The sequence below is a fragment of the Streptomyces sp. NPDC048182 genome (genome assembly GCF_043202555.1).
GTDB lineage: Bacteria > Actinomycetota > Actinomycetes > Streptomycetales > Streptomycetaceae > Streptomyces.
The window spans coordinates 1-110,891 of the sequence record NZ_JBIDAQ010000005.1; the positions used below are offsets into that span (position 1 = coordinate 1).

At 72.9% G+C, this 110,891-nt stretch carries 105 protein-coding genes, 5 pseudogenes and 1 riboswitch (1 of these 111 running past the window's edge); of the genes and pseudogenes, 58 read left to right on the top strand and 52 right to left on the bottom strand.

Going from position 1 to position 110,891, the window contains the following annotated elements; all coding sequences use genetic code 11:
- Window positions 1-393: 393 nt before the first annotated feature.
- The 4 genes and pseudogenes from ACGFZL_RS11340 to ACGFZL_RS11355 all read left to right on the top strand — a co-directional run bounded on the left by ACGFZL_RS11340 (window position 394) and on the right by ACGFZL_RS11355 (window position 3,319).
- Window positions 394-519 carry a hypothetical protein gene (locus tag ACGFZL_RS11340; protein WP_393690614.1) on the top strand — a complete coding sequence of 42 codons (126 nt, stop codon included), beginning with the start codon at window positions 394-396 and terminating at the stop codon, window positions 517-519.
- 527 nt (window positions 520-1,046) lie between these two features.
- Entirely contained in the window at window positions 1,047-2,156 is a 1,110-nt protein-coding gene (locus ACGFZL_RS11345; protein WP_393691211.1) for an ISAs1 family transposase, read from the top strand.
- 10 nt (window positions 2,157-2,166) lie between these two features.
- A pseudogene (locus ACGFZL_RS11350) lies at window positions 2,167-2,725 on the top strand (DDE-type integrase/transposase/recombinase); the annotation flags it as partial.
- A gap of 177 nt (window positions 2,726-2,902) precedes the next feature.
- Window positions 2,903-3,319: a hypothetical protein gene (locus ACGFZL_RS11355; RefSeq protein ID WP_393690615.1), complete on the top strand. Its 417-nt coding sequence runs from the start codon at window positions 2,903-2,905 to the stop codon at window positions 3,317-3,319.
- A 123-nt stretch (window positions 3,320-3,442) separates the two neighbouring features.
- Here ACGFZL_RS11355 and ACGFZL_RS11360 read toward each other — a convergent pair whose 3' ends face one another.
- Window positions 3,443-3,997, bottom strand: a complete 555-nt coding sequence (locus tag ACGFZL_RS11360) for a hypothetical protein (protein ID WP_393690616.1) — start codon at window positions 3,995-3,997, stop codon at window positions 3,443-3,445.
- A 280-nt stretch (window positions 3,998-4,277) separates the two neighbouring features.
- On the opposite strand from ACGFZL_RS11360, the gene ACGFZL_RS11365 reads away from it, so the two are divergent.
- A complete protein-coding gene (locus ACGFZL_RS11365; RefSeq protein WP_393690617.1) occupies window positions 4,278-4,658 on the top strand; it encodes a hypothetical protein in 381 nt (126 codons plus the stop codon).
- 213 nt (window positions 4,659-4,871) lie between these two features.
- Here ACGFZL_RS11365 and ACGFZL_RS11370 read toward each other — a convergent pair whose 3' ends face one another.
- The 4 genes and pseudogenes from ACGFZL_RS11370 to ACGFZL_RS11385 form a co-directional block, all read right to left on the bottom strand.
- Window positions 4,872-6,167, bottom strand: coding sequence for an SLC13 family permease (locus ACGFZL_RS11370; RefSeq protein ID WP_393690618.1), 1,296 nt, complete (start codon window positions 6,165-6,167; stop codon window positions 4,872-4,874).
- On the bottom strand, window positions 6,164-7,444 hold the full coding sequence (locus tag ACGFZL_RS11375) for a cation:proton antiporter (RefSeq protein WP_393690619.1): 1,281 nt from the start codon (window positions 7,442-7,444) through the stop codon (window positions 6,164-6,166). Before ACGFZL_RS11375 ends, ACGFZL_RS11370 begins: the two co-directional genes overlap by 4 nt.
- Window positions 7,445-7,606: 162 nt before the next feature.
- Entirely contained in the window at window positions 7,607-8,071 is a 465-nt protein-coding gene (locus ACGFZL_RS11380) for a CBS domain-containing protein (RefSeq protein ID WP_393691213.1), read from the bottom strand.
- 83 nt (window positions 8,072-8,154) lie between these two features.
- Window positions 8,155-9,186 (bottom strand): annotated as a pseudogene (locus ACGFZL_RS11385) (hypothetical protein); the annotation flags it as partial.
- Between ACGFZL_RS11385 and ACGFZL_RS11390 the strand changes: the two are divergent.
- Window positions 9,186-9,548 (top strand): annotated as a pseudogene (locus ACGFZL_RS11390) (PucR family transcriptional regulator); the annotation flags it as partial. The pseudogenes ACGFZL_RS11385 and ACGFZL_RS11390 sit on opposite strands and share 1 nt — an antisense overlap.
- Before the next feature lie 34 nt (window positions 9,549-9,582).
- Here the strand turns inward: ACGFZL_RS11390 and ACGFZL_RS11395 are convergent.
- On the bottom strand, window positions 9,583-9,903 hold the full coding sequence (locus ACGFZL_RS11395) for an ArsR/SmtB family transcription factor (protein ID WP_393690620.1): 321 nt from the start codon (window positions 9,901-9,903) through the stop codon (window positions 9,583-9,585).
- A 278-nt stretch (window positions 9,904-10,181) separates the two neighbouring features.
- Here ACGFZL_RS11395 and ACGFZL_RS11400 point away from each other — a divergent pair, with 278 nt between their 5' ends.
- The gene (locus ACGFZL_RS11400; RefSeq protein WP_393690621.1) at window positions 10,182-11,342 is read left to right on the top strand and encodes a permease; all 1,161 of its coding nucleotides are present in this window, start codon (window positions 10,182-10,184) and stop codon (window positions 11,340-11,342) included.
- Here the strand turns inward: ACGFZL_RS11400 and ACGFZL_RS11405 are convergent.
- Both ACGFZL_RS11405 and ACGFZL_RS11410 read right to left on the bottom strand, forming a co-directional pair.
- Window positions 11,331-12,413: a PP2C family protein-serine/threonine phosphatase gene (locus tag ACGFZL_RS11405; RefSeq protein WP_393690622.1), complete on the bottom strand. Its 1,083-nt coding sequence runs from the start codon at window positions 12,411-12,413 to the stop codon at window positions 11,331-11,333. The two genes, ACGFZL_RS11400 and ACGFZL_RS11405, sit on opposite strands and share 12 nt — an antisense overlap.
- Before the next feature lie 517 nt (window positions 12,414-12,930).
- Window positions 12,931-13,302 carry a lipid asymmetry maintenance protein MlaB gene (locus ACGFZL_RS11410; RefSeq protein WP_393690623.1) on the bottom strand — a complete coding sequence of 124 codons (372 nt, stop codon included), beginning with the start codon at window positions 13,300-13,302 and terminating at the stop codon, window positions 12,931-12,933.
- 288 nt (window positions 13,303-13,590) lie between these two features.
- On the opposite strand from ACGFZL_RS11410, the gene ACGFZL_RS11415 reads away from it, so the two are divergent.
- Entirely contained in the window at window positions 13,591-15,378 is a 1,788-nt protein-coding gene (locus tag ACGFZL_RS11415; protein ID WP_393691215.1) for a chloride channel protein, read from the top strand.
- Here the strand turns inward: ACGFZL_RS11415 and ACGFZL_RS11420 are convergent.
- A complete protein-coding gene (locus tag ACGFZL_RS11420; RefSeq protein WP_393690624.1) occupies window positions 15,284-15,814 on the bottom strand; it encodes a MarR family winged helix-turn-helix transcriptional regulator in 531 nt (176 codons plus the stop codon). The two genes, ACGFZL_RS11415 and ACGFZL_RS11420, sit on opposite strands and share 95 nt — an antisense overlap.
- A gap of 161 nt (window positions 15,815-15,975) precedes the next feature.
- Between ACGFZL_RS11420 and ACGFZL_RS11425 the strand changes: the two genes are divergently transcribed.
- Window positions 15,976-16,176, top strand: coding sequence for a hypothetical protein (locus ACGFZL_RS11425; RefSeq protein ID WP_393690625.1), 201 nt, complete (start codon window positions 15,976-15,978; stop codon window positions 16,174-16,176).
- 30 nt (window positions 16,177-16,206) lie between these two features.
- On the opposite strand, the gene ACGFZL_RS11430 is transcribed toward ACGFZL_RS11425, so the two are convergent.
- Window positions 16,207-17,697, bottom strand: a complete 1,491-nt coding sequence (locus ACGFZL_RS11430; protein ID WP_393691217.1) for a SulP family inorganic anion transporter — start codon at window positions 17,695-17,697, stop codon at window positions 16,207-16,209.
- Between the two features lie 195 nt (window positions 17,698-17,892).
- Between ACGFZL_RS11430 and ACGFZL_RS11435 the strand changes: the two genes are divergently transcribed.
- From ACGFZL_RS11435 to ACGFZL_RS11445, 3 genes and pseudogenes are all read left to right on the top strand, one after another.
- Window positions 17,893-18,306: a MerR family transcriptional regulator gene (locus ACGFZL_RS11435; RefSeq protein WP_393690626.1), complete on the top strand. Its 414-nt coding sequence runs from the start codon at window positions 17,893-17,895 to the stop codon at window positions 18,304-18,306.
- Window positions 18,307-18,430: 124 nt separating this feature from the next.
- A pseudogene (locus ACGFZL_RS11440) lies at window positions 18,431-18,699 on the top strand (IS5/IS1182 family transposase); the annotation flags it as partial.
- A gap of 34 nt (window positions 18,700-18,733) precedes the next feature.
- The gene (locus ACGFZL_RS11445; RefSeq protein WP_393690627.1) at window positions 18,734-19,045 is read left to right on the top strand and encodes a putative quinol monooxygenase; all 312 of its coding nucleotides are present in this window, start codon (window positions 18,734-18,736) and stop codon (window positions 19,043-19,045) included.
- Here ACGFZL_RS11445 and ACGFZL_RS11450 read toward each other — a convergent pair.
- The 3 genes from ACGFZL_RS11450 to ACGFZL_RS11460 are packed head-to-tail and all read right to left on the bottom strand — an operon-like array spanning window position 19,020 to window position 20,730.
- The gene (locus tag ACGFZL_RS11450; protein WP_393690628.1) at window positions 19,020-19,583 is read right to left on the bottom strand and encodes a 4-phosphopantetheinyl transferase; all 564 of its coding nucleotides are present in this window, start codon (window positions 19,581-19,583) and stop codon (window positions 19,020-19,022) included. The two genes, ACGFZL_RS11445 and ACGFZL_RS11450, sit on opposite strands and share 26 nt — an antisense overlap.
- 14 nt (window positions 19,584-19,597) lie before the next feature.
- Window positions 19,598-19,834: an acyl carrier protein gene (locus ACGFZL_RS11455; protein WP_355171079.1), complete on the bottom strand. Its 237-nt coding sequence runs from the start codon at window positions 19,832-19,834 to the stop codon at window positions 19,598-19,600.
- A 14-nt stretch (window positions 19,835-19,848) separates the two neighbouring features.
- Window positions 19,849-20,730 carry a hypothetical protein gene (locus ACGFZL_RS11460; protein ID WP_355171077.1) on the bottom strand — a complete coding sequence of 294 codons (882 nt, stop codon included), beginning with the start codon at window positions 20,728-20,730 and terminating at the stop codon, window positions 19,849-19,851.
- Between the two features lie 313 nt (window positions 20,731-21,043).
- Here ACGFZL_RS11460 and ACGFZL_RS11465 point away from each other — a divergent pair, with 313 nt between their 5' ends.
- From ACGFZL_RS11465 to ACGFZL_RS11485, 5 genes are all read left to right on the top strand, one after another.
- The gene (locus ACGFZL_RS11465; RefSeq protein WP_393690629.1) at window positions 21,044-22,120 is read left to right on the top strand and encodes a phytanoyl-CoA dioxygenase family protein; all 1,077 of its coding nucleotides are present in this window, start codon (window positions 21,044-21,046) and stop codon (window positions 22,118-22,120) included.
- Window positions 22,102-23,463 (top strand): DUF6271 family protein, encoded by a 1,362-nt coding sequence (locus ACGFZL_RS11470; RefSeq protein WP_393690630.1) that lies wholly within the window; start codon window positions 22,102-22,104, stop codon window positions 23,461-23,463. The genes ACGFZL_RS11465 and ACGFZL_RS11470 overlap by 19 nt, the downstream gene beginning before the upstream one ends.
- A complete protein-coding gene (locus ACGFZL_RS11475) occupies window positions 23,460-25,208 on the top strand; it encodes a condensation domain-containing protein (RefSeq protein WP_393690631.1) in 1,749 nt (582 codons plus the stop codon). The genes ACGFZL_RS11470 and ACGFZL_RS11475 overlap by 4 nt, the downstream gene beginning before the upstream one ends.
- A complete protein-coding gene (locus ACGFZL_RS11480) occupies window positions 25,205-26,506 on the top strand; it encodes an MFS transporter (RefSeq protein WP_393690632.1) in 1,302 nt (433 codons plus the stop codon). The genes ACGFZL_RS11475 and ACGFZL_RS11480 overlap by 4 nt, the downstream gene beginning before the upstream one ends.
- Window positions 26,507-26,606: 100 nt before the next feature.
- Complete coding sequence (locus tag ACGFZL_RS11485; protein ID WP_393690633.1) at window positions 26,607-27,545, top strand: DUF389 domain-containing protein; 939 nt, start codon at window positions 26,607-26,609, stop codon at window positions 27,543-27,545.
- A gap of 11 nt (window positions 27,546-27,556) precedes the next feature.
- Here ACGFZL_RS11485 and ACGFZL_RS11490 read toward each other — a convergent pair whose 3' ends face one another.
- From ACGFZL_RS11490 to aspT (ACGFZL_RS11500), 3 genes are read right to left on the bottom strand one after another with little or no spacing between them, the layout of a single operon-like run.
- Window positions 27,557-29,212, bottom strand: coding sequence for a bifunctional aspartate transaminase/aspartate 4-decarboxylase (locus ACGFZL_RS11490; protein ID WP_393690634.1), 1,656 nt, complete (start codon window positions 29,210-29,212; stop codon window positions 27,557-27,559).
- A 16-nt stretch (window positions 29,213-29,228) separates the two neighbouring features.
- Window positions 29,229-30,932: an aspartate-alanine antiporter gene (gene aspT / locus ACGFZL_RS11495; protein WP_393690635.1), complete on the bottom strand. Its 1,704-nt coding sequence runs from the start codon at window positions 30,930-30,932 to the stop codon at window positions 29,229-29,231.
- A gap of 33 nt (window positions 30,933-30,965) precedes the next feature.
- Window positions 30,966-32,642 (bottom strand): aspartate-alanine antiporter, encoded by a 1,677-nt coding sequence (gene aspT / locus ACGFZL_RS11500; RefSeq protein WP_393690636.1) that lies wholly within the window; start codon window positions 32,640-32,642, stop codon window positions 30,966-30,968.
- Between the two features lie 282 nt (window positions 32,643-32,924).
- Here aspT (ACGFZL_RS11500) and ACGFZL_RS11505 point away from each other — a divergent pair, with 282 nt between their 5' ends.
- From ACGFZL_RS11505 to ACGFZL_RS11525, 5 genes are all read left to right on the top strand, one after another.
- A complete protein-coding gene (locus ACGFZL_RS11505; protein WP_393690637.1) occupies window positions 32,925-33,191 on the top strand; it encodes a chaplin in 267 nt (88 codons plus the stop codon).
- Between the two features lie 243 nt (window positions 33,192-33,434).
- On the top strand, window positions 33,435-34,262 hold the full coding sequence (locus ACGFZL_RS11510; protein WP_393690638.1) for a hypothetical protein: 828 nt from the start codon (window positions 33,435-33,437) through the stop codon (window positions 34,260-34,262).
- Between the two features lie 12 nt (window positions 34,263-34,274).
- A complete protein-coding gene (locus ACGFZL_RS11515) occupies window positions 34,275-34,976 on the top strand; it encodes a class F sortase (protein ID WP_393690639.1) in 702 nt (233 codons plus the stop codon).
- A gap of 105 nt (window positions 34,977-35,081) precedes the next feature.
- Complete coding sequence (locus tag ACGFZL_RS11520; RefSeq protein WP_393690640.1) at window positions 35,082-35,678, top strand: class I SAM-dependent methyltransferase; 597 nt, start codon at window positions 35,082-35,084, stop codon at window positions 35,676-35,678.
- Between the two features lie 9 nt (window positions 35,679-35,687).
- Window positions 35,688-36,512: an alpha/beta fold hydrolase gene (locus tag ACGFZL_RS11525; protein ID WP_393690641.1), complete on the top strand. Its 825-nt coding sequence runs from the start codon at window positions 35,688-35,690 to the stop codon at window positions 36,510-36,512.
- A gap of 7 nt (window positions 36,513-36,519) precedes the next feature.
- Here ACGFZL_RS11525 and ACGFZL_RS11530 read toward each other — a convergent pair whose 3' ends face one another.
- The 3 genes from ACGFZL_RS11530 to ACGFZL_RS11540 all read right to left on the bottom strand — a co-directional run bounded on the left by ACGFZL_RS11530 (window position 36,520) and on the right by ACGFZL_RS11540 (window position 40,205).
- Complete coding sequence (locus ACGFZL_RS11530) at window positions 36,520-39,321, bottom strand: TIM-barrel domain-containing protein (RefSeq protein ID WP_393690642.1); 2,802 nt, start codon at window positions 39,319-39,321, stop codon at window positions 36,520-36,522.
- Between the two features lie 233 nt (window positions 39,322-39,554).
- A complete protein-coding gene (locus ACGFZL_RS11535; protein WP_355171051.1) occupies window positions 39,555-39,710 on the bottom strand; it encodes a hypothetical protein in 156 nt (51 codons plus the stop codon).
- Between the two features lie 141 nt (window positions 39,711-39,851).
- Window positions 39,852-40,205, bottom strand: a complete 354-nt coding sequence (locus tag ACGFZL_RS11540; RefSeq protein WP_355171049.1) for a hypothetical protein — start codon at window positions 40,203-40,205, stop codon at window positions 39,852-39,854.
- Between the two features lie 277 nt (window positions 40,206-40,482).
- Between ACGFZL_RS11540 and ACGFZL_RS11545 the strand changes: the two genes are divergently transcribed.
- Window positions 40,483-40,632, top strand: coding sequence for a hypothetical protein (locus ACGFZL_RS11545; RefSeq protein ID WP_393690643.1), 150 nt, complete (start codon window positions 40,483-40,485; stop codon window positions 40,630-40,632).
- Between the two features lie 206 nt (window positions 40,633-40,838).
- Here ACGFZL_RS11545 and ACGFZL_RS11550 read toward each other — a convergent pair whose 3' ends face one another.
- Both ACGFZL_RS11550 and ACGFZL_RS11555 read right to left on the bottom strand, forming a co-directional pair.
- Complete coding sequence (locus ACGFZL_RS11550) at window positions 40,839-41,351, bottom strand: hypothetical protein (protein ID WP_393690644.1); 513 nt, start codon at window positions 41,349-41,351, stop codon at window positions 40,839-40,841.
- 92 nt (window positions 41,352-41,443) lie between these two features.
- Window positions 41,444-43,402 carry an APC family permease gene (locus ACGFZL_RS11555; RefSeq protein ID WP_393690645.1) on the bottom strand — a complete coding sequence of 653 codons (1,959 nt, stop codon included), beginning with the start codon at window positions 43,400-43,402 and terminating at the stop codon, window positions 41,444-41,446.
- Between the two features lie 392 nt (window positions 43,403-43,794).
- Between ACGFZL_RS11555 and kdpF the strand changes: the two genes are divergently transcribed.
- The 7 genes from kdpF (at window position 43,795) to metE (ending at window position 52,950) form a co-directional block, all read left to right on the top strand.
- Window positions 43,795-43,884 (top strand): K(+)-transporting ATPase subunit F, encoded by a 90-nt coding sequence (kdpF, locus tag ACGFZL_RS11560; RefSeq protein WP_009326374.1) that lies wholly within the window; start codon window positions 43,795-43,797, stop codon window positions 43,882-43,884.
- 8 nt (window positions 43,885-43,892) lie between these two features.
- On the top strand, window positions 43,893-45,554 hold the full coding sequence (kdpA, locus tag ACGFZL_RS11565) for a potassium-transporting ATPase subunit KdpA (RefSeq protein ID WP_393690646.1): 1,662 nt from the start codon (window positions 43,893-43,895) through the stop codon (window positions 45,552-45,554).
- Window positions 45,554-47,665, top strand: a complete 2,112-nt coding sequence (gene kdpB / locus ACGFZL_RS11570) for a potassium-transporting ATPase subunit KdpB (RefSeq protein WP_393690647.1) — start codon at window positions 45,554-45,556, stop codon at window positions 47,663-47,665. The genes kdpA and kdpB overlap by 1 nt, the downstream gene beginning before the upstream one ends.
- A gap of 5 nt (window positions 47,666-47,670) precedes the next feature.
- Complete coding sequence (locus ACGFZL_RS11575) at window positions 47,671-48,300, top strand: potassium-transporting ATPase subunit C (protein WP_393690648.1); 630 nt, start codon at window positions 47,671-47,673, stop codon at window positions 48,298-48,300.
- 214 nt (window positions 48,301-48,514) lie between these two features.
- Window positions 48,515-48,844, top strand: a complete 330-nt coding sequence (locus tag ACGFZL_RS11580) for an SAV_915 family protein (RefSeq protein ID WP_393690649.1) — start codon at window positions 48,515-48,517, stop codon at window positions 48,842-48,844.
- 13 nt (window positions 48,845-48,857) lie between these two features.
- On the top strand, window positions 48,858-50,186 hold the full coding sequence (lysA, locus tag ACGFZL_RS11585; RefSeq protein ID WP_393690650.1) for a diaminopimelate decarboxylase: 1,329 nt from the start codon (window positions 48,858-48,860) through the stop codon (window positions 50,184-50,186).
- Window positions 50,187-50,282: 96 nt separating this feature from the next.
- A riboswitch (cobalamin riboswitch) is annotated at window positions 50,283-50,475 on the top strand.
- A gap of 165 nt (window positions 50,476-50,640) precedes the next feature.
- Window positions 50,641-52,950, top strand: coding sequence for a 5-methyltetrahydropteroyltriglutamate--homocysteine S-methyltransferase (metE, locus tag ACGFZL_RS11590; protein ID WP_393690651.1), 2,310 nt, complete (start codon window positions 50,641-50,643; stop codon window positions 52,948-52,950).
- Window positions 52,951-52,993: 43 nt separating this feature from the next.
- Here the strand turns inward: metE and ACGFZL_RS11595 are convergent, their stop codons facing one another.
- Window positions 52,994-54,139 (bottom strand): RNA polymerase sigma factor, encoded by a 1,146-nt coding sequence (locus ACGFZL_RS11595; RefSeq protein ID WP_393690652.1) that lies wholly within the window; start codon window positions 54,137-54,139, stop codon window positions 52,994-52,996.
- An 8-nt stretch (window positions 54,140-54,147) separates the two neighbouring features.
- Window positions 54,148-54,555: a YciI family protein gene (locus ACGFZL_RS11600; RefSeq protein WP_393690653.1), complete on the bottom strand. Its 408-nt coding sequence runs from the start codon at window positions 54,553-54,555 to the stop codon at window positions 54,148-54,150.
- Between the two features lie 156 nt (window positions 54,556-54,711).
- Between ACGFZL_RS11600 and ACGFZL_RS11605 the strand changes: the two genes are divergently transcribed.
- On the top strand, window positions 54,712-55,050 hold the full coding sequence (locus ACGFZL_RS11605) for a hypothetical protein (RefSeq protein ID WP_393690654.1): 339 nt from the start codon (window positions 54,712-54,714) through the stop codon (window positions 55,048-55,050).
- Between the two features lie 5 nt (window positions 55,051-55,055).
- On the opposite strand, the gene ACGFZL_RS11610 is transcribed toward ACGFZL_RS11605, so the two are convergent.
- Window positions 55,056-56,375, bottom strand: a complete 1,320-nt coding sequence (locus tag ACGFZL_RS11610) for a radical SAM protein (protein ID WP_393690655.1) — start codon at window positions 56,373-56,375, stop codon at window positions 55,056-55,058.
- Window positions 56,376-56,520: 145 nt separating this feature from the next.
- On the opposite strand from ACGFZL_RS11610, the gene ACGFZL_RS11615 reads away from it, so the two are divergent.
- Entirely contained in the window at window positions 56,521-57,801 is a 1,281-nt protein-coding gene (locus tag ACGFZL_RS11615; protein ID WP_393690656.1) for an FAD-binding protein, read from the top strand.
- Here the strand turns inward: ACGFZL_RS11615 and ACGFZL_RS11620 are convergent.
- Window positions 57,791-59,059, bottom strand: coding sequence for an MFS transporter (locus tag ACGFZL_RS11620; protein WP_393690657.1), 1,269 nt, complete (start codon window positions 59,057-59,059; stop codon window positions 57,791-57,793). The genes ACGFZL_RS11615 and ACGFZL_RS11620 overlap by 11 nt on opposite strands.
- 71 nt (window positions 59,060-59,130) lie before the next feature.
- Between ACGFZL_RS11620 and ACGFZL_RS11625 the strand changes: the two genes are divergently transcribed.
- Together ACGFZL_RS11625 and ACGFZL_RS11630 are read left to right on the top strand one after the other, a co-directional pair.
- Entirely contained in the window at window positions 59,131-59,733 is a 603-nt protein-coding gene (locus tag ACGFZL_RS11625) for a TetR/AcrR family transcriptional regulator (RefSeq protein WP_393690658.1), read from the top strand.
- A 34-nt stretch (window positions 59,734-59,767) separates the two neighbouring features.
- Window positions 59,768-60,052, top strand: coding sequence for a hypothetical protein (locus tag ACGFZL_RS11630; RefSeq protein WP_393690659.1), 285 nt, complete (start codon window positions 59,768-59,770; stop codon window positions 60,050-60,052).
- Window positions 60,053-60,108: 56 nt separating this feature from the next.
- Here the strand turns inward: ACGFZL_RS11630 and ACGFZL_RS11635 are convergent, their stop codons facing one another.
- From ACGFZL_RS11635 to ACGFZL_RS11655, 4 genes and pseudogenes are all read right to left on the bottom strand, one after another.
- Complete coding sequence (locus tag ACGFZL_RS11635) at window positions 60,109-60,255, bottom strand: hypothetical protein (protein ID WP_393690660.1); 147 nt, start codon at window positions 60,253-60,255, stop codon at window positions 60,109-60,111.
- A 1,132-nt stretch (window positions 60,256-61,387) separates the two neighbouring features.
- Window positions 61,388-62,016, bottom strand: a pseudogene (xerC, locus tag ACGFZL_RS11645) (tyrosine recombinase XerC); the annotation flags it as partial.
- A 359-nt stretch (window positions 62,017-62,375) separates the two neighbouring features.
- On the bottom strand, window positions 62,376-63,209 hold the full coding sequence (locus ACGFZL_RS11650; RefSeq protein ID WP_393690661.1) for a hypothetical protein: 834 nt from the start codon (window positions 63,207-63,209) through the stop codon (window positions 62,376-62,378).
- A gap of 81 nt (window positions 63,210-63,290) precedes the next feature.
- Window positions 63,291-67,727 (bottom strand): hypothetical protein, encoded by a 4,437-nt coding sequence (locus tag ACGFZL_RS11655; protein WP_393690662.1) that lies wholly within the window; start codon window positions 67,725-67,727, stop codon window positions 63,291-63,293.
- Between the two features lie 480 nt (window positions 67,728-68,207).
- On the opposite strand from ACGFZL_RS11655, the gene ACGFZL_RS11660 reads away from it, so the two are divergent.
- From ACGFZL_RS11660 to mmuM, 4 genes are all read left to right on the top strand, one after another.
- Complete coding sequence (locus ACGFZL_RS11660; protein ID WP_393690663.1) at window positions 68,208-68,630, top strand: hypothetical protein; 423 nt, start codon at window positions 68,208-68,210, stop codon at window positions 68,628-68,630.
- 76 nt (window positions 68,631-68,706) lie between these two features.
- The gene (locus ACGFZL_RS11665) at window positions 68,707-69,291 is read left to right on the top strand and encodes a hypothetical protein (RefSeq protein ID WP_393690664.1); all 585 of its coding nucleotides are present in this window, start codon (window positions 68,707-68,709) and stop codon (window positions 69,289-69,291) included.
- A gap of 59 nt (window positions 69,292-69,350) precedes the next feature.
- Window positions 69,351-69,896, top strand: a complete 546-nt coding sequence (locus ACGFZL_RS11670) for a hypothetical protein (RefSeq protein ID WP_393690665.1) — start codon at window positions 69,351-69,353, stop codon at window positions 69,894-69,896.
- Between the two features lie 45 nt (window positions 69,897-69,941).
- A complete protein-coding gene (gene mmuM, locus ACGFZL_RS11675) occupies window positions 69,942-70,859 on the top strand; it encodes a homocysteine S-methyltransferase (protein ID WP_393690666.1) in 918 nt (305 codons plus the stop codon).
- On the opposite strand, the gene ACGFZL_RS11680 is transcribed toward mmuM, so the two are convergent.
- Complete coding sequence (locus tag ACGFZL_RS11680; RefSeq protein WP_393691221.1) at window positions 70,819-71,259, bottom strand: ATP-binding protein; 441 nt, start codon at window positions 71,257-71,259, stop codon at window positions 70,819-70,821. The genes mmuM and ACGFZL_RS11680 overlap by 41 nt on opposite strands.
- Before the next feature lie 112 nt (window positions 71,260-71,371).
- Between ACGFZL_RS11680 and ACGFZL_RS11685 the strand changes: the two genes are divergently transcribed.
- A complete protein-coding gene (locus ACGFZL_RS11685) occupies window positions 71,372-72,190 on the top strand; it encodes a helix-turn-helix domain-containing protein (protein ID WP_393690667.1) in 819 nt (272 codons plus the stop codon).
- Window positions 72,187-72,426, top strand: a complete 240-nt coding sequence (locus tag ACGFZL_RS11690; protein WP_393690668.1) for a DUF397 domain-containing protein — start codon at window positions 72,187-72,189, stop codon at window positions 72,424-72,426. The genes ACGFZL_RS11685 and ACGFZL_RS11690 overlap by 4 nt, the downstream gene beginning before the upstream one ends.
- On the opposite strand, the gene ACGFZL_RS11695 is transcribed toward ACGFZL_RS11690, so the two are convergent.
- Window positions 72,423-73,265, bottom strand: coding sequence for an SDR family oxidoreductase (locus tag ACGFZL_RS11695; RefSeq protein ID WP_393690669.1), 843 nt, complete (start codon window positions 73,263-73,265; stop codon window positions 72,423-72,425). The two genes, ACGFZL_RS11690 and ACGFZL_RS11695, sit on opposite strands and share 4 nt — an antisense overlap.
- A gap of 97 nt (window positions 73,266-73,362) precedes the next feature.
- Between ACGFZL_RS11695 and ACGFZL_RS11700 the strand changes: the two genes are divergently transcribed.
- Window positions 73,363-73,920 (top strand): MarR family winged helix-turn-helix transcriptional regulator, encoded by a 558-nt coding sequence (locus tag ACGFZL_RS11700; protein WP_393690670.1) that lies wholly within the window; start codon window positions 73,363-73,365, stop codon window positions 73,918-73,920.
- On the opposite strand, the gene ACGFZL_RS11705 is transcribed toward ACGFZL_RS11700, so the two are convergent.
- Window positions 73,824-75,356, bottom strand: a complete 1,533-nt coding sequence (locus ACGFZL_RS11705) for a carboxylesterase/lipase family protein (RefSeq protein WP_393690671.1) — start codon at window positions 75,354-75,356, stop codon at window positions 73,824-73,826. The genes ACGFZL_RS11700 and ACGFZL_RS11705 overlap by 97 nt on opposite strands.
- A 140-nt stretch (window positions 75,357-75,496) precedes the next feature.
- On the opposite strand from ACGFZL_RS11705, the gene ACGFZL_RS11710 reads away from it, so the two are divergent.
- Window positions 75,497-75,814, top strand: a complete 318-nt coding sequence (locus ACGFZL_RS11710) for an STAS domain-containing protein (protein WP_355170976.1) — start codon at window positions 75,497-75,499, stop codon at window positions 75,812-75,814.
- Window positions 75,815-75,874: 60 nt separating this feature from the next.
- Here the strand turns inward: ACGFZL_RS11710 and ACGFZL_RS11715 are convergent, their stop codons facing one another.
- On the bottom strand, window positions 75,875-76,753 hold the full coding sequence (locus tag ACGFZL_RS11715) for a LysR substrate-binding domain-containing protein (RefSeq protein ID WP_393690672.1): 879 nt from the start codon (window positions 76,751-76,753) through the stop codon (window positions 75,875-75,877).
- 141 nt (window positions 76,754-76,894) lie between these two features.
- Between ACGFZL_RS11715 and ACGFZL_RS11720 the strand changes: the two genes are divergently transcribed.
- Window positions 76,895-77,890 (top strand): amidohydrolase family protein, encoded by a 996-nt coding sequence (locus tag ACGFZL_RS11720; RefSeq protein WP_393690673.1) that lies wholly within the window; start codon window positions 76,895-76,897, stop codon window positions 77,888-77,890.
- Between the two features lie 10 nt (window positions 77,891-77,900).
- Here the strand turns inward: ACGFZL_RS11720 and ACGFZL_RS11725 are convergent, their stop codons facing one another.
- Window positions 77,901-78,335 carry a VOC family protein gene (locus tag ACGFZL_RS11725; protein ID WP_393690674.1) on the bottom strand — a complete coding sequence of 145 codons (435 nt, stop codon included), beginning with the start codon at window positions 78,333-78,335 and terminating at the stop codon, window positions 77,901-77,903.
- Window positions 78,336-78,546: 211 nt separating this feature from the next.
- On the opposite strand from ACGFZL_RS11725, the gene ACGFZL_RS11730 reads away from it, so the two are divergent.
- Window positions 78,547-81,417 carry a lectin gene (locus ACGFZL_RS11730; RefSeq protein ID WP_393690675.1) on the top strand — a complete coding sequence of 957 codons (2,871 nt, stop codon included), beginning with the start codon at window positions 78,547-78,549 and terminating at the stop codon, window positions 81,415-81,417.
- 97 nt (window positions 81,418-81,514) lie between these two features.
- Here ACGFZL_RS11730 and ACGFZL_RS11735 read toward each other — a convergent pair whose 3' ends face one another.
- Window positions 81,515-81,991, bottom strand: a complete 477-nt coding sequence (locus ACGFZL_RS11735) for a sigma-70 family RNA polymerase sigma factor (protein WP_355170966.1) — start codon at window positions 81,989-81,991, stop codon at window positions 81,515-81,517.
- A gap of 427 nt (window positions 81,992-82,418) precedes the next feature.
- Between ACGFZL_RS11735 and ACGFZL_RS11740 the strand changes: the two genes are divergently transcribed.
- The 4 genes from ACGFZL_RS11740 to ACGFZL_RS11755 all read left to right on the top strand — a co-directional run bounded on the left by ACGFZL_RS11740 (window position 82,419) and on the right by ACGFZL_RS11755 (window position 85,895).
- Entirely contained in the window at window positions 82,419-83,216 is a 798-nt protein-coding gene (locus ACGFZL_RS11740; RefSeq protein WP_355171122.1) for an AfsR/SARP family transcriptional regulator, read from the top strand.
- A 122-nt stretch (window positions 83,217-83,338) separates the two neighbouring features.
- A complete protein-coding gene (locus ACGFZL_RS11745; RefSeq protein WP_393690676.1) occupies window positions 83,339-83,797 on the top strand; it encodes a nuclear transport factor 2 family protein in 459 nt (152 codons plus the stop codon).
- Window positions 83,798-83,920: 123 nt separating this feature from the next.
- On the top strand, window positions 83,921-85,204 hold the full coding sequence (locus ACGFZL_RS11750) for an acyl-CoA dehydrogenase family protein (protein WP_393690677.1): 1,284 nt from the start codon (window positions 83,921-83,923) through the stop codon (window positions 85,202-85,204).
- Window positions 85,205-85,283: 79 nt separating this feature from the next.
- Window positions 85,284-85,895, top strand: a complete 612-nt coding sequence (locus ACGFZL_RS11755) for a TetR/AcrR family transcriptional regulator (protein WP_355170960.1) — start codon at window positions 85,284-85,286, stop codon at window positions 85,893-85,895.
- A gap of 34 nt (window positions 85,896-85,929) precedes the next feature.
- Here the strand turns inward: ACGFZL_RS11755 and ACGFZL_RS11760 are convergent, their stop codons facing one another.
- Together ACGFZL_RS11760 and ACGFZL_RS11765 are read right to left on the bottom strand one after the other, a co-directional pair.
- A complete protein-coding gene (locus ACGFZL_RS11760; protein ID WP_393690678.1) occupies window positions 85,930-86,505 on the bottom strand; it encodes a hypothetical protein in 576 nt (191 codons plus the stop codon).
- Between the two features lie 34 nt (window positions 86,506-86,539).
- Window positions 86,540-87,154, bottom strand: coding sequence for a TetR family transcriptional regulator (locus tag ACGFZL_RS11765; protein WP_393690679.1), 615 nt, complete (start codon window positions 87,152-87,154; stop codon window positions 86,540-86,542).
- 184 nt (window positions 87,155-87,338) lie between these two features.
- Between ACGFZL_RS11765 and ACGFZL_RS11770 the strand changes: the two genes are divergently transcribed.
- Entirely contained in the window at window positions 87,339-89,393 is a 2,055-nt protein-coding gene (locus ACGFZL_RS11770; protein WP_393690681.1) for an FAD-dependent monooxygenase, read from the top strand.
- Window positions 89,394-89,509: 116 nt separating this feature from the next.
- Complete coding sequence (locus ACGFZL_RS11775) at window positions 89,510-90,022, top strand: flavin reductase family protein (RefSeq protein WP_355170952.1); 513 nt, start codon at window positions 89,510-89,512, stop codon at window positions 90,020-90,022.
- Between the two features lie 76 nt (window positions 90,023-90,098).
- Here the strand turns inward: ACGFZL_RS11775 and ACGFZL_RS11780 are convergent, their stop codons facing one another.
- Together ACGFZL_RS11780 and ACGFZL_RS11785 are read right to left on the bottom strand one after the other, a co-directional pair.
- Entirely contained in the window at window positions 90,099-90,548 is a 450-nt protein-coding gene (locus tag ACGFZL_RS11780) for a nuclear transport factor 2 family protein (RefSeq protein ID WP_393690684.1), read from the bottom strand.
- A 200-nt stretch (window positions 90,549-90,748) separates the two neighbouring features.
- On the bottom strand, window positions 90,749-91,822 hold the full coding sequence (locus ACGFZL_RS11785) for an ABC transporter permease (protein ID WP_355170948.1): 1,074 nt from the start codon (window positions 91,820-91,822) through the stop codon (window positions 90,749-90,751).
- Between the two features lie 152 nt (window positions 91,823-91,974).
- Here ACGFZL_RS11785 and ACGFZL_RS11790 point away from each other — a divergent pair, with 152 nt between their 5' ends.
- The 4 genes from ACGFZL_RS11790 (at window position 91,975) to ACGFZL_RS11805 (ending at window position 95,918) form a co-directional block, all read left to right on the top strand.
- Window positions 91,975-93,174: an acyltransferase domain-containing protein gene (locus tag ACGFZL_RS11790; protein WP_393690687.1), complete on the top strand. Its 1,200-nt coding sequence runs from the start codon at window positions 91,975-91,977 to the stop codon at window positions 93,172-93,174.
- A complete protein-coding gene (locus ACGFZL_RS11795; protein ID WP_393690689.1) occupies window positions 93,162-93,980 on the top strand; it encodes a nucleotidyltransferase domain-containing protein in 819 nt (272 codons plus the stop codon). The genes ACGFZL_RS11790 and ACGFZL_RS11795 overlap by 13 nt, the downstream gene beginning before the upstream one ends.
- 77 nt (window positions 93,981-94,057) lie before the next feature.
- Window positions 94,058-94,825, top strand: a complete 768-nt coding sequence (locus tag ACGFZL_RS11800; protein ID WP_393690691.1) for a phytanoyl-CoA dioxygenase family protein — start codon at window positions 94,058-94,060, stop codon at window positions 94,823-94,825.
- A gap of 85 nt (window positions 94,826-94,910) precedes the next feature.
- The gene (locus ACGFZL_RS11805; protein WP_393690693.1) at window positions 94,911-95,918 is read left to right on the top strand and encodes a beta-ketoacyl-ACP synthase 3; all 1,008 of its coding nucleotides are present in this window, start codon (window positions 94,911-94,913) and stop codon (window positions 95,916-95,918) included.
- Window positions 95,919-95,989: 71 nt separating this feature from the next.
- Here the strand turns inward: ACGFZL_RS11805 and ACGFZL_RS11810 are convergent, their stop codons facing one another.
- Genes ACGFZL_RS11810 through ACGFZL_RS11845 form a run of 8 tightly spaced genes read right to left on the bottom strand, consistent with a single transcriptional unit; the run spans window position 95,990 to window position 103,203 of the window.
- Window positions 95,990-97,228 carry an FAD-dependent oxidoreductase gene (locus ACGFZL_RS11810; protein WP_393691223.1) on the bottom strand — a complete coding sequence of 413 codons (1,239 nt, stop codon included), beginning with the start codon at window positions 97,226-97,228 and terminating at the stop codon, window positions 95,990-95,992.
- A 28-nt stretch (window positions 97,229-97,256) separates the two neighbouring features.
- Window positions 97,257-98,198, bottom strand: coding sequence for an MBL fold metallo-hydrolase (locus ACGFZL_RS11815; protein WP_393690695.1), 942 nt, complete (start codon window positions 98,196-98,198; stop codon window positions 97,257-97,259).
- Complete coding sequence (locus tag ACGFZL_RS11820; protein ID WP_393690697.1) at window positions 98,195-99,202, bottom strand: aromatase/cyclase; 1,008 nt, start codon at window positions 99,200-99,202, stop codon at window positions 98,195-98,197. Before ACGFZL_RS11820 ends, ACGFZL_RS11815 begins: the two co-directional genes overlap by 4 nt.
- Before the next feature lie 35 nt (window positions 99,203-99,237).
- Window positions 99,238-100,029 carry an SDR family NAD(P)-dependent oxidoreductase gene (locus ACGFZL_RS11825; RefSeq protein ID WP_393690699.1) on the bottom strand — a complete coding sequence of 264 codons (792 nt, stop codon included), beginning with the start codon at window positions 100,027-100,029 and terminating at the stop codon, window positions 99,238-99,240.
- Window positions 100,030-100,069: 40 nt separating this feature from the next.
- Window positions 100,070-100,327: an acyl carrier protein gene (locus ACGFZL_RS11830; RefSeq protein WP_393690701.1), complete on the bottom strand. Its 258-nt coding sequence runs from the start codon at window positions 100,325-100,327 to the stop codon at window positions 100,070-100,072.
- Window positions 100,324-101,631 (bottom strand): ketosynthase chain-length factor, encoded by a 1,308-nt coding sequence (locus ACGFZL_RS11835; protein WP_393690703.1) that lies wholly within the window; start codon window positions 101,629-101,631, stop codon window positions 100,324-100,326. The genes ACGFZL_RS11830 and ACGFZL_RS11835 overlap by 4 nt, the downstream gene beginning before the upstream one ends.
- Window positions 101,628-102,893: a beta-ketoacyl-[acyl-carrier-protein] synthase family protein gene (locus tag ACGFZL_RS11840; protein WP_393690705.1), complete on the bottom strand. Its 1,266-nt coding sequence runs from the start codon at window positions 102,891-102,893 to the stop codon at window positions 101,628-101,630. The genes ACGFZL_RS11835 and ACGFZL_RS11840 overlap by 4 nt, the downstream gene beginning before the upstream one ends.
- Window positions 102,894-102,948: 55 nt before the next feature.
- Window positions 102,949-103,203 carry an acyl carrier protein gene (locus ACGFZL_RS11845; protein ID WP_355170912.1) on the bottom strand — a complete coding sequence of 85 codons (255 nt, stop codon included), beginning with the start codon at window positions 103,201-103,203 and terminating at the stop codon, window positions 102,949-102,951.
- A 198-nt stretch (window positions 103,204-103,401) separates the two neighbouring features.
- Between ACGFZL_RS11845 and ACGFZL_RS11850 the strand changes: the two genes are divergently transcribed.
- Window positions 103,402-104,007, top strand: coding sequence for a hypothetical protein (locus ACGFZL_RS11850; protein WP_393690707.1), 606 nt, complete (start codon window positions 103,402-103,404; stop codon window positions 104,005-104,007).
- A gap of 63 nt (window positions 104,008-104,070) precedes the next feature.
- Here the strand turns inward: ACGFZL_RS11850 and ACGFZL_RS11855 are convergent, their stop codons facing one another.
- The gene (locus tag ACGFZL_RS11855) at window positions 104,071-104,820 is read right to left on the bottom strand and encodes a hypothetical protein (RefSeq protein WP_393690709.1); all 750 of its coding nucleotides are present in this window, start codon (window positions 104,818-104,820) and stop codon (window positions 104,071-104,073) included.
- Between the two features lie 46 nt (window positions 104,821-104,866).
- Window positions 104,867-105,196, bottom strand: a complete 330-nt coding sequence (locus ACGFZL_RS11860; RefSeq protein WP_393690711.1) for a hypothetical protein — start codon at window positions 105,194-105,196, stop codon at window positions 104,867-104,869.
- A gap of 113 nt (window positions 105,197-105,309) precedes the next feature.
- Here ACGFZL_RS11860 and ACGFZL_RS11865 point away from each other — a divergent pair, with 113 nt between their 5' ends.
- Window positions 105,310-105,708, top strand: a complete 399-nt coding sequence (locus ACGFZL_RS11865; RefSeq protein WP_393690713.1) for a VOC family protein — start codon at window positions 105,310-105,312, stop codon at window positions 105,706-105,708.
- Here the strand turns inward: ACGFZL_RS11865 and ACGFZL_RS11870 are convergent.
- Both ACGFZL_RS11870 and ACGFZL_RS11875 read right to left on the bottom strand, forming a co-directional pair.
- Entirely contained in the window at window positions 105,694-106,380 is a 687-nt protein-coding gene (locus tag ACGFZL_RS11870) for a helix-turn-helix domain-containing protein (RefSeq protein WP_393690715.1), read from the bottom strand. The two genes, ACGFZL_RS11865 and ACGFZL_RS11870, sit on opposite strands and share 15 nt — an antisense overlap.
- A gap of 9 nt (window positions 106,381-106,389) precedes the next feature.
- A complete protein-coding gene (locus ACGFZL_RS11875) occupies window positions 106,390-107,325 on the bottom strand; it encodes an AraC family transcriptional regulator (RefSeq protein WP_355170901.1) in 936 nt (311 codons plus the stop codon).
- A gap of 80 nt (window positions 107,326-107,405) precedes the next feature.
- Here ACGFZL_RS11875 and ACGFZL_RS11880 point away from each other — a divergent pair, with 80 nt between their 5' ends.
- The gene (locus ACGFZL_RS11880; protein WP_393690718.1) at window positions 107,406-108,266 is read left to right on the top strand and encodes an NAD(P)H-binding protein; all 861 of its coding nucleotides are present in this window, start codon (window positions 107,406-107,408) and stop codon (window positions 108,264-108,266) included.
- Window positions 108,267-108,301: 35 nt separating this feature from the next.
- Here the strand turns inward: ACGFZL_RS11880 and ACGFZL_RS11885 are convergent, their stop codons facing one another.
- Entirely contained in the window at window positions 108,302-109,435 is a 1,134-nt protein-coding gene (locus tag ACGFZL_RS11885) for a YihY/virulence factor BrkB family protein (protein ID WP_393690720.1), read from the bottom strand.
- A gap of 99 nt (window positions 109,436-109,534) precedes the next feature.
- Here ACGFZL_RS11885 and ACGFZL_RS11890 point away from each other — a divergent pair, with 99 nt between their 5' ends.
- Window positions 109,535-110,891, top strand: partial view of an acyl-CoA dehydrogenase family protein gene (locus ACGFZL_RS11890; protein WP_393690722.1) — the 5' portion only. 239 nt of this gene lie beyond the right edge of the window; 1,357 of the gene's 1,596 nt are visible here — the first part of the coding sequence; its start codon is at window positions 109,535-109,537; the stop codon falls past the right edge of the window.

Consider the following 110,891-nt stretch of genomic DNA (forward strand, 5'->3'; position numbering starts at 1 on the left):
CCGCGGGGCGGGGGCCCCGCCCGCCCCCGCCCCCCCCCCCCGCGGGGGGCCCCCCCCCCCGCCCGGGGGGGGCGGGGGGGCCCCCCCCCGCCGCCCCCCCCCCCCCCCCCCCCCCCCCCCGCCCCTGACGGTCGCAGACACGACCTACGGCAGACTTCGCCGCCCGCCTTCGGCAGTGAGGTCATGCACCACAGCGCCCCAAGGAGGCCAACCAGCCCCACCGCCAGCCAAGACCCGTGTCTGGCCAACATCAACCGCCTCTCGGTTGGCGTCCGCCGACCGAGGCACCGGCAAGACGACAAAGTGAGGTGGACCGACGTGACACTCACGCACAAGAGGTCATTACTTCGGCACATCGTCGCAGGGCTTGTAGCGGCGACTGCTCGCGCAACCATGCTGATGGGAGGCGTGGTCAACGCGGACCGGGCCGACGCGTTCGTGTGGTCCAGCTGCAAGGACGCGGCCAGGAAACTCCGCGACAAGTTCTTCTGGGCCGAGACGGTCACCGGCCGTCCCTGACATTGCCGGCCCGGACTGGAACCCCAACACCCAGCAGCCGGACGGCCGGGCATCCTGGCTCGACCTGCGGCTGACCGCCCGCACCGGCGCCAACGCTCCCCAGGCCGACCGCGAGGAGCCGGCACAGGCAGCCCGCATGCTGCTGGCCAAGACCGGCAATGGGACCTCGGCGGCGGGCTCCAGTACCCTCCGGTTCGTGCCGTCGACGGGGACGACGGCATCTTCACCTGGGCCGCACTCTATGCCGCGGCCCCCCAGGACTGCCCACAACACTGACCCAGGCCAGCGGCTCAGCCTCTACCCAGGGCTTGAGCGAGTTCCGGAGTTGCGTGGTTGGTCCGGTACATGACCGGTTGGGGTGCGTAGCAGAGCAGGCACCGGCTTCGTGATCATTGGGGTGTCGAAGCTCAACGATCATGAGGTGGCCCGTGCCTGCCGCTGTATCTTCCCCCATCCCGCCGGTGCTGGTGAAGCTGGGTCCGCTCGACATCGCCGGCGTTGCCGACCTGCGGCCTTTCCTGGAGTCGGTGCCCGACCCGCGGTCGAGGCATGGCCGCTGGTACCCGCTGGCCGCGATCCTCCTCGTCTGTGCCTGCGCGGCCGTGTCCGGAGCGAGGAGTGTCGACGATATCGCCGAGTGGGCGGATCGGGCCTCGGAGGCCGTGCTGACAGCCGTCGGTGTCTGCCGGCATCCGCTGAGGTGGCGCCGGGCTCCCTCGCGGACCACGATCGGCCGTGTGCTCGCGGCCGTCGACGGTGACGCCCTGGACCGGGCGGTCGGCGCCTACCTCGCCGCCCGGAAGACCGGGGACACCGGCCCGGGCCCTGACCGGCGGCAGGTGATCGCCGTTGACGGCAAGTCGGTGAAGGGATCAGCACGCCTGACCGCATCCCGCAGGCACCTGCTCTGTGCGGTCACCCACCACCGGGCGGTCACTCTCGCCCAGGCGGAGGTCGGAGCCAAGACGAACGAGACCGCGCACTTCCAGCCCCTGCTCGAGCCCGTCGACCTGACCGGATCCGTCGTCACCTTCGACGCCCTTCACTCGGTCCAGGCGAACGTCACCTGGCTGGTCGAGACCAAGAACGCCCACTACGTCGCCATGATCAAGGCCAATCAGCCGACCGCACACCGGCAGCTTGCCGCCCTGCCCTGGCGGGACATCGCCGTCCAGCACACCGCCACCGTCACCGGCCACGGCCGCCGCGAGTCCCGTTCGATCAAGACCTGCGGCATCGCCGACCACCTCGGCGGAATCGCCTTCCCCCACGCTCGCCTGGCCATCCGCGTCCACCGCCGCCGCAGGCAGACCGGCCGACGCGAGACCGTCTACGCCGTCACCAGCCTCGACGCCCACCAGACCACCCCGGCCGAACTCGCCACCGCCATCCGCGGCCACTGGACGATCGAAGCCCTGCACCACGTGCGGGACGTGACCTTCGCCGAGGACGCCTCCACCGTCCACACCGGCACCGCACCCCGCGCCATGGCCACCTTCCGCAACCTCGCGATCGGCCTCCTCAAAACCCTCGGAGCCGCCAACATCGCCAAAACCACCCGCGCAATCCGCGACCCGCCCGAACGAGCCCTCCCACTCCTGGGCATCACCAACAACCCCGACCCTCAGCGAACTTGATCAGGCCCTGGAGGGCGAGCCGGGCCTGGCCGACCGCTCCAGCAGGCCGTTGACGACACCGCACTCCGGCCGCGATGGAGGCCCGCGTCTGTGACCTGCGCAGGTCCCGCAAGCTGGGACCCGCACGGATCGGCCCGGTCCTCGGTCTGCCCGCCTCGACCGTCCACCGGATACTGACCCGCCACCGGCTGAACCGTCTGGCCTGGATGGACCGGCCCACCGGCACGGTGATCCGCCGCTACGAACGCGAACGTCCCGGCGAGCTCATCCACGTCGACGTCAAGAAACTGGGCCGGATCCCCGACGGCGGAGGCCACAAAGTGCACGGCCGCGCAGCCGGCCGGCCGATCCGCGGCATGGGCTTCGACTACCTTCACTCCGCGGTCGACGATCACTCCCGACTCGCCTACACCGAAGTCCATGGTGACGAGAAGGCCGCGACCTGCGCGGCTTTCCTGACCCGGGCCGCCGCATTCTTCGCCGGCCTGGGCATCACCCGCATCGAACGCGTCCTGAGCGACAACGCCTGGGCCTACCGAGAAGAACTACAACGCCAGCGGATTCCAGCTCGGTGACTACGCGGAGCTGGAAGAGATCCCTCGGCTCATCCTCTATGCCGGAACGGTCGAGAGGATCAAGGAAGAACAACGTAAACGCGAGATCCAGTTGGAGCAGAGCACGTCACGCGACGAGCGCTCAGCGCAATGAGCGGCAACGGCGAGCGCGCCGAACGATCCCGGGCTGGGGTGCGACAGCTGTCGCTGACGACGTTCCGCTGGCTGTTGGCACCGCGCTGGCAGTGGCGCACCAGGCGGCTGCGGGCCACGCACGGGCTCCCCCTGCCCTACGAAGTCGCTTGGTGCCTGGTCGCGCTCGCCGACGACGTGGACAACCTGCCCTATGTACGGCAGCGCACCCGCTCCCTGCCCAGCGAGCCGCCAGGCGTGGTGATCGACGTGTGGGCACAGCTCGATCCGACGGAACAGCAGCGGCGCCGGGCGTGGCTGACCCGCCACAGGCGGACCCCCCTGCACTTGCTGGGCGTCCCGGAAGAGCTGATCGAGCTGGCGGGTCTGCACATCACCGAGTGGGCGCTCCCGCCGGATGTGCCGTCGATCTCGCTGGTCGTACAGCGACGCACCTCGCCAGGGGAGACCGACTGAGCGGGCGATGAGATGAGGCCGCCGGTCCAGTCTGCGGACCGGCGACCTTTCTACGTCAGCTGCCGAACCGCATCAGTCGGCTCCTTGTGAATGCGAGATCGGAATGCACCCGGGGTTGCGTGATCAGGCCACCCATTCAATGCTGATGCGATCCATGATCGGAGTCGAGTCACCTTGAAAGCGTGCCGGCGCGACGGTCATGGACTTCATTACGCAGCCCAGCAGCATGCGACGGTCCTGCATGGTCGACTCGTTCCACGCGTCTGCCAGCGCGTCGCCGTCGGCGAAGAAGATCGTCAGGTCGGCTTGCCGCGACAGCTCCGTCGCCTCGTGTTCCAAGGCGTCGATCACGGAGGTCTGCTCCGCTGTCGTTGCGGGGCCCGTCAACCAGCGGACCATGCATTCGAGTTGACGGCGATTCCCCCAGCAGGCAGCAGCTATGACCTGCTCACTGCCGATCTCCACGACCGGCCGCCTGTAGCTCACGGCGATCCCAGAGCGCGTGGTGAAGTGCACCGGTTCACATCGGAGCACCCCCGACCTTGGCGCTGCCGCCCGACCCAGGGCATCAATCAACGCAGGCACCTCGCCTGCGAGTTCCCATGAGTTCGACACCAGGAAGAACACGCCCACTTCGGGAAGGTCCGCTAGCCGGAACTCGATTCGCACCTCCGGCATCGGTCCGCGACCTCTCGTCGCCCGTGAACGCCGGCTGCGGCACACCTCCGTATACCTCGCTCAGGGCCTCAGCGTTCGCATGATCCTCCAGTGTGATCCGCCACGCCGAACCGCGATGGGCTTTCCAAGGTTACGCGCGCTGGATCCGTCGCATCCTTGTGGTGGTTCCCAACACTGCTAGGACTGCGGTGGGGGCGGTGAGACATGGTCGTCCTCTGGTGGCGATGTTTGGGGCTCCGAGGATCGGACACACTCGCCGCTTGACCTGACCGCACAGGGCGTGTCCGATGGCTTTTTGCCTGAACAGACCATGTGCGCCGATTTCGCTGTTCTTCCTGGTGCTGGCTCGCCCAAAGGCGCCTGTCCACCACAGCACGCCCCCAGGCAGCTTGCAGTGATCGCCTGCCTGCACAGCGAGCTGCACCAGATGGCGATCTGCGGCATTGACGGAGGCGCTTGTGGATATTCGGCAACCCTGTTGCACCCTAGAACCGTCCAGCACGTGGCTGGCGTACATGTCGACGAGCTACGCCACGTCAATGCCCGGTTCGCTCTCGGGCCGAAACCGCAGGCATGGTTCGAACGCCGGATCGGCAAGATCGGCTCACGCCTCGTCGGCCCTGATCCCTGGGGCGGAAATCATCACCGACCGCTTCGATGATGATGGCGGCTTAGAACTTCCCCGGATACCGCACGGCCAGAATGAGGTATCCGACGAGGCACGCCGCGACAACCAATCCCACCACGTGCGGAATACTCACGACACTCAGCTCCTAGATCTTCTCGGCCGCCGTCTGAGGTGCCGGCGCACGGCTCTATCAGCAAAGCGCTTGGGCGAGCGACCCGCAACCTCTTGGCACCAGTATCACCCCGCTCAGAGGGCGAAGTACCTGAGCCACACGTAGGCGAGGGCGATGGACACCGTCGCGGCTGTGACGACGAGGCCGTACTTGGTGAACTGCCAGAAGGAGATGGGCTGCCGGTTGCGCTCGGCGATCCCGAGGACGACGACGTTGGCGCTGGCGCCGATGGCGGTGGCGTTGCCGCCGAGGTCCGCGCCCAGGGCGAGGGCCCACCACAGGACGTGGTCCCCGGAGCCGCCCATGTCGTGGACCAGGTCGCTGGTGATGGGGGCCATGGTGGCCACGTAGGGGATGTTGTCGACGATCCCGGACAGCACCGCCGAGCCACCGAGCAGCGTCATCGAGCCACCGAGTTCGTTGTCTCCGATGGCCTTCGCGAGCTGCTTCGAGATCTCCCCGACGACTCCGGTGTCGATGAGGCCGCCGATCATCACGAACAGGCCGGCGAAGAAGGCCAGGGTGGGCCACTCCACCTCGGTGAGCACCTCGGAGGTCTCCACCTCCGACACCGCGACGAGCAGCCCCGCACCGAGGAGGGCGACGATGCTGGGCTCGTAGTGCAGCACGGGGTGCAGGACGAAGCCGGCCACCACCACGGCCAGCACGACCAGGCCCTGCACCAGCAGGCGCGGGTCCTTGATGGCCTCCCGCTCTTCCAGCTCCATGATGTCGGCCGCGCGGCTCTCGTCGTAGACGAAGGACTTGCGGAACATCACCCGGCAGAGGAGCAGGAGGACAGCCACCAGGACGACCGCCAGGGGCGCGAGGTGTACGAGGAAGTCGTTGAAGGTCAGGCCGGCCCGGCTGGCGATGATGATGTTCGGCGGGTCGCCGACCAGCGTGGCCGTGCCGCCGATGTTGGAGGCGAACACCTCGGCGATGAGGAACGGCGCGGCCGGCAGGGCCAGGCGCTCGCACACCAGGAGGGTCACCGGGGCGATCAGCAGGACCGTGGTCACGTTGTCGAGCAGGGCGGAGGCGAGCGCGGTGATGACGACCAGCATGGCCATCACCCGGAAGGGTTTGGCGCGGGCGCGCTTGACCGCCCAGATGGCCAAGTACTCGAACAGCCCGGTCTTCTTGAGCACGCCGACGATCATCATCATGCCCATGAGCAGGAAGATGACGTTCCAGTCGATGCCGGAGTCCTCGGAGTAGAAGGCCGAGACGTCGTCGGTCGCGCCGATCGCCAGCATCAGGCCCGCGCCGCCGAGGGCGACGGCGACGCGGTGGATCTTCTCGCTGATGATCAGGGCGTACGCCCCGACGAAGACGACGACCGCCGCCCAGCTGTGCCAGTCGTTCACGATCCTCCAGTGTGTCGGTCCCCGCGGGGCCGGGCCGCCGGCGTCGCCGCGGTCTCGCGGTCGCCGGGGCGGGGGTGGTCCTGGTCGTCGTCGGGAATGCCGACGAGGTCCTCCACGTCGAACATGCGCGCGATCGGCACGTCGGTGGAGCTGTGGGCGACGATCGAGAAGGCGATGCACACCGCGATCAGGGTGTACGCCTCGCGTGCCTGCGGGATGCCGGACTGGAGCACCAGCAGCCCGTAGACCACCGACGCGAAGCCCTTGGGTCCGAACCACGCCGCGGTGAGCTTCTCCCGGCGGGTGAAGCGGGTTCCGACCAGGGAGATGAGCAGCGACGCGGGGCGGATCAGCACGATGGCCAGCACGACCGCCACGTACCCGCCGAGTGACAGGTCGCCGAAGAGGTGGGGGGTGAGCAGCGCGCCGAACACCAGCAGTGCCGCGAACTTCGCCAGTTCCGCCAGCGCCTCGCCGAGCGGTTCGAACGCCTTCCTCGCCTCCGGGGACACGGCGGCCAGCACCGCTCCGGCGGAGAACGCCGCGAGGTAGGGGTTGGCGTGGGTGAGGTGGCAGGCGGCGTAGAGGATGATGCCGGTGGCCAGGGGCAGCAGGGGCTGGAGTTTGGGCTCGGCGCCCAACAGCGGGACCCGCACCAGCCAGTTGACCAGCAGCGGGAGCACCACGCCGAAGGCGAGGCCGAGCGCCAGTTCCAGGGCGATCTTCCCGAGCGACGCCTCGTCGGCGTGTCCGGCCGTGGGCCCGGCCGCCGCGATCAGCAGCAGCACCACCGGGAGGGCGAGCCCGTCGTTGATGCCGCTCTCCACGTTGAGCAGCTGGCGGAGCTTGGCCGGCACTTCCTTGCGGCCCACGATCGCCGAGGCGAACACCGGGTCCGTCGGCGCCAGCACCGCGCCGACCAGGAACGACGTCGTCCAGTCGAGGCCCACCAGGACGTGGGTCAGCAGAGCCATGAACACGAACGCCAGCGGCATGCCGAGGCCCAACGCCCGCGCGGGGTTGCGCCAGTTCGCCCGCAGTTTCGCGAGGGACACGTGCATGCCGTCGGTGAACAGCACGGCGAACAGGGCAAGGTCGGCCGTGACCGAGACGATCTCGCTGTCGGGCGTGATGTGGATCAGTCCGAGGAAGCCGTCGCTGACCAGGGCACCACCGGTCAGGAAGAGAAGTGACGTGGAGAGCACGGTCCGAGCCGCCAGGCCCGACAGCACCACCGCCACGAGCAGCGCGACGCCGAACACCACCACCAGCACCATGACGGGTCCCCGATCGGAAAGAGAGTTCTCCTCGAATCGCCGACCAGGCTTCCCGGCACACCGCTGGGAACCCTACCTGTCCTTGACGCGTCTTTAACACCTGGCCCACGGGCACGCCGGAACGCCTCTGGTTGCCGACGCCCGGCAACGACCCGGTGCTTCTCAGCCGGCGCCCACGGCGAGCAGGCGCTCCAACAGGTGGGAGGCGGTGATCACACCGAGGAGACGGGTGCCGGAGGCGTCCCGGTCCACCACGGCCACCAGCGGGCTGCGCTGCTGTGCCATCTGCGCGGCGATCTCCAGAGCGGTGTCGTCGGGCGCGGCCACCACGGGTGCCGGGATCGTCTTCGACAGGCAGTCGCGCACCTTGCGCCCGGCCAGTGCGGCGCAGAGCCGGTCGGCATGGCGCTCGTCGACGACGGCGGCCAGCGCCGGGTCGTCGACGACGTACTGCGGGACGAGGATCTTGACCATCTGGGAGGCGGGCAGGATCGCCTTCGGCGCGCCGTCGTCGTCCACGACGAGCAGCGCGGGCAGCCGGTGCCCGGCCATCAGCCGTGCGGCATCGAGGGCGTCGTCGTCGAGGCCGACCGTCTCGTACTCCTCCACCAGATCACGCGCTCGCACCATCGGCTCCTGTTCCCGTCGGTCCCCGTATCGGCACGATACAAGGGGGCGGGACGCGGGGCGCCGTGGCATCGCGAGCGGCGTCACGGCCGGTCCGTGTGTCCAGCGGCGTGCCGTCCTCGCCCTTCGACGGGCGACGTGCAGGGGCCGGTGGCCCTGGTGACGGCCACGCGGTCGGCGACGAGGCCGAGGGCGGCCACTGCCCGCACCAGCGGATCCTTCTGGTCGCCGCCGAGGGCCCGAGCGCGCTCGTACGCCGCCTTGAGCTCGCTCCAGCGCGCTTCGTCGGCGAGGGTGAGCGTGCCGCGCAGCTCGGCCAGTTTGAGCAGGTTGGCCTCGGCGGCGACGCCCAGTGTCCGGGCCTCGGCGGTGAAGTGGTCGCCGACGACGGCCGCGACTTCGGTGTCGTTCATGACCGGCCGAACGCGCGAGGCAATCTTGTTCATGGTGCGGTACGAACCCTGGAGCCGGAAGGGCGGTTCGGTGCGCGTGGCGTCGGACTGCGCGGCCGAGGCGATGTAGGCGGCGTTCACCGCGAGGACCGTCCCGCGCACGCGCAGCAGGTGCCGTACGACCGTCACGATCTGCTGCGCCTCGGCAGGCTGGTAGGGATGGGCCAGCCGGTCCGCGCGGGCCGTGGGGTCGCCCTCGGCGAGGCGGGCGAACAGCTCGATGTCGGACGGGTCGCGCCCGGCCAGTGGGGCGAGGACCGGGTTCGAGGTGAGGGCGTTCTCCAGGAAGCTGTGGGCGAAGGCGTCCTCCTTGCCGGTGAGGACGTCACCGAGGTTCCACACGTCGGCCCGGTTGGCGAGCATGTCGGGTACCTGGAAGCGAGCCCCGGACTCGGTGTAGGGGTTGCCGGCCATGCAGACGGCGAAGCGCTTGCCGCGCAGGTCGTAAGTGCGCGGCTCGCCGTCCCACACGCCGTCGACGCGGCGGGTGGCGTCGCACAGCGGGATGAACTTCTGGAGCAGCTCGGCGGAGGTGTGCTGGATGTCGTCCAGGTACAGGAGGGTGTTGTTGCCGGCCGCCAGGGCGAAGTTGATCTTCTCGACCTCTCGTCGGGCGGTCGCGTCAGCCGGGTCCAGCAAGGTGACGCTGTGGCCGAGGGCCGGCCGAGCGCCTCGGCCTCGACGATCCGGTCCTGCGCACGGCGGATCTGCTCGTCTACCCCGTGCCCGTGCTGACCAGGGACCGGCAGGCCATGGCCGACCTGGTGCTCAACACCCTCGGCCCGCTGACCTCGGCCCGCGGGGGCGCCCAGCCCCTGCTGGACACACTCATTGCCTACTTCGACTGCGGCTGCGGCTGCGTCGCCACCGAGGCGGCCCGACGGCTGTCACTCAGCGTCCGGGCCCTGACGTACCGACTGGGACGCATCCACCAGCTCACCGGCGCCGACCCGGGCCACCGCCACACGCTCCAGACAGCGGTCATCGGCGCCCGCCTCCTGGACTGGCCGGCCAAGGACGTGTGAGCGACGGCTTCGGCCGGCGTCTGGGAAGCGGGGTTCACCGCGCTCGGCCCGCGGCGACCACCGCCTGGATCAGACCCGGGAAACGGCGGTCCAGGTCCTCCTTGCGAAGGCGCATGTACAGGCCGTTCCCGGCGTCGCGCTGGTAGACCAGACCTGCCTCGCGCAGGACCCTCCAGTGGCGGGTGCGGCTGGACTTGCCGACGGGCAGGTCGAAGGAGGCGCACAGCCGTTCCTCGTCGGGCCGCTCGGCCAGTTCGGCCACCACCCGGCGCCGGTTCGCGTCGGCCAGCGCCGAGAGGACGGACCCCACCTCAAGCTCTTCCGCGGCAGGGTGCGCCAGCTCTTCCGCCGTCATCACTTCACCCCTCGACAAGGTACGCACCAAAGCGTACCTTCACTTGAGGTACGCACTTCCGCGTACCTTACCTTCCGGGGGAAGCCATGTCTGCATCCACGTCCCGACGTCGCTGGGCGCTGTCACGTGTCCGCGCATCCCTGCGCAAGCTCCTGCTCCTCGAACATCGCCCCTTCCTGACCCTGTGAGGCGTGCCGCGTACGCGGCGCCGGTGGGGTACTCCTGGTGGCACACGATCCGGGCGGTGTGTCGAGAACGTCCGGCGCAGGAGGACGCACATGCACGCGATCTGGCACGCCCTGTCGATCACCGGCTCCATGGCCTGGGAGATCGCCTGGGCCTTGATTCTGGGCTTCGCCCTGTCCGCCGTGGTCCAAGCCGTGGTCCGCAAGTCCACCGTCGTCTCCCTGCTGGGCGACGACCGCCCCCGCACCCTGGCCACCGCGACCGGACTGGGCATCGCCTCCTCCTCGTGCTCCTACGCCGCGGTCGCGCTGGCCCGATCCCTGTTCCGCAAGGGCGCCGACTTCACCGCGGCGATGGCCTTCCAGATCGCCTCGACCAACCTCGTCGTCGAACTCGGCGTGATCCTCGCGCTGCTCATGGGCTGGCAGTTCACGGCCGCCGAGTTCACCGGCGGCGCCCTCATGATCGTCACCCTGGCGGTGCTGTTCCGTCTCCTGCTGCGCGAACGCTTGCTGCGGGGGGCCCGGGAGCAGGCCGAACGCGGGCTGACCGGCTCCATGGAGGGTCATGCGGCGATGGACATGTCCGTCCAGAGTGAAGGCTCCTTCGCCCGCAGGCTCTTCTCCCGCGACGGCTTCACCTCGGTCTCGCACGTCTTCGTCATGGAGTGGGCGGCGATCCTGCGCGACCTCGTCGTCGGCCTGGTGGTCGCCGGCGCGATCGCCGCCTGGGTGCCGGACTCCTTCTGGCGGGCCTTCTTCTTCGACGGCCATCCGCTCGCGTCCAAGCTGTGGGGGCCGCTGATCGGTCCGCTGGTCGCCATCGCCTCGTTCGTGTGCTCGGTGGGCAACGTGCCGCTCGCCGTGGTGCTGTGGCAGGGCGGCATCAGCTTCGGCGGAGTCGTCGCGTTCCTCTTCGCCGACCTGCTGATCCTGCCGATCCTGAACATCTACCGGAAGTACTACGGCACGCGTATGGCGCTCTTCGTGCTCGGCACCTTCTACACCGCCATGGTGCTCGCCGGATACGTCGTCGAGTTCGTATTCGGCGGACTCGGCCTCGTTCCCGACCGCGACCGTGCCACCGTCCCGGACAGCGGGGTGAGCTGGAACTACACCACGTGGCTCAACATCGTCTTCTTCCTGCTGGCAGCCGCCCTCGTCGTCCGGTTCCTTCGCACCGGTGGCCGGGGCATGCTGAGCATGATGGGCGGATCCGGCGAACCCGGCGAACCCGAGCGTTCACACGGCTGACTCGGCGTCCACCGCATCGCCGTACCGGATCAGGAGCATGGCCGCGTCGTCGTGCGGCGCACCGACCGCATAGGCCGCCAGGTCCTTCCGCACGGCGGCCAAGGCGCTCTGCGGATCTGCCCCCCTCAGCAGCCGCGCGCGATCGGCCAGGGGATAGAAGGCGCCGTCCTGGCCACGGGCCTCCGTGACGCCGTCGGTGTAGAGCAGCAACTGGTCACCCGGCGCGAGGTCCACGCGGTACGGTCGCGGCCCATCGGTGCCGGGTATCCCCAGGCCCAGCGGAGGCGCGTGGGAAGACGGCTCCGGAAAGCTGACGTCGCCGTCGGCGCGCAGCAGCATCGGGGCGGGGTGCCCGAAGCTGAGAAAAACCACCGAGCCGCCCGGCCGCATCTCGGCCAGGATCGCCGTGACGAACTTCTCGCCGTCCAACTCCCGCGAGACGCTGCGCTCCAAGCGCTCCCCCAGCCCCACCAGATCCGGTTCGTCGTACCCGGCTTCACGGAAGGCACCCAGGACGACCGCCGCGGTCTCCACCGCGGCGAGCCCCTTTCCCTGGACGTCCCCCACGACGACGCGGACGCCGTAGGGCGAGGCGACCACCTCGTACAGGTCGCCGCCCACGCGCGCCTCCGCGAGTGCGGAGGTGTAGGAGACGGCCAGCTGGAGCGGGCCGACGGCCGGCGGCACCGGGCGCAACAGCACGCGCTGCGCGGCCTCGGCGACCGAGCGCACGCTCTCCAGCTCGGCCTCCCGGCGCGAGCGCATCACGGAGGCGGCCACGCCGACGCCGGTGACTCCCGCCACCGAGGCGGACGCGGTGAGCCCCCGTCGTCCCGCGAACAGGTCGTCGTACAGACCGAGCCCCACGCAGAGCACCAGGGCCACCACACCGATGACGGCGGTTCGGCGCCAGCCGCCGACCAGGCTGGCGAAGGCCGGCCCGAGAGCGACGAGAGGCAGGAAGCCGACGCTCGGCCCCGCGATGACGTCCGCGACCGCCACCACGGCCATCGCCGCGAACGGCATCCAAGAAAGCACCGTCGCTCCGGACGTCGGTCTCTGCGCGGTCACGTCTCGTCCTCCCAGACTCCCAGGGTCCGCAAGGGGCAGACACTCGTCCTGCCCGCCTAGAGGACATCCCGAAGCTTTAGACTATGCAAGGGTCCTGTCGGGCTGCGCAGCGCATCCGGGTGCGTTACTCGATCGAGGCCCGCCGCGACACCGGACCTGCCACCAACGACCACCCATACAGGCGACCTTGCCACACGCACCGGAGGGGACATGCGAGAACCCGTGCCCGAGTCGGTCTGGCAGCGGTTCCTCACAGACACGGAAGACGCCATACGGGAGTCCGCCCCGAAGGAGCCCTCCGCACGGGAACGTGCCGACGGACTCGCACATCTCGACACCGTCAGGAGACGGCGCAGCCCAGGACGTCTCGTCGGCGGCCTTCTCGCCCTCGCCCTCCTGCTGGCCCTCTTCTCCTGGCTGCCGGACCCACCGCCGAGCGCCGAAGGCAAGGGGGACCGCACCTCGCACCGGCCACCGCACAGCACTGCGGAGCCACGGTCACCGTGAGCCGCCCCTCTTAGAAGTCACCATCACACAGCGCCAGCTGATCGGTGACGTCCGCTCGTTCCGCCGCGGCTCGGACCGCGGAGCTGGGCTCTACGAGCATCACCTCCGTGCCGGTCACGGGCAGGGCCTGACGGATCGCCAGCAAGGTGTACAGACTCGCCGTGTCACAGAAGGTGACGCCCGAGAGGTTCAGCTTCAGCCGGCCACCGGGGGCACGGCTCACCAGCACGGCGACTTCCTCGCGCAGCCCCGCAGCGGTGTCGACGTCGAGTTCGCCCGCCAGACACCACTCAAGTTCCGGTGACCGTGGACACCCGCCACTCTCGCGCCGGATCGAAAGTCTCGCCGGGCCGCTTTCGGCGGCGAAGGGCGGTGGGGGCATGGGTGCTCTCTGGGACGACGTGGCCGGGTAACGCCGACCAGACTTCCCGGCACGCCAGGCGAAGCCAGGGCTTCACCACGCGGGCATTCTTGCACAAGGCAAAGAAGGACGGCAAGACCACCCGACCATCCCCTCCTGCACGGTGACGCATATTGCATACTGCAACGGTAAGGAAGGGGAAGCATGAGCAAGGTTCACCTCGACCCGGGCACCCTGCACCACGGGTCGGCAGCACGCCTCTCAACGCCCATCGGGGCGGGAGGCCTGCGCTCCGCGCCCTGGGTGCCGCTGGCGCTGGCCGTGCTGGTCGGTGCCGGGGCGGGTGCGGGGTCGATCGTCTTCCGGTGGTGCATCACCGCCTTCACCCGCTTCTTCTCCGGCCACGCCGACTACGCCGCCGCGCCGGGCTCCGGCCACCCTCAGCTGCCGTGGCTCGGCCCCTGCTTCGTGCTGGTGGCACCGGTGCTCGGCGGACTGCTGTACGGGCCTCTGGTGCAGAGGTTCGCGAAGGAGGCGCGAGGGCACGGCGTGCCCGAGGTGATGCTGGCGGTCGCGCAGCGCGGCGGCCGGATCAGCCCCAAGGTCGCGGTGGTCAAGACGCTCGCCTCCGCCCTGACCATCGGGTCCGGCGGATCGGTCGGCCGGGAGGGCCCGATCGTCCAGATCGGCGCGGCGCTGGGCTCCACGCTCGGCCGCGTGACCCGGGCGGGCGAGGGCCGCATGAAGCTGCTCGTCGCGTGCGGCGCGGCGGCGGGCATCTCCGCGACCTTCAACGCCCCGCTGGCCGGGGTCTTCTTCGCCATGGAGTTGATCCTCGGCACGTTCAGCGCCGAGGCGTTCGGCGCCGCCGTGCTGGCGAGCGTCACCGCCAGCGTCATCGGGCGCGCCGCCTTCGGTGACGTGGCCTTCCTCGACCTGCCCGACTTCCACGTCGAACACCTCGCCCAGTACGGCCTGTTCGCCCTGCTGGGTGTCGTGGCCGCGGTGGTCGGGGTGGGCTTCGCCCGATTCCTCTACCTGGTGGAGGACGCCTGCGGCTGGCTGTGGCGGGGCCCGGAATGGCTGCGCCCGGCAGCCGGCGGACTGGTGCTCGGCGTGCTGCTCCTCGCCCTGCCGGAGATGTACGGCGTGGGCTACCCGGTGCTGGAGAAGGCCACCGAGGGGCAGTACGCCGCCGGCTTCCTCCTGCTGCTCCTGGCCGGCAAGATGCTGGCGACCAGCCTGACCATCGGCATCGGCGGCTCGGGCGGAGTCTTCGCGCCCAGCCTGTTCATCGGGGCGATGCTCGGCACGGCGTACGGCACCGGGGTCCACACCCTGCTGCCCACCACGGCCGGCGCGGCGGGCGCCTACGCCCTGGTGGGGATGGGTGCCGTCTTCGCCGGTGCCGCCCGCGCCCCCATCACGGCGGTGGTCATGCTCTTCGAGCTGACCGGCGAGTACTCGATCATCCTTCCCATGATGCTCGCCATCGTCCTGTCCACCGCGGTCAGCCACTTGCTCTCGGCGGACACCGTCTACACCCTGAAGCTGCGCCGCCGCGGCATCGATCTCAAGGGGCCGGCGCACGGCGCGCTGATCGGCGGCCAGCGCGTCGCCGACGTCATGGAGCACCTGCCCTCGCCGCTGCCCGCCGCGACCGACCTCACCGCCGCGGCGAACCTGCTCTCCCTGTCCGGCCACGGCGGGCTCCCCGTGGTCGACGAGGGCGGCGCCTACCTGGGCGTCGTGACGGCCCAGGCGGTCGCCGAGGCACTCGCCGAGGAGCCCGGCGCGGTCCCCGGCCGGGTCGGCTCACTCGCCGAGCCGCCGCCGTCGGTCACCACGGACCAGGCGTTGTCGCAGGCGGTGCACTCACTCGTCTCGGCGCCGAGCGCCGGTCTCCCCGTCCTCGACCCGGCGAACGGGGAACCGGTCGGCTGGCTCAGCCCGCGCGGCGCCCTGCGCGTCGTCCACCCCTCTCCCGCCCCACACGGCGGGGTCAGGAGGACCGGGGCAGATCGGTCGTCCAGCCCAGCGGATGCGGTTCCATGTCGTCCACCGGCGGCGCCAACGGCTCCGCGCCCGCCCGGTTGAAAGCGGTGAGGGCCTCCACCAGAGCCAGCCGCTGCACCGGGGAGAGCCTCTCCACCACCCCGGCGATCTCGGTACGCCGCCGGGCCGTCACGTCCTCGACCGCCCGGCGCCCCGCCTCGGTGAGCTGCAGCAGAGTCTCACGACGGTTGTCCGGATTGACGTGCCGATCCGCCAGACCGGCCGCGATCAGACGGTCGACCATGCGCATGGCCGTGGACGGCGCCACCTGGAGCTGCTCGGCCAGCGTGACCAGCTTGGTGGCCCCCCGGGTCGCGAGCACCACCAGCATCCGGAACTGCGGCAGCGTCACCCCTTCCTCCACCGCGGCGAGCGAACGCGCGGACATCGCGACCAGCAGACGCGACGCGGTCAGCACCGCCCGGGTGACCGCGTCCACATCATCCGTCGCCCCTTCGGCGCCCTCACTCTCACGCATGCCTCCTTTCTACCGCGCCGCACACACCGCCGGCGCAGGAGGGGACCGGACGCCCGGGACCCGTGGCGAGGGTGCCGGCGGGGGCCTTTCGTCTGGCGTCACTTGCCGCTGTAGACGGGAAGACGCTGTGCTCGCCGTAGTCCACGTCGCGCAGGACGTCCATGTCGGCGCCGGAGATCTCGGCCGTCGGCGAGTTCAGCCTCGACTTCGACGCGATGGAACTCCCCGCCCACCCCGGACTGACCCTGACCGCCTACAGCGCCGAAGCCGGCACACCCGACCACGACGCCCTGCGGCTGCTCGTCGCGTGGGCCGCCACCGAACGGGAGCAGACCCGGGACGCCGGCCCCGCCCGCCCCTGACCCGGCACAGGGCCTGCGCGGCATCGCGGGTCAGTGACCGCCGGTGAGCCCGCCGCTGAGCTTGCTGTGGAGGTCGGCGCTCGGGTCGTTGAGGCCGGTGATCTCGACGGTCTTGCCGCGGTCCCGGTACTTGGTCTCGATCGCGTCGAGAGCGGCCACGGACGAGGCGTCCCAGATGTGGGCCTCGGACAGGTCGATGACGACGCGTTCGGGGTCGCCGGCGTAGTCGAACTGGCCGACGAGGTCGTTGGAGGAGGCGAAGAACAGCTCGCCCGTGACCCGGTGGACGACCGTCGTGCCGTCGGGGTCCAAAACGCTGTGAACGCGGGCGAGGTGGGCGACCCGTTTGGCGAAGATGACCATGGCGGTCACGGAGCCGACCACGACGCCGATGGCGAGGTTGCCGGTGGCGACGACCACGATCACGGTGATGACCATGACGACGATCTCCCCGGCGGGCATCCTCTTGAGGGTCCTGGGGGCGATGGAGTGCCAGTCGAAGGTCGCGAAGGACACCATGACCATGACGGCGACCAGGGCGGCCATGGGAATGTCGGAGACGACCGGTCCGAAGGCGATGCACAGCACCATCAGGAACACGCCCGCCAGAAACGTGGAGACGCGGGTGCGGGCGCCGGAGACCTTCACGTTGATCATGGTCTGGCCGATCATGGCGCAGCCGCCCATGCCGCCGAAGAAGCCGGTGACGATGTTGGCGATGCCCTGGCCGATCGACTCCCGGGTCTTGGAGGAGTGGGTGTCGGTGATGTCGTCGACCAGCTTGGCGGTCATCAGCGACTCCATCAGGCCGACCAGCGCCATGGCGAACGCGTACGGGGCGACGGTCGTCAGCGTGTCCAGCGTGAACGGCACGTCGGGCAGTCCGGGCACGGGAAGGGAGGAGGGCAGGGCACCCTTGTCGCCGACGGTGGGCACCGCGACGCCGGCCGCGACGGTGACGACGGTGAGGATGACGATGCTGACCAGCGGCGCCGGGATCACCTTGGTGACCTTGGGGAAGGTCACCATCAGCGCCAGGCCGCCGACGATGAGCGGGTACACCGGCCAGGGCACGTCGTGCATCTCGGGGACTTGCGCCATGAAGATCATGATGGCCAGGGCGTTGACGAACCCCGTCATCACCGAGCGGGGCACGAACCGCATGAGCCTGGCCACGCCGACCGCACCGAGGACGACCTGGAAGACACCGGCCAGGATGACGGTGGCGACCAGGTATCCCAGGCCGTGCTCGCGGTTCACGGGCGCGGTGACGAGGGCGACGGCCCCGGTCGCGGCGGAGATCATCGCGCGACGGCCGCCGACGACGGAGATGGTGACGGCCATGGTGAACGAGGCGAACAGGCCGATCGCCGGATCGACGCCGGCGATGATGGAGAACGAGATCGCCTCGGGGATCAGCGCCAGGGCGACGACAAGACCCGCGAGGACCTCGGTACGCCACACCTGGGCGTTGTTGATCCAGTCGGGCTTGAGATCGCGCAGCCGCGCGGCGGGGGACACAGCGGAGGACAAGAAGATCGGTACCTGTCGTGCTCGGATCGGCGCCGGGACATCCTCGGCCACGGAAAGGTCGGCGGTGAGCGCGCCTCGCGACCTCCGCCGTCGGCAACTCTACCCTGACGTTAGAGTAGAGATCGGCTGGAAGCACGTACCGCGGTCCAGTCACGACGAGGGCGAAGGGCCAGGGTCACCGGCGTGGACGGCAAGCACATGCAGATCGGCGAGGTCGCTGCGCGCACGGAGCTGTCCCTGCGCACCATCCGGCACTACGAGGACGCGGGCCTGGTCATTCCCTCGGAACGATCCCAGGGTGGATTCCGCCTGTACAACGAGACCGACGTCGCCCGGCTCATGGTCATCCGCCGGATGAAACCGCTCGGGTTCACACTGGACCAGATGCGCGACCTCCTGGCCGCCACCGACCGCCTGGACGGTGAAGACCCCCTGACCGCCGGCGAACGTGAAGCGCTGCTGGAGCGGGTGCGGACCTACCAGCAGGCCGCCGTCGAGCAGGTGGAGAAGCTACGGGTCCAGCTGGGCCGCGCCGAGGACTTCGCCGCGACCCTGGACGCCCGCCTGGCGGGCGATGCACCGAACGCGGTGGGTTGAAGCACGCGGACTGACCGGCTCGTACGCGCCGCCGACTCTCGTCCTGTCCGCTCTCCTCACCTAGGAGTCGTCCAGCCGATCATGTGATTGCTTCGCCGGTGTGTCGTTGATGTGGGCAGGGGCTTTCGGCCCGTGGAAGACCGTCTACGAACGCCACCGGCTGTGGTCCGCAGACGGAACATGGGAACGCCTGCTCCAGCAGGTCCAGGCCGAGACCGACGCGGCCAGGGAGATCGACTGGGACGTCTCGGTCGACTCGACCGTCGTCCGCTTCCACCAGCACGCGGCCGGCACCCGTAGCGAACCGCCGCCGGCCCCCGGCCGCAAAGGGGGCCGCAGCAGCTGGGCCGCTCGCGCGGCGGGTTCACCACCAAGCTCCATCTCGGAGCAGAGGTCGTACTCGCCGACGGAAGGCTCGTGTCGACCGATGGCCGTCTGGGAAATCGTTCGCATAGTGGTGCCGGAGGGCGCTGAGGAGCAGTTCGAGTCCGTCGTCCGAGCGCATCTGCCGCTCCTGGAGGAAGAGAAAGGCTGCCTTGACCTCACTTTGTTCCGCGCCGTCGACAAGGAGGGGGTCATGATGCTGTGCGTGCGGTGGGAGTCGTTGGACTATCACACCGAGGTGTTCGCGAAGACGGAGGCGTTCGTCAAGTTCTCCGGCGCGATGGCGCCTTTCTTCGTCGAGCAGCCCGAGGTGTTCCATGCCGACGCCGTCATTGCCGGCCTACCGGGGCGGTGAAGTCGGGCAGGCAGCGTACGGGGCCGTCGCAGGCGACGGCCGCCGTGGCGTCTCGTCCGGCGTCCGTCCAGACCCGTACGGGCCCGTCGGGGCGGCCGGCCTTCAGCCGGGCCTCCCGGCGCACCCAGGCGGCCAGCGGATCGCCGTCCGCGGCCTCCGGGAGCATCCGGCGCAGGACCGCCGCGGCGCGGGGGCGGCGGCCGGCGGGTTCGACGTCGATACCGACGGCGCCGGGACCGGCCGCCGCGGCGACCAGTCCGTCGGCGTGGCTCATGCTCACACCGATGTCGGGCCGGTTCCGCAGGGCGGGGCGGCCGTGCCCGGCACGCCGGCAGTCCGGGCAGAACTGGACGAGCGCGTGCCGGCCCGGCGGTTCGCCGGTCGCGCGCGCCGCGCACAGCCGCAGCAGCAGCCGGGCGGCCACCACGTCGTCGCGGCGGGCGGGGACGCGCACCGCGGCCAGCCGCCGCCGCTCCCAGTCGTGGAGCACGGACTCGTCCAGTTCCGGATGGGCCAGCACCTCGGCGGTCGTGGCCACCGCGGCGAGTGTGCTCACGCCGCCGCGGCCGGACCGAGGAAGCGCTGCCGGATCCGGGTGAGCGTGCGGAAGTCGTCGATGGTGACCTCCTGGAGGTCGATGGCGGTGCCGCTCAGCTCCTCCAGCAGGTCGATGAAGTCCAGGAAGTCCATGGAGTCGATGAGGCGTGCCTCGATGAGGTCCTCGTCGGCGCCGATGCCGCCGTCGAGTCCGGGGTTCTTCTCGTGGAGCCAGGCGGTGATGCTGTCCATGTGCGGGGCGGTCCTCAGGTGTGGGAGGCGGGGCGGGGCCGGTCCAGGGCCTCGCGGAGACGTTCCAGGGCCTGCTGCGGCGTGCCGTGGGTGAGCACCATCGCGTGCACCCAGCGTTCGGTGCCGAAGGCGACGCAGGAGCTGTGGGCCGGTTCCGCGGAGCCGGCGCGGATGTCCAGGCGCTCGCCGAAGAAGTTGCGGTGGCGGTTGACGGAGGCGATGGCCGTGCCGTCGGTCGCGCTGAACTCGTGCTTGACGGGGTCCAGGCGCATCAGCCGGGCGCGTGAGCCGCCCTTGTCGTAGAACGGGTCGTCGGCGGCCTCGCGGGTGAGGTCGAGGCCGAGGAGTCCGGCGGTCTCGGTGACGAAGGCGGCGCCGCGCTCCAGGTGCTCGACCGCGCCGGCCTTGTCGCCGAGGTAGAGCACCTCGCGCATGTGGAAGCCCCACAGGCGGCGCAGCCCGTCGTAGTGGGTCTCGTTGCGGAAGCAGCGGCCGGTCGCGGAGAGCCGCAGGCCGGCCGCGCCGACGTCCTGGCCCTCCAGGGAGAGCAGCAGCCCGTAGCAGGTGGCGGAGGGCAGGAGGTGCCCGGTCGGCTCGATCGGCAGCCCCTGCGGGCCGCGGCCGGCGGCCAGCGTGCCGTGGGCGTCGGGGGTGAAGCGCCCGGCGCTCACGCCGAGGTGGGGGAAGTTGCGGAAGTAGTCAAGGCGGGCGAGGCCGTCGGCCGCGAGCAGGGGCGGTCCGACCACCTCGGGGGCGGCGAGCCGCGCGGCCAGGCCGCTGAGGAGTTCGTCGAGGCCGCGCAGCAGGGCGGTGTGGACCGGATCGAGGGTGACCAGTCCGGGTCCGGGGCCGCGCAGGGCGACGGCGGGCGGAAGCGCGGGGGTGGCTGTGGGCATGGTGAGGCGTCCTTTGGGCGTCGGTGATCTGCGCCGGACGGCGGCCGGGACAGTGCCGGACGCAGCGTCAGATCCTGTCGCTCGCCCGGACGTTAGGCCAGCGGACCACGACTTGTCTAGACCAAAGAAGTTTCGCCGCGCCCTTCCCGCTCCGCCCTTGACATGGCTAGTGGTCTGGACCAATGTGCTGTCGGTGTCGCCCCTCCGGCGACGGCCGGCCGGACCCCGCCGCCCGTCGCGGCGGGCTGCCGCGCGCCCCGAGCCGCCTGGTCGCCGAGCCGCCGACACCCCACCGGACCCGAAAGGACCGCCGATGACCCCCACCGCGCTCCGCCCGCCCCCGCGGCTGCACCGAGCAGCGTCCGACCGGCCCTACTTCAGCGCGGACGGCGAGTCCTACCTGGCGCAGACCACCCTGCGGGAACTGCGGAAGACCCGGCCGCTGCGGGTGCTGTCGGAGGAGGACTTCGCCCACTGGCAGACCTACGGGTACGTCGTCGTCCGCGAGGCGATCACCCCGGACGCCGCACGCCGCCTCCTCGACTTCACCTGGGACTTCCAGGGCCTGGACCCCGACACCCCGGCGACCTGGTACGCGGACCGGCCCTTCCGCGGCGACCTCGACCGGCAGCTGCACGTCTACGGCTTCGTGGAGGCGTACCACCACCAGCTGCTCTGGGACAACCGCCAGAACCAGCGGGTCTACGACGCCTTCGTGGACGTCTGGGACTGCGAGGAGCTGTGGGTCACCCTGGACCGGCTCAACCTGAACCCGCCCAACACCGGCAACCGGGACCGGGCCCTGATCGAGCCCACCGACCGGGGCTTCGACATCGAGCTGCACTGGGACATCGACACCACCCTCGGCGTCCCGCCCCAGCGCGTGCAGGGCATCATCGCCCTCAACCACACCAGCCCCGAGACCGGCGGCTTCCAGTGCTGCCCCGAGCTCTTCCACCGCTTCGAGGAGTGGAAGACCGGTCAGCCCGCCGACCGCGACCCGCTGCGGCCCGCGATCGACCGCGCCGAACTCCCGGTCGTCCGGCCCGACCTGAACCCCGGTGACCTGCTCATCTGGAACGGGCTGCTCGCGCACGGCGTCGCCCGCAACACCTCCGACAACGGTGTCCGGGCCGTGCAGTACCTGTCGATGATGCCCGCCCTGGAGGAGCACGAGAGGCTGCGCCGCTCCCGGGTGGAGTCCTGGCGGCACCTGCGCACCCCCCGCTGGAACCGCACCCTGGTCGGCGACCCGGTCCGCCACGAGTCCGAGCGCTACCCCACCGCCGAACTCACCCCCCTCGGCGCCCGGTTGCTGGGCTCGGCCGCCTGGTCCGAACCGGTCGGCGAGGGCCGGAGCGGGGAGTCGTCGTGCGCCGCGTCTGCCTGACCCTGCCCACCGACCGGCCCTGTGCCGGCACCCTGGTGGCCACCGCCCGCGAGGCCGCCCTCGGTGCCCGCCGCTACGGCGCCGAGGTGCACCTGCTCGTCCTCGACTCCAGCGCCCCGCCCGCCCGGGCCGCGCACCGCGCCGCGCTGCGGGACCTGCCGTCCGCACCCGGCGTGGTCGTCCACCACCTGGACGAGACCGCGCAGCGCGCCTTCCTCGCGGAGGTGGCCGTCCGGGCGGGGGTGCCCGCCCCGGAGCGGACCGTCGACCGGATGCTGCCGGACCGGGTCTCCTACGGCGCCTGCACCAACCGCGCCTTCCTCCTCGCCGAGGCGCTGGACTGCGACTCCGTGCACCGCAGGGACTCCGACAGCGGCTACCAGGAGCGGGACGGGGAACCGGTCCTGCCGCTGGAGCACGAACTCGCCTTCCTGGGCCGCCCGGCCGCCGAGGCCGCCGGGCGGGTGACCCGGCGCCGCCTCGACCCCGGCCGCGCGCACCGGCCGGTGGCTCTCGTCGGCGGCTCCTTCGTCGGCGAACTCTCCGTCGACGTGGCCGAGATCCGCCGGCGCGACCCGGCCGTCCACCGCGACCTCGTCGGGCTCTCGATCCCCGGCACGGTGCCGGAGATCTGGCGCCGCACCCTCGTCGACGAGGCGTTCCGCGGCGCCGGCAGCACGCCCTTCACCGACGACCTCACCACCCTGACCCGCGCCGTCCCCGCCCGGGTCGACATGTGCAACATCGCCCTGGACCGCCGGGTCTACGGCCGGGTGCCGCTGCCGCCGGTCACGGACACCGTCGGCAGTGACTACTTCCTCCTCCACCTGGTCCGCGCCGCCCACCTGCCCTCCGTGCTGCACAACCGCCACATCGTCAACCACCACACCCCCGAGCGCCGTACCGGAGCGGGCCTGGCCGCCTACCAGCTGCGCCTGGCCCGGTTCCTGCTGGCCGCCCCGCGCCTGCACGCCGTGTACGCCGCCCTCGCCGAGGCCGGCGACGCGCTGCTGGACGCCGAGGGCGCCGTCCGCGCGCCGGCCGTCGCCGCCCTGGTCCGCGAGCAGGCGGGCCCCGACCCGGACGGGGTCGCCGATCGCCTCGCGCTGATCGAGCGCTGCCACCGCACCCTGGGCGGCCCGTACACCGCGGTCGCCGACGCCCTGGCCGCCCGGCGCGCCGAGCTGATGGCGGGGCCCGCGGCGATGATGGCCGACTTCGTCGACCTGATCGACGACTGGGGCCCGCTGGTCCGGGCCGCCGGGGAGGCCCGCTGGTACACGGGCTCGCTCCTGGACGGCGTACGGCAGTCCGCGTCCGCGAACGGGCCGGTCAGCGCATGAGCCCGGACGAGACCGCCACCCGCGTCCGGCCGTCCGCGACCGAGCGCGCCGTCGCCGTCGCCTACGCCGGGGGCGTGGAGCGCCGGGGCCCGGTCACCATGGGCCAGGCCAACATGATCCGCTGCATCCTGCGCGACGACCCCCTGCACATCAACAACCATGGCGTCTGGCCGGTCCCGGCCGGCACCCCGCTGGACACGGTGGTCGACGCCCTGCGCGCGCTCGTCGTCCGGCACGAGGCGCTGCGCACCACCTTCGAGGCCGACGGCGCGGCCCCGCCCGGTGTCCAGCGCGTCGCGGACCGGGGCACGTTCACCGTGACCGTCCGCGATCACGCCGAGTTCCCCGAGGACGCGGACCGGTACGCCCAGACGGTCGCCCGCGAGGCCCGCGCGGGGCGCTTCCGGCTCGGGGAGGAGTTCCCGCTGCGCGTCGTGGTGCTCGCCCGGCGCGGCACGCCGCTCTTCCTCTGCCTGGCCGCCAGCCACGCGGTGACCGACGGCAGCGCCCTCGCGGTGCTCCGCGCGGAGTGGCTGACGCTCCTCGGCGGCCGGCGGCCGGCCCCGCTGGACGCCCTCACCCCGCTGGAGCTGGCCGCCGAGGAGGCCACCCCGGCCGGCCGGCGCAAGGCGGCGGCGTCGCTGCGCTACTGGGAGAAGGTGCTCGCGACCGCGCCGCAGGAGATGTTCGCCGAGCCGCGGGCCCTGACCGCCGAGCCGCGGCAGCCGCAGCTCACCCTGCGCTCGCCGCGCGGCGGACGCGCGCTGGCCCGGGTGGCCCGGCGCACCGGCAGCCCCGTGCCCACCGTGCTGCTCACCGCGTGGTGCACCCTGGTCGCCCACCGGGCCGGCCAGCGGACCTGCGTGGTCGCGGCCCCGCTGTCCAACCGCTCCCGCCCCGAGCTGGCCCGCGCGGTGAACACGCTGTCGCAGGACGCGCTGCTCAGCCTCGACGTCGGGGTCGCCACCTTCGACGACGTGCTGCGCAAGGCGTGGGGCGCGGCGCTGAACGCCTACCGGCACAGCCAGTTCGACGCGCTGCGGCTGTGGGAGGTCATCGACCGCACCGTCCACGAGCGCGGCAGCCGCTTCGGGCGGGACGTCGTCTTCAACGACGTCAGCGGGCTGGCCGCGATACCCGGCGGCGACCCCGGCGGACCCGCCGAGGGGCCGGGGCCGGAGACCGGCTGGGGACCCGAACAGGTGCTGCCCACCCGGCTGCTGTGCTTCGCCTACCAGACCGAACCCCTCCTGCACCTCGGCGTCTGGGCGGATCCCGCGCTGTTCACCCGGGACGAGGCCGAGACCTTCGTCACCGGCCTGGTGCGGCTCCTCGAGGCCGCCGCCGACCAGGACGTGCCGCTCGCGGATCTCACGGAGGTCACCGGCGTCCGGCCGGCCGAGCGCGGCCCCGACTGGCGGCTGGTGGACGGCTGCTGGGTCTCGCCGGCCGCCGTCGCCGACGCCCTGGGCGAGGCGTTGGGCGGCCTGCCCGTGCACGTCGCCGTGGACGAGGGCGCCCCCGCCTCCCTCACGGCGTTCATCGCCCGCGGCGCCGCGCCGCTCACCCCCGACCGCGCGCACGCGGCCCTGATGCGGGTGCTGCCGGGCCGCTCCGGAGTGCTGGCCCCGCGCCGGTACGTGATCGTCCAGGACCCGCCGGGAGACCCCGGCACGGACGCCGGGTGGCTGCGCCGGCCGGCCCTCACGGAAGGAACCGGCCGCGGGCCGGCCGATGCCTCATGACGACCGACGACACGCCCGCCCCGCCCCGCCCTGAGCCGGCCGCGCAGCGGTCCGAGAGCCCCTGGCGCTCCGGGCCCTTCCGACTCTTCTTCACCGCCCGCAGCGCCTCGCTGCTCGCCGACGGCATGCTGATGGTGTCGCTCACCACGGCCGTGCTCGGCTCGGGCCACGGCGCCGGCGCCGTGGGCTACGCGCTGGCCGCGTGGATGGCGCCGATCGCCCTGCTGGTGCTGTTCGGGGGCGTCCTCGCGGACCGCTTCACGCCGCAGGTGATGATGGTCGGCGCGGACCTCGTGCGGATGCTGGCCATGCTCGGCATGGCCGGACTGCTCGGCGCCGGCGACGTGCGGCTGTGGCAGATCATGGCGTTGATGGCGCTCAGCGGCGCCGCGACGGCGATGTTCCAGCCCGGCGTGGCGAGCATCGTGCCGCGGGTCGCCCGGGACATCCAGCGGGCCAACGCCCTGCTGCGCGTCTCCGAGGCGATGAGCGCCCTGATCGGCCCGGGGCTGGCCGGCCTCCTGGTCGCCTACTGGGACGTGGCCGGTTCCTACGCGGTGATCGCGGCGGCCTACGGGCTCAGCGCCCTGGTGCTGGCGCCGCTGCGCCGGCTCGCCGTCGAGCGGGAGGGCGGCGACGACCCGGTGTGGCAGCGCCTGGTCGCCGGCTGGCACGAGTTCCGCTCCCGGTCCTGGCTCTGGGGCGTCATCGTCCTGTGGGCCGTGTACGGTCTCTTCGTCTTCGGCCCGGCCATCCCGCTGGGGGCGGCGCTGATCACCGAGCAGCACGGCGCCACCGGGTACGGCTGGATCGCCTCGGCCGACGGCGCCGGCACCATCGTCGGGGGCCTGCTCGGCATGCGGGTGCGGCCCCGCCGCCCGCTCGTCGCGGGGGCCTCGGCCATGTTCTTATTCGCGCTCAACCCCCTGGCCCCGGCGCTCGGCTGGTCGTTCACGGCCACGGCGCTCACCGGGGTGCTGGCGGGGTGCGGCTTCGCCTTCTGGGGCGTGATGTGGGCGACCAGTGTCCAGTCCCACATCCCGCTGGCGGTGCTGAGCCGCGTCTACGCCTACGACGTGGCCGGCTCCATCATGGTCATCCCGCTGGGCAGGGCGCTGGCCGGTCCCGCGGCCGAGGCCGTCGGCGGCGCGGACCGGGTGCTCGTGTTCTCCTCGGCGGTCTCCGTCGTCTGCCTCGCCGCCATGCTCTGCGTGCCGGCCATCCGCCGGCTGGGGCGCGCACCGGCCCCGCAGGACCGCGACACCGCGGACGAGGGGGCGGCGCCCGCGCTGTCCTGAACCGGTGGCCCCGCCGTCGGGCGACCCGCCGTCGGGCGGCCCGTCCCGGGCTCGTCCCCGAGCGGCGGGCGGGCCACCGGGCGGGGTGTTGGATGTGCTCATGCTGCACATGCGACTGATCACCCCGGCCGACCGGACCGACGAGGTGGTACGTCTCGTCCGCGAGACGGTCGGCACCACCCACCTGGTCGTCCTGCCCGGCGCCGCCCGCGACCCCGAGGGCGACGTGGTGCTGTGCGACGTGGCCCGGGAGGCCGCGGACGGCCTCGTCACCGGGCTGCGTGACCTGGGCCTCGACCGCAGCGGCGCCATCACCGCGGAGAACATCGACCTGTCGCTGTCCGAGCGCGCCGACCGGGCCGAGCGGGACGCTCCGGGGGAGCCCGCGGACGCGGTGCTGTGGGAGCAGCTGGAGGACTCCACCCACGAGGAGTCGACGCTCTCGGTCACCTACGTCGCCTTCCTCGCCCTCGCCACCATGATCGCGGCCTGCGGTGTCGTGCTGGACAACGCGATCCTGATCGTGGGCGCGATGGCCGTCGGGCCCGAGTTCGGCCCGCTGGCCGGCGTGTGCACGGCGATCGTGCAGCGGGCGCCCCGGCTGGCGCTGCGCTCCGCGGTCGCCCTGGTGGTGGGCTTCGCGGCGGCCCTGGTGCTCACCGTCGGCTTCAGCCTCTTCATGGACGCCGTCGGCCTGTTCGACAGGGGGCAGTTGGAGGCGGAGCGGCCCAACACCCAGTTCATCTACGCGCCGGACTGGTTCTCCTTCGTGGTGGCGGTGCTCGCGGGCGTCGCGGGCACGCTCTCCCTGACGTCCGCCAAGTCCGGCGCCCTGGTGGGCGTCGCCATCTCGGTGACGACGGTGCCGGCCGCCGCGAACGCGGCCGTGGCCCTGGTCTACCGCGACCCCGGCCAGGCGTGGCACTCGGCCGAGCAGCTCCTGCTCAACCTGCTCGGCATCCTGCTGGCCGGGACCTTGACCCTGACCGTGCAGAAGACCCTCTGGGGGGCCCGCCGGCGCCGCACCGGCGCGGCCTGACCCCCGGGGAGTCAGGCACCCGGGGTGCCGGCCCGCCACTCCTCCGCGTAGTCGTTGAAGATCTCCCGCAGATGGTGGCCGATCTTCAGGTAGTCGAGGGTGTCGAGGTTGGCCAGGGAGACCCGGATCGACCACTCGGGGCCGTCGAAGCCGCCGCCGTTGAGCAGCACCACGCCGGTCTGCTCGGCGAGCCGGAACAGCGGGTCGATGGGCTCGTAGGTGTCCTGGAGGAACCGCGCGAACTCCGCGCCGTTCTCCAGTTCCGCCTGGGCGAGCAGGTCCAGCTCGATGTAGTAGGCGGCGCGCTGCGGGTCGTCCGCGATCTTCATCTTGGCGCCCTCCAGGAGCAGTTCGAGGCGCTCGCGCACGATGCCGCGGATCCGGTGCTTGTACGCCTGGCCCTCCTCCAGCATGTCGAAGAGCGAGAACAGCGACAGCATCACCTGCTGCGGCAGCGACAGGCCGGCGGTGTGGTTGAGCGCCACCTGCCGGGAGTCGGCGACCAGGCGGTCGATGAAGCGGATCTTCTCCGGCTCCAGGCTCAGCGTCCCATACCGCTGGTTCAGCCGGGCCTTCTCCGTCTCCGGCGCGTTCGCCAGCATCTCGTCGATGACGTTGTCGTCGTGCAGTCCGATCACGCCGAGCCGCCAGCCGGTGCAGCCGTAGTGCTTGGAGTACGAGTAGACCAGCAGGGTGTTGCGCGGCAGGTCGGCGGCGATCGAGCGGAAGCCGTCGACGAAGGTGCCGTAGACGTCGTCGGTGACCAGCAGCAGGTTGGGGTTCTTCGTCGCGACGATCTCCTTGATCTGGTCCGCCACCCGCCGGCTGAGGGCGAGGGAGGGCGGGTTGGAGGGGTTGACCAGGCAGACCAGCTTGATCTCCGGGTCCGCCAGCTTGGCGACCTCCTCCTCGGGGTAGCGCCACTCGCGCACGCCCCGCTCGGCGAACATGCTGGCCTGGACGTACGTCACGTCGAACTCGTAGGTGTCCAGCTCGGGGATCTCGATGTACGGCGTGAAGACCGGTGTCATCAGCGCGATCCGGTCGCCCTTGTGCAGGATGCCGTTCTTCATCAGTGAGTCGAAGATGTAGCACATGGCGGCGGTGCCGCCCTCGGTGGCGAAGTACGAGAAGTCGCCGGCCGGCGGCTCGCCCGCGAACATCTCGTCGGCGACGTAGCCGCGCACGATCTCCTCGGTGTGGCGCAGGATCCGGTCCGGCACCGGGTAGTTGTCGCCGACGGAGCTGTCGGTCAGCTCGTGCACGAACGCGTCCTTGTCGAAGCCGAACCGCCGCACGGCCAACTCCACGCATGATCGCAGCAGTTCGATGCCCGGCAGGCCCGGGTGCTCGCGCACGAAGGCGTCGAACCGCTCGCCGGCGCCCGGCGCCTCCGGCATGCCGCCGAGGTCGTCCGCGGTCCACACCCGGCGCGACTCGCTCAGCGCGAAGTACCCGAGCGCGTGGAACGCCTCGCGGGGACCGGTGGCGATCCAGTTCGGGTTGCCGCGGCCCGCGTTGAGCATCTGGACGCTGGAGACGTCCTTCTGGCCGGGCTCGTCGGCCTGGTGCCGCTGGGCCATCTCGATGAAGACGTTCTTCAGCTCGAACGGCGACAGCCGGGCGTAGCTCTTGATCTGCTCGCGGGTGAGGTTGCTCTTCGGCATCTCGGTTCCTTGCCTGTCAGTGGTGGAGCAGGACGATGACCGCGCCCCAGATGGTCAGCAGCACGTTCGAGACGGCGTACGGGATGGTGTAGCCGAGGGTGGGGACCTGGGAGCGGGACTGCTCGTTGATCGCGCCGATGGCGGCCGTGGTGGTCTGGCCGCCGGCCAGCACGCCCATCAGGATCGGGAACCTGATCTTCTGCACGTGGTGACCCACCAGGAAGCCGACGATCAGCGGGATCACGGTGGCGATCGCGCCGAACAGCAGGAGCCCCCAGCCGGCCTTCGCCAGGCCCGAGGTGAAGCTCGGTCCGGCGTTGATGCCGACGACCGCGACGAACAGGCACAGGCCGAGCGTGTCCATGAACCACTGGGCGCCGGGCGGCACGTTGCCGAAGGTCGGGTACCTGCCCCGGATCCAGCCGAAGACCAGGCCCATGATCAGCGCACCGCCCGAGGTGGACAGGGAGATCGGCACCCCGCCGGCGGTCAGCGCCGGGATGCCGATGCAGCCGCCGAGGAAGACGCCGAGGCTCACCCAGACCATGTCGGTGGCGAACGAGGTCGGCACCGGTGTGCCCAGTGCCCGCCCCGCCGGACCCACCAGCCGCTCGGGGCCGGTCAGCACCACGGTGTCGCCGCGCTCGATCCGCGTGGTCAGGCGGTAGGGGAACTCCGAGCCGGAGCGGTACAGCTTGTCGATGTAGACGCCGACCATGAAGGGTTCGGTGCGCAGGTCGGCGATGGTCCGGCCGAGCTGCGCCTTCTCCGAGGCCACCACGTGCAGGGTCTCGGTCTGGTAGCCGAGCAGCTCCACGTCGTCGGTCTCGGCGCCGATGTGGGTGCGGGCGTCGTAGGCGACGAGCGAGCCGCGCAGCGCGCTCACCGCGACGACGTCGCCCTCGCGGAGCACGATCTGCTGGCTCTGCTCCAGGATCGTGCCGTCGCGGCGCACCCGGGTGAGGTAGATGCGGTGGCCGAGCGCCTGCTGCTGGGCCTCGAAGTCGGCGATGGTGCGGCCGACGATGTCGGGGCGCTGGATGGTGTAGGCGCGCAGCACGACCTCGTAGTAGCCCTCCGCGAGGTCCGGGTCGCCGGAGGGCGCGTCCAGTTCCTTCGCCAGCCGCGCGGACTCGGCGGCCAGGTCCTTGCGGTAGAGGCGGGGCAGGACGTTGGCGAGCAGCAGCGCGCACAGGATGGTGCCGAGCGGATAGGTGACCGCGTAGCCGATGGCCACGAGGTTGCCCTCGCTCTTGGCCTCGCCCGCGGAGAGCCCCGGCAGATTGCCGATGGCGTCCTGCGCGACGCCGATCACCGCGGACTGGGTGAGCGCCCCGCCGAGCAGGCCCGCGCTGAGCCCGGGCCCGTAGCCGAGCAGCGCCGCGAAGCCCCAGCAGACCAGGAGGCCGGTGACGCAGACGATGACGGCGTTGACCACCTGCGGCAGGCCGTCCTTCTTCAGGCCGCGGAAGAACTGCGGGCCGACCTTGTAGCCGAGGGCGAACAGGAACAGGGTGAAGAACAGGCTCTTGACGGTGTCGTCGATGCTTACCTTGAACTGCGCGCCGAGCAGCAGCCCGGCGATCAGGCAGCCGGTGACCGAACCGAGGGCGATGGCCCGGTAGCGCAGCTTTCCGAAGAGGAAGCCGATCGCCACCGTGATGAAGACCAGCAGTTCGGGGTGGGGCTGGAAGATGTTCCGGTTGAGGAAATCGATCATGCTCCGGTGGCCTCCTCGCGGATCGGTGGCCGGTCAGTGGCCGAGGATGCCGACCAGGACCGGGCCGGTCAGCGGCAGCAGGAAGTTGGACAGGGCGTAGGTGATCGTGTAGCCGAGCATCGGCACCGAGGACTGCGCCACCTGGGTGACCGCGGTGATGGCCGGGGTCGAGCACTGCTGGCCGGCGATCGCGCCGATCAGGAGCGGCTTCTCGATCCCCAGCAGCTTCCGGCCGACGATCAGCGAGAGGGTCGCGGGGATCAGCACCATGGCGATCCCGGCGAACGGCAGCAGCGCCCCGTACTCCTTGATCAGCGGCCACGCCTGGGGGCCGGAGACCAGGCCGGTGCAGGCGATGAAGACCGCCAGGCCCATGTCCTTGATGGTGGAGGCGGCCTGCGGCGGGAAGGCGCCGAAGGTCTGGCTGCGGGAGCGGAACCAGCCGAAGAGCAGCCCGGAGATGAGGCAGCCGCCGCCGGTGCCGAGCGACATCGGCACGTCGCCGAACTTGACCACGACCTGGCCGAGCAGCGAGCCGGCCGCGATGCCGAGGCCCAGGTAGATGAAGTCGGTGGCGTCGTTCCTGACCACCGAGCCGAGCCGCGCGACCAGCTTGTCCAGGCCCGCGCGGGCGCCGACCAGGGTCAGCACGTCGCCGCGCTGCAGGACGGTGTCGCCGTTGGCCGGCAGGTCCTGGTCGCCCCGGACGACGTCGGTGACGTACACGCCGTCGTCGCGGAACTCCGGGTACTCCGTCTGGAGCTGGTCGATCGAACGGCCGTCGTGCGCCTTCTCGGTGATCGAGACCTGCTTGGTGGCGAGCGCGGAGTCCATGCCGGGAACGCCGGCCGTCTCCGGGCCGATCAGCCGTCCGGCCTCGATGGTGTTGGCGCGCCGGCCGACCACGAGCACCAGGTCGGAGAGGGTCAGCGCCAGGTCGGGGGCGGGGGTGAGCATCCTGCTGCCGCGCTTGACCGACTCGACGGTGATCCGGTCGCCGAGGGAGTCCTGGAGGTCGCCGACGGTGCGGCCGTCGGCGGTCGTCACCAGGTAGGTGCGGCCCACCGTGCCGGGCAGCGCGGGGCGCTCGTCGGCCTCCAGGCTGCCCTGGGAGCGGGTGCGCTGCCACAGGTCGCGGGCGGCGTCCCGCAGGTTGATCCGCATCAGCATCGGCATGATCTGGCTGGCGTACAGCACGATCGTGATCAGGCCGAAGAGGTAGCAGACGGTGTACGCGGTGGCGACGTTGCCCTGGTACTCGGTGACCTGCGACGGGGTCAGGTTCGAGAGCTTGCCGATGGACTCGGTGGCGGTGCCGACCACGGCGGACTCGGTGGCCGCGCCGGCCAGGATGCCGGAGGCCGTGCCGACGTCGAGGTCGAACCACTTCGCCAGGCCGAGGGCGATCCCGAGGACGCAGACCAGTTCGATGCCGCAGAGCACGAAGAAGCGCAGCGACTTCCTGTTGAGGTTGCGGAAGAACTGGGGTCCGGCCATGTAGCCGAGGGCGAAGATGAACAGCGCGAAGAACACCGTCTTCACGTCGTCCGAGACCCGCGCCTTGGTCCAGGCGCCGAGCAGCAGCGAGACGATCAGCGTCCCGCAGATGCCGCCCAGCGTCAGCGGCCCCACGCGCAGCTTCCCGACCAGGTAGCCGAGCGCGAGGCTCGCGAACAGCACGAGTTCCGGGTGGTCCTTGAGCACTCCCATGGCGCTCAGTCGCTCCTGGGACGAAGAGTGCGCGACAAATGGTGCATAGACGAAAAATACGGTCCACTCCCCCGAGGCGCCACGCGTCGGGCGTTCCCTCGTCCGGCCCCTTCCGGACCCGCCCTGGGTACGGGCCGCCATCGAGGAGATCCGCGACCGTTGCTCCCATCGGGTGGTTGCCGCGCCGCCGGGCAATCCCCCCGGGCATCCCGGACGAATTCCCCGTGCCCGCCGCGTGCCGCGGCGGGGCCGAGTGTCCAAGGACAACAGAGGGAGTTCCCGATGAAGGCTCACATGATGAAGGTCGCCGGCCTCTTCGCCGCCGCGGGTGCCGTGGTGCTGGGCGGTTCGACGGCGGCGCTGGCGGACAGCGGCGCCCAGGGCGCGGCCGTGGGCTCACCCGGCGTCGCCTCCGGCAACGTGATCCAGGTCCCGATCGACGTGCCGGTCAACGTCTGCGGCAACACGGTCAACGTCATCGGCCTGCTCAACCCCGCGTTCGGCAACTACTGCGCCAACACGAGCGGCCACCGGATGATGAAGCACTGACCCGTGGCGGACCGGCCCCGCTCGGGCGGCGGCGTGACGACGTCGCGGGGCCGGTCCGACATCGTCCGAGCAGGGCCGACGGGGCGTCAGGCGGGTGTGTCGGCAGCGGTCCTCTGTGACGGGACGGGCAAGTGGTGGGGACGCGGACCAATCCGCCGGGCGTCCGGCGGCGAATTCCCCGTGTACCTGCCAGCGTCATCCGGTCCGGCCAGGAGTCGGCCCGGGTGGAGAAGGGACCATCCCGTGACAGCTCGACGCAGCGCTCGTCTCACCACCCTGCTCGCCCTCCCGGCGGCCCTCTGCCTGACCGCCGCGATACCCGCGGCGGCCCACACGAGCCACTCCGGGCACCCGGCGGCCGGTGCCGCCGAGGGATCGAAGTCCTACCAGGTGGACCTGGAGCAGCTGAACGACTCCGGGGCCAAGGGCACCGCGATGCTCACGCTCAACGGCCGTGACCTGAACGTGAAGATCGAGGCGTCGGGCCTGGTGCCCGGCCAGCCGCACGCCCAGCACCTCCACGGCTCCACCGACGGCCACGACTTCCACTGCCCCGACGCGAGCGCGGACAAGGACGGCGACGGCATCGTCACCACCGCCGAGGGCCTGCCGTCGTACGGCGACATCAACATCTCGCTCACCACCAAGGGCGACACCAGCAAGGACAGCGGGCTCGACGTGACCCGGATGCCCGTCGCGGACAAGGACGGCAAGCTGTCCTACGAGCGCCTCCTGCACGTCTCCCAGGCGGTCGCCGACCACATCAAGGACCTGCACGTCGTCCAGCACGGCATCGACCCGAACGGCAACGACAAGTACGACTTCGGCAAGGGCAAGAGCGAGCTCGACCCGAAGCTGCCCCAGGAGGCCACCGCCCCCGCGTCCTGCGGGATGCTGGCCGGCGCGGCCGTGGGCTCCATGCCTGTCGGCGGTGTCGAGACCGGCTCCGGCAGCACCCAGGGCATCGAGTCGCCCGGCCTCCTCGCCGCCGGCGGGGCGGCGCTGTTCGGTGCCGCCGTGCTCGGCGTGACGGCCCGGCGCCGCCGCACGGTCGCGACCGAGACGCGCTGAGGCAGCGCACCGATGCCGGACACACCTCCGGCGACGGACAGGGCCGCACGGCGACTCCCGCGCCGCGCGGCCCTGTTGACCGTCGCCGGCGCGCTCGTCCTGGTGGCCGCGATCCTGCTGGTCACCGGACTCGCGCGCCAGGAGCCCGCACCCCCCGCCCGGCCCGACACCGCGGCCGCGCCACCCACGACCGCCGCGCCGGCGCAGCCGAGCGGCACCCCGTCCGCCCCGAAGCCGTCGGCGCCGGAGCCCGTCCTGCCCGCCTCCCGGCCGACGAGGCTGACCATCGCCTCCCTGGGCGTCTCCTCGTCCCTGGAGCGCCTCGGCCTCGACGACCACGACGTCATGGAGACGCCCCGCGACCCCGACAAGGCGGGATGGTACGAGCGGGGCTCGACACCCGGCGCGCGGGGACCGGCGGTCATCGCCGGGCACGTGACATGGAACGGCCACAAGGCGGTCTTCTTCGACCTGGCGAGGCTCCGCCCCGGTCAGCGCATCGACGTCGACCGCGCCGACGGCACCAGGGCCGCCTTCACCGTCACTCGGACCGACCAGTACCCGAAGGACCACTTCCCCAGCCTGGAGGTCTACGGCAACACCGACCACGCCGAACTCCGCCTCATCACCTGCGGCGGCGCCTACTCCGACGCCGACCACCACTACAGCGACAACGTCGTGGTCTACGCCCGCCTCACTTCCAAATCCACCTGACGACGGCGTCCGCCTCGTTCCGGGCACCCCGCTGCCTTTACCGGCCCCCGGTCATGGCATAGCGTCGTGGCCCGGATCATGCGGCGTGACGGAAGGCGGTCGTCGATGGGCGGCACGGAATCCTCCGACTACACCCGGCGGCTGGCGCGGCTGGAGACCTCGGGGATCAAGCGGCTGCTGCCCACGCAGGCGCCGTACCGGTGGAACCTGAAGCGGCTCCGGCTCGGGCGGGTGCTGGACGTCGGCTGCGGCATCGGGCGCAACCTGCTCAACTGCGGGCCGGACAGCGTGGGCGTCGACCACAACGCGACCTCGGTCGCCACCTGCCGCGAGCGCGGCCTGACGGCGTACACGCCCGACGGGCTGGCCGAGGCCCCGGGCTGCGGGCCCGGCTCCTTCGACAGCCTGCTGTGCGCGCACGTCCTGGAGCACATGGACGAGACGCCGGCGAACTCGGTCCTGGAGCAGTACCTGCCGCTGGTGAAGCCGGGCGGCGCGGTCGTGCTGATCTGCCCGCAGGAGGCCGGCTACAAGACGGACGCCACGCATGTGCGCTTCGTCGACTTCGACGGGCTGCGCGCGCACGCCGACAAGGCCGGGCTGCTCGTCCGGCGCGGCTACTCCTTCCCCTTCCCCCGGCCGATCGGCAAGGTCTTCCCGTACAACGAGTTCGTCCTTGTCGCCCGCACCCCCGCCCCCTGACCGCCGCGCATGCCCACCTTCACGGCCGGCGGTGCGACGATCTCCTACACCGACACCGGCGCACCGCCCGGCAGGGCCGACGCCCCGGTCGTCGTCTTCGGGCACGGGCTGCTCTTCAGCGGCTGGTTGTTCCACCCGCAGATCGCCGCCCTGCGCGACGAGTACCGGTGCGTGACCCTGGACTGGCGGGGGCAGGGCGACACTCCGCCCGCGCCGTCCGGCTACGACATGGACACCCTCACGGCCGACGCCCTCGCGCTGCTCGACCATCTCGGCCTGGGGGCCGTGCACTTCGTGGGGCTGTCCATGGGCGGCTTCGTCGGGCAGCGGATCGCCGCCCGGCACGGCGGCCGGCTGCTGTCGCTCACGCTGCTCGACACGAGCGCGGACGAGGAGGACCCGGCGCACGCGCGGCGGTACCGGCTGCTGGCCGACGTCTACCGGGTCACCGGAGCGCGCCCGGTGCTCCGGCAGGTCCGGGCGCTGATGTTCGGCCCGGCGTTCCTCGCCGCGCCGGACAGCCGGCCCGTCCTCGACGAGTGGGCCCGGCGCCTGCGCCGCTGCGACCGCGCCGGCATCCGCCGGGCCGTCCTCGGTGTGGCCGACCGCCCGGGCGTACGGGAGGAGCTGCGCCGCGTCCGGGTGCCGACCCTCGTCCTCGTCGGGGCGGACGACCGGGCCACCCCGCCGGCGCAGTCCGAGGTCGTCGCCGCACACATCGAGGGGGCCCGTCTCGTCACGGTCCCCGGCGCCGGGCACAGCAGCACCCTGGAGCAGCCGGCGGCCGTGACGGGGCTGATCCGCTCCTTCCTCGCCCGGGCCGCCGGCTCCTGACTGCGCGTCACGGCACCGGACGGCCCGTCGCCGAGAGTTCCGCGAGGCTGGTCCACGGCCCCCGGCCGCCCGCCTCGCCGAGCGCCCGCACCTTCAGGTACCGGCCCGACTTGGCCGGGAAGCGCGCGGTCTGCTCGGCCGCCGTGTCGGCGAAGGTGCCCTTCGCCACCGGCGCGCCCCAGGAGGACGGCGAGTCGGAGACGTAGACCTCGTAGGCGCCGATCCGGCCGTTGACGCCGCCGTCCTGGCGGGGCAGGCAGGACACCGAGTCCACGCTGGTCCGGGTGCCGAGGTCGACGGCGATCTCGTGCGGCGGCGGCGCCGGGGTGCCGGCCGAGTAGGCGGTGTGCCACCGGGTCGCGGGACTGCCGTCGAAGGCGTTGTCGGCCGCGCCGTCCTCGGCGGCCGTCTCCTCGCTGTCGGCGGAGACCAGCTTCCAGTCCGCCTTGGAGATCGGCGGGGAGGACGGCGGGACCGGATCCCCGGCCGGGACGCGGAGCCCGTCGGCGGTCACCGTGAAGGCGCCCGACCGGCGGCCGGCCTTGATCCACAGCACTCCGGAGCGGTCCGCCGGGTCGAAGTACCAGCCGGTGGCGGCCGCGTCGTACGCCGCCTTGGTGCCGAGCCGGGTGAGCGCGGTGCCGCCGGCGGACACCGTGCGGGGCGCGGCGGCGGCGTGCACGGTGAACTCGTAGCCGCGGGCGGCGGGCTTGCCGGCGTAGGAGCCCTGGCTCGCGCCGACCGCGATGCGCACCCGCCCGGTGCCGGCCGCGGGCGCGGTGACGTCCACCTTCTGCCGGGCGTACGCGCCGTCCTGGTAGGCACGGGTGATGCCGTCGTCCTCGTAGAGGGTGTACGAGGAGGAGCCGCGCGGATAGACGTCGTAGGTGAGGGTGGAGACCGGCTTCTCGCCGGTGTGGTTCATCTGCGGCCACATCGGCACGATCGCGCCCGCCTTCACGAACAGGGGCAGGGTGTCCAGGGGCGCGGAGTAGCCGTTGAGCCAGCCCGGGCCGGTGTAGGTGCGGCCGGTCCAGTAGTCGGTCCAGGTCCCGGCCGGCAGGTAGATGCCGTCGCGGGTGGCGGTGTCGGAGACCACCGGCGCCACCAGGAAGGAGTCGCCGGCCATGAACTGGCCGCTGGTGCGGTTGTCCCGCGCGACGGGGTCGTCCGGGTACTCCAGGACCATGGCCCGGGTGGAGGGCACGCCGGTGGTGTGCGCGGTGTGGCCGGCGGTGTACAGGTAGGGCATCAGCCGCATCTTCAGCTTGAGGTACTTGCGGTTGATGGAGCGGTACGGCTCCTCGAACCGCCAGGGCTCCTTGTCCTGGTAGCCGGCCGACGGGTTGGTGGCGCCCCAGCCGGACATGGTCATGAAGGCCGGGGTGAACGCCTTCCACTGGAGGTCGCGGACGTAGGTCTCGGGGCTGCCGCCGAAGATGCCGTCCACGTCGCCGGAGGCGTAGTTGAGCCCGGACAGGCCGGCGCCGGCGATCGAGGGCACGTGCCAGCGCATGGCGTCCCAGGTGCCGGAGGTGTCGCCGGTCCACACCACCGCGTTGCGCTGGGTGCCGGCCCAGCCGTCGACCGTCCAGACGTAGCGGCGGGCGTCGGAGTTCTGCTCGATGCCGTCGACCGCCTGCTGCACGCCGGTGAACGCCTTCTGGTAGCCGCCGCCGATCCAGGCGACGTCCGTCTTGACGCCCCGGCTGCCGGCCTTGCCGACCTCGTCGCCGATGTTCCCCAGGCCGGTGGAGGTCCACAGGCCGGTCTGGAACCCCTTGGCCTTCAGCGCGGCCACGGTCGAGGGCAGGTCGGTGTAGCCGCAGCCGTAGCCGTCGTTGGGCAGGAACCAGCCCGAGGGCATGTCGGCGTCCCGCGCGTCGGTGGCGTAGCCGACCACGTCCGGCGTCTTCTGGTGCCGGGCGCGGTCGTGGTCGCCCTGGTAGTCGGGGTTGGAGGCGTTGAAGCAGTCCGCGTTGCCCAGTTCGTAGCCCCACTGCGGGGCCAGGAACGGCTTGCCGCTGACGTCGGTGTAGGCGTCGAGGACGCCCTTGAGGGAGTCGCCGGCGAAGTACCAGGCGTCGAAGCGGCTCTCGTTGTGCGTGAGGGCGCTCTGCGCGGTGAAGGAGTAGCTGCCCGGGGCCCAGGTGTTACGCATGACGCCGTAGCCGTTGGTCGACATGTAGAACGGCGCGGGGCTGGCGTTGGTGCCCTCCTTCCACTGGTTGCCGACCGCCACCGGGACGGTCTTCCCGCGCAGCGCCCACTCCCCCAGGTGCAGCCCGGTGCCGTAGTACTGCTCGTCCGGGCCCTGGGCGAGGTGCTGGGTGGTCTTCCCCGCGGTCCAGTCGGTGGGCTGGGTCTCCTGCCACAGGGGCGTCGCGTCGTCGGCCCGGTAGGCGGCGAAGCGCAGGGGGCTCTTGTAGACGCGGATCGCCACGGAGGGCGTGCTGATCCGGTAGTAGGGGCCGGCGTCGGCCAGGGTGGTGCGCACCGGGCCGAAGTCGGTGTCGACGGCGAGCGTCCGGCCCGCCGGGTCGTCGGTGAAGGAGCCGTCGGGCGAGAGCCAGATCCGGAAGATGTCGGCCCGCGCGACGACCACGCGCGCCTTGGCGCCGCTGGACGTGCTGACGGTGAAGGTGCCGCCCGACCGGCTGACGCCGGTGACCGTCCCCGCCGTGGCGGCGGACGCCTCGGGCGCGGGGCCCGCCAGGGCGAGGGCGGCGGCCATGAGCAGGACCGCGAGCGCGAGCAGTGGGGGGCGGGTCCGCAGAAGCCGGCGGACCGGGTGTGCACTCGGTTGCATGACAGGCGCCTTCCTGGGAGTCCAGGGCTGTCCTCGACGTCGACTTGACGTGGACACACCTTGAATCCCGGGCGCACATGAAGTCAAGTGCTCGAAACCGGCCTCTTTCTTTCACCTTCCATCACGACGACCGGCCGGCACCTACGCGCCAACGCGCCCGAAACGACCGCGCCGGTCACCTCGGTGTCGTACCCGAGGTGACCGGCGGTGAGATCGGTGCGAGCGGCGAGTGCCTAGAAATAGTGCTTTCGACCGCCGACGGCGCGACCGGTGGCTCCGAGGATCCAGAGGATCGCCCCGACGACGATGAGGATGCCGCCGATCGTGGTCAGCAGCGACAGGCCCACGAGCAGGCCGATGATGAGCAGAATGAGCCCGATGACAATCATCGCGAATCCGATCTTCAGACTGAGCTTTGGGGACGCGGATCCGGCTCTCCGCCGGACCCGTGGGGGGTGTATCACCCTCGTGCCCCCGCTCTTCCCGGCCATGCCTGATCGGACCGATCAAATGACCGAAGGCTCCGCCGGTCAGATGCCGGCCGAGACCGCCGCCAGCAGGCAGGCGAGCAGGCCGCAGGCGAGGACCGCCGTCGCGCAGAGGCGCACCGCCCCCTCGCGGGGCAGCCGTCCGGCCCGTGCGGCCACCCATGCCGCCGGGGCAGCGGCGAACGGCAGGACGGCCGCCGCCAGCAGGGTGAGACCCCAGCCGAGCGAGGCCGTCGTGCCCTCGGGCATCGTCGCGCGCCCCAGGGCGCCCAGGGTGTGCTGGGCGCCGTTGAACGCCAGCGGCAGCGCGGCGAGGAGGGCCGGCAGGAACGCCAGCCCGAGCACGGCCACCGCACCGGCGGGGCGGGCGAGCTGTCCCGATGTCGTCGTTCGCATGTGTCTCTCCTGTTCGTGGAGGGGTGCCCGCGGATCAGCCGGGCAGCAGGCCGAGGAGCGCCGCCCCGGTGGCGCACGCCTGCGCGAGGGCGGTGGCGGCGGGCGCGGGCCACAGGGCGAGGGCGGCGACGAGCAGGGCACCGGGGGAAGGCATGGCAGGTCGGATCCTTCGCGTACGGCCGCTGCGGGCCGGGCGGGTCCCGGCTGGTGCGGTCATCGTACGACCAGGTCAGGCCGCCCGTCCGGCCGCCCCGGTCAGGCTCGCGGACAGGCGAGGGTGGCCGCCGTCGAGGCGCTGCTCGACAGCCGCTCCTCGGCCCGGGGCATGGGGCGCGGACCGTGGACCGCCGGCCTGGCCGTGCTCGGCGCGGGCGGGCTGCTCGCCTGCTGGCCCCGGCCCTCGTCGGCCCCGCCGCCCGCCTCCTGACGGCGCCCTTCCAGCGCGGTGGCTCGGCCGGCCCGGTGCTGATCCGGACCGAGCTGACCGCCGATCCCCGCCGGCCGGGTTCGCCGACGGCGCCGAGATCCCGCTGCGGGTCGCCCGTGTCCTGCCCGACGACCCGGCGCGCGGAGCGTTCGTGGTCGCCCGCGACCTGGTCCGCGCCCACGACCCGGCGGGTGACGCCCGGCCGGTCACCGCCGGGCGCCTCGGTCCGTCTCCACCGGCCGTGCGTCGGTCCGCTCCCCCAGCCGGTCCAGCAGCTGGGCGCCCTGGCGCAGGGTGCCCCGTGCGGCGGCCAGGTGTGCGCCGGCACGGAGTTCGTGCAGGAGGGCCGGGTTCGCGGCGAGCACGCGCGGGTCGAGTTCGAGGCGGTGGCCGTGCAGGTCCTGGAGCACCAGGTGCGCGGAGACTCCCGGGTACTGGCGTACGGCGGTCAGCGCGGCCGTGTGGACGACGTACCGGCGCAGGAGGGTGCGGACGGCCAGCCGGCCCGGCGCGGCGGTCACCCGGGGAGGCAGCAGGACGGCGCCGAGGGCGCAGGACAGCGCGATCCAGAGCATGGCACGCAGCGGGTCGAGGCTTCCCGCGCACCGGTCGACGGCGACCGTCGTGCCGCAGAAGAGCAGCGCGCAGCCCGCCGCCAGCCGCGCGGCGGCGGGCCACTCGCGGTCGGCGACGGGGCTGAACGGGTCTCGTCTCTGCATGGCTCCGACGCTAGGCCCCCGCCGGCCCCCGGCGACCCCCGCTGACGAAGCCCTGACGCCGGACGGCCCGGCCTTGACGGAGTCCCTGCGCGTCAGCCGGCGTGGACGCGGGGGCGGCGGGTCCGGTCCGGTTCCGCCTCGCGCAGGACCTCTCGGGTGATGGGGGCGACCTCGCCCTGGCCGAAGAGGAAGAAGCGGAGGAAGTTGGCGAACGGGTTGCCCTCGGTCCACTCGAAGTAGATGTGCGGGGTGCAGCCGGTGAGGTCGCGGGTGTGCAGCAGCAGCGCGGCGAGGGCGTTGGGGATGGAGGCGGACTCCATGGTGAGGACGTGGTAGCGGCCGTGCAGCACCTCGCCGCGCACCTTGAGCTCCGCCTCGAACTCGGAGGGGTCGGTGACCGTGACCTCCACGAAGACGAAGTCCTCCTGCTCGGAGAGGTCGTTGTCGGCCCGGATCTGCTCGGTCTTGTGGCGGTACTCGGCCTTGTCCCGCCGGTCGGGCTGGTTGGCGATGAAGCGCATGCGGCGCGAGGACATGTCCCGCACGAACCGCTCCGCCGTGGCGTCCAGCTCGACCCCGGTGACGCGCAGCTCGAACGCGCGGGCCAGCCGGGACAGGAAGGAGACCAGCATGATGCCGACGATGAAGCAGGCGCCGATCTTCACGCCGTCCGGGCGTTCGAAGACGTTCACCACCGTCGTGTACAGGAACACCGCGGAGATGGCGCCGAAGGCGATCGTCCACTTCCGCTGCGCCGCCTTGCGCGCGGCGATGGTCACCGCGACCGCCGCCGAGCTGATCAGCACCAGCACCCCGGTGGCGTAGGCGCCGCCCTGCGCGTCGACGTCGGCGTCGAAGATCCAGGTGACCAGGAAGGCGATCAGGGTGAAGACGATGACCATCGGCCGCACCGCCCGCGCCCAGTGCGGGGCCATGCCGTAGCGGGGCAGGTAGCGCGGCATCAGGTTGAGCAGGCCGGCCATGGCGGACGCGCCCGCGAACCAGAGGATGGCGATGGTCGAGGCGTCGTAGACCGTGCCGAAGGCGCCGCCGAGGTAGTGGTGGGCCAGGTAGGCGAGCGCGCGGCCGTTGGCCCGGCCGCCCGGCTCGAACTCCTTCTCCGGGATCAGCAGCGTGGTGATGAAGCTGGTGGTGATCAGGAAGACGCTCATGATGACCGCGGCGGTGGTCAGCAGCTTCTTGGTGTCCCGGATCCGGCCCCGTGGGTGCTCGTCGGTGTCGCTGTCGTCGCCGCGCACGTGCGGCATGACGGCCACGCCGGTCTCGAAGCCGGACAGGCCGAGGGCGAGCTTCGGGAAGACGATCAGGGCCACGCCGATCATGAGGAACACGTTGCCGTGCTCCGCGGTCAGCGCGCTGCTCCAGTCGGTGATCACATGCCCGGCGGTGGCGACGTGCCACAGGCCGGTGATCACGACGACGACGTTGAGGGCGAGATAGGTGCCGACCAAGGCGACGGCGACGCCCATCGCCTCCAGGAAGCCCTTGAGGAACACCGCCCCGAGCAGGGCCACCAGGAACAGGGTGATCACCAGCTGGTGTCCGTGCAGCGCGCCGGTGAGGTGCGGGTTCTCCACCAGGTGGGTGGAGGCGTCCGCGGCGGACAGCGTGATGGTGATCAGGAAGTCGGTCGCGGCGAAGCCGAGCAGGGTGAGGACGAACAGCTTGCCCTGCCAGAAGGAGAGCAGCCGCTCCAGCATGGCGATCGAGCCCTCGCCCCGGGGGCTCTCCTCGGCCACCCGCCGATAGACCGGCAGGGCGCCCGCCAGGGTGACGACGACCAGCACGATCGTGGCGACGGGCGACAGCAGGCCGGCCGCGAGCGCGGCGATGCCCGGCTGGTAGCCGAGGGTGGAGAAGTAGTCGACGCCGGTCAGGCACATGACCTTGTACCAGCGCTGGCCCTTGTGCGCGGGCTCGGGCTCGGCGTGCGGGCCCGTGTGACCACCCGGCTTGCCCATGTCGGACAGGCCCTGGAGCATCCAGGTCCGCAGCCGGCTCGCGGGCGGGTGTTGGGCGTCGGCGGCCATGGACGTACTCCTGGTGGTGCGTGCGGGGACCTGGCGGTACATGCGGGGGGTCTGGATCCGGCCATCCCACGGACGGCGGCATCAGCGTAGGCACGGGGTGCCACGGACGCCGACCGGAATGCCCTCCATCCGCGTCAAGACCGCATCAAAATCGTGCGACGGCCGGCACCGGGTCGAGAGCGGCGCCGTAAGAGGCCCGTCAAGGCGGTGCGGGGCGGCGTCAGAGACCCGTCAACGGGTGGCCGGATCGGGCCGGTGAGGTCGTTTCCTCGAAACGTCCGATCCGTTCGCACCTCACTCCAGGAGTTCACGATGGCCGATGTGGCCTTCGTCGTCGCCATGATCGCGGGATTCGCGCTGGTGGCCCTAGTCGCCAAGGGGGTGACGAAGCTGTGACCGCCGAGAACGTCGTCGGCCTGGTCGTGGCCGTCGCCCTGCTGGGCTATCTCGTCCTCGCCCTGATCTTCCCGGAGAGGTTCTGAGCGCCGACATGGGTCCCGTCACCGCAGGCGTCCTCCAGCTGCTCGCCCTCGTCGGCGTGCTGGCGCTCGTCCACATACCCCTGGGCACCTACATGGCCCGGGTCTACTCCTCCCCCAGGCACCTACGGGTGGAGAGGTGGGCCTACAAGGCCGTCGGGGCGAACCCCGACACCGAGATGACGTGGCCCGCGTACCTGCGCGCGGTGCTCGCCTTCTCCGCCGTGGGCGTCCTCTTCCTCTACCTGCTCCAGCGGCTCCAGGGCGTGCTGCCCGGCTCGCTCGGCTTCGACTCGGTGAACCCGGCGCAGTCGTTCAACACGGCCGTCTCGTTCGTGACCAACACGAACTGGCAGTCGTACTACGGCGAGCAGACCATGGGGCACGTCGTGCAGACGGCCGGCCTGGCCGTGCAGAACTTCGTCTCGGCCGCCGTCGGCATGGCCGTCGCCGTCGCCCTGGTGCGCGGCTTCGCCCGCTCCCGCACCGGTGAGCTGGGCAACTTCTGGGCCGACCTGGTACGCGGCACGCTGCGCGTCCTGGTGCCGCTGGCCGCCGTCGCCGCCGTGGTCCTGGTGGCCTGCGGGGCGATCCAGAACTTCTCCGGTGTGCACGAGGTCGGGCAGTTCATGGGCGGCAGCCAGCAGTGGAACGGCGGCGCGGTCGCCTCGCAGGAGGCCATCAAGGAGCTGGGCACCAACGGCGGCGGCTACTTCAACGCCAACTCCGCCCACCCCTTCGAGAACCCCACGCCCTTCACCAACCTCTTCGAGGTCTTCCTGATCCTGGTCATCCCGTTCTCCCTGACCCGGACCTTCGGCGTCATGGTCGGGAGCGTGAAGCAGGGCTACGCGATCCTCGGCACGATGTTCACCATCTGGGTCGCCTTCGTGGGGCTCATGATGTGGACCGAGTTCGCCCACCACGGCCCGGCGCTCCAGGCGGCCGGCGGCGCGATGGAGGGCAAGGAGGTCCGCTTCGGGGTGGGCGGGTCGTCCCTCTTCGCGGTGTCCACGACCCTCACCTCGACCGGCGCGGTCGACTCCTTCCACTCCTCCTTCACCGGCCTCGGCGGCGGCGTCACCATGCTCGGCATGATGCTGGGCGAGATCGCGCCCGGCGGCACCGGCTCCGGCCTGTACGGCATGCTGATCCTCGCGGTGATCGCGGTCTTCATCGCCGGCCTCATGGTCGGCCGGACGCCCGAGTACCTCGGCAAGAAGATCGGCGGCCGGGAGATGAAGCTCGCCGCCGCCTACATCCTCGTCACCCCGGCGCTGGTGCTCGTCTTCACCGCGGCCTCCCTGGCGCTGTCCACCCCGCCGGACTCGATGCTCAACCCGGGCGCGCACGGCTTCTCCGAGGTGCTGTACGCCTTCACCTCGGCGGCCAACAACAACGGCTCGGCGTTCGCCGGCCTGAACGCGAACACCGACTGGTTCAACACCATGACCGGGCTCGCGATGCTGCTCGGGCGCTTCCTGCCGATGGTGTTCGTGCTCGCGCTGGCCGGCTCGCTGGCCGGGCAGCGGCCCGTCCCGGTGACCGCGGGCACCCTGCGCACCGAGAAGCCCCTGTTCACCGGCCTGCTGGTGGGCGCCGTCCTCATCGTCACCGGTCTCACCTACTTCCCGGCGCTCGCGCTGGGCCCGCTCGCCGAAGGACTCGCGTGATGCCTACCCGTACTACCGAGACGCCCGCCCGCACGGCGACGCCCACCCCCGCCAAGACGCCGTCGCAGCCGGCGGGACGCGTCGGCGCGGGCCTGTTCGACCCCGGGCAGCTGGTCAGGTCGCTGCCGGAGGCGTTCCGCAAGCTCGACCCGCGGACCATGGTCAAGTCCCCGGTGATGTTCGTGGTGTGGGTCGGCTCCGTGCTCACCACGGCGTTCTCCGTCACCGACCCGGGCGACTGGTTCGGCTGGACGATCAGCGCCTGGCTCTGGCTGACCGTGCTCTTCGCCAACCTGGCCGAGGCGGTCGCCGAGGGCCGCGGCAAGGCGCAGGCGGACACCCTGCGCCGGGCCAGGACCGACACGGTCGCCCGCCGGCTGCGCTCCGGCGGCGCCGAGGAGCGGGTGCCGGGCACCGCGCTGGCCGTCGGCGACCTGGTGGTATGCGAGGCCGGCGACACCGTCCCCGGCGACGGCGACGTGGTCGAGGGCGTGGCCTCCGTCGACGAGTCGGCGATCACCGGCGAGTCGGCCCCGGTCATCCGGGAGTCCGGCGGCGACCGGTCGGCCGTCACCGGCGGCACGAAGGTGCTCTCCGACCGCATCGTCGTCAAGGTCACGACGCGGCCCGGCGAGACCTTCATCGACCGGATGATCGGCCTGGTGGAGGGCGCCGCCCGGCAGAAGACGCCCAACGAGGTCGCGCTGAACATCCTGCTCGCCTCGCTGACCATCGTCTTCCTGCTCGCCTGCGCCACGCTGCCGCCCTTCGCCGACCACGCGGGCACGCACCTGTCCATGGTCGTCCTGGTGGCACTGCTCGTCTGCCTGATCCCGACCACCATCGGCGCGCTGCTCTCCGCGATCGGCATCGCCGGGATGGACCGCCTGGTGCAGCGCAACGTGCTCGCCATGTCGGGCCGCGCGGTCGAGGCCGCCGGCGACGTCTCCACGCTGCTGCTGGACAAGACCGGCACGATCACCTTCGGCAACCGGCGGGCCGCCGAGTTCGTGCCGGTGCGCGGCACCACCGAGGCCGAGCTGGCCGACGCCGCGCAGCTCTCCTCACTGGCCGACGAGACGCCCGAGGGCCGCTCCGTGGTGATCCTCGCCAAGGAGCGCTACGGGCTGCGCGAACGCCACCAGGGCGAGCTGGCCGGCGCCGAGTGGGTCGCCTTCACGGCGCAGACCCGCATGTCGGGCGTGGACGTCGACGGCCGAAGGGTCCGCAAGGGCGCCGCCGGTTCGGTCGTCAGGTGGGTCGAGGAGCGCGGCGGCACGGTCGCCGCCGACGCGGGGGCGGCCACCGACCGCATCTCCGCGGCGGGCGGCACGCCGCTCCTCGTCGCGGTCGAGGACGAGCACGGCGCGCGGGTCCTGGGCGTCGTCCACCTCAAGGACGTCGTCAAGGACGGCATGCGGGAGCGGTTCGAGGAGCTGCGCCGCATGGGCATCAAGACCGTGATGATCACCGGTGACAACCCGCTGACAGCCAAGGCCATCGCCGACGAGGCCGGCGTGGACGACTTCCTCGCCGAGGCCACCCCCGAGGACAAGATGGCCCTCATCCGGCGGGAGCAGGCCGGCGGCAAGCTCGTCGCGATGACCGGTGACGGCACCAACGACGCGCCGGCCCTCGCCCAGGCGGACGTCGGCGTGGCCATGAACACCGGCACGTCGGCCGCCAAGGAGGCCGGCAACATGGTCGACCTCGACTCGAACCCGACCAAGTTGATCGAGATCGTCGAGATCGGCAAGCAACTGTTGATCACACGGGGTGCATTGACGACGTTCTCCATAGCGAACGACGTCGCCAAGTACTTCGCGATCATCCCGGCGCTGTTCGCCGCGGTCTACCCGGGTCTGGACAAGCTCAACATCATGCAGCTGTCCTCCCCGGACTCCGCGATCCTGTCCGCCGTGATCTTCAACGCGTTGATCATCATCGCGCTGGTCCCGCTCTCCCTCAAGGGCGTCCGGTACCGGCCGCTCAGCGCGGACCGGCTGCTGCGGCGCAACCTCGGCGTCTACGGGCTGGGCGGACTGGTCGCGCCCTTCCTCGGCATCAAGCTCATCGACCTGCTCATCTCCCTCATCCCCGGGATCGGCTGACCGTCATGAACAACTCCGTCGTGAACTCCGCCCGGCTGCTCGGCGCGGGCCTGCGGGCGCTGCTGGTGCTGACCTTGGTGACCGGCGTGATCTATCCCCTGGTCGTCACCGGCATCGCGCAGGGCCTCTTCGGCGACAAGGCGAACGGCTCCGAGATCGAGTCGGACGGCAAGGTCGTCGGCTCGTCCCTGATCGGGCAGTCCTACGGACCGAAGTGGTTCCAGGGCCGCCCGGCGGGCGGCCTCGGCGAGAACGACCTCAACACGCGGTACGACCTGCTCCTCTCCGGCGCCACCAACCTCGCCGCCGACAACGAGGACCTGGTCGAGCAGGTCAAGGACGCCAAGGCGGCCGTGGTCAAGGACAACTCGGTGCCCGGGTACACGGTGCGCCCCTCGGACGTCCCGGCGGACGCGGTCACGTCCTCCGGCTCCGGCCTCGACCCGGCGATCTCCCCGCAGTACGCCGGCCTCCAGGTCCACCGCGTCGCCGCGCGCAACGGCCTGCCCGTCGACCGGGTGGAGCGACTCGTCGAGGACCACACCCAGGGCCGCACCCTCGGCTTCATGGGCGAGCCGCGCGTGAACGTCCTGGAGCTCAACATCGCGCTCAAGGACCTCACGTCCGCACGGTGACGCACTCGGTACCCCTTCGACGCTCCGGTGAGACCCCTCTCACCAGGCACGTCAGCGACCCGTCAAGGCGGCACGGAGCACCGTCAACGTCCCGTCAGAAAGGGCCCGTGGGCGGCGCGGCCGGGCATAGCGTCGAGTGCGAGCCCCGGTCCGCCTCCCCGCGTTCCGGGGCCCTCGACTCCCACCCCGCACCCGCGCTCTCCCGGAGGCACCCATGACCGAGCCGCGCCACGGCGACGACCCCGATCCGCTCGAACCCGCCCCGGCCGGACCCCTGTACGTCCCGGTCCGGCCGGGCCCCGGCGGGCACACGGCCCGCCTCTTCCGCACCCCGCTCGGCGCCCGCACGGCCGTCGGCTTCACCTCCGCGCACCGGCTGGCCGCGACCCTCGGCCCCGGCCAGCCCTGGATCCGGCTCGCCGAGCCCGCGCTGCGCGCGCTGACCGCCCCGCTCGGCGTCACGCGGCTCACCGTGGACCCGCAGTTCACCGCCGCGGCCCCCGCGCCGGTCACCACCGCCGCCCCCACCGCGGCACTCGTCTGAGAGGGCGGACCCGATGACCATGGTGCACGAACCCACCCCCGTCCGCGCCGACCTGTCCGTGTGGCCCGCCTCGGCCGCCGACGCCCCGCCCACCGGCCTCGCCGTGGGCGGCGTCCCGCTCGCCGAGGTCGCCGACCGCTTCGGCACCCCCGTCTACGTCCTGGACGAGGCCGAGGTCCGCGACCGCTGCCGCACCTACCGGGCGGCCTTCCCGGACACCGAGATCCTGTACGCCGCCAAGGCGTTCCTGTGCCGCGCGATGATCCACTGGGTGGACGAGGAGGGCCTCGGCCTGGACGTCTGCTCGGCCGGCGAGCTGGAGTTCGCCGTCACCGCCGGCTTCCCGCCGGACCGGATCGTGCTGCACGGCAACGCCAAGTCGCCGCAGGACCTGGCGACCGCGCTGCGCCTGGGCGTGGGCCGCGTCGTCATCGACAGCCCGTCCGAGATCGCCCGTCTCGCGGCGGCCGTCGGCCCGGACGGCCACCAGAAGGTGATGGTCCGGGTGGTGCCCGGCGTCAGCGCGGGCGGCCACGACAAGATCCGCACCGGCACCGACGACCAGAAGTTCGGCCTGTCCATCGCCGACGGCTACGCGGCGCACGCCATCGCCCGGATCCTCGACCAGCCGCAGCTCGAACTGACCGGCCTGCACTGCCACCTCGGCTCGCAGATCACCAGCGTCAAGCCGTATCTCGTGGCGGTGCGCCGCCTGGTCGGCCTGATGAGCCGCCTGCACGAGCAGCACGGCCTGGTCCTGCCCGAACTCGACCTGGGCGGCGGCCATGGCATCGCCTACCGGCCCGGCGAGCCGGCCCTGGACCTGACGGCCCTGGCCGGCCGGGTGCGCGCCGAACTCGCCACCGCCTGCGCGGCGGCGGACCTGCCCGTCCCCCGGCTGCTCATCGAGCCCGGCCGGGCCATAGCGGGACCGGCGGGCGTCGCCCTCTACCGGGTCCTGTCCGTGAAGCGCACCGGCGACCACGTGTTCGTGGCCGTCGACGGCGGCATGAGCGACAACCCGCGCCCCGCGCTCTACGGCGTCCGCTACGCCCCCCGCCTGATCGGCCGGCCCGGCGGCGCCGCGCCCGCCCCGGTGACCGTCGTCGGCCGGCACTGCGAGGCGGGCGACGTCCTCGCCGCGGACGTCCCGCTCCCCGCCGACGTGCACCCCGGCGACCTGATCGCCCTGCCCGTGGCCGGCGCCTACCACCTCTCCATGGCCTCCGGCTACAACCTCGTGGGCCGCCCACCGGTCGTCGCCGTCCACAGCGGGACGGCCCGCCTGCTGGTGCGCCGCGAGTCCCTGGCGGACGTCCGCAACCGCGACGTGGGGCTGTGACGTCCCCGCTCCCGGCCGTCCCGCGCGTACCCCCGGCCCCGGAGTCCCGTCCATGTTCCCCCTCCGGCGGGCCCACCCCGTAGGGTGGCCGGTGCAGCTGGTTCGCCCCGTCCGCCAGGCGGGGTGTCGCAAGAGGGAACCCGGTGGGAATCCGGGACTGCCCCGCAGCGGTGAGCGGGAACGACCGCCGTCATACGCACTGGGTCCGACGTATGGGCCCGGGAAGCGACGGCCAGTAGGTGTCCTCCGAGCAGGAGGGCGGGCCCGCGAGTCCGAAGACCTGCCAACTGCCCGCGCGCGGACCGTTCCGTGCGCGGACATCCCGGTGACCTCGAGGGCGGGTCGGCGTACACACCAGGCAGGGCCGCGACGGCTCCGTCCGGTGCGTCGTTCCCTTCGCGTCTCTCGTCCCGTCTCCGGGATCTCAGGGATTCATCTCGCGAAGGAGATCTCCGTGACAGCGAAGTCCGCAGCCGCGGCAGCACAGGCCACCGTGTACGGCTACCCCCGCCAGGGCCCCAACCGGGAACTCAAGAAGGCCATCGAGGGCTACTGGAAGGGCCGCGTCACCGCCGACGCCCTCCACGCCACCGCAGCCGAACTGCGCCGCAACAACCGGCGCCGCCTCGCCGGCGCCGGCGTCCACGAGGTGCCCACCGGCGACTTCTCGTACTACGACCACGTGCTGGACACCACCGTCATGGTCGGCGCGATCCCCGAGCGCCACCGCGCCGCCGTGACCGCCGACGCGACGGACGGCTACTTCGCCATGGCCCGCGGCACCCAGGACGTGGCGCCGCTGGAGATGACCAAGTGGTTCGACACCAACTACCACTACCTCGTCCCCGAGCTGGGCCCCGACACCGTCTTCACAGCCGACTCCACCAAGCAGGTCGCCGAGCTGACGGAGGCCCTCGCCGAGGGCCTGTCCGCCCGGCCCGTCCTGGTCGGCCCCGTCACCTACCTGCTGCTCGCCAAGCCCGCCCCCGGCGTGCCCGCCGACTTCGAGCCGCTCGCCCTCCTCGACCGCCTGCTGCCCGTCTACGCCGAGGTCCTCGCCGACCTGCGCGCGGCCGGCGCCGACTGGGTCCAGCTCGACGAGCCCGCCCTGGTCCAGGACCGCACCCCGGCCGAGCTGAACGCCGCCGAACGCGCCTACCGCGACCTCGGCGCCCGCACCGACCGGCCCAAGCTGCTTGTCGCCTCCTACTTCGACCGGCTCGGCGACGCCCTGCCGGTCCTCGCCAAGGCACCGGTCGACGGCCTGGCGCTCGACTTCACCGAGGCCGCCGCCAACCTGGAAGCCCTGGCGGCCGTCGGCGGACTGCCCGGCAAGCGCCTGGTCGCCGGCGTCGTCAACGGCCGCAACATCTGGATCAACGACCTCCAGAAGTCCCTCGCCACCCTCGGCACCCTCCTCGGCCTCGCCGACCGGGTCGACGTCGCCGCCTCCTGCTCCCTGCTGCACGTCCCGCTGGACACCGCACCCGAGCGGGACATCGACCCGCAGATCCTGCGCTGGCTGGCCTTCGCCGAGCAGAAGACCACCGAGATCGTCACCCTCGCCAAGGGCCTCGCCCAGGGCACCGACACCATCACCACCGCACTCGCCGCCAACCGCGCCGACCTCGCCTCCCGCGCGAACTCGCCGATCACCCGCGACCCCGCCGTACGCTCCCGCGCCGCCGCCGTCACCGACGCCCGCCGCTCCCAGCCCTACACCGAACGGGCCGCCGCCCAGCGCGCCCACCTCAACCTGCCCCTGCTGCCGACCACGACCATCGGCTCCTTCCCCCAGACCACCGAGCTGCGCACCGCCCGCGCCGACCTGCGCACCGGCCGCATCGACACCGCCGGCTACGAGGAGCGCATCAAGGCCGAGATCCAGGAAGTCGTCTCCTTCCAGGAGACGACCGGCCTCGACGTCCTCGTGCACGGCGAGCCCGAACGCAACGACATGGTCCAGTACTTCGCCGAGCAGCTCACCGGCTACCTCGCCACCCAGCACGGCTGGGTCCAGTCCTACGGCACCCGCTACGTCCGCCCGCCCGTCCTCGCCGGCGACATCTCCCGCCCCGAGCCGATGACCGTGCGCTGGACCTCCTACGCCCAGTCCCTCAGCGACCGCCCCGTCAAGGGCATGCTCACCGGCCCCGTCACCATGCTGGCCTGGTCCTTCGTCCGCGACGACCAACCCCTCGGCGACACCGCCCGCCAGGTCGCCCTCGCCCTGCGCGACGAGGTCACCGACCTGGAGACGGCCGGCACCTCCATCATCCAGGTGGACGAACCCGCACTGCGCGAGACCCTGCCACTGCGCGCCGCCGACCACCCCGCCTACCTCGCCTGGGCCACCGAGGCGTTCCGGCTCACCACCGCCGGCGTCCGCCCGGACACCCAGATCCACACCCACATGTGCTACGCCGAGTTCGGCGACATCGTCCAGGCCATCGACGACCTCGACGCCGACGTCATCAGCCTGGAAGCCGCCCGCTCCCACATGCAGGTCGCCCGCGAACTCGCCGCCCACGGCTACCCGAGGGAGGCCGGACCCGGCGTCTACGACATCCACTCCCCCCGCGTCCCCAGCACCGAGGAAGCCGCCGCCCTGCTGCGCACCGGCCTCAAGGCCATCCCCGCCGAACGCCTGTGGGTCAACCCCGACTGCGGCCTCAAGACCCGCGGCTGGCCCGAGACCCGCGCCTCGCTGGAGAACCTGGTCACCGCCGCCCGCACCGTCCGCGCCGAACTGCCCGCCTCCTGACCGGAGGCCCCCGGCGCCGGCCTGCCGGGCACGCCGCTCGCCGTCAGCCCCGTCGCAGGGCGTTGAGGCGGGCGGCCTGGCGGGTCAGGTGGTCGCGTTCGGCGAGGTCGGGGGCGTGGTGGGCGGCCTCGGCGTAGAGCCGGGCCGCCGTCGCCGGATCGCCGGCGCGTTCGTGGAGGTGGGCCGCGACCGCGGCGAACCGGGGCAGGGCGGGATCGAGGGGCGCGAGGGCGGCGAGGCCCGCGCCCGGCCCGTCCGCCTCGCCGACGGCCACCGCGCGGTTGAGCCGGACGACCGGGTTGCCGGTCAGGCGGGTCAGCTCGTCGTACCACTCCACGATCTGCACCCAGTCGGTCTCGGCGGCGGTCGGCGCGTCGGCGTGCAGGGCGGCGATGGCCGCCTGGGCCTGGAACTCGCCCAGCCGGTCGCGGGCGAGGGCCGCCTGGAGGATCACGACGCCCTCGGCGATCGCGCGGGTGTCCCACCGGCCGCGGTCCTGCTCGGCGAGCGGCACGAGGCCGCCGTCGGGCGTGGTCCGGGCGGCGCGCCGGGCGTGGTGGAGCAGCATCAGGGCGAGCAGCCCGGCCGCCTCGGGGTGGTCGACGCGGGCCGCGAGCTGCCGGGTGAGCCGGATGGCCTCGGCGGCGAGGTCGACGTCGCCGGAGTAGCCCTCGTTGAAGACCAGGTAGAGGACGCGCAGCACGGTCGCGACATCACCGGGCCGGTCGAACCGCACACCGGAGACCGTCCGCTTGGCACGGCTGATGCGCTGCGCCATGGTCGCCTCGGGCACCAGGTAGGCCCGGGCGATCTGGCGGGTGGTCAGGCCGCCGACCGCGCGCAGCGTGAGCGCGACGGCGGAGGACGGGGTCAGGGAGGGGTGGGCGCACAGGAAGTAGAGCCGGAGCGTGTCGTCCGCCGCGGGGGCCGGACCGGGCGCCGGCTCCTCCTCGTGGCGGTCCTCCCGCCGGCGCCGAGCGGCGTCGGCCCGCGTCGCGTCGAGGAACCGGCGCCAGGCCACGGTGACCAGCCAGCCCTTCGGATCGCGCGGCGGCTCGGCGGGCCAGACGCGCACCGCCTCGACCAGCGCGTCCTGCACCGCGTCCTCGGCCGCCGCGAAGTCGGCTCCGCGGCGGACGAGGACGGAGAGGACGCCCGGCGTGAGGCCGCGGAGCAGTGCCTCGTCCATGGCAGGGGTCACTCCGTGATGGTGGGCGGCGCGGCCATGATCCGGCGTACCTCCAGCCACTCGTGGATCGGCCGCCCGCCGGCGCCGGGGGCGGCGGACAGCTCCCCGGCCAGTGCGACGGCGCGCTCGTGGGTGTCGACGTCGATGACGATCCAGCCGGCGATGAGGTCCTTGGTCTCGGCGAACGGGCCGTCGGTGACCGGCGGGCGCCCCTCGCCGTCGTACCGGACCCACTCCCCCTCGGGGACGAGCCCCTGGGCGTCCACGAACTCGCCGGTCCCCTCCAGCTTCGCGATGAAGTCGTGCATGTACCGCATGTGCGCCGCGACCTCCTCCGGCGTCCACTGGTCCATCGGCACGTCGCACCGGGCGGGCGGGGCGCCGCGGTAGTGCTTGAGCAGCAGGTACTTGGCCATGGTGTCGCTCCCTCGCTGACGCGCCCATTGTGGTCGCACTCACCCCGGGGACGGAGCCGGACACGGGTTCTCGACATCGCGGGCGCCGTGCCGAACGCGCGGCGCGAGTCGGGCGTCATAGGGACGACACCGCGGTGCACCGCCCCGAGGAGAGCCATGCCATCACCCACGCGTGCCGTCGGTCTGCTCATCGCCCTCACTGCCCTCGCCGCCCCGCTCGCCACCGCCTGCGGCACCGCGGCGGAGGACGCCCCCGCACCGGCTCGGCCGCCGAGGCGCAGTCACGTGCCCGGCGTGTGGCGGCTGCCTGGCGACTTCGTCCTGCGCGGTCCGCTGCCGGCGGCGGCGCGAGGGGCCTACGCGGAGCCGGCGCGGGGCGGCGGGGCCGACGGGCCGCGCCTCATCGTCACCGGGGTGCGGCCGGGGCGGCCGGTCGGGGCGCGGGTGCTGCTCGACGCGTTCACCGGCCGGCCGGTGTCACCCGGCCCGGGGTGACCGCCTCACACCTCCACGCGGGCGTCCGCCGGGAGGCTGTCCATGAAGGAGCTGACCGAGAAGACCGCGTTGCCGGCGCCGGGCGGGCCGTAGCCGGGGGGCGAGGAGAGGCCGTACTCGTCCATCGTGTTGCGGTACGCCTCGAGCAGGCGGATGTGGTACTCCAGCGGCGCGCCGTCCGGGTTGGTCTTGCCGAGCGGGGTGGTGGGCTCGGGGCACCAGGTGGTGAAGCGGGGCGTGATGCCGTGGGACATGAAGAAGCGCAGGCCCTCGGTGGTGGAGGCGATCGCCTCGTCGACGGTCTTGAAGCCGAAGGGCTCGGCCATCTCCACGCCCGCGACGAAGTTCGGGATCACGTTGCGCGCGCCGAAGACCTCGGTGGAGTCGAGGATGCGCCTGTGCCACTCGTCGCGGCCGACGTAGCGCTCCTTGCCGGGGCAGTACATCTTGAACAGGTACTCGTCCCACACCTCGTAGTTGGGGTGGTAGATCTGCACGCCGTAGTCCTTGAAGCGCTGCACCGCGTCCTTGGGCAGCGCCTGGGCGACGACCTTGCCGATCCAGCGGCCCGGGAAGTGCTCCTCGATGGCCTTGGCATAGCGCCCGTAGAAGTCCGCCTCGTCCAGGCCCTGCACCTTCGAGGTGATGGCGCCGCCGGTGAGCGTGTAGGCCGTGGAGACCTTCGCGGTGTCGTACGTGTTGATGATGTCCAGCGCCTCGAGGACCTCGTCGACGTCCTTGACGCCCGTGTACGGCCGGCCCGCCGCCTTGTGCTGGCGCCAGTTGTGGTTGATATCGCAGTACTGGCACTCCTCCTTGGCGCCGAAGTACTGGCAGACGCGGAAGGCGGTCAGGTAGATCAGGTAGCCCCACTGGATGGTGGGGGCCACCTCCATGACCGACTTGCCGTTGGACAGCTTGTGCCGGTAGTACTCCGGCATCGGCGGCACGCCGACGTCGGAGATGCGCCGGCCGTCGAGGTAGAGGCCGAGCTGGCCGTCCTCGGACGCGGCGACGCGGTAGGGCGAGGCCGGGTTCACCCGCACCGAGACCACCGTGCGGCGCAGGTCGTAGGGGCCGCCGGTGAGGATGATCTCCTCGGGCGGGCGGCGCAGGGCGGCCTCGCCCAGCTCCGGCAGGGTGCCGTGGTCGAAGGAGAAGATGAAGTACGACTTCGGCTTGACCTCGCCGTCCTCGTTGTCGCTGAGCGCCGAGGCGTCGAAGGCCACCCCGCCGCGGAGCAGGTCCTCCTTGAAGACGGCCTCCCGCGGTACGTGGGGAAAGCGCTCCATCAGATCCTCGACCAGCGCGGTGCGGCTGCCCATCCCGAATCTCCTCCCGGCTCAGGCGTTCGACTTCTCACGGTATGCCCCCGGCCACCCGTCTCCGCGCCCGGGGCCCCCTCAGCACGCCGGGTAGATTTCCGGCCAGAGGGCGGCCGGTCCTCGTGGATCTCGGGAGGGGCGCGGCATGACCGACACCGGTGTGGGCGGGCGCAGGGCCGACGGCGTGACCAACTGGGCGGGGAACATCACCTACTCGGCGGCCGAGATGGCGCTGCCGGGGTCGGTGGACGCCCTGCGGGAGCTGGTGGCGGGCAGCGCGCGGGTGCGGGTGCTGGGCAGCGGTCACTCCTTCAACGAGATCGCCGAGCCGGGCCCCGGCGGCGTCCTGCTGTCGCTGGCGGGCCTACCGGCCGAGGTGGACGTGGACACCGCCGCCCGGACGGTACGGGTCGGCGGCGGGGTGCGCTACGCCGAGCTGGCCCGCCGGGTGCACGCCCACGGGCTGGCGCTGGCGAACATGGCGTCGCTGCCGCACATCTCGGTGGCCGGCTCGGTGGCGACCGGCACGCACGGCTCGGGGGTCGGCAACGGCCCGCTGTCCTCGTCGGTGCGGGCGGTGGAGCTGGTCACGGCAGAGGGGTCGATACGCACCCTCACCCGCGGTGACGAGGGCTTCGGCGGCGCGGTGACCTCGCTGGGCGCGCTCGGCGTGGTGACCGCGCTCACCCTGGATCTGGAGCCGGCCTACGAGGTGGCGCAGCACGTCTTCACGGAGCTGCCGCTGGCCGGCCTGGACGAGGCGGCCTTCGCGGCGGTCATGGGCGCCGCCTACAGCGTGAGCCTGTTCACGGACTGGCGGGCCCCGGGCTTCCGGCAGGTCTGGCTCAAGCGCCGCACCGACCAGCCGCCGGCCGACATCCCGTGGGCCGCGCCGGCCACCGAGAAGCACCACCCGGTGCCGGGCATGCCCGCGCTCAACTGCACGGAGCAGTTCGGCGTGCCGGGGCCCTGGCACGAGCGGCTGCCGCACTTCCGGGCCGAGTTCACGCCCAGCAGCGGCGCCGAGTTGCAGTCGGAGTACCTGCTCCCCCGCAAGCACGCCTTGGCCGCGCTGCACGCCCTGGACGCGGTCCGGGACGCGGTCGCGCCGGTGCTGCAGACCTGCGAGGTGCGCACGGTGGCCGCCGAGGAGCAGTGGCTGGGACCGGCGTACGGGCGGGACTCGGTGGCGGTGCACTTCACCTGGATCGCGGACACGGCGGCGGTGCTGCCGTCCGTACGGCGGGTGGAGGCGGCCCTGGAGCCGTTCGCGCCCCGCCCGCACTGGGGCAAGGTCTTCGCGACCCCGGCGGACGAGCTGCGCGGGCGCTACCCGCGGCTGGCCGACTTCCGCGCGCTGGCCGGGGCCCTCGACCCGGCGGGCAAGTTCACCAACGCGTTCGTGCGCGGGGTGCTCACCGGCTGACCCGACCCCTTACGGGCGTGAGGAGGGCGGCGCCGGCGATCAGGACGCAGGCGCCGCCGGCCACCAGGGCCACGGGGGCCGTGCCCTGGTGCTCGGCGGCCCAGGTGAGGACGGCCGCGCCGATGGGCGCCGCCGAGTACTGGAGCGTCCAGAAGGCGGAGGTGACCCGGCCCAGCAGGTGCTCCGGGGTCACCTCCTGCCGCAGGGACATCGAGCAGGTGCCGGCCATGCCGACACACCCCAGGAAGGCCCCGGCCAGTACGGCGACGACGGCCACGGAGCCGGTCCGCCCCATCCCGACGAACGCCAGCCCGCACACGGCGACCGACCCGGCCCAGGTCCACCCGAAGCCGAGGCCCCGGCGGACCCGGGCGACCAGCAGCGAGCCGGCGATGGTGCCGACGGCCCCGGCTGCCATGACCGTGCCGACCGTGCCGTCGCCGAGGCCCAGGTCGTGCTTGAGGTGGTAGATGACCAGGTCGTTCAGGCCGAGGGTGAGGAAGCTGAAGGCGCACAGCAGCACGGTGAGGGCCCGCAGCACGGGGTGCCCGTACAGGAAGGCCACCCCGGCCCGCAGGTCCGCCCAGAGCCCCGGCCGCTTCTCCGGGGCCTCGTCGGCGGGCCGGGCCCGGAAGCGCACCAGGAGCAGGCAGGCGGCCGAGACCCCGAAGCTGCCGGCGTCCACGCCGACGGCGGCGGCCGGTCCCACCCAGGCGGCCACGACGCCGGCGCACAGCGGGCCCAGGACGCCGGCCGCGGCGGCGGTGGCGTTCAGCCGGCCGTTGGCCTCGGTGAGCTGGGCGGTGCCGACCAGGGAGCGGACGGCGGTGACGTAGCCGACGGCGAAGAACATGCCGACCGCCTCGCACACCGGCAGCACCGCGTACAGCACCCACAGGTGCGGGCCGGACAGCCAGACCAGCGGGATCGCGCCGTACAGGACCAGGCGCACCAGGTCGCAGCCGATCAGCAGCCGGCGCCGGTCGACCCGGTCCACGACGGTGCCGGCGAACACCGCGGCCAGCACGGCGGCGACGCCGCCGACGGCGGTGAGCAGCCCCATCCGGGCCACCGACCCGGTGGCCCGGAGCACCAGCAGGGGCAGGGCGACGAGCGAGAAGGAGTCGCCGAGCACGGAGAGGGTCTGGGCGGCCCAGAAGACGCCGAAGTCCCGTTGCCGCCACAGCGGACGCCCCTTCGCCGTGCCCCTCTCGGGAAGCCGCCCCCGCTCCGCACGCCGTTCGCCCGTCCCACCCATCGCATTAGCATGAGCCCGGCCCACCCGGTCCGACCAGTCGTTTACCTTCCTGCCTTGATGAGAGGTGCCTCATGCCCCGCGCCGGCCTCACGACCGACCGCGTCGTCGCGGCCGCCGCCGAACTCGCCGACGAGGGCGGGTTCGAGAAGGTCACCGTCTCCGCGCTGGCCCGCCGCTTCGGGGTGAAGGACGCCAGCCTCTACACGCACGTCCGCGGCCTGGCGGACCTGCGCGTGCGGCTGGCACTGCGGGCCTCAGCCGAGCAGATCGAGGAGATCGCGGAGGCGGTCGCGGGCCGGGCCGGCCGGGAGGCGCTGGCCGCCTTCGCGGGCGCGTACCGCTCCTACGCCCTGCGCCACCCCGGCCGCTACGCCGCCACGCAGATCCGGATCGACCCGGCCCTGGCCGCCGACTCCCCCGTCATGCTCCGCACCGCCGAGATCACCTACGGCATGCTGCGCGCCTACGACCTCACCGAACCCGACCTGACCGACGCGGTCCGCCTGCTCCGCAGCACCTTCCACGGCTACTGCGCCCTGGAGGCGTCCGGCGCGTTCGCGGCACCGCGCGAGGTGCGGGCGTCCTGGGACAAGGCGGTGGAGGCGCTCCACCTGGCCCTGACGCACTGGCCGCGCGAGACGGCCTCCGAGACCATTACGATGCCGGTCGACTGAGGCCCCTGCGGGGGCCCGGGAGGGGGGAGACGGAATGGTGGACGACATCGCCTTCGCCGTGGGGTGCGTCCTCACAGCGGCGGGCTGTTGCTCGGTCCTCGCCGGATGGACGCCGCCCTGGCTGCGGAACGTCACCCGGCCCCGGCTCTTCGGCGTGTGGTCGCTGTGCCTCGGCCTCTTCTGCGTCACCCAACTACCGGTGCTGCGCGACGGCTTGGTCCGACTGGGTGCGTCCGGCGTCGACGCCCGCATCGCCCTGCTGCTCGTCTCGGCGACGGCGCTGCTGCTGGCGCACGGGAGGACCCGCGGTTTTCGATAGGTCCCGCGGGGGCCGCAGCTCAGGGCTCGAAGACGCTCAAGGAACGGGCCAGACACCTACGCGGCGACCGGCGCCCCCAGCGACACGCTCTTCGAACCCACCGGTGCCGACATCGACGCCCAGACCGTCACCGAGTACGACGGCGCCGCCCGCAGCACGGCCAGCATCTTCAAGGTCGCCGGACAGGAGAAGTACCGCGCCACCTACACCTACGGCGGAGACCGGGTCAGCGTCGACCCACCCAACGGCCAGACCCCGACGACCACCCTCACCGACGGCCGCGACCGCACCATTGAGCTGCGCCAGTATGAGGGCGACAGCCCACTGCCCACCGGCACCGGCTACACCGCGACCACCTACGGCTAGACCCCGAGCGGCCAACTGAACAAGGTCACCGACACCGCCGGCAACATCTGGACCTACGGCTACGACCAGCGAGGCCGCAAAACCAAGGCCGTCGACCCCGACACCGGCACCGCCACCTACACCTACACCTACGACGAACTCGACCGCCCCACCTCGGCCACCGACGCCCGCGGAAACACCACCACCACGGTCTACGTGCGGTGCCGAGAAGTCCGGCTACAAGGATGGGCACTGGACTGGTGACCACAACCCGCCGAATAAGCTCTCCCCGAATGATCCATGGACTCTGTATCCGCACTGCAAGACGTGTTCCAAGCAGCAGGGTGGAGTCGTGCGAACGCTCCTCAAGGAGTACTACGACTTCCCGGCGTGGAAGCCGAGACAATAGGTGGATTCGATGATGCTTTTCGCCTCGTGTACGACAAGATTCGCGCACGGTCTGGTTGTTGCTGCCGCACCCGGGAGCGCCGACAACCACGCAGGCTGGGACGCGGCTGCTGATGTAGTGCACGGTGGTCCGGACTCCTTGTTCATCGCGGTGCAGCAAGCTGCCAGTGGTCCGGTGTCGGTCCAATGCGTGCAGGGGCCTTACCAGCCGAGTGGAAAGGTCCTTGTGTACTCAGGGTTTCTGACTCTCCCCGAGGCGTCCCTCGAAGTTTCGGATCCGAATGAATCTGTGAGACTGCTGATTCCCGTTCCGAATATAGAGAATCGGGTCGACGTCTACGGAGACGGAACCGATGAGCCTGATGAGGTAGTCATCGTTCTGACGGGCGATGAGTCGTGGTGATCTACAAACTCTGACAGAGGGGCTCTACCGATAAGTCGGACGGCACGATAACTTCTCATCTGCGCGTGACGCCCTTCGTCTTTGCGTAGCGGTGAATCGCCCCATCTCAAAGCGCAAGAAGCCCCGCCGGATTTCTTTCCGGCGGGGCTTCTTGGGCGCTCGACGGCAACGGTGACGGCTAGCAGGGTGGCGGTGGAGTGGCAGAGGTCGTGGAAGCGGCTGCGCCGGAGTCCGGCCCGGTTGAGGAAGCTGCAGAAGCGGCGGGTGAGGTTGGCCGGGTCGAGAGGCCGTCCGGTCGGCGAGGTGAAGGCGAGGCCGCTGTCGCTCCAGGCCGACCCGGCCTGCCCCCGCTCCCTGTCCTGCCGCTCCTGTGCTCCTTGAGGGAGTAGAGGCATTCGGTGGGAGGGACGATGCGGCGTTCGGAGGCACGGGTTTTGGTGTGCAGGACGGTCAGGCCGCCGGTGCGGGTGCGCTGGAGGGAACGGTGGACGCTGGCGGTGCCGCCCTCGAGGTTGAGGTCTTCCCAGTGGAGGCCGAGGAGTTCGCCCTTGCGGAGTCCGGTGCGTAGGGCGAGTTCGTACAGCGCGTGCAGCCGGTCACCGCTGGCTGCCTGGAGGAACTGCCGGGCCTCGCTCGCCGTGAAGGGTTGGAAGCGCCGGGGGCGGGGCGCGGGGGTCTCGACGTTCCGGGCGACGTTGCGAGGCAGGTCGTCTTCGCGAACAGCGTGTTCCAGGGCGGACTTGAGCACGGAGTGGACGTAGGTCACGGTCCTCGGTGACAGACGCTTGTCGCAGCACTGGCCGATGGCGTATGTCGTCGCGTCGATGCGGCGCGAGGTGTCGCCGAGCACAGCGTCCTTTGCCGTATCTCCCGTTCCCCAGCGCTCGAAGACGTTCGTCACGTCCTGCGGCAACGCGATCTTCGGCCGGTGCGGTCGGCGAGGGCAGGGGGTACTTGCTCCCGGTGTCGGCGGCGGCGATCTCGGTGAGGAGCGGCGCTTCACAGTGGACTCCCCGTGAGACAGAACTCCGGTCACGGGCACGGACGCCATCGGCCGGGTTGCTGGTTTCGCCAGAGCGAATCTTCGACACATCCGGAGTCTCCCCGAAGGCGGCGCCCGCTTGCGTGCGGGACCCGTCGGTTTGCCTTGCAGCAGTCGCCGCTCCCTCACGAGGCGTCGGGAAGGCGCAGGGCGTCGTACTTCGGGTTGGGTTCCTTGCGTACCGCGTCGGGGGACGTGGAGGCGGAGAGTTCGCCGGGGCAGCCCTGGGGTGGGTAGCCCGGTGCGTTGCGGACCTTGTAGTAGGCGCAGACCAGTCGGGCCTCGGCCGGGCCGGCGGTGTGGGGCAGCATTCGGGGTTCGCCGCAGGCGGGGCAGGGGGTCTGGGGGTGGAGGAGCACCCTGGGCTCGGTGAACACGTGGGGCAGCCGGGCTGCTGTCACGGCGGCCCTGGGGAGGGACAGCCCGTAGTGGTCGCCCAGGATGCGGTAGACGTCCGTCGTGCCGGTGTCCTGGGACGCGTCGTCCCGGAAGACGCCGTGGGGGTACGCGAGGAAGCCGGCCTCCGCGACCAGGCGCCGACTCACCGAGTGGTCGACCTGGTCGGTGCCGTTCTCCGCCAGTGTCCACTCGGTCTCGCCGCCCACGGTCACCGTGACGGCCGGGGGGTCCATGGTGGTGTCGAGGATGTCCACGACGGTGTGGCGGGCCCTGAGGTCTCTGCCGGGCGCCAGCCGGTCGTCGCGGTGTCCGACCTCGGGCGTCTCCAGGGCGAACGACCAGCCGTCGGCCGCTTCGCCCACCATCGCCCAGTCCGGCAGCTTCGACGACCCGGGCCCGTGGAAGAACTCCCGGGCCCCGGGCGTGTCCGCGTCGATGAGCGTGCCCGGCTGCGCGCCCAGGTGGACCGCGAGGGCTTCGGGGGTGATCCCCTTCACCATGGTGAGGGAGTAGCCCTCCCGGCCCAGTGCGTCGTCCAGCCACGCTATTCCGTCGTTCATGACTGGAAAGCCTAGCCTGGCGCCGTCACGCCACAGGGGCCCGGCCGTGGTGGCCGGGCCCCTGCTCATGTCATCAAGCGGTCACGAAGGACGCTTGGCTTCGAGCCAGTAGTTGTCCCCCTCGAGGACTCGGTTCTGCTTGCGCCAGCTCGGCATGTAGCTCATGGACTGGGTGTTCTGGTTGTTCGACATGCTGGAGCGTCCGCACGGCTCGGTCCAGGTCGGGACGTGGTAACGCGGGTCGGGCTGGAGGCTCCACCGGCCGTTCGTGCCACGGATGGCGATCGTGTTCAGGCATTCGTCACCCGATGTGACCTGCTTCAGGTTCTTCCCGCCCCAGCCCTTCGGTGTCGCGGCGCTCTGGTAGCTCGCCGCGAAGGGGAACTCGTCGCAGCTCGGCTTGTCGGCGGCGCTGGAGCTGAGTTCGGGCGACAGCGTCGCCAGCGGGTTGCGCACCCACGCTGTGGGGCAGATCACGCCGCGGTTGTAATCGACGATGCTCTGCTTGCTGGTGGGGGGATCGGGCACGAGGACGTCGTCGGTCAGGAAGGTCAACGGGGTCTCGCCCCGCAGCCCGTAGTGCCCGGGCAGCTTGTTCTGGACCAGCCAGGCGTGCGCGGCAGCCGCCGGGAACTTCTTCTCGTTCATGACGTACGTCGGCCTGTAGTGGCTGAAGACGCAGCCCGGAGTGGCCTTCACGTCGCGGTCGCACCGGACGTCGAGTTCCACCTTCTCAGCCGTCAGCGGGTTGCTGGTCTGACCGTCCGCGCTTCCCTTGACCGTCAGGTACGGGACGATCAAGCCCTCGGATTCGGTGGTGTTGTTCCACCTGATCTTCTGAGTGACCGTGGCCGTGTGGAAGTCGCCCGTGACGAAGGTCTTCGATCCGCTCCACACGGGGGTCTGCTTCTCGCAGTAGCCGCGGCAGTCGAAGTCGATGTCCAGGGTGATCGCAGGGATGGAGATGGACTTCAGCTTGACCGACACGGTCTGGGTGAACGTGTCACTGTCCGGGTCGAGTTGGAACTCGTGCCGTAGGTCGAAGCTCGCCTTCGGCGTGCCGGTCGTCGTCGCGTGGAACAGCAGTTCGTCCCCGAGGCACGCCTCGGTCCGGGTGAAGTCCATGGACTTCGTTCCGATGGAGCAGCTCAACGAGGCCGTGGTGGCCACCGAACCGGCCGACGCCTTGGCGGACTTGGGCTTCGTCTCCGGCGTCGACGTCAGACGCAGTCCCTCCGACCCGGTCGCGGACCGCGCGGCACCGGAGGCGGTGGGCAGCTCACTGAGGTAGCTGCCCGAGATGCTCTGGGGCGGCTCCACCGGAGCCGGGTCCGGGGCGGTGATGTCCGGGTCGCCGAAGGTCAGGTCCGCGGGTATGCCGGAGTAGTCGCCGGGTACGAACGCGATGGCGTCGAAGGCGATGTCCGCGGACCCGTCGCCGCCGTTGAAGTTGTGCAGGCTGACCTCGGGGGTCATGCCGTCGAAGAAGTACGCGCCGAGATCCACCCACTTGTTGGACTGGTTGGCGCTCTGGTCGATCGCCTTCACCGTCTCGCCGGCCGCGTGCTTGATGCGGTACTCGGCCTTCGAGGTCTGCGCCCCGTGGTCGGGGACGAAGGCGTAGACCTTGGCCTGGCCCCGGTAGTCGGTGATCTGCTTGCCGAGCTTCCAGGTGCCGGTCACCTTCATCCGGTCACCCGGCGGCGGGTAGGACTCCGGGGAGCGGGTGTGGGTGAACCAGAAGTGGTTGCCGTAGCCGGCGCCTATCTGATGGGTGTCGATCTTGCCGGGATAGGTGGTGACGTTCTGCCCGGTCTCCGAGTCCGTGACGGTGGACGGCTGGTACGTGAGTGTGAAGGTGCCGTCCGACTTCGCGGCTCCGCAACCGCGTGAGCTCGCGCCCGCCGGCGTCGTGCCGTTGGGGATGTCGTCGACGACCAGGGCGTTCGACGGCAGGCCGGTGCTGCACTTCGGCGGGTAGGAGGTGCCGTCGGGCTGTTCCGGGTAGCTGGTGTTGAACCGGTGCACCTGGTGGCCGCACGCGGCCTGCTTGACGCAGTCCTTCCACTGCGCCGACTTGTCCCACCAGCAGTGCAGCCAGTGGGGGTTGGTGTCGCTGTCGCCGGCGTCGAGCTTGCAGGCGCCCTGGCCGGGGTCGTTGGAGTCGTTGTCCCCGATCTTGGACGGGTCGCAGTCGTTGGACGCGTCGCAGAAGGTGTCCGTCGGCGGCTTCACCAGGGCGCGTTGCGCGTCGCTGTTCCACCAGGCGGCCAGGTAGCCGGGCTTGAAGTCGTTGACCCCGAACATGGCCGAGATCGGGCGGGCGGCCCAGCCCAGCACCTTCTCCTCGTACGGCCAGTCCTGCGGGTGCGCGGCGTGGGAGTAGTCGTCCAGGTGCGGGTCGGTGGCGTGCTGGAGGAAGGGGACCCGGTTGGCCTTCCACAGCGGGTTGGCCGGGTTGTTGGTCCAGCCGAGGCCCTTGTGCCCGGCGGAGTCGGCCGCCTCGTAGAGACCGGAGTTGTACGCCCACAGGGCGAAGAACCAGTTCTCGATCCACTGCGGGTGGCCGTCGTTGACCTTCATCTCCTGGCCGTGGAGATCGTTCCACTTGCGGGAGAGGATGGTCACGCCGTAGGCGACGTTGGCGGCGTAGTCCAGCGCGACCGCTTCCTGCGTGGCGGGCGGCAACGCCGTCTCGCCCTCCTTGGTCTTGCCGGCGAGCCGCATACCGTCGGTGGCCTGCGTGATGCCGTAGCCGCAGTCCGCCTCGGAGAAGTTGATCCGCCAGGGGTCGGCCTGGTCACCGTCGGCGGTGTACTGGGTGCCGTAGTAGTTGCCGATGAGGCTGTTCGACGTCACGCCGGGCACGGCGAAACGCGTCGCCTGCCACATGTTGGACTCCTGCGCGGTGACGCCGAGCATGACCTGCGAGGGTATGTGCCAGCGGTCGGTGACGTCCGGGTCCTCGTTGTCGAGGTGGCCGTTGGGGTCGCCGGCCAGGGTGATCGGCGGGAACAGCCCCTGCGGGGTGTAGGAGTCCATGCCGGTGTTCTTCCAGTTCGCCGGCCGGGCGACGTGCAGTTCACCGACGACGGCCTGGTCCACGGCCCATTCCACCTGGCGCGGGGTCGGCTGGAACGCCTGCTTGCGCACGTCGTTGCGGGCCACCGCGCAGTAGCGCTCGTCGGTGCCCTCGCTCGGCCCGGTCGGCGACGCCGCCGCCGCCACCGCTCGGGTGCGCAGCGTCTGCGCGGACATGCCCTTGCCGGCCGACGCCTTCGCACCGGTGGGGACGCCCAGCGCCGGGGAGGGCTTGGTGCCGGCCGCGGTCCGTTCGGCCGACAGCTGTGGCGTGGTGTCCAGTTCGGTGTGCTTGCCGGTGGCGACGATGTCCAGCGCGATCCGCGCGTCGCGGGCCTGCTCGGCCTCGTCGGGCGTGATCAGGCTGGTCTTGCCGTCCGCCCAGGACGTCGACACGCCCGCGTGGCCGAGGCTCGTCATCCGGGCGCCCTTGGCGAGGTGCCCCGGGTTCTTCACCGAGCCGGGGAGGGTTCCCTTGCTCTTGGCCTTGCCCGTGAGGAACACCGTGCCGCCGGGGGTGGCCGACAGGTCCCAGTCAGCGAGTCCGCCCTCGGCCACCGTCCGCGGAGTGGTCCGCTTGCCCTTGACCTGGGCGCTGTCCAGGTGCTTGGCCCAGGACTTGGCCTTGGTCTTCGCGGTGTCGACGTCCCGGTCGATGAAGGTCACGCCGTCGCCGCTGTCGGCCGCGATCTGGAACGGCACGTGCTTCGTGGTGGCGAGGACGGTCTCCCGCTGCCCGTTGATACGGACGAGCTTGTTCCCGTGGCCGGCGACGATGCCGTGCCGGGTCGGGACGGCCGAGGTGACCTGCCCCGGGAAGGCCACCGGCTGGGACTCCTCGCCGGTCACCGCGTCCACGGTGATCAGGCGGGTCCGCTGCTCCTTGTCCCCGTCGTGGCTCAGCTGGGTGAACACCACATCGTCCCCGGTGCCGCAACCCGGGGAGAAATAGGCCAGCGACGCGGTGAACGGGAGCTTGGTGACCTTGCCGGTGCCCAGTTCGACGACGGCGGTGAACGCGCCGCGCACCATCAGCTCGGGGTTGTTGGTGAAGGTCCGGGGCGCGTAGGCGACTGCCGCGTACTTCCCGGAGCCGGTCACACAGGTGTTGCCGATCCAGGTGTCCGAGTCGAAGCCCTCTTCCCGCAGGGTGGCCACGGTGGTGAAGTCGTAGCCGTCCTTCTCCTTCGCGGCCAGGACGTGGAAGCCCGTGCCGTCACCCGAGGTGGACAGGGCCACATCCTTGGACGAGGAGTAGGAGTCGCCCAGGACCGCGGCCCGGTCCGCTGTGCCGACCTCACGCGGTCTGTGCGTGGACTTCGGCAGACTCCTGCCGCCTTGGACGGCGTTGTCGGGGACCTTCGGCCCCTGGGCCTGAGCCTGAGTGGAGGCGGACAGCGACGAGGCGAGCATCGCCGTCGCAGCCGCTATCACCACCGCATATCTCTTATGTCTTTTGCGCACGGTGAGTGCTTCCTCTTCATGTTCTTCATCGAGACTCCGCGCATCCCGCGTCGTCGCCGCGGGACGGGGTGGGTGGCGGCCAGAACACGCCGAAACACCCTCGTCGTTGACGTGATCATTAGATCATCATCACTTCTCCCCGAAGAGGGACATTCCGTGATGTTGCCGACGATCACAACTTCATCTCATTGACGGGACGTCAGGCAGATGGGACGTCAAGTGCCCTTTTTGCAGCCCAAGTTGGGAAGCACTTATTGACGACTTGAACGTGGAAGCCCGAAGGGATGAGTTGACAGGGCACCTACAATTTGCTTACAGTCTCCACCGCCGCCACCTGCCGCACCGTCAGAGTTCCTTCCAAAGGGACTCTCACCGACGTGCTCCCCCCACCGAGTGGCCACCCTTCACGTATTGCCAATTCCTCGCGGCAATCCCCACTCTCGGGAGAGAAGAATGAACAGGATCGTCAAGGCTTTCAGCGTCGGCGCGGCGGCCATCGCCTTCACCGTCGGGGCCGCGGTGAACAGCGAAGCGGTCAGCCAGGACGGAGTCGCCTACGCGCGACCCGTCGGCGGGGACATCCCGGCCAAGGCTGCCTTCAAGGCCTACGGTGAGATCTTCAGCATCTACGACCTGAAGTCTGACGGCCACTCCGGAATCGGCGTTCTGAGCTACGGCAGTGCAGCCAGCACCTACTACTACTGGAACCATGACGGTGCCGGCACGACCCGCAAGGTCGACCTGGAGATCGCCGAGGGGACCCCGCTCGCCCTCTGGTCCTGCCTGGGTGACTTCCAGGGCTCCGCGACCGGCGGCATCAAGTGGGACTCCGGCTGCAACCCGAACACCGATGTCCCGGAGCACGCCTGGGCCTGATCCGATCAGGCGCTGAGGAGCAGGCAGATCACCGAATCTGCCTGCTCCTCATTGTCCGACCTTTACAGAGGATGAAATGTTGGGAATCAAACTCAAGCGCGGCGTCGCAGGGTGGGCATTGGCGATGACCGTCTTGGGCGTCGGGTGCTCGAGCCATGCTGCGGCTGACAAACAGACCGCGCCGACTCACAGCACTACGGCGGCCCTGCGTCCCGACAGCCTGACGGCAAAGATTCGCAGCGAGATCAAGAACAACGTCGGCTTCTCAGTTCGAGACGCCACAGACCTCGGTCGCACCGTCGATCTGCAGCATCTGGAATTCTGGCGCTTTTGCTTGTCCAGAAAGGGAAAAGCTCCGGACTCGGTCGATCTTGGGGCCGTAACGTATGAGGAGAAGTGCCCAACCCGCTGGAATGCGCACGTCGCGGCACTCAAGACGCCCCGGGTCACGAAGCAGAGTTTTGAGGGCGCGTATTACACCCTGCTCAAGAAGGGGTACAACAGCCGTTTCATCGAGGTGTTCGGGAGCGACGGCAAGGTTGCTGAGCAAGACCTTTCCGGCGTCCACGGGCAGGTCTGCGAGCAGGAGCCGCGGGCCGGGAGCCCCTTCGAGCCTTCCGGAAGCGTCAAGCTGCACGTAACAGCCGCCGCCTGTCGGTGATTTGGCTTGCGCACGGGGTATCGGGACGCTCACCCGGCGGACCGACCCGGAAGGTGACGATGACCACCGTTGAACGGCACGAGACGAGGCCCACTCGGCCCAAGCGCAAGTGGCGGGACAGTCTGTGGGCCGTCGGCCTGATCGCGCTGATCGTGGGCGTGGCGGTCCGACTCGTCATGAACGGCATGTCGGCCTGGCCGTCCGCCGTCGTCGGAGCGGTCGGATTCGCCGCGTGGTGGGTGTTCCTGATCCGCCGGCGCCGCAAGCACGACGCCCGGCTCACGGGAGCCCCCCAGAACGACATCCCCGGGCTCGAACGGCAGATCCTCAAGGGCAAGGAGCCGCCGCAGGACCAGGAGCAGCGCCACGAGCTGGCGGTGCTCGTCGACTCCCGTCAGCGGAAGCTGCGCCGCAACCGGTGGTGGGCGCTGCCGCTGCTGGCCGTGATCTTCTTCGGCACGGCCGCCCTGATGTTCGCCACCAGTTCGGCCACCGCCGGCGGCCTGTACCTCGCCTTCGCGATCGTCTTCATGGGCTGGATGACCTGGTACCACTTCCACCACGACCGCCGCCTGACCCAGATGCGGCAGCGCCTCCAGGGCTGAGCGGCGGGCGAATGCGTCCGCCGGCTGTCGGGGTAGCGTCGGGGTATGCCCAGCGATCTGGCCGCCGCCCTCGCCTCCGGCCGTCCCCTCGTCCTCGACGGCGGTCTGTCCAACCAGCTGGAGTCGGCCGGGTACGACCTGAGCGACGCGCTCTGGTCGGCCCGGCTGCTCGCGGACGATCCCGAGGCCGTCCTCGCCGCGCACCTCGCCTACTTCGCGGCGGGCGCGGACGTCGTCATCACCGCCAGCTACCAGGCCACCTTCCAGGGCTTCGCCCAGCGCGGCATCGGCCACGACCGCGCCGCCGAGCTGCTCGCCCGCAGCGTCGCCCTCGCCCGCGAGGCCGCGCGCCTCGCGCCGCCCACCAACCGGCCCCGCTACGTCGCCGCCTCCGCGGGGCCCTACGGCGCCATGCTCGCCGACGGCTCCGAGTACCGGGGGCGCTACGGCCTCACCCGCGCCGAACTCGAACGATTCCACCGGCCCCGCCTGGAGGCCCTCGCCGCCGCCGCGCCCGATGTGCTGGCCCTGGAGACCGTCCCCGACGCCGACGAGGCGGCGGCCCTGCTGCGCGCCGTGCGTGGGCTCGGCGTCCCCGCCTGGCTCTCCTACACCGTCGCGGGCGACCGCACCCGCGCCGGGCAGCCCCTCGCCGACGCCTTCGCCCTCGCCGCCGACGCGGACGAGATCATCGCCGTCGGCGTCAACTGCTGCGCCCCCGCCGACGCCGACCACGCCGTCGCCCTCGCCGCCCGCGTCACCGGCAAGCCGGTCGTCGTCTATCCCAACAGCGGGGAGAGTTGGGACGCGGGGGCGCGCCGCTGGTCGGGGCGGTCCAGCTTCACGCCGGACGCGGTGCGGCGGTGGCGGGAGGCCGGGGCTTCGGTGATCGGCGGGTGCTGCCGGATCCGGCCGGCGGAGATCAGTTCAGTCGCCCGGGTGCTGGCCGCGCCGCCGCGCTGAACTCGCACCACACCACCTTGCCGGGGCTGCGCTCCCCCACCCCCCACTTGTCCGCCAGCTCCGACACCAGCAGCAGCCCGCGTCCGCTCTCGCCGGGCTCCCTGCCCCGCGCCTGCGGCACCGCCGGTACGCCGTCACCGCTGTCGTGCACCTCCACGCGCACGCCGTCGCCGTCGCCGTACGGCAGCAGCCGCAGCAGGAAGCCGCGGCCGGGCGGGACGCCGTGCAGCAGCGCGTTGGTCGTCAGTTCGCTCACGCACAGCAGTACGTCGTCGGCCCGGCCGTCCACCTCCCACGCCGACAGGGCCTCTCGCGCGAAGGCGCGGGCGGCGGGGATGGACTGGCGCTCCCTGCGGTAGAAGCGCTCGCGGGGTGACGGGGGTGGAGTTTGGGTGTTCACGTGACGAGAATCACGCTGCGTGGTCATGATGGGACAGTGCGCGCACCCGTACATCACGTCTGTACGGGTGCGCGACGGTGAAGGTACGGGCGCCGGTGGGGAGTTCAACCGCATGGGTACCAAGGCACGGAGGAACGCCTCCGCGATGAAGATGGTGGGCTCGTTGCTCGCCCTGTATCGGCACAAGGCTGGCTATACGCAGCGGTCGTTGGCCGAGCACTTCGCCATCAGCGAGCAGTTGATCGCGTCCATCGAGCAGGGCCGACGCCCGCTGAAGCCGGATCTGGCCGAGCGGTTGGACGAGTTCCTGCAGACCGGCGGTGCGTTAGCCGTTGCGGTGAGCGAGATGCCGGAATCGGACATGATTCCGTTGTGGGCCGAGGAGTTCGTCGACAGGGAGCAGGAGGCCATCGCGATCTCCTCCTACGAGAACCAGGTGCTGCCCGGCCTGCTTCAGACGGAGGCGTATCAGTGGGCCGTGTTCCGCAGCCGGGTGCCCGTCTACGACGAGGACACCGTCGCCCTGTTGGTAGAGGGGCGTGTGGACCGCCAGGCGATCCTGCACCGTGCGGAGCCGCCCATGACCTGCTTCGTCCTGTGGGAGCCGGTACTGCGGGCGCCGATCGGTGGACAGGAGGTCCGGCGTGAGCAGCTCCGCTACCTGCAAGCGTGCTCGGAGCTGCCCAATCTCATGCTGCAAGTCCTCCCTCTGACCCGGACAAGCCACGCGTCCCTCGACGGCCCGTTCGTCCTGCTGGAGACCCCTGACCACCAGCGGCTCGCTTACACGGAGAACCAGCGCGGAAGTCAACTGATCGCTGACCCCGATGAGGTGGCAATCTTGACTCAGAAGTGTGCAATGCTGCGGTCACAGGCCCTCACCCCCGAGGACTCGAGGGACCTGTTGGACCGTCTTCTGGGAGAGGCATGAGCGGCACCACACATACGTGGTTCAAGTCGAGCTACAGCGGCAGCGAAGGCGGCAACTGCCTCGAAGTCGCCTACCACTGGCGCAAGTCCAGCTACAGCAGTGACGAAGGCGGCCAGTGCGTGGAAGTAGCCGCCCACTCCACCGCGATCCACATCCGCGACTCCAAGAACACCACCGCCCCCCACCTCACCGTCACCCCCGCCGCCTGGACCGCCTTCCTCACCCCCCTCTCCTAGCGGAAGTCCGCCGCGTGCTCCTCGGCCCACCGGGCGAACGCCCGGGCCGGGTGGCCAGTGAGCGCCTCCACCGTGGACGTCGTCCCCACCGGCGCGTCCACATTGCCCTGCCACATGTCGAGCAACGCCTCCGCGAACTCGTCCGGCACATATCCGGCGACCCCCCGCTTCCACGCCTCGCGGCTGACCGCGTTGACGCCGAGGGGGCGGCCCGTGGCCAGGGCGATGTGGGCGACCTGTTCGCGCAGCGTGAGGGTGTACGGGCCGGTGAGGTGGAAGGCCCGAGTGCCGTGCTCCGCAGGGGCGTTGAGTACAGCCAGCGCAGCCTCCGCGAGGTCCGTCTCGTGGAGCGGGGCGCCCTGTGACTCCGGGTAGGGCAGGTCGACCCGCCCCGTCGCCGTGAGGGCGTGCGACCACTGGAGGGCGTTGCCGGCGAAGTCGCCCGGGCGCAGGAACGTCGCGGGGACGGGCCCGGCCGCGAGGGCGTTCTCGACGGTGGCGTGGTGCGCGGCGAGGGGGTCGTCTGCGGCGCCGGGCGCGAGGACCGACGAGGACGAGAGCAGCACGATGTGCCGTACGCCCGCCTCGGCGGCCTGCGCGACGAACGCGTCGGCCTGGGACTCGGCGGCGTAGAGGAAGACCTGGTCCACTCCGGCGAGCGCGGCCGGGAAGGTGGCCGGGTCGGAGAGTGTGCACGGCACCGTGGTGACGCCGGTCGGCAGCGCCAGTGCCTCGGGTTTGCTGGAGGCGGCGCGGACGGGGTGGGTGCCCTGGCGGACCAGGAGGTCGATGAGGGTGCGGGCGACGCGGCCGCGGGCGCCGGTGACGAGGATCGTCATGGGAGCGAAGTCCTTTGCAGGGTCGTAAGATGGGCGGTACGCACATAGTGTGCGGCGCAATATGTGTGTCACGCAAGCTAATACCGAGAGGTGCGGCATGTCCGACCGCGAGGAGCTGCTGAGGCAGGTCGCCGACGAGTCCCGGCGGCACTACGCCTCCTGGACGCTGTTCAACCAGAAGATGGCCGACCGGCTCGGCCTGCACCCGACCGACGTGCAGTGCCTCAACCTCCTGGACCTGGAGCCCGAGCCGCTCACCACTGGCCAGATCGCCGCCCTGACCGGGCTGACCCCCGGTTCCGCGACCCGCCTGGTCGACCGCCTCACCAAGGCCGGTCTGGTGGAGCGCCGGGCCGATCCGGCCGACCGCCGCCGCACCCTGGTCGCCCTCGCCCCCGGCGCCCTGTCCGGGCTCGGCGACGCCTGGGAGGCCCCGGGCAACGCCTACGACGACCTGCTCGCGACCTTCGACGACGGTGAACTCGCCACCATTCGCACGTACTTCAGGCGGGTCGGCGCCCTGGGCCGCGCCCAGTCCGACCGTCTGACCGCCGAGGCTCAGGCCGCCCGTGAGGGCCACGCGCGCCAGGACAGCGAGCGCGCGAGGGGCTCGGCCGACCAGAGCGCCAACTCGCCGTCCCGCGGCCCGTACTGAACCCGCTCCGGGCCCCCGTCGAAGACCCGCACCGGATGCGTGCCGGCGTCCCACGCCTCCCAGCCGGGCGAACCGCCGGCGGCGAAGGCGACCCACGCCCCGTGCATCGCGTCGGCCAGGGACTGCGGGGCGTCGTCCCCGGCGAGCTTGCGCGAGTCGGCGACGGTCCCGGTGTCGAAGACGAAGCCCAGCTCCAGGGCGTGGCAGGCGCCGAGGTCGGGGAGGTTCGACGGCCAGGCGAACTCGTAGACGTAGGACGAGCCGGGGCGCGCGTCGGCCAGGCGGTGCAGCGGCACGCGGAGCAGGTGGTCGGTGACGAGCTGGCCGACCGTCTCGGCCGTACCGGCGCGGGGGTGCAGGGCGCGGTAGCCGCGCACGACGTCCGTACCGCAGTGGCAGCGGGCGCGGGCCCCGGCGAGGGCGACGCCGCCGAGGCGGTCGACGCGGTCGAGGAGGCCGCCGGGGACGAGCCAGAGGCGGTACTCGTCGCTGGTCCAGCCCATCATGAGGTCGACGTCCCGGGCCGCGTCCCCGGCGAGCAGGGCCGCCAGCGGGTCGCGCGGCACCACGTCACCGTCGACCACGAGGCCGAAGGCGGGGCCGCCGAGCACCGGGCTGCTGAACCGGCCGACCTCCGCCTGGGCGCGCAGCAGCGCGGCGCGGTCGGCGGCGGCGAAGGCGTGCGCCGTGGCGGGGATCTTGAGGCGGGCGGCCATGCGGCGCACCATGCGCCGTACCTTGTCGCGCTCGGCGACCTCGGGGGCGCCGCTCTGGAGCACGGCGCGCCGGACCAGGCCCTGGGCCTGCGGGGCGGCGAGCAGCGCGCCCACGCTGATGGCGCCGGCGGACTGCCCGGCGACGGTGACCTGGTCGGGGTCGCCGCCGAAGGCGGAGATGGCGTCGCGCACCCACTCCAGGGCGGCGATCTGGTCGCGCAGCCCGGCGTTGGCGGGGGCGTCCGGGAAGAGGCCGTAACCCTCCACGCCGAGCCGGTAGTTGACCGAGACGAACACGACGCCGTCGCGGGCGAAGGTGCGGCCGTCGTAGACGGGGACGGCGGAGGAGCCCCTGGTCAGGGCGCCGCCGTGCAGCCAGACCAGGACGGGGAGGCGGGCGCCGGGGGCGGGCTCGGGCGTCCAGACGTTGAGGTTGAGGCAGTCGTCGCCGGGGACGGCGGGGTCGGAGAGGTAGCGGGCGAAGGCGTCGGAGTACGGCGGCTTCGGGGCGGTCGGGCCGAAGGCGAGCGCGTCGCGGACACCGGTCCAGGGCGTGGGCGGCACGGGCGGGCGGAAGCGGTGCTCTCCGACGGGCGGGGCGGCGTACGGGATGCCCCGGAAGGCGGCGACGCCGTCCGCCTCGTAGGCGCCGCGCACGGACCCGTACGGGGTCCTGACCACCGGGCCCGTCCGCTGTTCCGCCGTCTCCTCGGCCACCATGTGCTCACCAGCCCTTCGACGCGCTGCCGCACTGTGCAGGGCACAGCGCCGGTTCGTCCGGCGATATTCCTTCGCCGATGGGGCCGAAGCGCGCGACAATGGGGACGAAACCGCGCAGCACAGGGCACAGGGAGGCTCCCGTGACCACCGATCCCGCCCCCGTCCGGATCGCCGAGGCCGACGCCACCCACGCCGACCTGGCCTTCACCGGCGTCCTGGACGCGCACGCGCTGCGCCTGCTCGAGGAGCTGCTCCTCGACCCCCGGCTGCGCCGTACCGGATCGTGGATCCTGGAGATGAGCGCGCTGGAGCGCATCGACCTGGCCTGCGCCTTCGGCCTGCTGCGCGCGGTCACCCGGGCCCCCGACCCGGCCGCGGTCACCATCCACGGCGCCCGCCCGGCCGTCCACCGCACCCTGCGCGACGCGGGCATGGACACGGTGGCCCGCTTCGACTAGCGGTGGCCGCCGGTGACTGCCGATCACCACCGGTGTCCGGGCGGTCCGGCAGCGACCTTGTCACGGTGCGGAGACCGCGGCCAGATAGGCGCGGACCGCTCCCGAGGTCTCGTCCTGGCGGCCCACGACCAGCACGTCCGGGCCCGTCGGCGCGTCGCGCAAGGGACGGTAGGTGAGGTCCGGGAGGGTGATGCGCTCCGTGGCCGTGGGGACGAGAGCCACGCCCACGCCCGCCGAGGCGAGGGCGAGGACGCCGAGGGTGCTGCCGACCAGGCGGAGCCGCGAGGGGTCCTCCTCGGGGGCGGGCCAGAGCCGGGGCACGACGGTCTCGTCCTCCTCGCGGCCGGCGAAGACGATGAGGTCGTGGGCCCGCAGGTCGGCGAGGGCCACCTCGTCGGCGGAGGCCAGGTCGTGGTCGGAGCGCAGGGCGACGGACAGCCGGATGGGTGCCCGGCGGACGACGTGCAGGCCGTCGGTGTCGCCGACGCCGAGGTCGGGGCAGTAGCCGATGTCGAGCACGCCGTCGCGCACTCCCCGGAGCTGGGCGGCGGGCGCCAGCTCCGTCAGGGTGAGGTCGACGCGGGGGCGCGTCCGGCGGAAGGCGCGCATGTCCTCGGGCAGGACGCCCTGGAGGACCGCGACGCCGGAGAAGCCGATCCGCACCGCGCCCGTCTCGCCGCGCACCGACCACCGGGCGGTCTCCAGGGCCCGGTCGGCCTGCGCCAGGGCGCGGCGGGCCTCGGGCAGCAACTGCTCGCCGGCCTCGGTCAGCTCGACACGGCGACTCGTCCGGCTGAACAGGAGCCCGCCCACCTCGCGCTCCAGGGCCTGCACCTGGCCGCTGAGGGTGGACTGGGTGACATGCAGCCGGCCGGCGGCCCGGCCGAAGTGCCGCTCGTCGGCGACGGCGACGAAGTAGCGCAGGTGCCGCAGCTCCATCGGCCGCCCGCCTCTCATCCATCACTTCCGCTGATCGATCGATCGTATCTTTCGGTTGGCCCTATCGCTCGGCGGGTCGAACACTGGAGCACTGGAGACGCGGTCGAGAACCGGAGCTCTAGAGAGAGGCCGAGGAGCACGATGAGACTGATCACGATCGAGGAACACACGCTGCACGCCGGTGTCGCCAAGGCGTCCGCCGCCCGGACGGCGGAGGTGAGCCCCGGCTTCGGCGCGTCCTACGCCCCGGCGAGCGGCCTGCCCTACAGCCCGTCGGCCGAGGTCCTCGAAGACCTCGACGAGGGGCGGCTCGCCGCCATGGACGCCGACGGCATCGACCTGCAGGTGCTGTCCAACCTCACCACCCAGTACCTGCCCGCCGACGTGGCGCCGGAGCTGGTCCGCGACGTCAACGACCGCCTCGCGGCCGCCCGCGAGCGCCACCCCGACCGGTTCGCCGCCTTCGCGTCGCTGCCCACCACTGCCCCCGAGCACGCGCCGGACGAGCTGCGGCGCGCGGTGACCGAGCTGGGCCACGTCGGCACCCTCATCCACGGCCGTACCGACGGCGAGTTCCTCTCCGCCGAGCGCTTCGACCCGATCCTGCGCACCGCGGCCGAGCTGCGGGTGCCGGTCTACCTCCACCCCGCGCCGCCGACCCGCGCCACCGCCGCCGACAACTACGAGGCCGGTCTCGGCGAGGTGGTCGCCACCCGGTTCGCGACCGCGGCGTGGGGCTGGCACAACGAGTCCGGCGTCCACTTCGTCCACCTGGTGCTCAGCGGCGTCTTCGACCGCTACCCCGAGCTGCAGTTCATCCTCGGGCACTGGGGCGAGGCGGTGCCCTGGTACCTGGACCGCCTCGACGAGGCCCTGCCGCGCAAGGCAACGGGACTCGACCGCACCATCGGCGAGTACGTCCGCCAGAACAGCTACTACACCCCCAGCGGCATGTTCACCGCCCCCCACCTGCGCTTCTGCACTGACCTCCTCGGCACCGACCGCATGATCCACTCGGTGGACTACCCGTTCGTCGGCAACGCCGGAGCCCGCGCCTTCCTCACCGGCTCCGGCCTCTCCGTCGACGCCCAGCACGACATCGCCCACCGCAACGCCGAGCGCCTCCTCGGCCTCTGAGGTCGCCTTCTCAGTCGAGGCAGAACTCGTTGCCCTCGACGTCGCGCATGACGATGCACGACTCGTCGTACTCGTCGGCGAGCAGCACGGTGTCCTGCACCGCGCCCAGCGCGACCAGCCGCTCGCTCTCCGCCCGGAGCGCGGCGAGGCGCTCCTCGCCGACGAGGCCGGTGCCGACCCGGACGTCGAGGTGCACCCGGTTCTTGACGGCCTTGCCCTCGGGGACGCGCTGGAAGAACAGCCGCGACCCTGCGCCGGTGGGGTCGCCGCAGGCGAACGCCGCGCCCTGCCGGTCGGGCGGGAGCGAGCGGTCGTACGCGGCCCATGAGGCGAAGCCCTCGGGGGGCGGCGGGACGACGTATCCCAGCACCTCGCACCAGAAGCGGGCGACGCGCTCGGGGTCGGCGCAGTCGAAGGTGACCTGGACCTGCCTGATCTCGGACATCGGCGCACCGTAGCAAGTGGAGCCCCCGGGCCTCATCTCCTTTCTCCGCGCATGTCTTTCTCTGCGCATGTCGTTGACGCGTACGCGGCAAGTGGCTACGTTCCCCCCGAACCCGCCCCTCAGCACCTGTGCGCTCCGCTCGACTGACAACGTTGTTTGACAACGTTGTCAGCACAGGTGTCCATCCCCCGCACGAGGAGGCACCACGGACATGCCACGCATGAGACGCCCCCTACGGTCGACCGCCGCTCTCGGCGCCGGCGTTCTGGCCGCCGGCGCGCTGGCGGCGACCCAGCTCGCCGGCCCGGCCGCCGCGGCACCCCGGCCGGCCGCGCTGGTCGCGGCGCCGGCCACCCTGGTCAACCCCTTCATCGGCACCTCGAACCAGGCCAACGACTTCCCCGGCGCCGACGCCCCCTTCGGCATGGTGCAGTGGAGCCCGGACACGCCCTCGCGGCCGCCCGGCGGCGGGTACGAGTACAACGACAAGTCGATCACCGGCTTCAGCCTGACCCACATCGCGGGGCCCGGCTGCGGGGCGGCCGGCGACGTGCCCGTGCTGCCCACCGTGGGCGCGGTGGACACCCGGGCCACCGTCGGCTTCAGCCACGCCAACGAGTCGGCGTCGGCGGGGAGTTACAAGGTGGGCCTGGACAACAAGGTCACCACCGAGCTGACGGCGACGAAGCGCAGCGGCATGGCGCGCTTCTCCTTCCCGTCCACCACCCAGGCCAACCTGGTCTTCAAGCTCACCGGCAGCCAGAACGGCGCGAGCAACACGCAGTTCACCAAGGTGTCCGACACCGAGGTCAGCGGGCAGGTGACCAGCGGCCGGTTCTGCGGGGCGGGGAACACCTACACCGTCTACTTCGACATGGTCTTCGACCAGCCCTTCACCACCAGCGGCACCCCGGCCGCGGCGCCGACCCTGCGCGAGCGGACCGGGCAGGGGGCGGGCAAGAACGCGGCCGAGAAGGCCAACCACCCCGTGCTGCACGGCAAGCCCGCCGCCGCTGACCCGGCGGCGACGCCCCGGGCCGCCGCGAACAACGGCTACGTCACCTTCGACGCCACCAAGCACCCGGTGGTGCAGGCGAAGGTCGGCGTCTCCTACGTCTCCGTCGCGGGCGCCAAGGCCAACCGCGCGGCGGAGAACGCCGGCTGGGACTTCGACGCCACCCGGAACGCCGCCCAGGGCGCCTGGAACGCCGAGCTGGGGCGGGTGCAGATCGGCGGCGGCACGGCCGCGCAGCAGCAGCAGTTCTACACCGCGCTCTACCACTCGCTGCTGCACCCGAACGTCATCAGCGACACCGACGGGCAGTATCCGGGCTTCGACGGCCGGGTGCACACCGTCGACTCCGGTCACCGGGCGGCGTACGGGAACTACTCCGGCTGGGACATCTACCGCTCCCAGGCCCAACTGGAGGCGTTGGTCGACCCGCAGGCGGCCTCCGACACCGCCCAGTCGATGCTGGACGACTACCGGCAGACCGGGATCTTCCCCAAGTGGTCGGAGAACAACGGCGAGTCGTACGTGATGGTCGGTGACCCGGCCGCCGCGATCATCGCCGACTACCACGCCTTCGGCGCCCGGCAGTTCGACACCGCCGAGACGCTGCGGGGCCTGGTCGCCCAGGCGTCCAAGGCGAACAACGACCGGCCCGGCCTGAACTACCTGGACTCCCCCGGCTACATGCCGCACAACGGCTCGTACGGCTGCTGCAACTTCTACGGCCCGGTCGCCACCACCCTGGAGTACAACACCGCGGACTTCGCCCTCTCGGCCCTCGCCGGCTCGCTCGGCGACACCGCGAACCAGAGCAAGTACGCGGCGCGCGCGCAGAACTGGCGCAATGTCCTCAACCCGGCGTCCGGCTTCGTCGAGCCGCGCAACGCCAACGGCACCTGGACGGGCGGCTTCGATCCGACGAGCGGCACGGACATGGTCGAGGCGGACTCCTGGATCTACACCGGCATGGTGCCCTTCAACATCCGGGGTCTCGCCCGCGCCAAGGGCGGCAACACCGCCATGAACCACTACCTGGACACCGTGCTGCGCAGCTACACCGGCGCCAACGGCTACGCCTGGGTGGGCAACGAGCCGAGCATCGAGCTGCCCTGGGAGTACGACTACACCGGCCAGCCCTGGAAGACGCAGGGCACGGTGCGGGCCGTCCAGCAGCAGATCTGGTCGGCGACCCCGGGCGGCCTGGCCGACGGCAACGACGACCTCGGTGCCATGAGCGCCTGGTACGTGTTCTCCGCGCTCGGCATGTACCCGCAGACCCCGGGCACCGCCGACCTGGCGCTGGGCTCGCCGCTCTTCACCCAGGCCGTGATCACCCTGCCCTCGGGCAAGAAGCTGACGATCAACGGCAACGGGGCCGCCGACAACGCGCCCTACGTGCAGTCCGCGGCCTGGAACGGCGCGGCGTGGAACAACGCCTACGCGCCGACCTCCGCCCTGACGGCGGGCGGCACGCTGGACTTCACGCTGGGCACGACGGCCAACACGTCCTGGGCGAGCGGGGCTTCGGCCGCGCCTCCCTCGTACGACGGGGGCACGGCCGCCCCGGCCATCCCGCGCGTAGGCCCGGTCGTCTCCGGGGTCCCCGCCTCGGGTGGCGGCAAGCTCTGCGTCGACGTCGCCAACTCGGGTACGGCCGACGGCACGTCCACCCAGATCTGGACCTGCAACGCCACCTACGCCCAGGACTGGACGGTCGCCGCGGACGGCTCCCTGCGCTCGCTCGGCAAGTGCCTGGACGTGGACAACGGCGGTACGACCAACGGCACGCACGTCCGGCTGTGGACCTGCAACGGCACGGGCAGCCAGCAGTGGCGGGCCGGTGCGAACAACTCGCTGGTCAATCCCCAGTCCAACCTCTGCCTGGACGACCCGGGCAGCTCGGCCACGACAGGCACCCAGCTCCAGCTCTACACCTGCAACGGCTCGGGCGCCCAGAACTGGACCCTCCCGACGACGGCCCAGTCCCTGACGGCCAAGTCGACCGGCACGGCGGGCTGGCGCCCGGGCCACAGCCCGACCGCCGAACCGAAGGCCGGGTCGGGGCACTGACGCGGCGACCGTGACCACCCCCGGCGGCGAGGATCGCGCCGGGGGTGGTCTCCTTGGTGCGGGCGGCACACGCCGAGCACCGCCCGCACCCGCCGGGTCAGACGTGGCCGCCCCGCAGGAGGCGGGCCAGGGAGCGCATGCCGCGGTAGACGTGCGTCTTGACCGCGCCGGCCGAGACTCCCATCGTCGCCGCTATCTCCGCCTCGCGCAGGTCCATCCAGTAGCGCAGGACCAGGGCCTCCCGCTGCCGGCGCGGGAGTTGACGCAGGGCGGCGACCAGACGCAGGCGGTCGTGGCCCGCGAGGGCGTTCTGCTCGGCGGAGGCGGCCACTCCGGGGGCGTCCGGGACGTGTCCGCGGACGACCTGGAGGTGGCGCAGCCGCATGCGTGTGAGATTGACCACGATTGAGCGCAGGTACTGGGCGGCGGCCTCGGGTGACCGCAGGTCACCCCATCTGCCGTGCAGTTGACAGAAGGCTTCGGACACGATGTCCTCGGCCTCCTGATCCGCTCCCAGCAACCGGGCCAGCCGGAGCAGTCTCACGTACTGGGACTCGAAGAGGAGGACCAGCACCGACTCCCGCTCCGGGTCCTGCGGTTCGCGCGGCGCGCGGGGCGTACCCGGCCGACCGCCGCAAGGCCCCCGATGCGCCCGGTCCCGCAGCCCACCGGCCCCTCTTCGTCCGGGCGACACCGCCCGCGGCTCGGCGTCGCAGTGCGCCGCCCGCCGATTCCCGACCCCCGTCATCCGCTGACCCCTTCCGGATCGCACGCCACCTTCTGGTGGCTCGACTGCGGCCAGTATGTCAGCGCGTGCAGAAATTATCGGCCAGGACTGTCAACCGACCGGGGCGGCCGGGCAACCAACTCACATACCGCCTCCGTGTCCCTTCTCCCCTCCTCGCGGCCCACGTGCGTCCGCGAGGCAGGACGGGGCGCGAGCGACGGGAAGCAGCCACTGGGAGGACGCTGTGCAATTCGGAATGCTCGGACCCTTGACCATGTCGAGCGGTGAGATCTCGCTCACGCCGACCGCTCCCAAGCAACGTCAGCTACTGGCCCTGTTACTGGCCGTCCCCAACAGCCTGGTGTCGGTGCACACCTGCGTCGAGGAGCTGTGGGAGAGCAACCCGCCGGAGAGCGCCCGCTCGACGCTCCAGACGTACGTCATGCATCTGCGCAGGTCGCTCGCGCGCTGCCCGGACTCCGGCGGCCGTGCCGGGGCCAAGCGGCTGCTCCAGACGCAGGACCGGGGGTACCGGATCGCGGTGCTGCCCGGTCAGCTCGACACCCAGGTCTTCGACGACCGGGTGCGCCGGGCGCGGGCGCTGCTCGCCACCGGCGACGACCGGCGGGGCTCGGCGCTGCTCGCCGAGGCGCTGTCGGTGTGGCGCGGGCCCACGCTGTCGGGGCTGACCATCGGGCCGGTGCTCCAGGCGCACGTGGTGGGCCTGGAGGAGTACCGGCTGACCGTGCTGGAGCAGCGGATCGAGGCCGATCTGCGCCTCGGCCGCCACCACGAACTGCTCCAGGAACTGCGGGCCCTGACCACCCAGCACCCGGTGCACGAGAACCTCCACGCGCAGCTGATGGTCGCGCTGTACCGCTCCGGGCGCTCCGCGCAGGCACTCACCGCCTACCGGCGGCTGCGGCAGGTGCTCAGCGAGGAGCTGGGTCTTGAGCCGTCGCCCCGGATGTGCCGGCTGCATCAGGCCGTCCTCGCCTGCGACCCGGCCCTCGACGCGCCCGTCGCCACGGACAGTCCGCTCTCGATGGACCTCCGGCTGAAGTCGGCCTGATGTGGCGGGCGGGGGCCGCCGTCGTCCCTCGCCCCGTCTTCTTCTCTCCGTCTTCTTCTCTCCGTCTTCCTCTCTCCGCCGCACCCCCACCCCTCGTCCTTCGCCCTGAGGAGCGTTCACGCATGACCACGACCACCCACCACGGGGTCTCCGCCGAGCTGTACCTGGAGGTCACCCAGTTCTACGCCGAGCACATGCAGGCCGCCGACGACGGGGTGGCGGAGGTGTGGCAGCGGGGCTTCGCCGAGGACGCCGTCTTCGAGACGCCGGTGCTGCCCGCGCCGCTCCGGGGCCGCGCCGAGGTGATCGCCCGGCTCCAGCAGGCCCAGGACGACCTGCGGGCGGGGGGCATACGCCGGCGCCACCTGATGAGCATGCTCATCGTGACGCCGGACCCGGAGTCGCCGGAGGAGCAGGTGCGCACCCGGTCCACCATGACGGTCGTCCACACCCTGTCCGGCGAACCCCCGCGCATCGTCCGCGTCGGGATCTGGGAGGACGTCCTGCTGCGTACGCCGGGGACGGGCTGGACGATCCGCCACCGGCGGGTCCTGTCCGACGGCGAGCCGTCCCGGTCCTGACCCCGGGGCCCGGACCGGGCGTCGAGTGCTTCTCCAGTGAGGGGCCGGAGCGTGGCGCGGGCGGGGCGCGACGTGCGTGCCCGTTTCCGTGGACGAGCCCGACGAGCCTCTGGAGGCGCTGCGATGGCGGCGAACAGTCCCTTTCTGACGGCGGCCCGTGCCGCCGCCGAGACCGCCGCGCGGCACGCGCGGGAGGCGGATCTGGCCGGGCGGCTGCCCGGCGAGGTCGCCGAGGCCGTGCGCGAGGCGGGGTTCAGCCGCCGCTTCGTGCCGGGCCGCTGGGGCGGCGAGGACGTGTCCTTCGCCGAGTTCACCGAGGCCGTCGCCACGCTGGGCGCCGGGTGCGTCTCGGCCGCGTGGATCGGCTCGTTGTGGGCCTACACCGCGCGGTTCGCGGCGTACCTGCCGGTCGAGGGGCAGCAGGAGGTGTGGGCGAAGGGGCCGGAGACCCGGATCGTGAGCGCCCTCGCGCCGAGCGGTGGCGCGCGGCCGGTGGCGGACGGGTGGGTGCTGGACGGCGTCTGGCCGTACACCAGCGGCATCGAGCACTCCGACTGGGCGCTCGTGGTCGGGCCGGCCCCGGCCAAGGACGGGCCGCCGGCGCGCTTCTTCGCCGTCCCCCGCGACCAGTACACCGTCGAGGAGAGCTGGCGCACCGTCGGCATGCGCGCCACCGGCAGCCACTCGCTGGTGCTGCGGGACGTCTTCGTGCCGGGCTACCGCGCCTTCGGCCGCGCCGAGATGTACGCCGGTGAGGGCGCCCACTCCCCCGAGGGCGTCCACCGGCTGCCGCTGCGGGCCATCAACGGCCTCACCTTCGCCGCCCCGCTGCTCGGCGCCGCGCGCGCCGCGCTGGCCTCCTGCGAGCGGCTGCGCCTCCCCGACCGGCGTACCGGCTCCACGGCGCCCGCCGAGGCGCTGGCCCGCGCCGCCGGGCTAGCCGACGCGGGGGCGCTGCTGCTGGGCCGGGCGGCCCGCATCGCCGACCTGCTGGCGGCCGGCCTCGGGGAGGGCGGTGCCGGGCCGGAGAGCGCGGCCGGGGCGGAGGGTGGTGCCGTGACGCAGGCAGCCGGAACTGCGCCGCAGGGCGGTGCCGGACCGCAGGGCGGTGCCGGACCGCAGGGCGGTGCCGGGCCGGAAAGCGCTGCCGGGGCGGAGGGCGGTGCCGAGGAGGGGGCCGGGCTGGTGGCCCGGGCCGGGCGGGACTGCGCGCTCGCGGTGGAGCTGCTGCTGCGGTCCGTCGACACGCTCCAAGCCGCCGCCGGCACCCGGGGCCAGTCCCGGGACGAGCCGCTGGAGCGGATCTGGCGGGACGTGCACACGGCCGGCAGCCATGTGGCGCTGCGCTTCGACACGGCCGCCGCCGTGTGGGCCTCGGCGCCGCCGGTGGCGCCGGCCCGGATCTGACATCCTGGACCGCACCAGAGTCTCACCCGGGCCGTCCGGCAGGCCCTGAACCCCCCGCCCCGAGCACGACAGGTCCCGCATGCCGCGCGTCACGCAAGCACACCGGGAAGCCAGGCGCCGCCAGATCCTCGACGCGGCCCGCCTGTGCTTCATCCGCAACGGTTTCCACGCCACCTCGATGCAGGACATCCTGGGCGAGTCCGGCCTGTCGGCCGGGGCCGTCTACGGCTACTTCAGCGGCAAGGACGAGATCATCGCGGCCATCGCCGCCTACGCCCTGGACGACCTGGCCCGCGCCTTCGAGGAGGCGCTGCCGAGCGGGGAACCGCGCAGCCTGCCGGAGACCCTGGACCGGCTCCTCGCCACCGTCGAGCGCCTGCACGCCGAACAGGACGTGGCTCGCCTGGTGCTGACGGTGTGGGGCGAGAGCCTGCGCGCCCCCGCGCTCGCGGCGGTCGGCGTGGAGATGTTCGGCCGGCTGCGCGAGCTGCTGTCGCGGAGCGTGGCGGAGCAGCAGGCGCGCGGGCTGCTGCCGCCGGAGCTGTCGCCTGAGGGCGCCGCGGCGGTGCTGATGGGCACGGTGCAGGGCTTCGTCCTGCAGACCGCCCTGCTGCCGGACGCCGCCCCGGACGCCTTCCGCGCCCAGCTCCGCGCCCTCCTCACCGACCGCTCGGGGCTGCCGCAGACCTGAGCCGGCCGGTGCGGGGAGCCGGAGGTCCGGTCGGTCAGCCGGCCGCCGGCAGCATCGGTGTGCGGTGCCCGCCCGCAGAGCACTCCCACTGCGGGGTGCCGTCCACCAGGACCGGGTGGTGGCCGAGGCGGTGCGTGGGGCACACCGGCCAGACCGTCCGGTGGCGCGCCATCACGTAGTCCCGCACCGCCTCGGCGGTGTCGCGGGCGATGTCCGCCCGGCGGACGCCCTGGACGGCGAGGTTGCCGACCTGGGTCAGGCCGGTCGGTTCCAGGTCGTCCGGCGGGGTGGCGGACATCGCCTCCTCGATGGCCAGACCGGTCTCCCGGCGTGCCTCCGCGACGAAGTGGCGCATGTAGTGCCCGGCCAGTTCGATCCTGCGCCGCTGCACCAGCGGCGCGACGCGGTCCGACGGGACCTCGCCGTTGCCGGCGAAGGTCTGCCACAGGAAGACCAGCAGGTCGTCGTCGGAGGAGCCGGAGGGGTCGGAGGGGTCGGCCTCACCGGGTCCGAGCCCGGGCCCGGGCCCGAGCCACAGGTCCTCGCAGACGCGGCGGGCCCAGGCGAGGAACGCCGGGTCGGTCAGGGCCTCGGGGGGCGGGACGGACACGGGCCTGCTCCTTGCGCTTCGGGGGCACCGCACTCTAAGGCAGTTCGCCGGTCAGGTACCGCTGGACCGTCGGGCCGACCACGCGGGCGAGGTGGGCGGCGTCGACGCCGGCCAGGGGGTCGATCTCGATCACGTAGCGGGTCAGGGCGAGGCCGATGAGCTGGGAGCCGACCAGGCCGGCGCGCACCCGGGGGTTGTCGCCGCCCAGGGTCTTGGCGAGCGGGTCGAGGACCTCCTCGGCGATGAAGCCGCGCACCACCTCGGCGGAGGCGGCGTGCGAGACGGCCGAGCGCAGGATGCTGCGCAGCTTGTCGCGGGTCGGCTCGGTCTCCCAGCGCTGCAGGAAGGCGGCCACCAGGCGCTGCCCGCACTCCTCCACCGGCCCGGCGAGCACCTCGTCGAGCAGCGTCTCGGGCGGCAGCGCGTCCCGCATCGCGGCGGTGAACAGGCCCTCCTTGCTCTCGAAGAAGTACACGACGAGCGCCGGGTCCACCTCGGCGGTCTTGGCGACCGAGCGCAGCGAGACGCCGTCGTAGCCGTGCTCGGCGAAGCGCTGACGAGCGGCGCGCAGAATGGTGTCGCGGCTCTCACTGGTGCCGGGCCGGCGCCCGGTGCGGCGGCCGGCCGGGCGGTCGTTCTGGGTCGTCATCCCTGTCACCTCGTCTTCCCCGGGGCGCCGTCCCAGCGCCCCGCGCAGGACCGGTGTACGACACACCGATCCGGTCGTGGTTGAACCTTAAAATCAACCTGCGCAGAGTTCAACACGTGAGGACTTCTTTGGTACGGAAGGGGTAGGCCGGAAGCAAGGCCGTACGACAGAAAGGTGCGCCATCATGCCCCCTGTCCCTTCCTCGCGAGCCGCCGACCGCCCCGTCACCGTCGTCGGCGCCGGGCCCGCCGGCCTCGCGCTCTCCGTGGCCCTCGCCTCGGCCGGCGTGGAGTGCACGGTGCTGGAGTCGCGCGCCGAGACCTCCCGCGAGTCCCGGGCCCTGGCCCTGTATCCGCGCTCCCTGGAGCTGCTCGACCTCGCGGGCGGGGCACGGGAGTTCGTCCGCGCCGGGTTGCGGGTGGACCGGCTGCACCTGAGCGCCTCGAAGTCCGTGGACATCGCCCGCACCGACAGCCGCTTCCCCTTCCTGGACGTCATCCCGCAGAGCCGCACCGAGGAACTGCTCCAGGAGCGGGCCCTGGACCTGGGCGTGCGCGTGCTGCGCGGCCACGAGGTGCGCGGCCTCGCCCAGGACGAGCACGGGGTCACCCTCCAGGTGCGCGGCCCCGACGGGGAGTACGCGCACCGCTCGGAGTGGGTGGCGGGGTGCGACGGCGCCAACAGCAGCGTGCGGATGCTGACCGGCATCGGCTTCCCCGGCTCGACGTACGACTTCGCCATCGTCCTCGCCGACGTCCGGCTGCGCAGCGAGCCGCGCGCCGACCTGCTGCTGCGGCCCTGCCGGGACGGCATCGTGGTCACCGTGGCCTACGGCGACGGCTACTACCGGGTGGCGGTGGCCAACCGGCACCAGCGCTACGGCCGCGACCCGCTGGAGCTGCCGGAGTTCGCCGAACTCCTGGAGAGGACCCTCGGCTTCGACGCCGGGCCGCACGACGCGCGCTGGCTCTCCCGCTTCCAGGTGCACCGCCGGCTCGCCACCCGCTACCGCGCGGGCCGGGTGCTGCTGGCCGGCGACGCGGCGCACGTGCACTCGCCGCTGGGCGGCCAGGGCCTCAACACCGGCGTCCAGGACGGCATCGGGCTCGGCTGGCGGCTGGCCGCGCAGGTGCGGGGCTGGGCGCCGCCGTGGCTGCTCGACTCCTACGAGCGCGAGCGCCGCCCGGTGGCCGCGCAGGTCATCCGCACCAGCGACCTCGCCACCCGCACGACGGTCGCGATGAGCGGCCCGCACCGGGCGCTGCGGGTCGCCGCCCTGGAGGGGCTGCTCGCGCTGCCGGCCGTGCAGCGCTTCGCGGGCGAGGCGGCGGCCGAGCTGCGGGTGCGGCAGCCGCCGGGCGGGGTCCCGCGCCGGCGCTCGGTGCTGCGGCCCGGCGACCGGATGCCGGACACGTCCGTCGCGTCCACCGCAGGGCTGCCCGCCGGGCGGCTGTACGAGGTGCTGGGCGACGGGCGGTACGTGCTCCTCGACTTCGCCGGGGCCCGGCCGAGCGGCGCGTCCGGGGACGGGGACGGCTACGGCGACGGGGGCATGGCGGCCGGGGGCCCGGTCACGCCGGACACCGCCGCGACCGAACGCGCCGCCGCGCCCTGGGCGGACCGCGTGCACGTGGTACCGGCCCTGCTGCGCCCCAAGGGGCTGCGCCGCGCGGCCCTCGCCCTGGTCCGCCCGGACGGCTACCTCGCCTGGACCGGCCGGCGGCCCGCCGACCCGGAGCTGCCCGGCGTACTGCGCCACTGGTGCGGCGAGCCGGGCCCGGCGGGGCACACCGAGGCCGACGCCGGCCTGTATGTGGCCGTCCAGTCCTTCTACGCCCGGCAGATGCGGCTCCTCGACGAGGGCGACCCGGACGGTTTCGCCCGCACCTTCACCGAGGACGGCGTCCTGAGCCTGGCCGGCACCGAGGTGGAGCTGCACGGCCGGGAGGCCATCGCCAAGGGCCAGCGGGCGGAGGCGGAACAGGCCGGCGCCGGGCGCCCGCGGCACTGGTTCGGCATGCTGACGGCCCGTACCGGGCCCGGGGGCGAGATCCACACCCGCTACCTCGCCACCATCGGCGTCACCCGCCCGGGCGACCCGCACGAGCTCCAGCCCGCCGCCTCGGTCGACGACGTCCTGGTACGCGCCCCCGGCGGCCTGCTGACCCGGTCCCGCACGGTCACGCGCGACGATGTCCCCCAGGCGGCGGGGACGGCGCGGGAAGCGGACGCCTCCTAGCCGACGGAAGGCTTTCGCCAGGTCTCCAGTGCTCGTCCAGTCGGCTTCCAGACCCCGGCGCCAGCCTCGTCGGCAGGAGCCGGGAGCGGCCCGGCCCGGACAGGGCGGTGAACAGCATGGCAGTGGACACGGCGACCTTCCGGAGCCTGTTCGGTTCCTTCCCCACGGCGGTCACCGTCGTCACGGCGGTGGACGCCGAGGGCGTACCACGCGGCTTCACCTGCAACGCGATCTCCGCCGTGTCGGCCGAGCCGCCGCTGCTGCTGGTCTGCGCGGACCGCCGCTCGCAGACCCTGCCCGCGCTGCTGCACGCGCGGTCCTTCGTCGTGAACGTGCTCGCCGAGGGCGCCGAGGAGACCGCGCTGGTCTTCGCGGGGCGCTCGGAGCGCAAGTTCGCCGGGCTCGCCTGGCGCCCCTCCGCGCTCGCGGGCGGGGCGCCGGTGCTCGACGGCGCCCTCGCGCACGCCGAGTGCGTGGTGACGCAGGTGCTCGAGGCCGGGGACCACTGGGTGTTCATCGCGCGGGTGGAGGGCGCCGAGTGCTTCGCCCGCCGGCCGGTGCTGTACCACCGGGGCACCTTCAGCGTGTGGGCCAGCCCGGAGGACGAGTTGGCCGCGGCTCCGCGCTGACGCCGGGGTGGTGCGCGTACGTGAGCCGGCCGGTCCCTTGAAGGGGCCGGCCGGCTCGGGTGTGTACGGGTGCGGCTCAGACCCGCTCGTCGTAGTCGATGGTCCGGGAGCGGACGGCTACCGTGTCGCCGTCCACGGCCAGGACGTCGCGCACGACGCAGTGCGGCCAGATCTCCGGGCGCTCCCCGGGGGCGATGCGCACGATGAGGGCGTAGACGGCGGTGGTGAAGCCGCCGTCGGGCAGGGCGTCGAGGACGATCTGGTTGAAGTGGTGGCGGCGGCGCACCGGGCCGGAGAAGCGCTCGGAGAAGGCGCGCAGCTCGGCGAGGATGCTCGCGCGTCCCTTGGCGGCGGGCGCGTCCGGCGTGTGCCGGAAGCTGCCGTCCTCGGTGAAGCTGTCCGCGTAGGCCACCAGGTCGCCGTTGTCGAGGGCCTGCATCTGGCGGGCGTAGAAGTGCTGGACGCGGGCGTAGAGCACGGCGTCGGTCACCGGGGTGGCGGCGGTCGGGGCGGGGGTGAGGGTCATGCGGATCCCTGTCTCTCGGCGCGGCGGGACGGACGGGCCGCAGCCCGCCCCTCCCCGTCCCCCGCCGCGCCGGCCCGCGAAACGGCGGGCCCGCCCGTGCGACGGCTGGGAGGGAACGCGTCGCACGGGCGGAGTCGGGGGCACCCCTCGGGGCACCGCCCGGCGCACTCCTCGGGCGGGGGACAGCGGTCTGCTGCCCGTCACACCCTGGAGTCGCCGGCTGGAGGACGGCTGGAGACCGGACGCGGCACGCCGGAGCCCTCGGTGCCCCCGGCCGGGGCGGCGGGCGCCTCGCTCTCCCGGCGCAGCCACAGGCCGGTGGCGGCGAGCAGCCCGGCGAGCACGACCCAGCCGAACAGGACGGTGAGGGGGTGGGCGACGTCGTTGCCGTCGAAGAAGGCGACCGAGCGCAGCAGATGGCTTCCCGCGCCCGGCGGGAGGTACTGGCCGAAGGTGCCCCAGGGCTGCGGCAGCATCTCGGGTCCGGCGGCGGCGCCGGACAGCGGGTTGCCGACCAGGAACATCAGGAAGGCTCCGGTCACCGTGCCGGCCACCCCGAAGACGGCGTGCGCGCCGATGATGGTGCCGCTGATCGCCAGCATCATCAGGCTCAGTGCCAGGGAGTTGAGCAGGTAGGGCCCGTCGATGACGTCGATCCAGCCCTGGAAGAGGGCGGTGGAGCCGAGGCCGGCGAGCAGGGCGAAGACCACCGCGCCGGACAGCTGCCAGGACACCGCGCGGACGGCGACGGTGAGCAGGATGCCGCCGGCCATCGCGGTCATGATCAGCGGCAGGAAACCGGCCGCGTAGCCGGTGCCGCGCGGGTCGCCCTCGGGGGCGGCCACGACGTCCTCGACCTTGACCGGCTGCCCCTGCGCGGCCTCCCCGGCGAGGGCGGTGAGCAGCTGGGAGACGGGCACGCTGGCCGCGGAGGCGGTGAGCAGCTTGGGGGCGCCGGCGCCGACCACCAGAGCGCCGTAGACCTCGCGGTCGTGGATCTCCCCGCGGGCGGCGGCCTCGTCGGCGACGACGTGCACCTCGAAGGCGTCGGGGGCGCGCTTCTCCAAAGTCTGCCGCAGGCCGGCGGTCGCCTGGGCGGGGCCGGCCACGGCGATGGGGACGTCACGCGGGGCCAGGCGGGCGTTGGGCCAGGCCAGCAGGATCACCATGACGGCCTGCAGCGCGACGAGGCCGACGGCGACGAGGGTGCTGGTGCGGGCGAGACGGGACGTTCCCGCCGTGCTCGGTCCGGCTGGGGACGGGTTCCCGGACACGGGTCCTCCAGAGATCGGGCGCCGGCCGGGGTGTCCCGGCCGGGCGTCTTCCAACAAGAATGTTCCTTCTTTTTAGAATAAGCAACTGGAGGACCGCTGGAGACCGGTCCCCGCTCCAGGGGGACTCCAGCGGGCGGTCCGAGGCTCGGGCCATGGACCCGAGGGACCCGCACCCGTACCCGCACCGCCGCCGCGTCCTGTTGCTGCTGCCCGGGCAGGGCGCGCAGCGCGAGCGCATGGCGGCCGGACTGCTCGGCCGCGACGCGGTGTTCACGTCGGCGGTGGACGAACTGCTCGGCACGCTCGGCTCCTTCGGCGGGGAGGGTGAGCAACTGCGGGACGCCTGGCTGCGCCCGGCGCCCGATCCCGCCCTGTCTTCCTCCCCCGCCCTGTCCCCCTCCCCCGCCCTGTCCCCCTCCCCCGCCCTCTCCCTCGACGAGGCCGCCGTCGCGCAGCCGCTGCTCTTCGCGGTCGGCCACGCGCTGGGCAGGGCCCTCGGCGGCGTGCCCGACCTGCTGCTCGGGCACAGCGTCGGCGAGTTGGCGGCGGCCTGCCTGGCGGGGGTGTTCACGCCCGGGGAGGCGGCCGGGATCCTCGCCGCGCGCGGTGCGGTGCTGGCGGCCGGCGGGCGGGGCGGCATGCTCGCCGTCGCCGCCCCGGCCGAGGCTGCGCTGGCCGATGCCGCCCCCGGGGTCGCCGTGGCTGCCGTCAACGGGCCCAGGCAGACCGTGCTTTCCGGTCCGTCCGACGCGCTGGAGCGGACGGCGGCGGCCCTGCGCGCGGCCGGCACGACGGTGCGCCCGCTGCGCTCCTCGCACGCCTTCCACAGCCCGGTGATGGCCCCGGCCGCCGACCGCTTCGCGTCCGCCTTCGCCGCGCTGCCCCTGCGGGCGCCGGACACGGAGCTGTGGTCCACCCGCACGGCGGCGCCGGTGCGCGCGGAGGAGGCGCGGCGCCCCTCCTTCTGGGCCGGCCAGCTCGCCACCACGGTCCTCTGGTGGCCCGCACTGCGCGCCCTCCTCGACGCGTACGGCACCCGGCCCGGCCTGCTCCTCCTCGACGCGAGCCCCGACCACAGCCTCACCGCCCCGGCCCGCCGCCACCCCGCGGTCCGGGCCGGCACCAGCAGGGTCCTGCCGCTGCTGCCGGCCCGCACGGCGGGGACGGCCGAGGACGCGGAGGTGTTCGCGCGGGCGCGGGCGGAGGTACGGGGGTCGGGGGCCGGGGTCCGGGGTCCGGGGTCCGGTGATCCTGGCACCGGGGGCGGGAGCGGGGGCAGGGGCAGGGGCAGGGGCTTAACCGGTCGCCCGCGCCGGACCCGTACGGCAGACTGCGTCCGGTGGACCGACTGACGGAGATCGCGGACCGGCTGGCCGACGTCGACGGCGTCGTCGCGGTGAGCCTCGGCGGCAGCCGGGCGCGCGGCACGCACCGGCCCGACTCGGACACCGACCTCGGCCTCTACTACCGCCCCGCGCTGGACACCGCCGCCCTGCGCCTGCTCGCCGGCGAAATGACCGGCGGCCCGGCCGAGGTGACCGAACCGGGCGGCTGGGGCCCCTGGGTCGACGGCGGCGCCTGGCTCACCATCGAGGGGACCCAGGTCGACTGGATCTACCGCGACCTGGACCGCGTGCACCGGATCTGGCAGCAGTGCCGGGACGGGCGCTTCGAGGTGGGCACCCAGCCGGGCCACCCGATCGGGGTCTACTCGCACGCCTACGCCGGCGAGGTGGCCCTGGGACGCGTCCTCGCCGACCCCACCGGTGAACTGGCCGCACTGCGGGAGCAGATCAGGGCGGCCTACCCGCCCCCGCTCCGGGCTTCGCTGGTCGCGGGCGCACGGTGGGAAGTGCCGTTCATCCTGGCCGCCACCCGCAAGGGCGTGCGCCGGGGCGACGCCTTCTTCGTCGCCGGCTGCCTGTCCCGCGCGGTGGCCCTGCTCGTGCATGCCCTGCACGCGGAGGCGGGATGCTGGGTGCTCAACGAGAAGGGCGCGGTCGAAGCGGCGGGCCGACTGCCGACCGCCCCGCGGGACTTCGCCGCGCGGGCCCACGCCCTGTTCGGCGCACTCGGCACCACGCCGGAGCAGTTGACCGCCACGGTGGACGACGCGAACCGACTGGCCGCCGAGGTCCTGGACGGCCTCGCACCCTGACCGGGGCGCCGGTGCGCGACCCGAGCGGTGCGGAAAATGCCGGGTGCGCGAGGCCGGTGCCGCCGCACGATGGGGGCATGGACGACACGACCCTCATCTCCCGCTTCCTCCGCGACGGCTTCGTGAAGCTGGCGGGCGCCGTCGCCCCGCGCGTGGCGGCGGAGTGCGCGCGGCTGCTGTGGCGGGAGACGGGCTGCGACCCGGACGACCCGTCGACCTGGACGCGGCCCGTGCACCGGGTGGGCGGCATGGCGCAGGGCCCGTTCGCCGCCGCGCCCAACTCCCCCGCCCTGCACCACGCGTACGACCTCCTCGTGGGCCCGGGACGCTGGGAGCCGCGCTACTCGCTGGGCACGTTCCCGCTGCGCTTCCCGCACGAGGAGGAGCCGGACGACGCGGGCTGGCACATCGAGGGGAGCTACCTGCCGGAGGGCGAGAGCTGGTACTTCACCAACCTGCGCTCCCGGGACCGGGCACTGCTGATGCTGTTCCTGTTCAGCGAGGTCGGCGAGGAGGACGCCCCGACCCGGATCCGGGTCGGCTCCCACCTGGACGTGCCGAAGGTGCTGGAGCGGTACGGGGAGGCCGGGGCGAGCGGGCTGACCCTGGCGCCCGACCTGGTGGCCGCCTCCGAGCACCGGCCGCTCGCCCTCGCCACCGGTTCCCCGGGCGACGTCTTCCTGTGCCACCCGTTCCTGGTCCACGCCGCGCAACCGCACCACGGGGCACGCCCGCGCTTCATGGCCCAGCCGCCGCTGCTGCCGGCCGCGCCGTACGAACTGGAGCGGGCGGACGGCGCGTACTCACCGGTGGAGCTCGCGATCCGCCGGGGCCTCGGCCGGTGAGCTCCGGCGAGAGGGCCGTGCGGAGGGCCGCTGCCGCCCAGGGCGCCACGACCGGGCTTCCAGTGGAGGTGGTCAGCCTGGGCGCATGACGGATGAGGACGGGTTCGAGCGGCGGGGACTGCGGGTGTCCGGCGGGTCCCCCAGTGCGATCCTCGGGGTGGGCGGGTACCGGCCCCGGCGGGTCGTCGGCAACGCGGAGGTCTGCGCGCGGATCGACTCCTCCGAGGAGTGGATCGAGCAGCGCAGCGGCATCCGGGAGCGGCGGTTCGCGGACGCCTCCGAGACGCTGCCGGTGATGTCGGCCGCCGCCGCCGGCAAGGCGCTCGCGCATGCCGGGGTGCGGGCGGCCGAGATCGACCTGGTGCTGGTCGCCAGCATGTCGAACCTGGTGCAGACCCCGCCGCTGGCCACCCGGCTGGCGCACGAGCTGGGTGCCCGGGGCGCGGCGGGCGTGGACCTCTCCGCCGCCTGCGCCGGGTTCTGCCACGCGCTGGCGCTCGCCTCGGACGCGGTACGGGCGGGCAGCGCCCGGCACGTGCTGGTGGTGGGCGCCGAGCGGATGACCGACATCGTGGAGCCCGGCGACCGTTCGATCGCCTTCCTGTTCGCGGACGGCGCCGGGGCGGTGGTCGTGGGCCCGGCGGCCGTCGAGGCGATCGGGCCGGTGGTCCGGCGGGCCTTCGGGGCGTACGGGGACGCGCTGCGGATGGACGGCGGCTGGACGGACCCGGCGCCGGACCGGCCCTGGATGCGGATGGACGGGCGGCGGGTGTTCCGCTGGGCGATGGACGACGTGGCGCCGGCCGCCCGCACCATGCTGGACCTGGCCGGAGTCGACCCGGGCGAGCTGGACGCGCTGGTCCCGCACCAGGCCAACCTGCGCATCACGGAGCTGCTCGCCGAACGCCTCGGCACCTCCCGCGCGGTGCTGTCCCGGGACGTCGTCGTCAGCGGCAACACCTCCGCCGCCTCGATCCCGCTCGCCCTGGAGGCCCTCTACGCCCAGGGCCTCGTCGCCGGCGGCGACACCGCGCTCCTCGTCGGCTTCGGCGCGGGGCTCAACTTTGCGGGGCAGACGGTGCTGTTGCCCTGAACCGCGTCAGAACGCGGGAAGGCCCGCCGCCCCGAGGGGCGGCGGGCCTTCCCGTGGTGCCGGGGAGCGGCTCAGTCCCTGCGGGCACCCGCCGGGGCGTGCTCCTGCTGGACGCCCGTGGCGATCAGGGCGGCCGGGAGGACCTGGAGGGGTGGGACGCGCCGCATCAGACGGGGCATCAGGGGGAGCTTCTCCTCCTCGCCCGGCGCCGGGGGCTCCAGGGTGATCTTGTGCAGGACCCGCTGCATCTGCTGGGTCACCAGGATCGGCAGGCGTCGGCGGCGCTGCACCTGCCGCAGCTCCCTGCGGCCGACCCGGCGTTCGCGCAGGGGGTCGGCGAGGATGCGGGCCGCCGCGGCGGCGTCCATCAGGGCGAGGTTGACGCCGACGCCGCCGGCCGGGGACATCGCGTGGGCCGCGTCGCCGAGGCAGAGGAAGCCGTCGCGGTACCAGCGGCGCAGCCGGCTGAGGCGTACGTCCAGGAGCTTGACGTCGTCCCAGCCGTCGATGCCGGCCACCCGGTCGGTGAGCCAGGGCAGGAACTCGCCGATGCGGTCGCGCAGGTAGGAGACGTCCTGGGTGCGGTGGGCGGCGTCGCGGCCCTTGCCGATGAAGAAGCCGCACTGCCAGAAGTCGCCCCGGTCCAGGAGGCCGAGGACCTCGCCGCCCTTGACGCGGAGCAGGCCCGCGCCCTCCGGGTCGGTGTCCAGGCGGGGCAGCTGGAACCACCAGCAGTCGACGTCCACCTGGGCGTCCACCGGTATCAGCCCCGCCTGATCGCGGATGGCGGAGTGCCGCCCGTCGCAGGCGACGGTGAGGTGGGCGCGCACCTCGTGCTCCTCGCCCCGCTCGTCGCGGTAGCGCAGCCCCGCCACCCGGCCGCCCTCGCGCAGCAGACCGGTCACCTCGGCGGGGCGCACCAGCTCGAAGCCGGGCTCCTTCTCGGCGGTGACGCGCAGCAGGTCCAGGAAGTCCCACTGGGGCACCAGGGAGGCGAACTTGTACTTCCGGCCGGGCAGCCGGGTGAAGTCGGCGGCGTTCACCTCGCCCTCGTCCAGGAGGAAGGACAGCCGCTCCATGTGCCGCTGCGGGATGGCGTGGAAGGCCCCGCCGAGGCCGATCTCGTCCAGCAGCCGCATCCCGGAGCGCTGCATGGTGTCGCCGCGGAAGTCCCGCAGGAAGTCGACGTGCTTCTCGACGACGGTGACCCGCACGCCGCAGCGCGCGAGCAGCAGGCCCAGCATCAGTCCGGCGGGGCCGGCGCCCGAGATGCAGCAGTCGACCTCGTCTCCGGTCCCCTTCAGGTCCATGGCCACCTCGGCCCTCCCTCTCGGTGTGTCAGGCGTGGCTGGGCGGCAGCACGCCGCCGTTGTACTCGACCATCTCCGCGAACGCGCCGAGCACGTCCAGCGGGGCGCCGGGCGGGGCGCCGTCCAGCTCGGCGTAGGCGCGGCGCAGGTTGGGCACCAGGCGCTCCTGCTCGTGCCAGTGGGCCCAGGGCCCGGGCCCCGCGCTGCGGGCCAGCGCCAGCGGGTCGAGGCCCGCGCGGTGCCCGGCGGCGGCCGTCTCCGTGAGCCAGGTGAAGTACCGCTCGGTCTCCACCAGCGCCTCGGGGCCGGCCACCGGCCCGTGGCCGCCGACCACCACCCGCGGCTCCAGCTCCCGCAGCCGGCGCAGCGCGGTGAGCGAGCCGCTCACCGAGCCCATCAGCACGAAGGGCGTGCGCCCGGGCAGCACCAGGTCGCCGGCGAACAGCACCCGCTCCTCGGGCAGCCAGACCACCGTGTCGTCGGCGGTGTGCGCCGGGCCGGGGTGCAGCAGCTCCACCCGCCGCCCGCCGTGGTGCAGCACCAGGCCGTCGCGGTAGGTGAGGTCGGGCAGCCGCAGTTCGAGGCCGCCCCAGTCGACGTCCGGCCACAGCCCGGTCAGGCCGAGTCCGGCCGCCGCCATCTCCTCGCGGGTGCGCTCGTGGGCCGCGATCAGGGTGCCGGGCCCGGCGAGCACGGCGTTGCCGAAGCTGTGGTCGCCGTGGAAGTGGGTGTTGACGATGAGCTGCGGCGCGTAGGGGGTGAGCGTGCCCACCGCCTCGCGCAGGGCCACCGAGCGGGCGTGGGTGGCGGCGGTGTCGACGAGCAGCGGGCCGCGCCCGGGCTCGGCGGCGAGCACGATCCCGGCGTTGCTGACGCACCAGCCGCCGTCGGGCTGGGTCCAGGCGTACACGCCCGGGGCCAGCTCCGCCAGTCGGCCCGGTGCGGCGACGCGCGGGTGCGCGGCGGTCACGGGCCGACCCGGGTGAGCTGCTCGCGGGCGGCGCGCAAGGTGGCCCGGCTGTTGCCGCCGACCCGTTCGCGGACCACGGCGGCGGCCTGGGCGAGGGTGGTGCCGGGTCCGAAGACGTCGTCGAGGGCGGCCGGGTCCAGCGCCACGGTGTGCTCGGCGGCCACCCGGGTGCCGTCGGCGCCGGCGGTGACGATCCAGGCGCCGCTGTGGGCGAGGAGGCCGCGCGGCGGGGTGGTCTGCTTGTAGACGATGCGGTACCCGGCGACGCCGTCACCGGCGGCGCGTTCGTCGGCGAAGCAGAGCCGGATGGACTGGGTGACGTGCGCGGAGCCGTCGGCGGTGCGGGTCTCCATGTCCATGGTCTGCACGTCCGCGCCGGCGGTGGCCTCGTCGGCCGGGACGGTCTCCAGGTCGAGCCCGGCCACGTGCGGCAGCCGCTCGGGCCAGCGGTCGGCCTCGTACAGGAAGGCGTACACGTCGGCCGGCGGGGCGGCGACCGTCTCCTCGTCGCGGAAGCGGACCAGGAGGTCCTCGGGGGCGTACGGGCTCTCCGCCCAGGAGCGCAGCGCGGCGATCTCGGCGTCGCTGTTGGCGTCGAGGGCCTCGGCGATCCGCTCGGCGGTGCCGGCCGGGCCCTCGGTGCGCCAGTGGTGGGCGAGTTCGAGGACGCCGGGCTCCTCGCCGGCCGAGACGAAGCGCCAGTGGCCGCCCATCGCGGTGACCGGGGGCGCCGGCTGCTCCTGCGCGAAGTCGATGCGGTGCTCCGCCGGGCGCAGCCGGCGCCGCGAGGTCCAGCTGCGTACGTCGCCGCCGACCACCGCCCAGAGCCGGATGCGCTGGCTCTCGCCGTCCCGCTCGGTCTCCTCGGCGTGCACGCAGGGCGTGAAGAGCAGGGGCCAGCGGGTGACGTCCTCGACCAGCGCGTAGGCGCGGGCCGCGTCGGCGGCGAGCGGGGTGACGTGGCGGGCCTCGGACTCCGGCCGGGTGGGTGTGCTGACGTCCACGGGACGTGCTCCTTAAGGGATTCGGGGGGCGTGGGTCAGTAGTTGCCCAGGCCGCCGCAGACGTTGAGGGCCTGCGCGGTGACCGCGGCGGCGGCGTCGGAGACGAGGTAGCCGACCATCGCGGCGACCTCCTCGGGCTGGGTGTAACGGCCCAGCGGGATCTTGGCGTTGAACTTCTTCAGCACCTCCTCCTCGCTCACCGACCACAGGTCGGCGTAGTGCTGCCGCACGGCGCCGGCCATCGGCGTCTCGACGTAGCCGGGGCAGACCGCGTTGACGGTGATGCCGGTGGGGGCCAGCTCCAGGCCGAGGGCCTTGGTGAAGCCGACGACGCCGTGCTTGGAGGCGGAGTAGGGGGCGCCGAGGACGACGCCCTGCTTGCCGCCGGTGGAGGCGATGTTGATGATCCGGGCGCGGGTCAGCTCCCGCATCCGGCCGGTGGTCAGGACCTGCTTGGTGACGAGGAAGACGCTGGTGAGGTTGGTGGTGATGACGGCGTCCCACAGCTCCTCGGTGAGGTCGGCGGTGACGCCGCCGCCGCTGCGGCCCGCGTTGTTGACCAGCACCTCGACGGGCCCGGTCGCCTCGACGGCGCCGCGCACGAACGCCTCGACGCTCGCGGCGTCGGTCACGTCGCACGCGGTGCCCTCGGCGGTGTACCCGGCGGCGCGCAGCTCCTTGACGGTCTGGCCGAGCGCCTCCGCGTCGCGGGCGCACAGGTGCAGGGGGTGGCCGAGGCCGCCGAGGGTCTCGGCGACGGACCGGCCGATGCCCCGGGTGGCGCCGGTGACCAGGGCGGTACCGCGCACGGGGGTCTGCTGGGTCATTCGGGGTCTCCTGGAGGTCGTGTGGACGGCACCGGTCGGCTCAACCGGCGGGGGTGAGCGCCCGGTTGACGTGGTCGAGAAACTCGGCGGGGGTGGCGATGGTGGTGACCTCCTCGTCGGTGAGGGTCACTCCGTAGCGCTCCTTGACGAGCGCGGCGGTCTCCAGGAGGGCGAGCGAGTCGTAGCCCAGCTCGGTGAAGGCGAGGTCGCGCTCGGCCTCGGTGAGCGCGGCGCCGTCGTCGGCCCCGGCGCACTCGGTGAGGACGGAGGAGAGGTCGGAGAGGGTGAGCTGGCTCATGTCGACGGACTTTCTGCGGTGGGGAGTTCGGCGGCGGTGACGACGACCGCGGCGTTGAAGCCGCCGTGGCCGCGGGCGAGGACGAGCGCGGTGCCGAGCGGTGCGGGGCGCGGCCGGTCGCGGACGAGGTCGAGGCGGAAGGCGGGGTCGGGCCGGTCCACGTGCCGGGTCGGCGGGATCACCCCGTCCCGGATCGCGAGCAGCGCGGCGGCCACGTCGAGCGGGGCGCCGCCGCCGTAGAGCCGGCCGGTGAGGGTCTTGGGCGCGGTGACGGGCACGCCGTACGGGCCGAACAGGGCCTCGATGGCGGCGGCCTCCTCGGCGTCGGCGGCCGGCTGCCCGGCGGCGTCGGCGAGGACCAGGTCGACGTCGGCGGTGGTGAGCCCGGCGTCGGCGAGGGCGAGCCGGGCGGCGCGCTCCAGGCCGGGCGGGCGCCCGTTGCCGGGGGCGGGGTCGAAGGTGGCCGCGTACCCGGCGACGGTGCCGAGCGGACGTGCCCCGCGGGCGGCGGCGGTGTCGGCGCGCTCCAGGACGAGCAGCGCGCCGCCCTCGCCGGGGACGTGTCCGGTGGCGCGGGTGTCGAAGGGCAGGTAGGCGGCGGCGGGGTCGGCGGAGCGGGTCAGCCGGCCGCTCGACAGATGGGAGACCAGCCCCCACGGGTCGAGGGAGGAGTCGACGCCGCCGGTGAGGGAGAGCCGCACGCCGCGCCGGAGGGTGCGCCGGGCCTGGCCGATGGCGTCGAGGCCGCCGGCGCCCTCGGAGACGAGGACGCCGCTGGCGCCGCGCAGGCCGTGCCGGATGGAGAGCTGGCCGGTGTTGACGGCGTAGAACCAGGCGAAGGACTCGTAGACGCTGACCGACTGGGGGCCCTTGGTCCACAGCTTGCGGATCTCGCGGTGGGTGAACTCGAAGCCGCCGGTGGCGTTGGAGGTGACGGCGCCGAGCCCGTAGCCGTCGTCGCCGGCCGCCTCGGTCAGCTCTGCCGGGTCGGCGCCGGCGTAGGCGAGCGCCCAGGCGCCGGCGGCCAGCGCGAGCCGGGTGACCCGGTCGGTCTGCGGCAGCAGCCGGCCCGGCAGGTGGTCCTCGGCGACGAAGCCGGGCACCTGGCCGGCCAGGCGGACCGGGTAGCCGGAGGTGTCGTAGCCGGTGAGCGGGCGGATGCCGCTCTCGCCGGCGAGGGTGGCCCGCCACCACGCCTCGGTGCCGAGCCCGTTGGGGGCGGCGACGCCGATGCCGGTGACGACGGCGGCGGGGTGCGCGGTGGCCCCCGGCGCGCGGGCGGGGCTCTCGGTGGCCGTGGTCATCGGGCGGTCTCCTCGCGGGTGAGCACCATCGCGGACTGGAAGCCGCCGAAGCCGGAGCCGACGCTGAGGACGGCGTCCACCTTCCGCTCCCGCGCCTCGTTCGGCACGTAGTCCAGGTCGCACTCGGGGTCGGCCTCGTGGAGGTTGGCGGTGGGGGGCACGGCGCCGTGCTCCATGGCCAGCGCGCAGGCGGCGATCTCGATGGAGCCGATCGCGCCGAGCGAGTGGCCCACCATGGACTTGATGGAGCTGACCGGGGTGCGGTAGGCGTGGTCGCCGAGGGTCCGCTTGAAGGCGGCTGTCTCGTGCCGGTCGTTCTGCTTGGTGCCGGAGCCGTGCGCGTTGACGTAGTCGACCCGCTCGGGTGCGAGCCGGGCCTCGGTGAGGGCGTGCGTGATGGCCTCGGCCATCTCGGTGCCGTCGGGGCGCAGTCCGGTCATGTGGTACGCGTTGCAGCGGGTGGCGTAGCCGCCGAGGACGCCGTAGACGTGGGCGCCGCGGGCCCGGGCGTGCTCCAGCTCCTCCAGGACGAACATGGCGGCGCCCTCGGCGAGGACGAAGCCGTTGCGGGTCCGGTCGAAGGGGCGGGAGGCGTGCTCGGGGTCGTCGTTGCGCGGGGTGGTGGCCTTGATGGCGTCGAAGCAGGAGACGGCGATCGGGGAGATGGGGGTGTCGGCGGCCCCGGCGATCATCAGGTCGGCGGTGCCCTCGGCGATGAGGTCGCGGGCGTGGCCGACGGAGTCCAGGCCCGAGGTGCAGCCGGTGGAGACCACGGTGGCCGGTCCCTCGGCGCCGGCCTCGCGGGCCACCTCGGCGGCGAGGGAGCTGGGCACGAAGGCGTCGAAGAGGTGCGGCGAGGTGTAGGCGCTGTCCACCTCCCAGGTGCGTCCGCTGTCGCTGAGCACCAGGTACTCGCGCTCCAGGGAGGTGGTCCCGCCGACGGCGCTGCCGACGCTCACCCCGGTGCGGTGCGGGTCGAGGCCGGCGAAGTCCAGGCCGCTGTCGGCCAGGCACTCGCGGGTGGCGACGACGGCGAACTGCGCGGCGCGGTCCATGCGGCGGACCTCGCGCGGGCCCAGCCCCCAGCGCTGCGGGTCGAAGTCGACCTCGGCGGCGACCTGGGAGCGGAAGCGGGCGGGGTCGAAGAAGGAGATGGTGCGGGTGGCGGTGCGGCCCGAGGTCATCAGGTCCCAGAACGCCTTCTTGCCGATCCCGCCGGGCGCGACCACCCCGATGCCGGTGACGGCGACACTTCGGTTCACTTGACAAGCCCCTCGTTCGGCGGTGCGACCGGCGGTGCCACCGGCCGCCGCGGAGTCATACGGCGGCGAGCTGCCCGCGGACGTGGTCGAGCAGCGCGCGCGGCGTCTTCAGCTCGTCGAGCGTCTCGTCGGGGACGCTCACCTCCCAGTCGTCCTGGATGCGGGTGACGATCTCGTAGACGGTCAGGGAGTCGAAGCCGAGGTCGGCGAACTCGGTGTCGAGCGCGGCGTCCTCGAGGGCTTCGGCGTCGGCGGCCTCGGAGCAGGCGGCGACGACGGTGCGCAGGTCGTTCAGCGTGAAATCGGCCATGCCAGGCAGCCTGGGGAGCGATTCTGGACGGGTGCTGGAGGAGTGCTGGAGACCGCCCCGCCGGCCCGGGCGGCCCTGCGGCGGGCGCCGAGCGCGGCGCGGGCGGCCCTCGATCCGGCCTCCAGCGACGGCGCTGACGCTGCGGCGCATGACGCACCTCAGCAGCAACGACCGTCACCGGAAAGGGGGTTGACCGCGATGTGGTCGATCGTCCTCACGGTGGCCGCCTTCGGCCGGGCCCCGCACCCGCCCGAACTCGCCCACGCCTTCTTCCTGGACACCCTCTGCGCGGTGCGGGCGACGCCGGGCACGGGCCCGATCGTGGTCGTCACCGGCGACCCGCTCGCCGCCGAGCAGGCCGGCGTCCTGGGCGCCGAGGTGTGCGCGGAGGGCCCCGACCCGACCCCGGCCGCCGCCGCGCGCCGGGGCTGCGCCCGAGCGGCCCGCCTGGCCCCCGGCACCCCGGTGGCCCTCCTGCGCGCCGACCTCCCGGCGCTGCGCCCCGCGGACCTGACCACCGCCCTCACCCGGGCCCGCGCCCACCCGAACGCCTACGCCACCGACGCCTCCGGCACCCTGACGACCCTGTCCACCACCCGCTTCCCCCGCGTCCCCGGCCCCGGCCTGGGCCCCGGCTCCCCCGCCCACCACCGGGCCCGCGGCTCCTACCCCCTCCCGGTCCTCCCGGCCGGCGGCCTCGCCCACCCGGGGGCCACGGGCCCGGAGACGGGCATGTACACCCGCGCCCTGCTGCATCTGCGGCCGAGCGCACGGGAGATGGCGGCGGCGAGCGGGGCAAGCTGACGGCTAGTCAGCTCAGGGGCCGCCGGTCCAGTGGACGGACCCCTAGCGGGCGGGGGGCGCTCATCAGCTACCCACGCCCACATCGTTGCGGGGTGCTCCGTCGCCGTCGGCCGGGAGGTCGCCGCGCTCCAGGGGGGCGGTCGGGGCGGGCGCCGGGGCGGGGAGGAGTGCGGCGGTCTCCGCGGCGTCGGGGCGGTGGGCGCCGAGGGCCGCCGCGCGCAGGGCCGCGCGGGGTACGGCGGCCGACTCGGCGGAGACGCGCAGGACATGGCCGTCGCCGGGCACGGCGTACTCGTGGCGGCCGGCGCCCGTGCGGTACCAGGCGTCGCCGTCCCGCTCGCAGGCCGGCCGGGCCGCGCCCTCCATGGGCAGCGCGGCGCAGGTGTCGCCGGTGAGCGTGCCCCGGTCCACGAAGAGGCTGAGCCGCGCGCCCGACGCCGGGGAGTACCAGCTCGCGCTGAAACCGTCGGCGCCGTACACGCCGACGGAGCCGGCGACGAGGGTGAAGCCGGGGGCGGTGGTGACGTAGACCAGCTCAGGGGCCACGCCGAGCGCCCGGGCGCGGGCGTCGAGGTCGCCGTGCGCGGAGGGGGAGGCGGGCGAGGCGGTGGCGGGGGTGCTCGGGCGGGCCGTGCCCGTGCGGGGCTTGCCCGCGGCGGGCGTGCCCGGGCCGGCGTCCCCGGCGGCGGGCGTGCGCGTCCCGGCCTCCCCCGCGGCGGCGGTGTCCGTGCCCGCCCGCTCCGTGCCGCAGGCGGTGAGCGCCAGGAGCAGCAGGAGCGACAGGGCGGGCAGGGTGCGCGGGAGGCGGGGCATGGCGCCCATCCTGCCGTACGGGCGTTCCCCCGGCCGCCCGGATCCGCTACGCCGGATGCGCCGCCGCCTCCTTGGTCAACTGCACGGCCGTCAGCAGGCTGAGCCCCGGTTCGGCCTGGCGGAGGGCCTTGACCGCGCGCACCGAGTCGGCGGGGCCCTCGTGGCCGGCGGCGGCGAGGCGCTGGTGGACCCACCGGGCGCGCAGGGACGCGTCGGGGACGGCGGCGGCCTCCGCGACCAGGGCCGCCGCGCGCTCCAGCCCTGGGCGCTGGTCGTCGGGCGCTTCGGCGAGGGCGTCGCGCAGGACGGCGGCGAGGGTGTCGGCGTCCCGCAGGACGAGGACGTGGAGTTCCGGGGTGCTTCGTCGTCCGAACATGGGGGCATCGTGGGCGCGGGGAGGGCGGTCGATCAAGGGAGTTGAGCGGGTTCTGAGCCGGGGTGTCCGTTTCGTTCAAGACCCGGCCGCGGCGCGGACCCTAGCGTGGCCGCATGACTCCACGATTCGACGCCGTCGGCCTCGTCGTCTCCGACATGGCCGCCGCTGTGACCTTCTACCGCCGGCTCGGGTTCGCCTTCCCGGACGGGGCCGAGGAGCAGCCGCACGCCGAGGCCGTGCTGCCCGGCGGGACGCGGCTGCTGCTCGACACCGAGGAGACCGTCCGTTCGTTCCATCCGGGCTGGTCGGCGCCGGCCGGGGGCGGGCGGGCCTCGCTCGCCCTGGCCTGCGAGACCCCCGAGGAGGTGGACGCGGTGTACGCGGAGCTGACCGGGGCCGGGTGCCACGGGGAGCTGAAGCCCTGGGACGCCTTCTGGGGGCAGCGGTACGCCGTCGTCCACGACCCGGACGGCAACGGGGTGGACCTGTTCGCGCCGCTAGCGGGCGAGTAGCCGGCCCATGGTGACGCCCGTCAGGGCACGCACCTCGCGGGACAGGTGGGCCTGGTCCGCGTAGCCCGCGCGCAGGGCCGTGTCCGCGAGCGGGGTGCCGGCGCGGGCCAGGGCGAGGGCGCGTTGGAGGCGCAGGACGCGGGCCAGGGTCTTGGGGCCGTAGCCGAAGGCGGCGAGTGAGAGGCGGTGCAACTGGCGTGCGCCGAGCCCCAGTTCGTCAGCGGTTACCGACACCGGGCGGCCCGCGGCGAGGGCGAGCGCCACGCGGCGCAGCAGCGGGTCGGGGGGTCCGGTCTCCGACGCCAGGGCCATGGCCGCCCGCTCCAGGCCGCGCGCCGGGTCGGTCGCGGCCTCGACGTGGGCCGCGAGGCGGCGGGCCCGCTCCGGCGGCCACAGGTCGGCGAGGGCCACGCGGCGGTCGCGCAGCTCGTGCGCCGGTACGCCGAGGAGGGCGGGCGCGGTGCCGGGCGGGAGGCGGATCCCGGCCCAGGGGCCGGGGGCGCCGTCGGTGCCGTACGCCCGGGTGTCGGGGCCCGCGACCAGCAGCCGGCCCGCGTGCCAGAGCAGGTCCATGCAGCCGTCGGGCAGCACCCGGCCCGCCTCGGACGCGGACGGCGTGTGCGTCCACAGCACGGCGCCGGGCAGCCCGCTGGAGGCGCGTTCGGCGTACACGCGGCCAGGTTACGCCGCCGCCGTCCGGTACTCCTGCGGGCTGACGCCGTAGCGCCGCTTGAAGGCCGTGGACAGGGCGAAGGCACTGCCGTAGCCGACGTGGCGGGCGATGGCGCCGAGGGTGTCCTCGGTGTCGCGCAGCCGGTCGGCGGCCAGGTCGAGGCGCCAGCCGGTGAGGTACGCCATCGGCGGCTCGCCCACCAGCTCGGTGAAGCGCCGGCCCAGCGCGGCGCGCGAGACGCCGGCGCCGGAGGCGAGGGCGGCGACCGTCCAGGGGTGTGCCGGGTCGTCCTGGAGGAGCCGCAGCGCGCGGCCCACGACGGGGTCGCCCAGGGCGTGGTACCAGGCCGGCGCCGCGGCCTGCGGCCCGGCGAACCAGGACCGCAGCGCGGCGATGACCAGCAGGTCGAGCAGCCGGTCAAGGACGACCTCCTGGCCGGGCTCGTCCCGCGCGACCTCCGTCATCAGCAGCGGCGTCAGCGGGTTGTCCCACGCCTCGGCGGTCAGCGAGAGCAGCGGCGGCAGCGCGTCCAGGAGCCGGCCGCCGATCTCGCCGCGCACCAGGTAGGTGCCGATCAGCAGCACCGCCTCGCCGTCGGCGCTGTCCCCCCACGCCCGCACCCCGAGGTCCATCGTGCCGCCCAGCGGACGCCCGTCGGGGTAGCTGCACTCGCCGCCCGGCAGGATCACCGCCTGCGGGCGGGTGGCCGGGTCGTCGGCGCAGGTGTACGGGTCGGGGCCGCGGGCGATGGCGAGGTCGCCGGCCCGCAGCCGCAGCGGCTCGCCCTTGTCCGGCACCACCCAGGAGCCGCCCCGCACCATCAGCATCACCGTGAGCGGCGCCCGGTCCTCCACGCGCACCGACCAGGGCGGGTCGAAGCTGGCCCGGATCATGAAGGCGCCCCGGGCCCGGGGGCCCGCCAGCAGGCCGTCGAGTGCGTCCATGGCGTCAGCGTAGACGCGCGCGTATGGGGGCGAGCCGCTGGGCGATGGGAGAGCGGGGCGTTCGGCGCTTGGCTGGGCACATGACGACAACGACGCGTACGAAGACGGACCCGACGGACCTCACGGTGGTGGTGACCGGCGCCTCCGGCCGCACCGGGCGCCGGGTCGCCGAGGCGGCCCGGGACCAGGGGCTCACCGTGCGGGCGGCCTCCCGCGCCACCGGCTTCGACTGGAACGACCCGGCGACCTGGGCCGACACCCTGCGCGGCGCCGACGCCGCCTACCTGGCGCACCCCACCGACATCGGCGCCCCCGGCACCGCCGAGGCCGTGGGGGCGCTCGCGGCGAAGGCGGTCGGCCTCGGCGTCGGGCGCCTGGTGCTGCTCTCCGCGCGCGGCGAGGACCAGGCGCTGCCCGCCGAGGAGGCGCTGCGGGCGTCGGGCGCGGAGTGGACGGTCGTCCGGGCCGCCTGGTTCGCGCAGAACTTCAGCGAGGGCCCGCTGGCGGAGGAGCTGCGGCACACCGGGGGCCTGGTCTTCGCGGCCGACGAGGTCGCCGAGCCCTTCGTGGACCTGCGGGACGTCGCGGAAGTGGCGGTCGCCGCGCTGGCCCCGGCCGACCGCGACCGGTACGCCGGGCGGGTCCTGGAGGTGTCCGGGCCACGGCTGCTGACCTTCGGCGAGGCGGTCGCCGAGGTCGGCGCGGCGACCGGGCGCGAGCTGGCGTACCGCCCGGTGCCGGCGGCGGAGTACGGCGCGCACCTGGCCGGGTTCGGCATCCCGGACGAGGAGGCCGCCTTCCTGACGGAGGTGTTCTCGACCCTCCTGGACGGCCGCAACGCCCACCTGTCGGACGGGGTCCGGGAGGTGCTGGGCCGCGAGCCGAGGGACTTCCGGGACTTCGCGCGGGAGGCCGCGGCGGCGGGGGCCTGGCGGAGCTGAGGCACGCCGAGGCTCTTCCGAGAGCCGAGGCTCTCCTAGGACTCGTCCGGCTTCTCGTGGTTGGCCGGCGGCGTGTTCTTCGCGTGGGTGCGCAGCCGGGCCGAGACGTCCTCCGGGGGCAGGAAGCGCGACCAGCGTTCGGGGAACTCCGAGGGCATGTCGGGGTCCGCCTCGCCGGCCGCGGCGGCGCGGGCCACGTACTCGGCGACCTGCGCCTGGCGCAGCCGCTCGTTGGTCTCGCGGGCCGCGGCCGTGGCGGCGGCCGGCCAGACCCGGTCGATGGCCGCGTTGACCGCCGCCCCGACCAGCACCGCGAACGCGGACACGCCGATCCACAGCAGCACCGCGACCGGCGCCGCCAGGGAGCCGTAGATGGTGGGCCCCTCCACGGTGCTGGTGAGGTAGATGCGCAGCAGGAAGCTGCCGAGCACCCACATGGCGAGGGCGACCAGCGCGCCGGGCACGTCCTCGATCCACGGCGAGCGCACCGGCACGGACACGTGGTAGAGCGTGGTCAGGAAGGCGACGGAGAGGATGATGACGACCGGCCAGTACAGCACCTGCACCACGGTCGTCGACCAGGGCACCACCCCGACCACCGCGTCCGGGCCCGCCACCATCAGCGGCAGCGCGATCGAGCCGATCAGCAGCGCCACGACGAACAGCCCGAAGGACAGCAGCCGGGTCTTGACGATGCCGCGCACGCCGTCCAGGCCGTACATCACGGTGATGGTGTCGATGAAGACGTTCACCGCGCGGGAGCCCGACCACAGGGCGAAGAGGAAGCCGATGGAGATGACGTCGGGCCGGCCGCCCTTCATGACGTCGTCCAGGATCGGCTCGGTGATCTGCCGCACCCCCCGCTCGGAGAGCACCGCGCGCGAGGCGTCCAGGATGTTGGTGCGCAGGCTCTCGGTGGTGTCGGCGCCGATCCACGAGTCCACGTAGCCGAGCAGCCCGAGGAGGCTCAGCAGCAGCGGCGGCACCGAGAGCAGCGTGAAGAACGCGGCCTCGGCGGCCAGGCCGAGGATGCGGTACTCCATGCAGGAGTTCACCGTGTCCTTGAGCAGCAGCCAGGCGGTCCGGCGCTTGGAGACGTTCCGGTACAGGACCCGGGCACGGTGGAGCCGGCCCGAGGGCCGTACGGAGGATTCACTTGCTGGCTGCACGACCCAAAGGTATCCGCCGTGCGCCGTCGCACTCACCCGCGCACTCCCCCGATCCCCACCCGGCCCCCACCGGCGCCTTCGCGCGATAGGTTCCCGCTCATGGCAGGCAGCACCCAGCGGGACCCCGACCGACCGCCGCCGTTGGCCGGCTACGACGTCTTCGGCGCCGACCGCGTGCTGACCGAGGCGGTGGCCCGGCACCTCGACGCCGGGCTGCGGGACGAGGCGGCGGCGGAGCTGTCCGGCCTCGGCCGCTCCTGCGGCTCGGCGCAGGCGCAGGGGTGGGCGGAGCAGGCCGAGGCCGATCCGCCGGCGGCCCGCACCCACGACCGCTACGGGCACCGCGTCGACGAGGTCGTCTGCTCCCCCGCCTGGCACCGGCTGCTCGGCAAGGGGGTCGCGGCGGGGCTGGCCGGCTCCGGGGACCGGCCGGGCGGGCAGGTGCGGCGGGCGGCCGGGTTCCTGATGTGGGCGCAGGTCGAGCCGGGCACCTGCGGCCCCCTGTCGGCGACCCACGCGGCCGGGCCGGCCCTGCGCGCCGCTCCGGAGCTGTCCGCGGCCTGGGAGCCGCTGCTGGCCTCGCGGGTCTACGACCAGGAGCCGCGGCCCCCGCACCGCAAGGCCGGGGCGCTGTTCGGGCGGGCCGCGGCACGGGACGCCGAGGGGGCGCGGGCCCGGCCGGCGCGGGACGGCATGTACGAGCTGACCGGCGTCTGGCGCTGCTCGGCGCCGATGTCGGACGGGTTCCTGGTCCGCGCGCCGGCGCCGGGCGGGCCGACGTGCTTCCTGGTGCCGCGGGTCCTGCCGGACGGCACCCGCAACGCGTTCGGGATCCAGCGGCTGGTGCGGACACCGGGCAACCGCTCCGACGCCCTCGCCGAGGTCGGCTTCGCCGGGACCCTGGCCCACCGGGTGGGCGCGGAGGGGGACGCGGCGGCCGTCCTGGCGGAGACGGTGGCGGCGGGGCGCCTCGACCACGTCCTCGGCGCGGCGGGGCTGATGCGGCAGGCGGTCGCGCGGGCCGTCCACCACGGCGGGCACCCGGACGACGCGCCGCTGACCCGCAACGTGCTCGCCGACCTGGCCGTCGAGTCGGAGGCGGCGACGACCCTGGCGCTGCGGCTCGCGGCGGCCCGCGACGACGGCGGCGACGGGGACGAGCGGGCGGCGGCGCTGCTGCGGCTCGCGGTCCCGGCGGCGGCGTACTGGGTGGCGGGGCGCTGCCCGGCCGTGGTGCGGGCGGCGGCCGAGTGCCTGGGCGAGGAGGGGTGGGCCGAGGAGTCGGGGTTCCCCCGGCTGGTGCGCGAGGCCCCGCTGCACTCCCTGGCGCGGGGCGGCGGCAGCGGGCAGGCCCTGGAGGTGGTGGGGGTGCTCGAACGGGACCCGCGGGTCCTCGACGCCTACCTGACCGAGGTGGGCGCGGCCCGCGGCGCCGACCGGCGGCTGGACGCCGCGA

Coding starts and splice junctions, on each gene's coding strand:
- ACGFZL_RS11340 (WP_393690614.1), top strand. CDS start 394: ATGCTGATGGGAGGCGTGGTCAACGCGGACCGGGCCGACGCGTTCGTG.
- aspT (WP_393690635.1), bottom strand. CDS start 30,932: ATGATCGATTTCCTCAACCGGAACATCTTCCAGCCCCACCCCGAACTG.
- ACGFZL_RS11455 (WP_355171079.1), bottom strand. CDS start 19,834: ATGGACAGCATCACCGCCTGGCTCCACGAGAAGAACCCCGGACTCGAC.
- ACGFZL_RS11625 (WP_393690658.1), top strand. CDS start 59,131: ATGCCCCGCGCCGGCCTCACGACCGACCGCGTCGTCGCGGCCGCCGCC.
- ACGFZL_RS11865 (WP_393690713.1), top strand. CDS start 105,310: ATGACTCCACGATTCGACGCCGTCGGCCTCGTCGTCTCCGACATGGCC.
- ACGFZL_RS11755 (WP_355170960.1), top strand. CDS start 85,284: ATGCCGCGCGTCACGCAAGCACACCGGGAAGCCAGGCGCCGCCAGATC.
- ACGFZL_RS11615 (WP_393690656.1), top strand. CDS start 56,521: ATGACCGACACCGGTGTGGGCGGGCGCAGGGCCGACGGCGTGACCAAC.
- ACGFZL_RS11780 (WP_393690684.1), bottom strand. CDS start 90,548: ATGACCCTCACCCCCGCCCCGACCGCCGCCACCCCGGTGACCGACGCC.
- ACGFZL_RS11425 (WP_393690625.1), top strand. CDS start 15,976: ATGTCGGCGCCGGAGATCTCGGCCGTCGGCGAGTTCAGCCTCGACTTC.
- lysA (WP_393690650.1), top strand. CDS start 48,858: ATGACCATGGTGCACGAACCCACCCCCGTCCGCGCCGACCTGTCCGTG.
- ACGFZL_RS11835 (WP_393690703.1), bottom strand. CDS start 101,631: ATGACCACGGCCACCGAGAGCCCCGCCCGCGCGCCGGGGGCCACCGCG.
- ACGFZL_RS11480 (WP_393690632.1), top strand. CDS start 25,205: ATGACGACCGACGACACGCCCGCCCCGCCCCGCCCTGAGCCGGCCGCG.
- ACGFZL_RS11695 (WP_393690669.1), bottom strand. CDS start 73,265: ATGACGATCCTCGTCACCGGCGCCCGCGGCCGCGTCGCCCGCACCCTC.
- ACGFZL_RS11825 (WP_393690699.1), bottom strand. CDS start 100,029: ATGACCCAGCAGACCCCCGTGCGCGGTACCGCCCTGGTCACCGGCGCC.
- ACGFZL_RS11725 (WP_393690674.1), bottom strand. CDS start 78,335: ATGTCCGAGATCAGGCAGGTCCAGGTCACCTTCGACTGCGCCGACCCC.
- ACGFZL_RS11465 (WP_393690629.1), top strand. CDS start 21,044: ATGACCCCCACCGCGCTCCGCCCGCCCCCGCGGCTGCACCGAGCAGCG.
- ACGFZL_RS11605 (WP_393690654.1), top strand. CDS start 54,712: ATGCCATCACCCACGCGTGCCGTCGGTCTGCTCATCGCCCTCACTGCC.
- ACGFZL_RS11490 (WP_393690634.1), bottom strand. CDS start 29,212: ATGCCGAAGAGCAACCTCACCCGCGAGCAGATCAAGAGCTACGCCCGG.
- ACGFZL_RS11550 (WP_393690644.1), bottom strand. CDS start 41,351: ATGCAGAGACGAGACCCGTTCAGCCCCGTCGCCGACCGCGAGTGGCCC.
- mmuM (WP_393690666.1), top strand. CDS start 69,942: ATGCCCAGCGATCTGGCCGCCGCCCTCGCCTCCGGCCGTCCCCTCGTC.
- ACGFZL_RS11600 (WP_393690653.1), bottom strand. CDS start 54,555: ATGGCCAAGTACCTGCTGCTCAAGCACTACCGCGGCGCCCCGCCCGCC.
- ACGFZL_RS11505 (WP_393690637.1), top strand. CDS start 32,925: ATGAAGGCTCACATGATGAAGGTCGCCGGCCTCTTCGCCGCCGCGGGT.
- ACGFZL_RS11850 (WP_393690707.1), top strand. CDS start 103,402: ATGTGGTCGATCGTCCTCACGGTGGCCGCCTTCGGCCGGGCCCCGCAC.
- ACGFZL_RS11750 (WP_393690677.1), top strand. CDS start 83,921: ATGGCGGCGAACAGTCCCTTTCTGACGGCGGCCCGTGCCGCCGCCGAG.
- ACGFZL_RS11875 (WP_355170901.1), bottom strand. CDS start 107,325: ATGGACGCACTCGACGGCCTGCTGGCGGGCCCCCGGGCCCGGGGCGCC.
- ACGFZL_RS11665 (WP_393690664.1), top strand. CDS start 68,707: ATGTTGGGAATCAAACTCAAGCGCGGCGTCGCAGGGTGGGCATTGGCG.
- ACGFZL_RS11845 (WP_355170912.1), bottom strand. CDS start 103,203: ATGGCCGATTTCACGCTGAACGACCTGCGCACCGTCGTCGCCGCCTGC.
- kdpB (WP_393690647.1), top strand. CDS start 45,554: ATGCCTACCCGTACTACCGAGACGCCCGCCCGCACGGCGACGCCCACC.
- ACGFZL_RS11730 (WP_393690675.1), top strand. CDS start 78,547: ATGCCACGCATGAGACGCCCCCTACGGTCGACCGCCGCTCTCGGCGCC.
- ACGFZL_RS11765 (WP_393690679.1), bottom strand. CDS start 87,154: ATGACGACCCAGAACGACCGCCCGGCCGGCCGCCGCACCGGGCGCCGG.
- ACGFZL_RS11660 (WP_393690663.1), top strand. CDS start 68,208: ATGAACAGGATCGTCAAGGCTTTCAGCGTCGGCGCGGCGGCCATCGCC.
- ACGFZL_RS11700 (WP_393690670.1), top strand. CDS start 73,363: ATGTCCGACCGCGAGGAGCTGCTGAGGCAGGTCGCCGACGAGTCCCGG.
- ACGFZL_RS11555 (WP_393690645.1), bottom strand. CDS start 43,402: ATGGCCGCCGACGCCCAACACCCGCCCGCGAGCCGGCTGCGGACCTGG.
- ACGFZL_RS11800 (WP_393690691.1), top strand. CDS start 94,058: ATGGACGACACGACCCTCATCTCCCGCTTCCTCCGCGACGGCTTCGTG.
- ACGFZL_RS11740 (WP_355171122.1), top strand. CDS start 82,419: ATGTCGAGCGGTGAGATCTCGCTCACGCCGACCGCTCCCAAGCAACGT.
- ACGFZL_RS11670 (WP_393690665.1), top strand. CDS start 69,351: ATGACCACCGTTGAACGGCACGAGACGAGGCCCACTCGGCCCAAGCGC.
- ACGFZL_RS11880 (WP_393690718.1), top strand. CDS start 107,406: ATGACGACAACGACGCGTACGAAGACGGACCCGACGGACCTCACGGTG.
- ACGFZL_RS11610 (WP_393690655.1), bottom strand. CDS start 56,375: ATGGGCAGCCGCACCGCGCTGGTCGAGGATCTGATGGAGCGCTTTCCC.
- ACGFZL_RS11650 (WP_393690661.1), bottom strand. CDS start 63,209: ATGAACGACGGAATAGCGTGGCTGGACGACGCACTGGGCCGGGAGGGC.
- ACGFZL_RS11855 (WP_393690709.1), bottom strand. CDS start 104,820: ATGCCCCGCCTCCCGCGCACCCTGCCCGCCCTGTCGCTCCTGCTGCTC.
- ACGFZL_RS11685 (WP_393690667.1), top strand. CDS start 71,372: ATGGGTACCAAGGCACGGAGGAACGCCTCCGCGATGAAGATGGTGGGC.
- ACGFZL_RS11805 (WP_393690693.1), top strand. CDS start 94,911: ATGACGGATGAGGACGGGTTCGAGCGGCGGGGACTGCGGGTGTCCGGC.
- ACGFZL_RS11860 (WP_393690711.1), bottom strand. CDS start 105,196: ATGTTCGGACGACGAAGCACCCCGGAACTCCACGTCCTCGTCCTGCGG.
- ACGFZL_RS11580 (WP_393690649.1), top strand. CDS start 48,515: ATGACCGAGCCGCGCCACGGCGACGACCCCGATCCGCTCGAACCCGCC.
- ACGFZL_RS11715 (WP_393690672.1), bottom strand. CDS start 76,753: ATGGAGCTGCGGCACCTGCGCTACTTCGTCGCCGTCGCCGACGAGCGG.
- ACGFZL_RS11400 (WP_393690621.1), top strand. CDS start 10,182: ATGCACGCGATCTGGCACGCCCTGTCGATCACCGGCTCCATGGCCTGG.
- ACGFZL_RS11705 (WP_393690671.1), bottom strand. CDS start 75,356: ATGGTGGCCGAGGAGACGGCGGAACAGCGGACGGGCCCGGTGGTCAGG.
- ACGFZL_RS11690 (WP_393690668.1), top strand. CDS start 72,187: ATGAGCGGCACCACACATACGTGGTTCAAGTCGAGCTACAGCGGCAGC.
- ACGFZL_RS11525 (WP_393690641.1), top strand. CDS start 35,688: ATGCCCACCTTCACGGCCGGCGGTGCGACGATCTCCTACACCGACACC.
- ACGFZL_RS11830 (WP_393690701.1), bottom strand. CDS start 100,327: ATGAGCCAGCTCACCCTCTCCGACCTCTCCTCCGTCCTCACCGAGTGC.
- ACGFZL_RS11745 (WP_393690676.1), top strand. CDS start 83,339: ATGACCACGACCACCCACCACGGGGTCTCCGCCGAGCTGTACCTGGAG.
- ACGFZL_RS11420 (WP_393690624.1), bottom strand. CDS start 15,814: ATGCGTGAGAGTGAGGGCGCCGAAGGGGCGACGGATGATGTGGACGCG.
- ACGFZL_RS11620 (WP_393690657.1), bottom strand. CDS start 59,059: ATGGGTGGGACGGGCGAACGGCGTGCGGAGCGGGGGCGGCTTCCCGAG.
- ACGFZL_RS11360 (WP_393690616.1), bottom strand. CDS start 3,997: ATGCCGGAGGTGCGAATCGAGTTCCGGCTAGCGGACCTTCCCGAAGTG.
- ACGFZL_RS11575 (WP_393690648.1), top strand. CDS start 47,671: ATGAACAACTCCGTCGTGAACTCCGCCCGGCTGCTCGGCGCGGGCCTG.
- ACGFZL_RS11810 (WP_393691223.1), bottom strand. CDS start 97,228: ATGGACCTGAAGGGGACCGGAGACGAGGTCGACTGCTGCATCTCGGGC.
- ACGFZL_RS11485 (WP_393690633.1), top strand. CDS start 26,607: ATGCTGCACATGCGACTGATCACCCCGGCCGACCGGACCGACGAGGTG.
- ACGFZL_RS11790 (WP_393690687.1), top strand. CDS start 91,975: ATGGACCCGAGGGACCCGCACCCGTACCCGCACCGCCGCCGCGTCCTG.
- ACGFZL_RS11515 (WP_393690639.1), top strand. CDS start 34,275: ATGCCGGACACACCTCCGGCGACGGACAGGGCCGCACGGCGACTCCCG.
- kdpA (WP_393690646.1), top strand. CDS start 43,893: ATGGGTCCCGTCACCGCAGGCGTCCTCCAGCTGCTCGCCCTCGTCGGC.
- ACGFZL_RS11475 (WP_393690631.1), top strand. CDS start 23,460: ATGAGCCCGGACGAGACCGCCACCCGCGTCCGGCCGTCCGCGACCGAG.
- ACGFZL_RS11410 (WP_393690623.1), bottom strand. CDS start 13,302: ATGCCCCCACCGCCCTTCGCCGCCGAAAGCGGCCCGGCGAGACTTTCG.
- ACGFZL_RS11775 (WP_355170952.1), top strand. CDS start 89,510: ATGGCAGTGGACACGGCGACCTTCCGGAGCCTGTTCGGTTCCTTCCCC.
- ACGFZL_RS11445 (WP_393690627.1), top strand. CDS start 18,734: ATGGCCGTCTGGGAAATCGTTCGCATAGTGGTGCCGGAGGGCGCTGAG.
- ACGFZL_RS11720 (WP_393690673.1), top strand. CDS start 76,895: ATGAGACTGATCACGATCGAGGAACACACGCTGCACGCCGGTGTCGCC.
- ACGFZL_RS11530 (WP_393690642.1), bottom strand. CDS start 39,321: ATGCAACCGAGTGCACACCCGGTCCGCCGGCTTCTGCGGACCCGCCCC.
- ACGFZL_RS11535 (WP_355171051.1), bottom strand. CDS start 39,710: ATGATTGTCATCGGGCTCATTCTGCTCATCATCGGCCTGCTCGTGGGC.
- aspT (WP_393690636.1), bottom strand. CDS start 32,642: ATGGGAGTGCTCAAGGACCACCCGGAACTCGTGCTGTTCGCGAGCCTC.
- ACGFZL_RS11375 (WP_393690619.1), bottom strand. CDS start 7,444: ATGGTGCTGGTGGTGGTGTTCGGCGTCGCGCTGCTCGTGGCGGTGGTG.
- ACGFZL_RS11595 (WP_393690652.1), bottom strand. CDS start 54,139: ATGGACGAGGCACTGCTCCGCGGCCTCACGCCGGGCGTCCTCTCCGTC.
- ACGFZL_RS11460 (WP_355171077.1), bottom strand. CDS start 20,730: ATGCCCACAGCCACCCCCGCGCTTCCGCCCGCCGTCGCCCTGCGCGGC.
- ACGFZL_RS11540 (WP_355171049.1), bottom strand. CDS start 40,205: ATGCGAACGACGACATCGGGACAGCTCGCCCGCCCCGCCGGTGCGGTG.
- ACGFZL_RS11395 (WP_393690620.1), bottom strand. CDS start 9,903: ATGACGGCGGAAGAGCTGGCGCACCCTGCCGCGGAAGAGCTTGAGGTG.
- ACGFZL_RS11630 (WP_393690659.1), top strand. CDS start 59,768: ATGGTGGACGACATCGCCTTCGCCGTGGGGTGCGTCCTCACAGCGGCG.
- ACGFZL_RS11520 (WP_393690640.1), top strand. CDS start 35,082: ATGGGCGGCACGGAATCCTCCGACTACACCCGGCGGCTGGCGCGGCTG.
- ACGFZL_RS11770 (WP_393690681.1), top strand. CDS start 87,339: ATGCCCCCTGTCCCTTCCTCGCGAGCCGCCGACCGCCCCGTCACCGTC.